This is a genomic window from Klebsiella sp. C283 (genome assembly GCF_048822555.1).
Lineage (GTDB): Bacteria > Pseudomonadota > Gammaproteobacteria > Enterobacterales > Enterobacteriaceae > Klebsiella > Klebsiella quasipneumoniae.
Genome location: NZ_JBMEZS010000008.1, coordinates 1 through 109,438, shown reverse-complemented (window position 1 = coordinate 109,438; position 109,438 = coordinate 1). Strand labels below are relative to the sequence as shown.

The 109,438-nt window shown below is 56.5% G+C and carries 126 protein-coding genes, 1 tRNA gene and 2 pseudogenes; 83 read left to right on the top strand and 46 right to left on the bottom strand.

Annotation, left to right across the window (positions count from 1 at the left end):
• Positions 1-98 precede the first annotated feature (98 nt).
• Positions 99-752, top strand: coding sequence for a 3,4-dihydroxy-2-butanone-4-phosphate synthase (gene ribB, locus ACOI7Z_RS16880; RefSeq protein ID WP_023159075.1), 654 nt, complete (start codon positions 99-101; stop codon positions 750-752).
• 63 nt (positions 753-815) lie between these two features.
• On the opposite strand, the gene zupT is transcribed toward ribB, so the two are convergent.
• The gene (gene zupT, locus ACOI7Z_RS16875) at positions 816-1,586 is read right to left on the bottom strand and encodes a zinc transporter ZupT (protein WP_023291032.1); all 771 of its coding nucleotides are present in this window, start codon (positions 1,584-1,586) and stop codon (positions 816-818) included.
• Between the two features lie 186 nt (positions 1,587-1,772).
• Here zupT and ygiD point away from each other — a divergent pair, with 186 nt between their 5' ends.
• Positions 1,773-2,564, top strand: coding sequence for a 4,5-DOPA dioxygenase extradiol (gene ygiD / locus ACOI7Z_RS16870; RefSeq protein WP_087848573.1), 792 nt, complete (start codon positions 1,773-1,775; stop codon positions 2,562-2,564).
• 42 nt (positions 2,565-2,606) lie between these two features.
• Here ygiD and ACOI7Z_RS16865 read toward each other — a convergent pair whose 3' ends face one another.
• From ACOI7Z_RS16865 to tolC, 3 genes are all read right to left on the bottom strand, one after another.
• Complete coding sequence (locus tag ACOI7Z_RS16865; RefSeq protein ID WP_023291031.1) at positions 2,607-3,767, bottom strand: glutathionylspermidine synthase family protein; 1,161 nt, start codon at positions 3,765-3,767, stop codon at positions 2,607-2,609.
• Positions 3,768-3,772: 5 nt separating this feature from the next.
• Positions 3,773-4,444: a DUF1190 family protein gene (locus ACOI7Z_RS16860; RefSeq protein WP_002916849.1), complete on the bottom strand. Its 672-nt coding sequence runs from the start codon at positions 4,442-4,444 to the stop codon at positions 3,773-3,775.
• A gap of 167 nt (positions 4,445-4,611) precedes the next feature.
• A complete protein-coding gene (gene tolC / locus ACOI7Z_RS16855; protein ID WP_087848574.1) occupies positions 4,612-6,072 on the bottom strand; it encodes an outer membrane channel protein TolC in 1,461 nt (486 codons plus the stop codon).
• Between the two features lie 196 nt (positions 6,073-6,268).
• On the opposite strand from tolC, the gene nudF reads away from it, so the two are divergent.
• Genes nudF through parE form a run of 5 tightly spaced genes read left to right on the top strand, consistent with a single transcriptional unit; the run spans position 6,269 to position 10,673 of the window.
• Positions 6,269-6,901: an ADP-ribose diphosphatase gene (gene nudF / locus ACOI7Z_RS16850; protein ID WP_087848575.1), complete on the top strand. Its 633-nt coding sequence runs from the start codon at positions 6,269-6,271 to the stop codon at positions 6,899-6,901.
• On the top strand, positions 6,898-7,320 hold the full coding sequence (locus ACOI7Z_RS16845) for a DUF1249 family protein (protein ID WP_004205239.1): 423 nt from the start codon (positions 6,898-6,900) through the stop codon (positions 7,318-7,320). Before nudF ends, ACOI7Z_RS16845 begins: the two co-directional genes overlap by 4 nt.
• Before the next feature lie 24 nt (positions 7,321-7,344).
• Positions 7,345-8,172, top strand: a complete 828-nt coding sequence (gene cpdA / locus ACOI7Z_RS16840) for a 3',5'-cyclic-AMP phosphodiesterase (protein WP_004205237.1) — start codon at positions 7,345-7,347, stop codon at positions 8,170-8,172.
• Entirely contained in the window at positions 8,172-8,747 is a 576-nt protein-coding gene (gene yqiA / locus ACOI7Z_RS16835; protein ID WP_004205236.1) for an esterase YqiA, read from the top strand. Before cpdA ends, yqiA begins: the two co-directional genes overlap by 1 nt.
• Before the next feature lie 30 nt (positions 8,748-8,777).
• Positions 8,778-10,673 carry a DNA topoisomerase IV subunit B gene (gene parE, locus ACOI7Z_RS16830; RefSeq protein WP_004205235.1) on the top strand — a complete coding sequence of 632 codons (1,896 nt, stop codon included), beginning with the start codon at positions 8,778-8,780 and terminating at the stop codon, positions 10,671-10,673.
• Between the two features lie 73 nt (positions 10,674-10,746).
• Here parE and ACOI7Z_RS16825 read toward each other — a convergent pair whose 3' ends face one another.
• The 4 genes from ACOI7Z_RS16825 to qseB form a co-directional block, all read right to left on the bottom strand.
• The gene (locus ACOI7Z_RS16825) at positions 10,747-11,061 is read right to left on the bottom strand and encodes a putative quinol monooxygenase (protein ID WP_023291029.1); all 315 of its coding nucleotides are present in this window, start codon (positions 11,059-11,061) and stop codon (positions 10,747-10,749) included.
• An 81-nt stretch (positions 11,062-11,142) separates the two neighbouring features.
• On the bottom strand, positions 11,143-11,724 hold the full coding sequence (locus ACOI7Z_RS16820; protein ID WP_023291028.1) for an NAD(P)H-dependent oxidoreductase: 582 nt from the start codon (positions 11,722-11,724) through the stop codon (positions 11,143-11,145).
• Between the two features lie 106 nt (positions 11,725-11,830).
• A complete protein-coding gene (gene qseC / locus ACOI7Z_RS16815; RefSeq protein WP_087848576.1) occupies positions 11,831-13,180 on the bottom strand; it encodes a quorum sensing histidine kinase QseC in 1,350 nt (449 codons plus the stop codon).
• Positions 13,177-13,836: a quorum sensing response regulator transcription factor QseB gene (qseB, locus tag ACOI7Z_RS16810; RefSeq protein WP_044524726.1), complete on the bottom strand. Its 660-nt coding sequence runs from the start codon at positions 13,834-13,836 to the stop codon at positions 13,177-13,179. Before qseB ends, qseC begins: the two co-directional genes overlap by 4 nt.
• A 149-nt stretch (positions 13,837-13,985) precedes the next feature.
• Between qseB and ACOI7Z_RS16805 the strand changes: the two genes are divergently transcribed.
• The 6 genes and pseudogenes from ACOI7Z_RS16805 to ACOI7Z_RS16780 form a co-directional block, all read left to right on the top strand.
• A complete protein-coding gene (locus tag ACOI7Z_RS16805) occupies positions 13,986-14,393 on the top strand; it encodes a YgiW/YdeI family stress tolerance OB fold protein (RefSeq protein WP_023291025.1) in 408 nt (135 codons plus the stop codon).
• A 77-nt stretch (positions 14,394-14,470) separates the two neighbouring features.
• Positions 14,471-15,340 carry an AraC family transcriptional regulator gene (locus tag ACOI7Z_RS16800; RefSeq protein WP_050533736.1) on the top strand — a complete coding sequence of 290 codons (870 nt, stop codon included), beginning with the start codon at positions 14,471-14,473 and terminating at the stop codon, positions 15,338-15,340.
• 120 nt (positions 15,341-15,460) lie between these two features.
• The gene (gene parC / locus ACOI7Z_RS16795; protein WP_004205224.1) at positions 15,461-17,719 is read left to right on the top strand and encodes a DNA topoisomerase IV subunit A; all 2,259 of its coding nucleotides are present in this window, start codon (positions 15,461-15,463) and stop codon (positions 17,717-17,719) included.
• Between the two features lie 191 nt (positions 17,720-17,910).
• Positions 17,911-18,648 (top strand): 1-acylglycerol-3-phosphate O-acyltransferase, encoded by a 738-nt coding sequence (plsC, locus tag ACOI7Z_RS16790; protein ID WP_004205223.1) that lies wholly within the window; start codon positions 17,911-17,913, stop codon positions 18,646-18,648.
• Positions 18,649-18,731: 83 nt separating this feature from the next.
• Positions 18,732-20,144, top strand: a complete 1,413-nt coding sequence (gene ftsP, locus ACOI7Z_RS16785; protein ID WP_023291023.1) for a cell division protein FtsP — start codon at positions 18,732-18,734, stop codon at positions 20,142-20,144.
• A gap of 33 nt (positions 20,145-20,177) precedes the next feature.
• Positions 20,178-22,417: pseudogene (locus ACOI7Z_RS16780) on the top strand (YgiQ family radical SAM protein); the annotation flags it as partial.
• Between the two features lie 119 nt (positions 22,418-22,536).
• Here the strand turns inward: ACOI7Z_RS16780 and dkgA are convergent.
• The gene (gene dkgA, locus ACOI7Z_RS16775) at positions 22,537-23,364 is read right to left on the bottom strand and encodes a 2,5-didehydrogluconate reductase DkgA (RefSeq protein WP_032454068.1); all 828 of its coding nucleotides are present in this window, start codon (positions 23,362-23,364) and stop codon (positions 22,537-22,539) included.
• A 144-nt stretch (positions 23,365-23,508) separates the two neighbouring features.
• Positions 23,509-24,672: an alcohol dehydrogenase gene (gene yqhD, locus ACOI7Z_RS16770; RefSeq protein WP_087848577.1), complete on the bottom strand. Its 1,164-nt coding sequence runs from the start codon at positions 24,670-24,672 to the stop codon at positions 23,509-23,511.
• Positions 24,673-24,868: 196 nt separating this feature from the next.
• On the opposite strand from yqhD, the gene ACOI7Z_RS16765 reads away from it, so the two are divergent.
• Positions 24,869-25,768 (top strand): AraC family transcriptional regulator, encoded by a 900-nt coding sequence (locus ACOI7Z_RS16765; RefSeq protein ID WP_032454066.1) that lies wholly within the window; start codon positions 24,869-24,871, stop codon positions 25,766-25,768.
• Between the two features lie 49 nt (positions 25,769-25,817).
• On the opposite strand, the gene yghB is transcribed toward ACOI7Z_RS16765, so the two are convergent.
• Together yghB and metC are read right to left on the bottom strand one after the other, a co-directional pair.
• The gene (gene yghB / locus ACOI7Z_RS16760) at positions 25,818-26,477 is read right to left on the bottom strand and encodes a DedA family general envelope maintenance protein YghB (RefSeq protein ID WP_004205217.1); all 660 of its coding nucleotides are present in this window, start codon (positions 26,475-26,477) and stop codon (positions 25,818-25,820) included.
• A 131-nt stretch (positions 26,478-26,608) separates the two neighbouring features.
• Positions 26,609-27,796 carry a cystathionine beta-lyase gene (gene metC, locus ACOI7Z_RS16755; protein WP_087848579.1) on the bottom strand — a complete coding sequence of 396 codons (1,188 nt, stop codon included), beginning with the start codon at positions 27,794-27,796 and terminating at the stop codon, positions 26,609-26,611.
• 250 nt (positions 27,797-28,046) lie between these two features.
• Between metC and exbB the strand changes: the two genes are divergently transcribed.
• The 5 genes from exbB to ACOI7Z_RS16730 all read left to right on the top strand — a co-directional run bounded on the left by exbB (position 28,047) and on the right by ACOI7Z_RS16730 (position 31,207).
• Positions 28,047-28,778 (top strand): tol-pal system-associated acyl-CoA thioesterase, encoded by a 732-nt coding sequence (gene exbB / locus ACOI7Z_RS16750; protein WP_004174395.1) that lies wholly within the window; start codon positions 28,047-28,049, stop codon positions 28,776-28,778.
• Between the two features lie 6 nt (positions 28,779-28,784).
• Positions 28,785-29,210 carry a TonB system transport protein ExbD gene (gene exbD / locus ACOI7Z_RS16745; protein WP_002916785.1) on the top strand — a complete coding sequence of 142 codons (426 nt, stop codon included), beginning with the start codon at positions 28,785-28,787 and terminating at the stop codon, positions 29,208-29,210.
• 140 nt (positions 29,211-29,350) lie between these two features.
• The gene (locus tag ACOI7Z_RS16740) at positions 29,351-29,845 is read left to right on the top strand and encodes a TIGR00645 family protein (RefSeq protein WP_004105804.1); all 495 of its coding nucleotides are present in this window, start codon (positions 29,351-29,353) and stop codon (positions 29,843-29,845) included.
• Between the two features lie 108 nt (positions 29,846-29,953).
• Positions 29,954-30,841: a YghX family hydrolase gene (yghX, locus tag ACOI7Z_RS16735; RefSeq protein ID WP_004144560.1), complete on the top strand. Its 888-nt coding sequence runs from the start codon at positions 29,954-29,956 to the stop codon at positions 30,839-30,841.
• A 78-nt stretch (positions 30,842-30,919) separates the two neighbouring features.
• Positions 30,920-31,207 (top strand): DUF2623 domain-containing protein, encoded by a 288-nt coding sequence (locus ACOI7Z_RS16730; protein ID WP_002916743.1) that lies wholly within the window; start codon positions 30,920-30,922, stop codon positions 31,205-31,207.
• 72 nt (positions 31,208-31,279) lie between these two features.
• On the opposite strand, the gene yghU is transcribed toward ACOI7Z_RS16730, so the two are convergent.
• Together yghU and ACOI7Z_RS16720 are read right to left on the bottom strand one after the other, a co-directional pair.
• The gene (gene yghU / locus ACOI7Z_RS16725; RefSeq protein WP_032454062.1) at positions 31,280-32,146 is read right to left on the bottom strand and encodes a glutathione-dependent disulfide-bond oxidoreductase; all 867 of its coding nucleotides are present in this window, start codon (positions 32,144-32,146) and stop codon (positions 31,280-31,282) included.
• Positions 32,147-32,193: 47 nt separating this feature from the next.
• Complete coding sequence (locus ACOI7Z_RS16720; protein ID WP_048335288.1) at positions 32,194-32,754, bottom strand: DsbA family protein; 561 nt, start codon at positions 32,752-32,754, stop codon at positions 32,194-32,196.
• A gap of 20 nt (positions 32,755-32,774) precedes the next feature.
• Between ACOI7Z_RS16720 and ACOI7Z_RS16715 the strand changes: the two genes are divergently transcribed.
• The 3 genes from ACOI7Z_RS16715 to ACOI7Z_RS16705 all read left to right on the top strand — a co-directional run bounded on the left by ACOI7Z_RS16715 (position 32,775) and on the right by ACOI7Z_RS16705 (position 36,170).
• Entirely contained in the window at positions 32,775-32,897 is a 123-nt protein-coding gene (locus tag ACOI7Z_RS16715) for a hypothetical protein (protein WP_032454061.1), read from the top strand.
• A 76-nt stretch (positions 32,898-32,973) separates the two neighbouring features.
• On the top strand, positions 32,974-34,839 hold the full coding sequence (gss, locus tag ACOI7Z_RS16710; RefSeq protein WP_060590330.1) for a bifunctional glutathionylspermidine amidase/synthase: 1,866 nt from the start codon (positions 32,974-32,976) through the stop codon (positions 34,837-34,839).
• A 149-nt stretch (positions 34,840-34,988) separates the two neighbouring features.
• Positions 34,989-36,170 carry a PLP-dependent aminotransferase family protein gene (locus ACOI7Z_RS16705; protein ID WP_032454059.1) on the top strand — a complete coding sequence of 394 codons (1,182 nt, stop codon included), beginning with the start codon at positions 34,989-34,991 and terminating at the stop codon, positions 36,168-36,170.
• A 195-nt stretch (positions 36,171-36,365) separates the two neighbouring features.
• On the opposite strand, the gene ACOI7Z_RS16700 is transcribed toward ACOI7Z_RS16705, so the two are convergent.
• The 3 genes from ACOI7Z_RS16700 to ACOI7Z_RS16690 form a co-directional block, all read right to left on the bottom strand.
• A complete protein-coding gene (locus tag ACOI7Z_RS16700) occupies positions 36,366-36,554 on the bottom strand; it encodes a hypothetical protein (RefSeq protein WP_004205204.1) in 189 nt (62 codons plus the stop codon).
• 204 nt (positions 36,555-36,758) lie between these two features.
• Entirely contained in the window at positions 36,759-37,097 is a 339-nt protein-coding gene (locus ACOI7Z_RS16695; RefSeq protein ID WP_087848612.1) for a hypothetical protein, read from the bottom strand.
• 86 nt (positions 37,098-37,183) lie between these two features.
• Complete coding sequence (locus ACOI7Z_RS16690) at positions 37,184-37,786, bottom strand: short chain dehydrogenase (protein ID WP_087848580.1); 603 nt, start codon at positions 37,784-37,786, stop codon at positions 37,184-37,186.
• A 97-nt stretch (positions 37,787-37,883) separates the two neighbouring features.
• Here ACOI7Z_RS16690 and ACOI7Z_RS16685 point away from each other — a divergent pair, with 97 nt between their 5' ends.
• Entirely contained in the window at positions 37,884-38,795 is a 912-nt protein-coding gene (locus tag ACOI7Z_RS16685) for a LysR family transcriptional regulator (protein WP_050533740.1), read from the top strand.
• On the opposite strand, the gene ACOI7Z_RS16680 is transcribed toward ACOI7Z_RS16685, so the two are convergent.
• The 4 genes from ACOI7Z_RS16680 to ACOI7Z_RS16665 all read right to left on the bottom strand — a co-directional run bounded on the left by ACOI7Z_RS16680 (position 38,796) and on the right by ACOI7Z_RS16665 (position 42,784).
• Positions 38,796-39,944: a trans-sulfuration enzyme family protein gene (locus ACOI7Z_RS16680; RefSeq protein ID WP_087848581.1), complete on the bottom strand. Its 1,149-nt coding sequence runs from the start codon at positions 39,942-39,944 to the stop codon at positions 38,796-38,798. It lies immediately after the preceding gene.
• Between the two features lie 10 nt (positions 39,945-39,954).
• Complete coding sequence (locus ACOI7Z_RS16675) at positions 39,955-41,331, bottom strand: pyridoxal-phosphate dependent enzyme (protein ID WP_074442621.1); 1,377 nt, start codon at positions 41,329-41,331, stop codon at positions 39,955-39,957.
• Between the two features lie 558 nt (positions 41,332-41,889).
• Positions 41,890-41,965 (bottom strand) — tRNA-Phe (locus ACOI7Z_RS16670).
• Between the two features lie 105 nt (positions 41,966-42,070).
• Positions 42,071-42,784, bottom strand: a complete 714-nt coding sequence (locus ACOI7Z_RS16665; protein ID WP_023291007.1) for a DUF554 domain-containing protein — start codon at positions 42,782-42,784, stop codon at positions 42,071-42,073.
• A 419-nt stretch (positions 42,785-43,203) separates the two neighbouring features.
• Between ACOI7Z_RS16665 and ACOI7Z_RS16660 the strand changes: the two genes are divergently transcribed.
• Entirely contained in the window at positions 43,204-45,342 is a 2,139-nt protein-coding gene (locus tag ACOI7Z_RS16660; protein ID WP_087848584.1) for an ornithine decarboxylase, read from the top strand.
• Positions 45,343-45,385: 43 nt separating this feature from the next.
• Here ACOI7Z_RS16660 and ACOI7Z_RS16655 read toward each other — a convergent pair whose 3' ends face one another.
• The 4 genes from ACOI7Z_RS16655 to mutY form a co-directional block, all read right to left on the bottom strand.
• Positions 45,386-46,639, bottom strand: coding sequence for a nucleoside permease (locus ACOI7Z_RS16655; protein ID WP_086074954.1), 1,254 nt, complete (start codon positions 46,637-46,639; stop codon positions 45,386-45,388).
• Positions 46,640-46,829: 190 nt separating this feature from the next.
• Positions 46,830-47,912 carry a membrane-bound lytic murein transglycosylase MltC gene (mltC, locus tag ACOI7Z_RS16650; protein ID WP_002916629.1) on the bottom strand — a complete coding sequence of 361 codons (1,083 nt, stop codon included), beginning with the start codon at positions 47,910-47,912 and terminating at the stop codon, positions 46,830-46,832.
• A gap of 48 nt (positions 47,913-47,960) precedes the next feature.
• Entirely contained in the window at positions 47,961-48,236 is a 276-nt protein-coding gene (locus ACOI7Z_RS16645) for an oxidative damage protection protein (protein ID WP_004105744.1), read from the bottom strand.
• 27 nt (positions 48,237-48,263) lie between these two features.
• Positions 48,264-49,322 (bottom strand): A/G-specific adenine glycosylase, encoded by a 1,059-nt coding sequence (mutY, locus tag ACOI7Z_RS16640; RefSeq protein ID WP_087848585.1) that lies wholly within the window; start codon positions 49,320-49,322, stop codon positions 48,264-48,266.
• 136 nt (positions 49,323-49,458) lie between these two features.
• Between mutY and trmB the strand changes: the two genes are divergently transcribed.
• From trmB to ACOI7Z_RS16620, 4 genes are all read left to right on the top strand, one after another.
• A complete protein-coding gene (trmB, locus tag ACOI7Z_RS16635; protein ID WP_004205192.1) occupies positions 49,459-50,178 on the top strand; it encodes a tRNA (guanosine(46)-N7)-methyltransferase TrmB in 720 nt (239 codons plus the stop codon).
• Positions 50,178-50,504, top strand: coding sequence for a YggL family protein (locus tag ACOI7Z_RS16630; RefSeq protein ID WP_023291003.1), 327 nt, complete (start codon positions 50,178-50,180; stop codon positions 50,502-50,504). The genes trmB and ACOI7Z_RS16630 overlap by 1 nt, the downstream gene beginning before the upstream one ends.
• A 50-nt stretch (positions 50,505-50,554) precedes the next feature.
• Positions 50,555-51,274: a DUF2884 domain-containing protein gene (locus ACOI7Z_RS16625; RefSeq protein WP_087848586.1), complete on the top strand. Its 720-nt coding sequence runs from the start codon at positions 50,555-50,557 to the stop codon at positions 51,272-51,274.
• A gap of 110 nt (positions 51,275-51,384) precedes the next feature.
• Positions 51,385-52,392, top strand: coding sequence for a DUF1202 family protein (locus ACOI7Z_RS16620; RefSeq protein ID WP_087848587.1), 1,008 nt, complete (start codon positions 51,385-51,387; stop codon positions 52,390-52,392).
• Between the two features lie 190 nt (positions 52,393-52,582).
• Here the strand turns inward: ACOI7Z_RS16620 and ACOI7Z_RS16615 are convergent, their stop codons facing one another.
• The 8 genes from ACOI7Z_RS16615 to ACOI7Z_RS16580 all read right to left on the bottom strand — a co-directional run bounded on the left by ACOI7Z_RS16615 (position 52,583) and on the right by ACOI7Z_RS16580 (position 59,034).
• Positions 52,583-53,884, bottom strand: a complete 1,302-nt coding sequence (locus ACOI7Z_RS16615; protein ID WP_087848588.1) for a TRAP transporter large permease — start codon at positions 53,882-53,884, stop codon at positions 52,583-52,585.
• A gap of 10 nt (positions 53,885-53,894) precedes the next feature.
• Complete coding sequence (locus ACOI7Z_RS16610; RefSeq protein WP_087848589.1) at positions 53,895-54,386, bottom strand: TRAP transporter small permease; 492 nt, start codon at positions 54,384-54,386, stop codon at positions 53,895-53,897.
• Positions 54,387-54,432: 46 nt separating this feature from the next.
• Positions 54,433-55,419 (bottom strand): TRAP transporter substrate-binding protein, encoded by a 987-nt coding sequence (locus tag ACOI7Z_RS16605; RefSeq protein WP_048298270.1) that lies wholly within the window; start codon positions 55,417-55,419, stop codon positions 54,433-54,435.
• A gap of 304 nt (positions 55,420-55,723) precedes the next feature.
• Complete coding sequence (gene hemW, locus ACOI7Z_RS16600; RefSeq protein WP_087848590.1) at positions 55,724-56,860, bottom strand: radical SAM family heme chaperone HemW; 1,137 nt, start codon at positions 56,858-56,860, stop codon at positions 55,724-55,726.
• Positions 56,853-57,446: an XTP/dITP diphosphatase gene (locus tag ACOI7Z_RS16595; protein ID WP_023290995.1), complete on the bottom strand. Its 594-nt coding sequence runs from the start codon at positions 57,444-57,446 to the stop codon at positions 56,853-56,855. The genes hemW and ACOI7Z_RS16595 overlap by 8 nt, the downstream gene beginning before the upstream one ends.
• 12 nt (positions 57,447-57,458) lie before the next feature.
• Entirely contained in the window at positions 57,459-57,749 is a 291-nt protein-coding gene (yggU, locus tag ACOI7Z_RS16590) for a DUF167 family protein YggU (RefSeq protein WP_004205183.1), read from the bottom strand.
• Positions 57,746-58,312: a YggT family protein gene (locus ACOI7Z_RS16585; RefSeq protein WP_002916613.1), complete on the bottom strand. Its 567-nt coding sequence runs from the start codon at positions 58,310-58,312 to the stop codon at positions 57,746-57,748. The genes yggU and ACOI7Z_RS16585 overlap by 4 nt, the downstream gene beginning before the upstream one ends.
• 20 nt (positions 58,313-58,332) lie before the next feature.
• Positions 58,333-59,034: a YggS family pyridoxal phosphate-dependent enzyme gene (locus tag ACOI7Z_RS16580; RefSeq protein ID WP_086074960.1), complete on the bottom strand. Its 702-nt coding sequence runs from the start codon at positions 59,032-59,034 to the stop codon at positions 58,333-58,335.
• Positions 59,035-59,050: 16 nt separating this feature from the next.
• Between ACOI7Z_RS16580 and ACOI7Z_RS16575 the strand changes: the two genes are divergently transcribed.
• Together ACOI7Z_RS16575 and ACOI7Z_RS16570 are read left to right on the top strand one after the other, a co-directional pair.
• Positions 59,051-60,031, top strand: coding sequence for a type IV pilus twitching motility protein PilT (locus ACOI7Z_RS16575; RefSeq protein ID WP_044524702.1), 981 nt, complete (start codon positions 59,051-59,053; stop codon positions 60,029-60,031).
• A gap of 348 nt (positions 60,032-60,379) precedes the next feature.
• Entirely contained in the window at positions 60,380-61,033 is a 654-nt protein-coding gene (locus ACOI7Z_RS16570; protein WP_032454048.1) for a LuxR C-terminal-related transcriptional regulator, read from the top strand.
• A gap of 51 nt (positions 61,034-61,084) precedes the next feature.
• Here the strand turns inward: ACOI7Z_RS16570 and ruvX are convergent, their stop codons facing one another.
• The 9 genes from ruvX to ACOI7Z_RS16525 all read right to left on the bottom strand — a co-directional run bounded on the left by ruvX (position 61,085) and on the right by ACOI7Z_RS16525 (position 68,662).
• Positions 61,085-61,501: a Holliday junction resolvase RuvX gene (gene ruvX, locus ACOI7Z_RS16565; protein WP_004205178.1), complete on the bottom strand. Its 417-nt coding sequence runs from the start codon at positions 61,499-61,501 to the stop codon at positions 61,085-61,087.
• Positions 61,501-62,064, bottom strand: coding sequence for a YqgE/AlgH family protein (locus ACOI7Z_RS16560; RefSeq protein ID WP_002916603.1), 564 nt, complete (start codon positions 62,062-62,064; stop codon positions 61,501-61,503). The genes ruvX and ACOI7Z_RS16560 overlap by 1 nt, the downstream gene beginning before the upstream one ends.
• Before the next feature lie 174 nt (positions 62,065-62,238).
• On the bottom strand, positions 62,239-63,189 hold the full coding sequence (gene gshB, locus ACOI7Z_RS16555) for a glutathione synthase (RefSeq protein ID WP_004205176.1): 951 nt from the start codon (positions 63,187-63,189) through the stop codon (positions 62,239-62,241).
• Positions 63,190-63,209: 20 nt separating this feature from the next.
• On the bottom strand, positions 63,210-63,941 hold the full coding sequence (gene rsmE / locus ACOI7Z_RS16550; protein ID WP_023290991.1) for a 16S rRNA (uracil(1498)-N(3))-methyltransferase: 732 nt from the start codon (positions 63,939-63,941) through the stop codon (positions 63,210-63,212).
• A 91-nt stretch (positions 63,942-64,032) separates the two neighbouring features.
• The gene (endA, locus tag ACOI7Z_RS16545) at positions 64,033-64,740 is read right to left on the bottom strand and encodes a deoxyribonuclease I (protein ID WP_086074962.1); all 708 of its coding nucleotides are present in this window, start codon (positions 64,738-64,740) and stop codon (positions 64,033-64,035) included.
• A 94-nt stretch (positions 64,741-64,834) separates the two neighbouring features.
• Complete coding sequence (locus ACOI7Z_RS16540; protein WP_032428989.1) at positions 64,835-65,335, bottom strand: SprT family zinc-dependent metalloprotease; 501 nt, start codon at positions 65,333-65,335, stop codon at positions 64,835-64,837.
• 77 nt (positions 65,336-65,412) lie between these two features.
• Positions 65,413-66,807 carry a sugar porter family MFS transporter gene (locus tag ACOI7Z_RS16535; protein ID WP_004205171.1) on the bottom strand — a complete coding sequence of 465 codons (1,395 nt, stop codon included), beginning with the start codon at positions 66,805-66,807 and terminating at the stop codon, positions 65,413-65,415.
• Between the two features lie 382 nt (positions 66,808-67,189).
• Positions 67,190-68,344: a methionine adenosyltransferase gene (metK, locus tag ACOI7Z_RS16530; RefSeq protein WP_004205170.1), complete on the bottom strand. Its 1,155-nt coding sequence runs from the start codon at positions 68,342-68,344 to the stop codon at positions 67,190-67,192.
• A gap of 159 nt (positions 68,345-68,503) precedes the next feature.
• Positions 68,504-68,662 (bottom strand): hypothetical protein, encoded by a 159-nt coding sequence (locus ACOI7Z_RS16525; RefSeq protein ID WP_170927795.1) that lies wholly within the window; start codon positions 68,660-68,662, stop codon positions 68,504-68,506.
• A gap of 148 nt (positions 68,663-68,810) precedes the next feature.
• Here ACOI7Z_RS16525 and ACOI7Z_RS16520 point away from each other — a divergent pair, with 148 nt between their 5' ends.
• The 4 genes from ACOI7Z_RS16520 (at position 68,811) to speB (ending at position 72,315) form a co-directional block, all read left to right on the top strand.
• The gene (locus tag ACOI7Z_RS16520; protein WP_418272254.1) at positions 68,811-68,960 is read left to right on the top strand and encodes a hypothetical protein; all 150 of its coding nucleotides are present in this window, start codon (positions 68,811-68,813) and stop codon (positions 68,958-68,960) included.
• Between the two features lie 84 nt (positions 68,961-69,044).
• Positions 69,045-69,176: an acid stress response protein YqgB gene (gene yqgB / locus ACOI7Z_RS16515; protein ID WP_002916578.1), complete on the top strand. Its 132-nt coding sequence runs from the start codon at positions 69,045-69,047 to the stop codon at positions 69,174-69,176.
• An 8-nt stretch (positions 69,177-69,184) separates the two neighbouring features.
• The gene (gene speA / locus ACOI7Z_RS16510; protein ID WP_004205167.1) at positions 69,185-71,161 is read left to right on the top strand and encodes a biosynthetic arginine decarboxylase; all 1,977 of its coding nucleotides are present in this window, start codon (positions 69,185-69,187) and stop codon (positions 71,159-71,161) included.
• Between the two features lie 233 nt (positions 71,162-71,394).
• On the top strand, positions 71,395-72,315 hold the full coding sequence (speB, locus tag ACOI7Z_RS16505) for an agmatinase (RefSeq protein ID WP_004205166.1): 921 nt from the start codon (positions 71,395-71,397) through the stop codon (positions 72,313-72,315).
• A gap of 132 nt (positions 72,316-72,447) precedes the next feature.
• Here the strand turns inward: speB and ACOI7Z_RS16500 are convergent, their stop codons facing one another.
• The 3 genes from ACOI7Z_RS16500 to ACOI7Z_RS16490 all read right to left on the bottom strand — a co-directional run bounded on the left by ACOI7Z_RS16500 (position 72,448) and on the right by ACOI7Z_RS16490 (position 75,957).
• Positions 72,448-73,716 (bottom strand): OprD family outer membrane porin, encoded by a 1,269-nt coding sequence (locus ACOI7Z_RS16500; protein WP_087848591.1) that lies wholly within the window; start codon positions 73,714-73,716, stop codon positions 72,448-72,450.
• A gap of 377 nt (positions 73,717-74,093) precedes the next feature.
• Positions 74,094-74,852, bottom strand: a complete 759-nt coding sequence (locus ACOI7Z_RS16495; protein ID WP_017899781.1) for a M48 family metallopeptidase — start codon at positions 74,850-74,852, stop codon at positions 74,094-74,096.
• A gap of 340 nt (positions 74,853-75,192) precedes the next feature.
• On the bottom strand, positions 75,193-75,957 hold the full coding sequence (locus tag ACOI7Z_RS16490; RefSeq protein ID WP_225378269.1) for an XRE family transcriptional regulator: 765 nt from the start codon (positions 75,955-75,957) through the stop codon (positions 75,193-75,195).
• 158 nt (positions 75,958-76,115) lie between these two features.
• On the opposite strand from ACOI7Z_RS16490, the gene ACOI7Z_RS16485 reads away from it, so the two are divergent.
• The 24 genes from ACOI7Z_RS16485 to ACOI7Z_RS16370 all read left to right on the top strand — a co-directional run bounded on the left by ACOI7Z_RS16485 (position 76,116) and on the right by ACOI7Z_RS16370 (position 87,635).
• Entirely contained in the window at positions 76,116-76,379 is a 264-nt protein-coding gene (locus ACOI7Z_RS16485; RefSeq protein ID WP_023158148.1) for a helix-turn-helix domain-containing protein, read from the top strand.
• Positions 76,380-76,383: 4 nt separating this feature from the next.
• The gene (locus ACOI7Z_RS16480) at positions 76,384-78,444 is read left to right on the top strand and encodes a Mu transposase C-terminal domain-containing protein (RefSeq protein ID WP_420702402.1); all 2,061 of its coding nucleotides are present in this window, start codon (positions 76,384-76,386) and stop codon (positions 78,442-78,444) included.
• Positions 78,445-78,453: 9 nt separating this feature from the next.
• Positions 78,454-79,347 carry an AAA family ATPase gene (locus ACOI7Z_RS16475; RefSeq protein ID WP_420702400.1) on the top strand — a complete coding sequence of 298 codons (894 nt, stop codon included), beginning with the start codon at positions 78,454-78,456 and terminating at the stop codon, positions 79,345-79,347.
• Between the two features lie 8 nt (positions 79,348-79,355).
• Positions 79,356-79,571 (top strand): hypothetical protein, encoded by a 216-nt coding sequence (locus tag ACOI7Z_RS16470; protein WP_126066056.1) that lies wholly within the window; start codon positions 79,356-79,358, stop codon positions 79,569-79,571.
• A 19-nt stretch (positions 79,572-79,590) separates the two neighbouring features.
• Entirely contained in the window at positions 79,591-79,824 is a 234-nt protein-coding gene (locus ACOI7Z_RS16465) for a hypothetical protein (RefSeq protein WP_032415574.1), read from the top strand.
• Between the two features lies 1 nt (position 79,825).
• Positions 79,826-80,017 (top strand): hypothetical protein, encoded by a 192-nt coding sequence (locus tag ACOI7Z_RS16460; protein ID WP_420702399.1) that lies wholly within the window; start codon positions 79,826-79,828, stop codon positions 80,015-80,017.
• Positions 80,010-80,648 (top strand): DUF3164 family protein, encoded by a 639-nt coding sequence (locus tag ACOI7Z_RS16455; protein WP_032430457.1) that lies wholly within the window; start codon positions 80,010-80,012, stop codon positions 80,646-80,648. The genes ACOI7Z_RS16460 and ACOI7Z_RS16455 overlap by 8 nt, the downstream gene beginning before the upstream one ends.
• A 1-nt stretch (position 80,649) precedes the next feature.
• The gene (locus ACOI7Z_RS16450) at positions 80,650-80,838 is read left to right on the top strand and encodes a hypothetical protein (protein WP_020804721.1); all 189 of its coding nucleotides are present in this window, start codon (positions 80,650-80,652) and stop codon (positions 80,836-80,838) included.
• 240 nt (positions 80,839-81,078) lie between these two features.
• A complete protein-coding gene (locus ACOI7Z_RS16445; protein WP_115244556.1) occupies positions 81,079-81,615 on the top strand; it encodes a hypothetical protein in 537 nt (178 codons plus the stop codon).
• The gene (locus ACOI7Z_RS16440; protein ID WP_116953966.1) at positions 81,608-81,832 is read left to right on the top strand and encodes a hypothetical protein; all 225 of its coding nucleotides are present in this window, start codon (positions 81,608-81,610) and stop codon (positions 81,830-81,832) included. Before ACOI7Z_RS16445 ends, ACOI7Z_RS16440 begins: the two co-directional genes overlap by 8 nt.
• Entirely contained in the window at positions 81,829-82,368 is a 540-nt protein-coding gene (locus ACOI7Z_RS16435; RefSeq protein WP_420702396.1) for an HD family hydrolase, read from the top strand. Before ACOI7Z_RS16440 ends, ACOI7Z_RS16435 begins: the two co-directional genes overlap by 4 nt.
• A 157-nt stretch (positions 82,369-82,525) precedes the next feature.
• Positions 82,526-82,855, top strand: a complete 330-nt coding sequence (locus ACOI7Z_RS16430; protein WP_074185589.1) for a DUF977 family protein — start codon at positions 82,526-82,528, stop codon at positions 82,853-82,855.
• Positions 82,836-83,051: a hypothetical protein gene (locus ACOI7Z_RS16425; protein ID WP_023158160.1), complete on the top strand. Its 216-nt coding sequence runs from the start codon at positions 82,836-82,838 to the stop codon at positions 83,049-83,051. Before ACOI7Z_RS16430 ends, ACOI7Z_RS16425 begins: the two co-directional genes overlap by 20 nt.
• 59 nt (positions 83,052-83,110) lie before the next feature.
• Positions 83,111-83,587, top strand: coding sequence for a gp16 family protein (locus tag ACOI7Z_RS16420; protein WP_064141739.1), 477 nt, complete (start codon positions 83,111-83,113; stop codon positions 83,585-83,587).
• A complete protein-coding gene (locus tag ACOI7Z_RS16415) occupies positions 83,532-83,966 on the top strand; it encodes a Mor transcription activator family protein (RefSeq protein ID WP_071994706.1) in 435 nt (144 codons plus the stop codon). The genes ACOI7Z_RS16420 and ACOI7Z_RS16415 overlap by 56 nt, the downstream gene beginning before the upstream one ends.
• A gap of 10 nt (positions 83,967-83,976) precedes the next feature.
• A complete protein-coding gene (locus tag ACOI7Z_RS16410; RefSeq protein ID WP_149553275.1) occupies positions 83,977-84,456 on the top strand; it encodes a hypothetical protein in 480 nt (159 codons plus the stop codon).
• A gap of 83 nt (positions 84,457-84,539) precedes the next feature.
• Entirely contained in the window at positions 84,540-85,193 is a 654-nt protein-coding gene (locus ACOI7Z_RS16405) for a glycoside hydrolase family 19 protein (protein WP_115244560.1), read from the top strand.
• Positions 85,175-85,423: a DUF2644 domain-containing protein gene (locus ACOI7Z_RS16400; protein ID WP_023158165.1), complete on the top strand. Its 249-nt coding sequence runs from the start codon at positions 85,175-85,177 to the stop codon at positions 85,421-85,423. The genes ACOI7Z_RS16405 and ACOI7Z_RS16400 overlap by 19 nt, the downstream gene beginning before the upstream one ends.
• Positions 85,413-86,048, top strand: coding sequence for a hypothetical protein (locus ACOI7Z_RS16395; protein WP_420702392.1), 636 nt, complete (start codon positions 85,413-85,415; stop codon positions 86,046-86,048). Before ACOI7Z_RS16400 ends, ACOI7Z_RS16395 begins: the two co-directional genes overlap by 11 nt.
• The gene (locus tag ACOI7Z_RS16390) at positions 86,045-86,290 is read left to right on the top strand and encodes a hypothetical protein (protein ID WP_020804737.1); all 246 of its coding nucleotides are present in this window, start codon (positions 86,045-86,047) and stop codon (positions 86,288-86,290) included. The genes ACOI7Z_RS16395 and ACOI7Z_RS16390 overlap by 4 nt, the downstream gene beginning before the upstream one ends.
• Positions 86,287-86,601 (top strand): hypothetical protein, encoded by a 315-nt coding sequence (locus tag ACOI7Z_RS16385; RefSeq protein WP_023158167.1) that lies wholly within the window; start codon positions 86,287-86,289, stop codon positions 86,599-86,601. The genes ACOI7Z_RS16390 and ACOI7Z_RS16385 overlap by 4 nt, the downstream gene beginning before the upstream one ends.
• A gap of 1 nt (position 86,602) precedes the next feature.
• Positions 86,603-87,103: a DUF1804 family protein gene (locus ACOI7Z_RS16380; protein ID WP_420702390.1), complete on the top strand. Its 501-nt coding sequence runs from the start codon at positions 86,603-86,605 to the stop codon at positions 87,101-87,103.
• Entirely contained in the window at positions 87,096-87,305 is a 210-nt protein-coding gene (locus tag ACOI7Z_RS16375; RefSeq protein ID WP_420702388.1) for a hypothetical protein, read from the top strand. The genes ACOI7Z_RS16380 and ACOI7Z_RS16375 overlap by 8 nt, the downstream gene beginning before the upstream one ends.
• Positions 87,306-87,635 (top strand): DUF6527 family protein, encoded by a 330-nt coding sequence (locus ACOI7Z_RS16370; RefSeq protein WP_032415586.1) that lies wholly within the window; start codon positions 87,306-87,308, stop codon positions 87,633-87,635.
• Here the strand turns inward: ACOI7Z_RS16370 and ACOI7Z_RS16365 are convergent.
• A complete protein-coding gene (locus ACOI7Z_RS16365; RefSeq protein ID WP_167877123.1) occupies positions 87,632-88,396 on the bottom strand; it encodes a DUF4145 domain-containing protein in 765 nt (254 codons plus the stop codon). The two genes, ACOI7Z_RS16370 and ACOI7Z_RS16365, sit on opposite strands and share 4 nt — an antisense overlap.
• Between ACOI7Z_RS16365 and ACOI7Z_RS16360 the strand changes: the two genes are divergently transcribed.
• From ACOI7Z_RS16360 to ACOI7Z_RS16240, 25 genes and pseudogenes are all read left to right on the top strand, one after another.
• Complete coding sequence (locus ACOI7Z_RS16360; RefSeq protein WP_420702386.1) at positions 88,395-88,607, top strand: hypothetical protein; 213 nt, start codon at positions 88,395-88,397, stop codon at positions 88,605-88,607. The two genes, ACOI7Z_RS16365 and ACOI7Z_RS16360, sit on opposite strands and share 2 nt — an antisense overlap.
• Complete coding sequence (gene terL, locus ACOI7Z_RS16355; RefSeq protein ID WP_420702384.1) at positions 88,597-90,300, top strand: phage terminase large subunit; 1,704 nt, start codon at positions 88,597-88,599, stop codon at positions 90,298-90,300. Before ACOI7Z_RS16360 ends, terL begins: the two co-directional genes overlap by 11 nt.
• Positions 90,301-90,302: 2 nt before the next feature.
• Entirely contained in the window at positions 90,303-91,871 is a 1,569-nt protein-coding gene (locus tag ACOI7Z_RS16350) for a DUF935 domain-containing protein (RefSeq protein WP_420702382.1), read from the top strand.
• Positions 91,864-93,135, top strand: coding sequence for a phage minor head protein (locus ACOI7Z_RS16345; RefSeq protein ID WP_420702380.1), 1,272 nt, complete (start codon positions 91,864-91,866; stop codon positions 93,133-93,135). Before ACOI7Z_RS16350 ends, ACOI7Z_RS16345 begins: the two co-directional genes overlap by 8 nt.
• The gene (locus ACOI7Z_RS16340) at positions 93,125-93,667 is read left to right on the top strand and encodes a phage virion morphogenesis protein (RefSeq protein ID WP_032415592.1); all 543 of its coding nucleotides are present in this window, start codon (positions 93,125-93,127) and stop codon (positions 93,665-93,667) included. The genes ACOI7Z_RS16345 and ACOI7Z_RS16340 overlap by 11 nt, the downstream gene beginning before the upstream one ends.
• Before the next feature lie 234 nt (positions 93,668-93,901).
• Complete coding sequence (locus tag ACOI7Z_RS16335) at positions 93,902-94,987, top strand: phage protease (RefSeq protein WP_064143931.1); 1,086 nt, start codon at positions 93,902-93,904, stop codon at positions 94,985-94,987.
• Positions 94,980-95,375, top strand: a complete 396-nt coding sequence (locus ACOI7Z_RS16330) for a hypothetical protein (protein ID WP_064141750.1) — start codon at positions 94,980-94,982, stop codon at positions 95,373-95,375. The genes ACOI7Z_RS16335 and ACOI7Z_RS16330 overlap by 8 nt, the downstream gene beginning before the upstream one ends.
• Positions 95,376-95,386: 11 nt before the next feature.
• A complete protein-coding gene (locus ACOI7Z_RS16325; protein ID WP_064141751.1) occupies positions 95,387-96,295 on the top strand; it encodes a Mu-like prophage major head subunit gpT family protein in 909 nt (302 codons plus the stop codon).
• Positions 96,296-96,718 carry an HI1506-related protein gene (locus tag ACOI7Z_RS16320; protein ID WP_134909280.1) on the top strand — a complete coding sequence of 141 codons (423 nt, stop codon included), beginning with the start codon at positions 96,296-96,298 and terminating at the stop codon, positions 96,716-96,718.
• 12 nt (positions 96,719-96,730) lie between these two features.
• Entirely contained in the window at positions 96,731-97,159 is a 429-nt protein-coding gene (locus tag ACOI7Z_RS16315) for a gp436 family protein (protein WP_020804749.1), read from the top strand.
• Complete coding sequence (locus ACOI7Z_RS16310) at positions 97,156-97,815, top strand: DUF1834 family protein (protein ID WP_420702377.1); 660 nt, start codon at positions 97,156-97,158, stop codon at positions 97,813-97,815. Before ACOI7Z_RS16315 ends, ACOI7Z_RS16310 begins: the two co-directional genes overlap by 4 nt.
• Positions 97,796-97,993, top strand: coding sequence for a DUF2635 domain-containing protein (locus ACOI7Z_RS16305; RefSeq protein WP_020804729.1), 198 nt, complete (start codon positions 97,796-97,798; stop codon positions 97,991-97,993). Before ACOI7Z_RS16310 ends, ACOI7Z_RS16305 begins: the two co-directional genes overlap by 20 nt.
• Positions 97,993-99,411 carry a phage tail sheath C-terminal domain-containing protein gene (locus tag ACOI7Z_RS16300; protein WP_420702375.1) on the top strand — a complete coding sequence of 473 codons (1,419 nt, stop codon included), beginning with the start codon at positions 97,993-97,995 and terminating at the stop codon, positions 99,409-99,411. Before ACOI7Z_RS16305 ends, ACOI7Z_RS16300 begins: the two co-directional genes overlap by 1 nt.
• A gap of 13 nt (positions 99,412-99,424) precedes the next feature.
• Complete coding sequence (locus ACOI7Z_RS16295) at positions 99,425-99,799, top strand: hypothetical protein (protein WP_064141755.1); 375 nt, start codon at positions 99,425-99,427, stop codon at positions 99,797-99,799.
• Complete coding sequence (locus ACOI7Z_RS16290; protein WP_023158184.1) at positions 99,799-100,194, top strand: hypothetical protein; 396 nt, start codon at positions 99,799-99,801, stop codon at positions 100,192-100,194. Before ACOI7Z_RS16295 ends, ACOI7Z_RS16290 begins: the two co-directional genes overlap by 1 nt.
• Before the next feature lie 113 nt (positions 100,195-100,307).
• Complete coding sequence (locus ACOI7Z_RS16285; protein WP_420702373.1) at positions 100,308-102,464, top strand: phage tail tape measure protein; 2,157 nt, start codon at positions 100,308-100,310, stop codon at positions 102,462-102,464.
• Positions 102,464-103,777 carry a DNA circularization protein gene (locus ACOI7Z_RS16280; RefSeq protein WP_110219320.1) on the top strand — a complete coding sequence of 438 codons (1,314 nt, stop codon included), beginning with the start codon at positions 102,464-102,466 and terminating at the stop codon, positions 103,775-103,777. Before ACOI7Z_RS16285 ends, ACOI7Z_RS16280 begins: the two co-directional genes overlap by 1 nt.
• Positions 103,761-104,999 carry a phage baseplate assembly protein gene (locus tag ACOI7Z_RS16275; RefSeq protein ID WP_420702371.1) on the top strand — a complete coding sequence of 413 codons (1,239 nt, stop codon included), beginning with the start codon at positions 103,761-103,763 and terminating at the stop codon, positions 104,997-104,999. The genes ACOI7Z_RS16280 and ACOI7Z_RS16275 overlap by 17 nt, the downstream gene beginning before the upstream one ends.
• The gene (locus tag ACOI7Z_RS16270) at positions 104,983-105,564 is read left to right on the top strand and encodes a phage baseplate assembly protein V (RefSeq protein ID WP_080864122.1); all 582 of its coding nucleotides are present in this window, start codon (positions 104,983-104,985) and stop codon (positions 105,562-105,564) included. Before ACOI7Z_RS16275 ends, ACOI7Z_RS16270 begins: the two co-directional genes overlap by 17 nt.
• A gap of 65 nt (positions 105,565-105,629) precedes the next feature.
• Positions 105,630-105,986 (top strand): phage GP46 family protein, encoded by a 357-nt coding sequence (locus ACOI7Z_RS16265; RefSeq protein ID WP_032426002.1) that lies wholly within the window; start codon positions 105,630-105,632, stop codon positions 105,984-105,986.
• Positions 105,986-107,047, top strand: coding sequence for a baseplate J/gp47 family protein (locus ACOI7Z_RS16260; protein ID WP_064141760.1), 1,062 nt, complete (start codon positions 105,986-105,988; stop codon positions 107,045-107,047). Before ACOI7Z_RS16265 ends, ACOI7Z_RS16260 begins: the two co-directional genes overlap by 1 nt.
• Positions 107,044-107,685, top strand: a complete 642-nt coding sequence (locus ACOI7Z_RS16255; protein ID WP_420702368.1) for a YmfQ family protein — start codon at positions 107,044-107,046, stop codon at positions 107,683-107,685. Before ACOI7Z_RS16260 ends, ACOI7Z_RS16255 begins: the two co-directional genes overlap by 4 nt.
• Before the next feature lie 6 nt (positions 107,686-107,691).
• Positions 107,692-108,228, top strand: coding sequence for a gp53-like domain-containing protein (locus ACOI7Z_RS16250; protein ID WP_407261714.1), 537 nt, complete (start codon positions 107,692-107,694; stop codon positions 108,226-108,228).
• 1 nt (position 108,229) lies between these two features.
• Complete coding sequence (locus ACOI7Z_RS16245) at positions 108,230-108,637, top strand: tail fiber assembly protein (RefSeq protein ID WP_080864128.1); 408 nt, start codon at positions 108,230-108,232, stop codon at positions 108,635-108,637.
• Positions 108,637-109,438: pseudogene (locus tag ACOI7Z_RS16240) on the top strand (hypothetical protein); the annotation flags it as partial. The gene ACOI7Z_RS16245 and the pseudogene ACOI7Z_RS16240, both read left to right, overlap by 1 nt.

The window sequence follows — 109,438 nt, the reverse complement described above, 5'->3', positions numbered from 1 at the left end:
CGGGCCCAGGCCCGCTCGCGTTGACTTTTGCCGCTAAACCGGCGCTCCTAAGACTGCCCTGATTCTGGTAACCATAATTTTAATGAGGTTTTTTTACCATGAATCAGACGCTCCTTTCTTCTTTTGGTACCGCTTTTGAACGTGTGGAACACGCTTTAAACGCCCTGCGCGAAGGCCGCGGCGTGATGGTGCTTGACGATGAAGACCGTGAAAACGAAGGCGATATGATTTTCGCCGCCGAAACCATGACCGTAGAGCAGATGGCGCTGACCATTCGTCACGGCAGCGGCATTGTGTGCCTGTGCCTGACCGAAGATCGCCGTAAACAGCTGGATCTGCCGATGATGGTGGAGAACAACACCAGCGCCTACGGCACCGGCTTTACCGTCACCATCGAAGCGGCCGAAGGCGTGACCACTGGCGTTTCCGCTGCCGACCGCGTGACCACTGTCCGCGCGGCGATTGCCGACGGCGCGAAACCTTCCGATCTCAACCGTCCTGGCCACGTTTTCCCGCTGCGGGCGCAGCCGGGCGGCGTACTGACCCGCGGCGGCCACACCGAAGCCACTATCGATCTCGTGACCCTCGCCGGCTTCAAACCGGCAGGCGTGCTGTGCGAGCTGACCAATGACGATGGCACTATGGCCCGCGCGCCGGAGTGCATCAAGTTCGCTCAGCAGCATAATATGGCAGTGGTCACGATTGAAGATCTGGTGGCCTATCGTCGCGAACATGAGCGTAAAGCCAGCTAATCAGCGGCTGACAACGCCAGTGAAAACAGCCCACTTTTTAGTGGGCTGTATTGTTTCTGCGCCTTAACCGATGCCCATCGTCTGGAGCACCACCAGGCTCAGCCCCATCACCGACATCCCGCACAGGACGCCATAGCTCGGGTTGCTTTGCGGATCGATCTCTTTTGCCAGCGGCATCAGTTCATCGACCGACAGCGCCACCATAATCCCGGCGACGGCGGCCATGATCGCGCCCATGACCAGCGGCGAGACCAGGCTGCCCAGAATCAGCCACGCCAGCACGCCGCCTAAAATCTCCGCCATACCGGAAAGACCGGCCCAGAGCACCGCCTTGCTGCGCGATCCGGTAGCGGCATATACCGGCCCGGCAACCGCCAAACCTTCAGGAATATTGTGCAGGGCGACGGCAAGCGCCACTCCCATGCCAAGCTCGAGGTTGTTGCTGGCCGTGACATAGGTGGCGATGCCTTCCGGAAAATTATGCAGGCTGATACCTAGCGTCAGCAAAATGGCGGTGCGGCGTAAATTGCGCGGCCGCGGCGCGGCGGGGGTCATCAGATCCTGCGGATGGGCGTGCGGCAGCAGGCGATCGAGACCAAAGTAGCCCAGCAGGCCGACAACAAACATTCCGTAGCCGAGCAGCGGCGACATGCCCTCGGCGGCCAGCGCGGCAGGCAGCATTTCCATCAACGAAATCAACAGCATGATCCCGGCGGCAAAGCCGAGGGAGAAGCCAAGCAGGCGGTTAGAGGGTTTCTGGCCAATCACGCCGAATATGGCGCCAATAAAGGTTGCGCTACCGGCTAACAGCGTCAATATTAAGGGTGATGACATCGCTTCTCTCCCTGCGAAAATAAGTGCATACGAGTATATTGCCTGAGGATGCGCGTACGGGACAGCTCCCTTTACCGCGAATTACATTCAAATTTTCTGACGATCATCATCATGGTTATCTGAGTTTATCCTGGCGCAAAAGCGCGTAATGTGAGCACATCACATTGACACCCTAAGGATATCATCATGTCCCGTACCCGAATGCCCGCGTTGTTCCTCGGCCATGGCAGCCCAATGAACGTGCTGGAAGACAATCGCTATACCCGCGCCTGGGCTCACCTGGGCGAAACCCTGCCGCGTCCGAAAGCGATCGTGGTGGTCTCTGCGCACTGGTTCACGCGCGGTACGGGCGTGACGGCGATGGAGGCCCCGAAGACCATTCACGACTTTGGCGGCTTCCCGCAGGCGCTGTATGACACTCATTACCCGGCTCCGGGTTCCCCGGCGCTGGCGCAACGACTGGTGGAGTTGCTCTCGCCGGTGCCGGTTACCCTCGATAAAGAAGCCTGGGGATTTGACCATGGTTCATGGGGCGTGCTGATTAAGATGTATCCGCAGGCGGATATCCCGATGGTTCAGCTGAGCATCGACAGCACCAAACCGCCGGCCTGGCATCTTGAAATGGGGCGGAAGCTGGCCTCGCTGCGTGATGAAGGCATTATGCTGGTGGCCAGCGGCAACGTGGTGCATAACCTGCGTACCGCCCGCTGGCATGGCGAGAACACGCCGTATCCGTGGGCGGAGTCCTTCAACAACTACGTGAAGGCGAATTTGCAGTGGCAGGGCCCGGACGATCAGCACCCGCTGGTTAACTACCTGGCACATGAAGGGGGCTCGCTCTCCAACCCAACGGCGGAGCATTTCCTGCCGCTGTTATATGTCCTGGGGGCGTGGGACGGCGTTGAGGCGATTTCGACCCCGGTCGATGGCATCGAGATGGGCTCGTTGAGTATGCTGTCGGTGGTAGTTGGCACCTGATAGACTGTGCTCCGGCGGCGGTATCGTCGCCGGAGCGCGACATTATTCGACGAAAATGTGCGGATAGAAGCGCGACAGATCCTGGGTAATCAGCGCCCGGTCTTCACGAATGCCGATCCCGGCGGGCTGATCGTTGATGAGCCAGCTGCCAATCAGCGTGTAGCTGTCACCAAACTTCGGCAGCGGGTAAAATTCCTGCACGATTGTGCCTTCTTCTCCGTACGGGCCTTCCACGGCTTCCAAAACTTTGCCATTCTCAACGATCGACACGTTGGCGCCTTCGCGGGAGAAGATTGGCTTAATGACGTACTTCTCCATCTCCGGATGGGCATCTTCGCTGAAGTAAGCCGCCAGCAGATTCGGATGATTAGGGAACATTTCCCACAGCATCGGCAGCAGCGCTTTGTTGGAGATGATGCTCTTCCACGCCGGCTCCAGCCAGCGGACGCCGGCGTCTTCCAGCTTGGTGGAAAACATCTCCCGCAGCATAAACTCCCACGGATAGAGCTTGAACAGGTTGCCAATCACCTGATCCTGGAGATCGGTAAACTGGCCTTTTTCACCCAGACCAATATCTTCGATGTAGAGGAATTCCGTTGCCAGCCCCGCCTCGGCGGCGCAGTCCTGCAGATATTGCACGGTGCCGCGATCTTCAACGGTATCGCGGCAGCAGGCCATATGCAGCAGCTGGAAGCCAAACTGCTCGCGCAGCTCACCGAAGCGATCGATTAGCTTTTCCTGCAGGCTGTTGAACTGATCGCTGCCCGCCGGCAGTTTGCCGGCGTTGAGCTGGTCTTCCAGCCAGATCCACTGGAAGAAGGCTGCTTCATACAGCGAGGTTGGCGTGTCGGCATTGTTCTCCAGCAGCTTCGGCTCGCCGACGCCATCCCAGGCCAGGTCGAGACGTGAGTAGAGTGACGGCTGGTTGGTTTTCCACGACTGGCGCACAAAGCCCCAGGTGTGTTTAGGGATGCGGAATTTGGCCATCAGCTCATCGCTGGCGATCACTTTTTCCACCACCTGAAGACACATCTGATGCAGCTCGGCGGTGACCTCCTCCAGCTTTTCCACCTGGGCGAGGGTCAGCTTGTAATAAGCCTCTTCGCTCCAGTAGGGCTCGCCGTACATGGTGTGGAAGTTGAAGCCGTATTCGGTCGCTTTCTCGCGCCAGTCCGGGCGCTCGGTAATGCTGACTCTTTCCATGTTGCTTAGCCGCCCATTGAGCGAGAAGAGGAGGTGGAGCCTGCGGCGCTACGCTGCATGGTCGACTGCTTCGCCACCGACTCGCCGAAGCCCCCGCGGGTGACGGTGGTGGTGGTCGCTGGCTTCGGCGCCATCGCGGTTTTCGGCACGTTCATGGTGCGGCCCGGCTGGGCGGCGCCATAGCTCTTGCCGCTGGCGTCAGTGTACTGACCGTAGGCCGGGCTGGCCGGGTTTTTGGAGCTGAACAGCGGCTGCTGTTGCGCCATGCCGCCGCCCATCAGGCGGCCCATCATGTAGCCGGCCATCAGCGGCATCCAGAAGCTGCCGCTGCTTTGCGCCTGCGCCTGGTTTTCCGGGGCGACGCCCGCCTGGGCAGGCGTTTGCTGGCACTGGCCTTCGCCAAACTCGGCGACGCAGTCTTCGCGGGTGGCATATTTCGGCGCGGTGCGCTCTGCCTCTTTTACCGCGTTGGTGTAGGCCGTGGTGCATTCGGCAGCTTTGCCCGGGTTGGCGGCGGAGCAGTCATCGGCGTTCTGGTACAGCGAGACCGTTTCGTCGCTTTTTTCACAACCGGCAAGCATAAAGACCGCGGTGACGGCCAGGGCGACCGGCGTCAGGTGGCGTGCGCTCCAGCTTTTGCGGAACGACGAATGATTAATATTTTTTGTCCGTTTCATATTTGTCTTCCAGGACCCAGTGGTATGGCGTGTGTTAACGCTCAGGATAGAGGATGAGTGGTGGAAAATGAAGCGAAGAGGGGCGCTAAGCGGGGGATCTTTACGTTGCCTTACGTTTAACGCATCGCCTGTCCGGCGGACAGGCGATGCGCGTCACAGTATGAGAATTACTGACGGAACGGATTGCTGCCGCTGCTTTGGGTCGTCGTCCGTGCAGACGCCGGCTTCACGGCCGCGGTCGTGTTGCCGTAACCGTCGGCAGTGGCATCCTGCTGCGGATTTTCCGGCGCGACGCTGTCCGCGGAGGTGGAGATCGGTTTGCCCAGGGTGTTGTTCAGGGCGACCAGATCCTGCTCGTTCAGCGTACCTAACGCCGACTTGATGTTCAGCTCGTTGATCAGGTAGTTGTAGCGCGCATTCGAGAGCTGCTGTTTGGCGTTGTACAGCGTGGTGGTGGCGTCGAGGACGTCAACGATAGTACGGGTACCCACCGAGTAGCCAGCTTCCATCGCATCCAGGGAGCTTTGCGCAGAGACCACCGCCTGTTTGTAGGCGTTGATGCTGCTGATAGAGGCATTCACGTTGTTAAACGAAGAACGCACGGTCTGGACCACGCTGCGGTGAGCGCTTTCCAGCTGCTCGCTGGCGCCGACGAAGTTGTACTGCGCCTGTTTAACCTGCGAGTTAACCATCCCGCCCTGATACAGCGGCATGGAGAAGCTCAGGCCGATTTTGTTCTGACCGATATCAGCATCTTGCGCGATGCTGTTTGAGCCGCTGTAGCGGTTGTTGGAAACGCCCGACGAGGCGTTCAAATCCAGGGTCGGCAAATGGCCGTCCTGCGCCTGGCGAATCTGCTCGCGGGCCAGGTCCTGATTCAGACGCGCCTGCAGCAGCGACAGGTTGCGGTTCTCCGCTTCCTTCAGCAGGGCGTTCACCGCCTGCGGTTTGCTGGTTTTGAAGCCGTCTACGTTCAGGGAGGCCAGCTCCGGGTAGTAGTTGCCGGTAACCTGGCGCAGCTCTTCCACGGCGTTGTCGAGATCGTTACGCGCGGTCACTTCGTTCGCCAACACGGCGTCGTATTGTGAACGGGCGTTCTGCACGTCGGTGATCGCCACCAGACCGACGTTAAAGCGCTGGGTGGTTTGATCCAACTGGCGGTAAATAGCCTGTTTCTGCGCTTCGGTATAAGAGAGCGTGTCGATGGCGGCCAGCACTTTGAAATAGGCCGTCGCGGTATTCAGAATCAGCGTTTGCTGATCGGTCTGATACGTGACATCCTGAATGCCTGCCGTTTTTTCCTGCAGCGTCAGGGCGCGCCATTTCGACATATCAAACAGAACCTGCGTTAACTGCAGCGAGCCGCTGGTGACGTTAGAATTCTGGTCTTTATAATCACGGAAGCCGCTGGTATAGGTATAATCCGCTCCCAGCCCGAGCTGAGGCAGTAATGGACTGCGCGCTTCGTTGATCTTTTCGAACGCGGCGTCACGATCGGCTGCCGATTTACGCAGATCGGGGTTGCTGATGCGCGCCTGCTGGTAAACCTGAAGCAGGTTTTCCGCCTGGCTCATGGCGCTGAACCCGGTCAGGCTCAGGCCGATAAGAATGGGGAGCAATTTCTTCATTTGCATTCCTTGTTGTGAAGCATTTAGCGCTGGTCTAATTCTAAGAAAAATTCCGCTGATTGTATCGATTCTGCCGCCGTAAAAAGTTGGCGTTACGTGCCATCCGGCGGTAATTTGCACCAATCTAACATACGGACCGTAAAACGGTAGCCAAACGGTCTGGAAATCCCTCATTTCGGATTAGCAGGACATGACAATGAGCAAACCCATTCACCAGGGAATTACCTTCTCCAAAAATGATGTAGAAATTATTGCACGCGAAACGCTGTATCGTGGTTTTTTTTCGCTCGATTTATACCGTTTTCGCCACCGTCTGTTTAACGGCGGCATGAGCGGCGAAGTCACCCGTGAAATTTTTGAGCGCGGGCATGCCGCCGTCTTGCTACCCTTTGACCCGGTGCGGGACGAAGTGGTGCTGGTCGAACAAATCCGTATCGCCGCCTATGATACCAGCGAGAGCCCTTGGCTGCTGGAAATGGTCGCCGGCATGATCGAGGCGGGTGAGACGGTAGAAGATGTCGCCCGTCGGGAAGCGCTGGAGGAGGCCGGCATTGAAGTTGGGCGGACGAAACCAATATTAAGCTATCTGGCCAGTCCTGGCGGCACCAGCGAACGGTTATCGATCCTGGTGGGCGAAGTTGATGCATCGACGGCAAAAGGCATTCACGGCCTGGCCGAGGAAAATGAGGATATTCGGGTGCATGTGGTGAGCCGGGAGCAGGCTTACCAGTGGGTAGAAGAGGGGAAAATCGACAACGCAGCCTCTGTCATCGCCTTGCAATGGCTGCAATTGCATTATCACAATTTACGAAACGAGTGGACAAAATGAAGCGTTATACACCTGACTTCCCTGAGATGATGCGCCTGTGCGAGACCAATTTCGCCCAGTTGCGCCGCCTGTTGCCGCGAACGGATGCAGCGGGTGAGAAGGTGAGCTATCAGGTGGGAAGCGCGCAATATCGGTTAACGATAACGGAATCAACCCGCTACACTACTCTGGTGGCGATAGAGCAGACTCTGCCAGCGGTGAGCTACTGGAGTCTGCCGTCGATGACCGTTCGCCTCTACCATGACGCCATGGTGGCCGAAGTGTGTTCGAGTCAGCAGATCTTTCGCTTCAAAGCGCGATATGATTATCCTAATAAAAAGTTGCATCAACGCGACGAAAAGCATCAAATTAACCAGTTTCTGGCCGACTGGCTGCGTTACTGTTTAGCACATGGAGCGATGGCGATTCCGGTTTGTTAGCGTCGTTAAACCTAAGGACACCATTTGGAAAGCCTGTTAAACCTACCTCTGGCTGGTGAGGCCAGAGTCAGGATCTTACAAATTACTGATACTCACCTGTTTGCTGAAAAACATGAAACGTTGTTAGGCATCAATACCTGGGAAAGCTATCAGGCCGTACTGTCGGCCATTCATGCCTCACAGCGTCCATGCGATTTGATTGTCGCAACAGGCGATTTGGCGCAGGATCACTCCTCCGCGGCCTACCAGCATTTTGCTGAGGGCATCGCGAGTTTCGCTGCACCCTGCGTCTGGCTACCGGGCAACCATGATTTCCAGCCGGCGATGTACAGCACCCTGCAGGAGTCGGGCATTTCCCCCGCCAAGCGCGTGTTTCTCGGCGACCACTGGCAGATCCTGCTGCTGGACAGCCAGGTGTTTGGCGTTCCCCATGGCGAGCTGAGCGACTTCCAGCTGGAATGGCTCGAACATAAGCTGGCGGAGGCGCCGGAGCGTTATACCTTACTCCTGCTGCATCATCATCCGCTGCCGGCCGGCTGCAGCTGGCTGGATCAACACAGTCTGCGCAACGCCGGCGCGCTGGACAGCGCGCTGAGCGCCTGGCCGCGGGTGAAGCATCTGCTGTGCGGCCATATTCATCAGGAGCTGGATCTCGACTGGAATGGCCGACGTATGATGGCGACGCCGTCGACCTGCGTTCAGTTCAAACCGCACTGCGCCAATTTCACCCTCGATACGGTGTCGCCGGGCTGGCGCTGGCTGGAGCTTCACCCTGACGGAACGCTGACTACCGAAGTGTGCCGCCTGGAAGGCGCGGCGTTTCATCCGGATATTGCTTCAGAAGGCTACTGATGGCGACGCTCCTTTATCTGCACGGCTTTAACAGTTCTCCGCGCTCGGCGAAGGCGACGGCGTTAAAGACCTGGCTGGCGCAGCACTATCCTGAGATCGCCATGGTGGTGCCGGAGCTGCCGCCTTACCCGGCGGAAACGGCGGAGCTGCTGGAGTCCATCGTGCTGGAGCACGGCGGCGAGCCGCTGGGGGTCGTAGGGTCGTCGCTGGGCGGCTACTACGCCACCTGGCTGTCGCAGTGCTTTATGCTGCCAGCGGTAGTGGTTAACCCGGCGGTGCGGCCGTTTGAGCTGCTGAACAATTTTCTCGGCCACAATGAGAATCCGTACACCGGGCAGCAATATGTGCTAGAGTCTCGCCATATTTACGATCTCAAAGTCATGCAAATCGACCCGCTCGAAGCGCCGGATTTACTCTGGCTGCTGCAGCAGACCGGGGATGAAGTGCTTGATTACCGCCAGGCCGTTCATTACTACGCCTCCTGCCGGCAGACGGTGGAGGAGGGCGGTAATCACGCATTTGTCGGCTTTGACGATCATTTCACTCAGATTATCGAATTTCTCGGCCTGCGCTAAACGGCCCTGAACGACCTACGAATACACACCATGACGCAATCTTCATATAACGCTGATGCCATTGAGGTACTCACCGGGTTAGAGCCGGTGCGCCGCCGTCCGGGCATGTATACCGACACCACCCGTCCTAACCATCTTGGTCAGGAAGTGATTGATAACAGTGTGGACGAAGCGCTGGCAGGCCATGCCAAACGCGTGGAAGTGATCCTGCACGCCGACCAGTCCCTCGAGGTGATTGACGACGGGCGCGGGATGCCGGTCGACATTCACCCGGAAGAGGGGGTGCCAGCGGTTGAACTGATCCTCTGCCGGCTGCACGCGGGCGGTAAGTTTTCCAACAAAAATTACCAGTTTTCCGGCGGTCTGCACGGGGTGGGGATTTCGGTGGTCAACGCCCTGTCAAAACGCGTGGAGGTCAACGTGCGTCGCGACGGTCAGGTCTACAGCATCGCCTTTGAGAATGGTGAGAAAGTAGAGGACCTGCACGTCACCGGCACCTGCGGTAAACGCAACACCGGGACCAGCGTCCATTTCTGGCCGGACGAAAGCTTCTTCGATAGCCCGCGCTTCTCCGTTTCGCGTTTGACCCACTTGTTAAAAGCGAAAGCGGTGCTGTGCCCGGGCGTGGAAATTGTTTTCCGCGACCAGGTCAATAACAGCGAGCAGAGCTGGTGCTATGCCGATGGCCTTAACGACTACCTGAGCGAAGCGGTGAACGGCCTGCCGCTGCTGCCGGAAAAACCCTTCGTCGGCACCTTCTCCGGCGAGACGGAAGCGGTGGACTGGGCGCTGCTGTGGCTGCCGGAAGGCGGCGAGCTGCTGACCGAGAGCTACGTCAACCTGATCCCGACCATGCAGGGCGGGACGCACGTCAACGGCCTGCGTCAGGGGCTGCTGGACGCGATGCGTGAGTTCTGCGAGTACCGTAATATCCTGCCGCGCGGGGTGAAACTGTCGGCGGAAGATATCTGGGATCGCTGCGCCTACGTGCTGTCGGTGAAGATGCAGGATCCGCAGTTCGCCGGGCAAACCAAAGAGCGCCTGTCGTCGCGCCAGTGCGCGGCGTTCGTCTCCGGCGTGGTGAAAGACGCCTTCAGCCTGTGGCTGAACCAGAACGTGCAGGCCGCGGAGCTGCTGGCGGAGATGGCTATTTCCAGCGCCCAGCGCCGTCTGCGCGCCGCCAAGAAAGTGGTGCGCAAAAAGCTGACCAGCGGTCCGGCGCTGCCGGGTAAGCTGGCCGACTGCACCGCCCAGGATCTGAACCGTACCGAGCTGTTCCTCGTCGAAGGGGATTCGGCGGGCGGTTCAGCCAAGCAGGCGCGCGATCGTGAATATCAGGCGATCATGCCGCTGAAAGGCAAGATCCTGAATACCTGGGAAGTCTCTTCCGATGAAGTGTTAGCTTCGCAAGAAGTTCACGACATTTCGGTGGCGATTGGGATTGACCCGGATAGCGATGATTTAAGCCAGCTGCGCTACGGCAAAATTTGTATTCTGGCGGATGCGGACTCCGATGGTCTGCACATCGCCACGCTGCTGTGCGCGCTGTTTGTGAGACATTTCCGTACCCTGGTGAAAGAGGGGCACGTCTACGTGGCGCTGCCGCCGCTGTACCGTATCGACCTCGGCAAAGAGGTCTACTACGCGCTGACGGAAGAAGAAAAAACCGGCGTGCTGGAGCAGCTGAAGCGTAAGAAGGGCAAGCCAAACGTCCAGCGCTTTAAAGGTCTCGGCGAGATGAACCCGATGCAGCTGCGGGAAACCACCCTCGACCCGAATACCCGCCGCCTGGTGCAGCTGGTGATCAGCGATGAGGATGAGCAGCAGACCACGGCGATGATGGATATGCTGCTGGCCAAGAAGCGTTCCGAAGATCGTCGTAACTGGTTGCAGGAGAAGGGCGATATGGCGGACCTGGAAGTGTAAGACCGCGCGCTGCGCCAGACGTAAAAGGGAGCCTCAGGCTCCCTTTTCTTATTTCGTTTCTGCGTCAGCGGGCTTAGACGCCGGCCTGCAGGATACGGATGTTGGTCTCCAGCACATCGCCTTTGACCGCTTCCGACCAGGCTTTCATGTGCGGGGTCTGCAGGTGCGCTTCAAGATGCGCGACGCTTTCCCACTGCTCCACCATGACGATAGAGTCAGGAGCGGTGGTCTGGAAGCTGACGCCAGCGGCATGATCCACCATGGGCGCATAGCCGTGGCAGCCGGCTTCCTGCAAAACGGTTGGAATAATTTTCGCGAACTGATCGAGAACCGCCTGGCGGTGGTGCTGGCCCGGGCGGGTACGGATTTCTGCAATCACTGTTAACATGGTTAACTCAACTCCTTCTGTGTGGATCTTGTCATACTCCAGGTTCGAATAACTCGAAATATGTAGAGCATAGACGCCTAGTTAACCAAAAATTTCCGCCAGATGCTTGCGATATTCTGCGATATAGCGTGGGACATCAGGCATTTTAATCACGTCGTTGGCGATAAAGGTTGGCAGCGCCTCCATACCCAGGAACTGGTTGGCTTTATGGAACGGCAGGTAAACGCCGTCAACACCGACGCCGTGGAAGAACTGTTCTTCGTCGGTGAAGGCTTCCATCGGCGCGTTCCAGGTCAGGGAGAGCATATATTTTTTCCCTTGCACCAGGCCGCCGGAGCCATATTTTTTGCTGGCGTCGGAGCGGGTACGGCCGTCGCTGGCGTACAGTGAGCCGTGGCCTTCGGTAAAGACGTCATCCATATATTTTTTCACCGTCCACGGGGCGCCCATCCACCAGCCCGGCATCTGCCAGATCACCACATCGGCCCAGAGGAAATTCTGCACTTCGGCTTTTACGTCGTACTCGCTGTCGGCGCGAACGCTTTTAACATCGTGTCCGGCGTCGCGCAGATAACTCTCCGCGACCTCGGTCAGGGTGTCGTTCAGCTGGCCATTCGAGTGCGCGAATTTTTTTGCGCCATTGATAATCAGGATGTTGCTCATGATTTGTCCTCAATCTTGAAAATTTGCCGACGATCTTACCCCGCGAAGCGGGGCAGTAAAATGAGCAAAATGTGCAAAGTCTTTTGCTAAATGAGCAATAATATCGCTACCAGTCAACGCGGGCTTCGAAGCCGCCGTCGCGGGCATTGGCAAACTCGACGCGCATGCCGTGCAGCGAGGCGATGCGCCGGACGATCGACAAGCCCAGGCCGCTGCCCGTAGCATCCTGACCCGGCGGGCGGTAGAAACGCTCGCCGATGCGCGCCAGCGCCTGCGGGCTGATGCCGGGGCCGTTATCGCGTACCCGAAACTCTCGGGCGTTGAGGGTGATATCGACCTGGCTGCCGCGCGGGCTGTAGCGTACCGCGTTATCCAGCAGATTGCGCACCAGCAGGCTGAGGAGCAGCGGCTGGCCGGTGCGGGAGATGCCAGAGACATTAAGATGCAGGCGCAGCTCAATCCCGGCCTGCTGCGCCGGGTGGTACATCTCCATTACCGCCGACTGCAGCAGATCGTCGATGGCGACCGGCTGCACGTCGTCCAGCTGGGCGAGCGAGTCCAGCCGCGACAGCGTCAGCAGCTGATCCACCAGACGGGTGGCGCGATCGATCCCGTGATGGAGCTGAGCCAGGGCTTTCTCACGCCCTTGTGGATCGTCCAGAGAGAGCTGGGCGACTTCAGTCTGCACCTTCAGCGCCGCCAGCGGGCTGCGCAGCTCGTGGGCGGCATCAGAGGTAAACCGACGCTCGCGCAGCATGACGTCGTGGGTGCGCTGGAACAGCTGATTCAGCGACTCGACCAGCGGGCGGACTTCAGTGGGGATCTTCTCCACGCTGAGCGATTCCGCCGAGTCCGGCGCGCGCAGGCGCAGCGTGCGCGCCAGATGTTTCAACGGCGCCAGTTCGCGGCTTAACAGCACGATGAGCAGCACGAACATCAGCGGCAGGGCGATCATCCACGGCGTTAGCTGCGAGGTAACAATGTCCATCGCCATTTCGCGGCGATAATCCCACTCCTGGCCGACGGCGATACGGTGGCGGCCATCGGCGGTGGTTAACCACAGGAAGCGCCACTCGTCATCATCGCCGCGCAGGTAGCCATCGCTGAAGCCCTCGCGCTGCGAGTGCCATTGAATATCCTCCCCGTTTTCGCCGTCGTTAAGCACCATTTTGCCGTCGCGGGTGAAGATGGCGAACGCCAGCGCATCGTCGTCGATATGCCCGTGGCGCACCTTTTTCTTTTCCCCGAGCGATGTCGGCGGGGCGCGGAGCTCTTCGAAATTCATGACGCTCAGGCGGCGGGCGAACAGCAGCTGCTGGGTATCAAACAGCTTATCCAGCTTTTTACTGGTCTGCTGCCAGGCGATCACGCTGGCCACCCCCCAGGCGGCGGCGGTCAGCACGGCAAACAGCAGCGTCAGACGCAGGCGCAGGCTCAGGCGGGCAAGTCGTTTCATGCGTCACCCAGGGTATAGCCGATGCCGTGGACGGTGCGGATAAATTCACTGCCGAGTTTGCGGCGCAGATGATGGACGTGAACTTCCACGGCGTTGCTGGAGACCTCGTCGTCCCAGGTGTAGAGCTTTTCTTCAATAAGCTTACGCGGCAGTACGCGCCCGGCGTTACGCAGCAGCAGTTCCAGCAGGGCGAACTCCTTCGGCTTCAGCGTCAGGCTTTCGCCGTCGAGGCTGGCGGTTAAGCGGTTCGGGTCAAGGCTCACCTTGCCGTGGCGCAGCTCACTGCTGCTCTGGCCGTGGGCGCGGCGGATCAATGCTTCGAGGCGGGCCGCTACCTCAATCAGGGCGAAAGGTTTGCACAGATAATCATCGGCGCCCAGGCGCAGCCCCTCCACCCGCTGGCTCAGCGCATCGCGGGCGGTGAGGATCAGCACCGGCTCATGGCGGCCTTTGTCGCGCCACTCGCGCAGAATATCGAGGCCATCGATGCCGGGAAGGGTGAGATCAAGAATTGCCGCGTCGTAGGGGGCGCTGTATAAGGCGTTTTTGCCCTCCAGCCCGGCGGTAAACCAGTCGATGCTGAAGCCCATTTTGCTCAGCCCGGCCTTGATGCCATCGCCGATTAACTTGTCATCTTCCACCAATAATATGCGCATTTTCCCTCCTGCCAACCCGGCTGCTCTGCGCAGTAAACCGCGTTGCGACCGGGGTTGTACAGCATTAAAATTTCTTTTTTCCCCTTAAGAAGTCGTTAAGTTTTGTCGGGCGTAATAGGAGCCATATCAACACGAAGGGAGAACACATCATGAAGAAAATTGCTGCGATGACCGCGATCGTTGCCCTGGTTTCCATGCCGGTGCTGGCTGCCGGACAGGGCGGGTATACCGGTCCTTCTGCGACCACGCCGGCAAGTTCGACCACCCAGGGCGGCGGATTTACCGGCCCGAGCGGCGCGGTCACCACCGTCACCAATGTCAAATCGCTGCGGGACGATACCTGGGTGACCCTGCGGGGCAAAATTACCGAGCGCGTGTCCGATGATCTGTATAAGTTCCAGGATGCTACCGGGGTGATCAATGTCGATATCGACCACAAACGCTGGAACGGCGTCACCGTCGGCCCGCAGGACACGGTAGAAATTCAGGGGGAAGTCGATAAGGACTGGAACTCGGTGGAGATCGACGTTAAACAGATCCGTAAAATCACGCCATAAGTCTCCGGCGGATAAGCGCAAGATCGGTCAGGAATCGCTATCCTCGCTCTGTCAGAGTATGTCGCGAGGAGGAGACGATGAACGATATTAAGGCCAGCCCGGCGTATGCCGGGCGCTTCCAGCGCGTCTGTAGATACATTGCGCGTCATCTTGATGAGCCGCTGTCGCTGGAGGCGCTGAGCGCGATAGCGCACAGTTCGCCTTACCATTTTCACCGGCAATTTAGCGCGTATACCGGCATTCCCTTGTACCGGTATATTCAGTGGTTGCGTCTGCGACGCGCCTGTTGGCGCCTGGCGTTCAACCCCCGCGATAAAATCATCGACATTGCCCTTGATGCCGGATTTCAGAATGCGGAGTCGTTCAGCCGTGCCTTCCGTACCGCGTTTGACCAAAGCCCGACCCAGTTCCGTCAGCAACCGGACTGGGCCGAGTGGCATCGACGCGTACCGAAACATACGCTACAGGAGCAAACGTCGATGGACGTCAATATCATTTCGTTCCCCACCACCCGGGTAGCCGTCCTGCAACATCGTGGCAGCCCGGACCTTGTCAACGCCACCGCCGCGCGTTTTATCGCCTGGCGTAAGACGAGCGGATTATCGCCCGTTGCCACCAGCGAAACCTGGGGGATCGCCTGGGACGATCCGCAGACTACCCCGCAGGAGGCATTTCGTTTTGATCTCTGCGGTACGGTCGAACGGCCGGTTGGTGAAAACGCCTTTGGCGTGATTAACGGCGAAATCCCCGGCGGACGCTGCGCCGTCGTGCGCCATCACGGCTCGCTGGACACCCTGGCGAACAGCGTTTGGTATCTCTATCGCGACTGGTTACCCGCTTCAGGCGAGACGTTACGGGATTTTCCGGTCTACTTCCGTTACCACAATTTTGTCCACCAGGTGGCTGAGCATGAGCTGCAAACCGATATTTATCTGCCGCTGGCCTGATTAAGGTGACGGAATCCTCAACCGATCTCACGGCCTGTGACTCAGGGCGTGAGATCGGGTATTATCGCGGGTAGTTTTGCCGTCCGAACGGTCGGTACCCAGATTGAGGATCCACGATTAATGAGCGATATGGCAGAGCGCCTTGCGCTGCATGAATTTACGGAAAATGCTTACCTGAACTACTCCATGTACGTGATCATGGACAGGGCATTACCGTTTATTGGCGATGGCTTAAAACCGGTCCAGCGTCGCATCGTCTATGCGATGTCCGAACTGGGGTTGAACGCCAGCGCCAAATTCAAAAAGTCCGCCCGCACCGTCGGCGACGTGCTGGGTAAATATCACCCACACGGCGACAGCGCCTGCTATGAAGCGATGGTGCTGATGGCGCAACCCTTCTCCTATCGCTATCCGCTGGTGGATGGCCAGGGGAACTGGGGGGCGCCGGACGATCCGAAATCCTTCGCCGCCATGCGTTACACCGAATCCCGCCTGTCGAAGTATGCCGAGCTGCTGCTCAGCGAGCTGGGGCAGGGGACGGTCGACTGGGTGCCAAACTTTGACGGTACGCTGCAGGAGCCGAAAATGCTGCCGGCGCGCCTGCCAAACATCCTGCTCAACGGCACCACCGGCATCGCGGTGGGCATGGCGACCGATATTCCGCCTCACAACCTGCGTGAAGTGGCGAAAGCGGCGATTACGCTGATTGAGCAGCCGAAAACGACCCTCGACGAACTGCTGGATATCGTGCAGGGACCGGATTTCCCGACCGAGGCGGAGATCATCACTTCGCGGGCGGAAATTCGCAAAATCTACCAGAACGGACGCGGCTCGGTGCGCATGCGCGCGGTATGGAGCAAAGAGGACGGCGCGGTAGTGATCAGCGCGCTGCCGCACCAGGTCTCCGGCGCCAAAGTACTGGAGCAGATTGCCGCGCAGATGCGCAATAAAAAGCTGCCGATGGTGGACGACCTGCGCGACGAATCGGACCACGAAAATCCGACCCGCCTGGTGATCGTCCCGCGCTCCAACCGGGTGGATATGGAGCAGGTGATGAACCACCTGTTCGCCACCACCGATCTGGAGAAGAGCTACCGCATCAACCTCAATATGATCGGTCTCGACGGCCGCCCGGCGGTAAAAAACCTGCTGGAGATCCTCAGCGAATGGCTGGTGTTCCGTCGCGATACCGTACGTCGCCGTCTGAACCACCGGTTAGAGAAGGTCCTTAAGCGCCTGCATATCCTTGAAGGTTTGCTGGTGGCGTTCCTCAATATTGATGAAGTCATCGAGATCATCCGCACGGAAGATGAGCCGAAGCCAGCCCTGATGTCGCGCTTTGCCATCAGCGAAACCCAGGCGGAAGCGATTCTGGAACTGAAACTGCGCCATCTCGCCAAACTGGAAGAGATGAAGATCCGCGGCGAGCAGAACGAGCTGGAAAAAGAGCGCGATCAGCTGCAGGCGATTCTGGCCTCTGAACGTAAGATGAACAACCTGCTGAAGAAAGAGCTGCAGGCCGATGCCGATGCTTTCGGCGACGATCGCCGCTCGCCGCTTCACGAGCGTGAAGAAGCGAAAGCGATGAGCGAGCATGATATGCTGCCGTCTGAGCCGGTCACCATCGTTCTGTCGCAGATGGGCTGGGTGCGCAGCGCCAAAGGGCACGACATCGACGCCCAGGGGCTGAGCTATAAAGCGGGCGACAGCTGGAAAGCTTCGGCCAAGGGCAAGAGCAACCAGCCGGTGGTGTTTATCGATACCACCGGACGCAGCTATGCCATCGATCCGATTACCCTGCCCTCGGCGCGTGGCCAGGGTGAGCCGCTGACCGGCAAGCTGACGCTGCCGCCGGGCGCGACCGTGGAACATATGCTGATGGAAGGCGACGATCAGAAACTTCTGATGGCCTCCGACGCCGGCTACGGTTTTGTCTGCACCTTCAACGATCTGGTGGCGCGCAACCGCGCCGGCAAAGCGTTGATCACCCTGCCTGACAACGCGCATGTGATGCCGCCGCTGGTCATTGAGGACGAGTCCGATATGCTGCTGGCCATCACCGCCGCCGGGCGGATGCTGATGTTCCCGGTCAGCGATCTGCCGCAGCTGTCGAAAGGCAAGGGTAACAAAATCATCAACATTCCTGCGGCGGAAGCCGCCGCCGGCCAGGACGGTCTCGCACATCTGTTTGTCCTGCCGCCGCAGAGTACGCTAACCATTCATGTCGGCAAACGGAAGATCAAACTGCGTCCGGAAGAGCTGCAAAAAGTCACCGGCGAGCGCGGCCGCCGCGGTTCGCTGATGCGCGGTCTGCAGAAGATTGACCGTGTTGAAATTGACTCGCCGCGCCGCGCCGCGGCAGGCGATAGCGAAGAGTAAGCGCTTCTCCTCCCGTCTTTGACGGGAGGAGGCGAAAAAAAGCCGCAAAATCGTTGTTTATTCAGGCGTTGCGATTAACAATGTCCATCATCAGGGGCCCAGGAAGAACGGTCCCGGCCTGCGCAGAACTTGTGAGCCTGCCTTCTGCCAGCAGCGAATAATTCTAAGCGGTTTGGGTTTTAGAGGTAGCTATGCTATTCATTTTTCGAGTAATTTTTGTGGTCATTTACTGCATCGTAGTGTGCATACTTGGCTGTCTGTACTGCTTGTTCAGCCCGCGTAATCCAAAACACGTTGCCACTTTCGGCCATCTGTTTGGCCGCTTATCCCCGGTGTTTGGTCTGAAGGTGGAGCTGCGCAAACCTGCCGATGCGGAAAGCTATGGCAACGCGATCTACATCGCTAACCACCAAAACAACTATGATATGGTGACGGCATCTAACATCGTGCAGGCCCCGACGGTCACCGTGGGGAAAAAGAGCCTGTTGTGGATCCCGTTCTTTGGCCAGCTGTACTGGCTGACCGGTAATCTGCTGATTGACCGCAATAACCGAACCAAAGCGCACGGCACCATTGCCGAGGTCGTCAACGCCTTTAAAAAGCGTAAAATTTCGTTCTGGATGTTCCCGGAAGGGACCCGCAGCCGCGGTCGCGGTCTGCTGCCGTTTAAAACCGGCGCCTTCCACGCGGCTATTGCCGCCGGCGTGCCGATTATTCCGGTGTGTGTCTCGAATACATCGAATAAAATAAAGCTCAATCGCTGGAACAACGGTCTGGTGATTGTGGAAATGCTGCCGCCGGTGGATACCAGCCAGTTCGGTAAAGACAACGTGCGCGCGCTGGCGACGCATTGCCGCGAGCTGATGGCCGCCAAAATCGCTGAGCTGGACAACGAAGTGGCCGAGCGCGAAGCGGCCGGTAAGCAATAAGACAGGAAACGCCGCCAACGCGCGCGTATTGCTGGCGGGAAACGAATTCCCTTTTTCATTTGTCAGTATGTCATGGAGTTAATATGTCACTCAGTCGGCGTCAGTTTATTAAGGCTTCCGGCGTAGCGCTGTGCGCTGGCGCCGCGCCGCTGAAGGCCCATGCCGCCGGCCAGCAGCCTGCGCTGCCGGTTCCGCCGCTGCTGGAGTCCCGTCGCGGTCAGCCGCTGTTTCTGACGCTGCAGCGTTCACACTGGTCGTTTACGCCAGGCACCCGCGCCCCCGTCTGGGGGATCAATGGCCGCTATATGGGGCCGACGATCCGCGTCTGGAGCGGGGACGACGTCAAGCTTATCTACAGCAACCGTCTGACGGAGAACGTCGCGATGACCATCCGCGGCCTGCAGGTGCCTGGCCCGCTGATCGGCGGCGCGGCGCGCATGATGTCGCCGAACGCCGACTGGGCGCCGGTGCTGCCGATCCGGCAGAGTGCGGCGACGCTGTGGTACCAGGCCAATACGCCGAACCGGATGGCGAAGCAGGTCTATAACGGTCTGGCCGGCATGTGGCTGGTGGAGGATGAGGTGAGCAAGAATCTGCCGATCCCTAACCACTATGGCGTCGATGACTTCCCGGTGATAATTCAGGACAAACGGCTGGATAACTTCGGCACGCCGGAATATAGCGAACCGGGCAGCGGCGGCTTCGTCGGCGATACGCTGCTGGTCAATGGCGTGCAGAGCCCCTATGTCGAAGTGTCCCGCGGCTGGGTGCGTCTGCGCCTGCTGAACGCTTCTAACTCCCGGCGCTATCAGCTACAGATGAGCGATGGCCGACTGCTGCATGTCATTTCCGGCGACCAGGGGTTCCTGCCGGCGCCGGTTTCGCTCAAGCAGCTGTCGCTGGCGCCGGGGGAACGGCGTGAAATTCTGGTCGATATGACCAACGGCGATGAAGTGTCCATTACCTGCGGCGAAGCGGCGAGCATCGTCGACCGTATCCGCGGCTTTTTTGAACCGTCCAGCATTCTGGTCTCCACGCTGGTGCTGACCCTGCGCCCGACCGGGCTGCTGCCGCTGGTCACCGACAGCCTGCCGGCGCGTCTGCTGCCGACGGAGCTGCTCTCCGGCACGCCGATCCGCAGCCGGGATATCACGCTCGGCGACGATCCGGGGATTAATGGCCAGCTGTGGGATCCGCAGCGTATCGATATCACGGCGCAGCAGGGTACCTGGGAGCGCTGGACGGTGCGCGCCGACCGCCCGCAGTCGTTCCATATTGAAGGGGTAATGTTCCAGATCCGTAACGTCAACGGCTCGACCCCTTTCCCGGAAGACCGCGGCTGGAAGGACACCGTGTGGGTCGACGGGCAGGTCGAACTGCTGGTCTACTACGCCCAGCCGTCGTGGCCGCACTTCCCGTTCCAGTATCTGAGCCAGACGCTGGAGCTGGCCGACCGCGGTTCGATTGGTCAGATGCTGGTGAATCCCGCACCGTAAACTCTTCGACCCTGGCCGGCATACGGTCAGGGTTTGAGAAAATCCTCCTTCATTTCCACTATCATTCCGGCTTATAATCCACGCCCTTTTGGTTATTTTTTTATCATTTCCCCGGAAGCAATATGAGCGCAATATCCCTGATCCAACCGGATCGTGACCTTTTTTCCTGGCCGCAATACTGGGCTGCCTGTTTTGGCCCTGCGCCATTTTTACCGATGTCGCGTGAAGAGATGGATCAACTTGGCTGGGATAGCTGCGACATTATTCTGGTCACCGGCGACGCCTACGTCGACCACCCGAGCTTCGGGATGGCTATCTGCGGCCGCATGCTGGAAGCGCAGGGGTTCCGCGTGGGGATCATCTCCCAACCGGACTGGAACACCAAAGACGACTTCATGCGTCTGGGCAAACCGAACCTGTTCTTCGGGGTGACCGCCGGCAACATGGACTCGATGATCAACCGCTACACCGCCGACCGTAAGCTGCGCCATGACGACGCTTACACCGCCGGCAACGTGGCGGGCAAGCGCCCGGACCGCGCCACCCTGGTGTATACCCAGCGCTGTAAAGAGGCGTGGAAAGATGTGCCTGTGATCCTCGGCGGCATCGAAGCCAGCCTGCGCCGTACCGCGCATTATGATTATTGGTCCGATACCGTGCGCCGCTCGGTGCTGGTGGACTCCAAGGCCGATATGCTGATGTTCGGCAACGGCGAGCGTCCGCTGGTGGAAGTGGCCCATCGCCTGGCGATGGGCGAAACCATCGACCAGATCCGCGATGTGCGCAATACCGCCATCATGGTGAAAGAGGCTCTCCCGGGCTGGAGCGGCGTAGACTCCACCCGTCTGGATACCCCGGGCAAAATCGACCCCATCCCGCACCCGTATGGTGAAGATCTGCCATGCGCCGATAACAAACCGGTCGCGCCGAAGAAACAGGAAGCGAAAAGCATCACTGTGCAGCCGCCGCGGCCAAAACCGTGGGAAAAAACCTATGTGCTGCTGCCTTCTTTCGAGAAGGTGAAAGGCGATAAGGTCCTGTACGCTCACGCCTCGCGCATTCTGCACCATGAAACCAACCCCGGCTGCGCCCGGGCGCTGATGCAAAAGCACGGCGAGCGCTACATCTGGATCAACCCGCCGGCAATCCCGCTCTCCACCGAAGAGATGGACAGCGTCTTCGCCCTGCCTTACAAGCGCGTGCCGCATCCTTCCTATGGCGATGCGCGCATCCCGGCGTATGAGATGATCCGTTTCTCGATCAACATCATGCGCGGCTGCTTCGGCGGGTGTTCGTTCTGCTCGATCACCGAGCACGAAGGACGCATTATCCAGAGCCGTTCAGAGGATTCAATCATCAATGAGATCGAAGCCATTCGCGACACGGTGCCGGGCTTTACCGGCGTGATCTCCGATCTCGGCGGACCCACCGCCAACATGTATATGCTGCGCTGCAAATCGCCACGCGCCGAGCAGACCTGCCGCCGACTCTCCTGCGTCTACCCGGATATCTGCCCGCACATGGATACCAACCATGAGCCGACGATCAACCTTTACCGTCGCGCCCGCGAGCTGAAGGGCATCAAAAAGATCCTTATCGCCTCCGGGGTACGCTATGACATCGCGGTCGAAGATCCGCGCTATATCAAAGAGCTGGCGACCCACCACGTCGGCGGCTATCTGAAGATCGCGCCGGAGCATACCGAAGAGGGCCCGCTGTCGAAGATGATGAAGCCGGGAATGGGCAGCTACGACCGCTTTAAAGAGCTGTTCGACACCTATTCGAAGCAGGCGGGTAAAGAGCAGTATCTGATCCCGTACTTTATCTCCGCCCACCCGGGGACCCGTGATGAAGACATGGTGAACCTGGCGCTGTGGCTGAAGAAGCACCGCTTCCGTCTCGACCAGGTGCAGAACTTCTATCCGTCGCCGCTGGCGAACTCGACCACCATGTATTACACCGGCAAAAACCCGCTGGGCAAGATCGGCTATAAGAGTGAAGAGGTGGTGGTGCCGAAGGGCGATAAACAGCGCCGTCTGCACAAAGCGCTGCTGCGCTATCACGATCCGGCCAACTGGCCGCTGATCCGTCAGGCGCTGGAGGCGATGGGCAAGAAACACCTGATTGGCTCACGTCGCGACTGCCTGGTGCCGGCGCCGACTCTGGATGAGATGCGCGAAGCGCGTCGCCAGAACCGTCATACCCGCCCGGCGCTGACCAAGCACACGCCGATTGTGCATCAGCGTTCTAACGGTGGCGCAACGGCGAAAAAGCCCGTTAAACGGGGTAAAGTCGCCGGGCGTTAAGCCTGACTTTGCGCCCGGCAGCGTTTCGCTGACCGGGCGGTTTCTCAAGCCGGACACGCGTCAGCGCTGCCCGGCTTTTTTACCTGTTATCCGCCGAACTGATCCGGATCGGGCCCCAGACGCTTGCCCTGATCCAGCCTGGCAATCTCCCCCAATTCTTCTTTATCCAGGCGGAAATCCCAGACGTTAAAGTTTTCGGCGATGCGCGACGGCGTGACGGATTTGGGGATCACCACCAGACCGCTGTCGAGATGCCAGCGGATGACAATCTGCGCCGGCGTTTTGCCATATTTATCAGCCAGCTGATGGATAACTTTCTGATCGAAGACGCCCTTACCGCCCTGGGCCAGCGGGCTCCAGGATTCGGTCTGGATCTTGTGGGTGGCGTTCCAGGCGTGCAGCTGCCGCTGCTGCAGCAGCGGATGCAGCTCTATCTGGTTGATCACCGGCGCGACGCCGGTTTCATCAATCAGCTTCTGCAGATGCGGCACCTGGAAATTACACACGCCGATGCTCTTCGCCAGCCCCTGCTGCTGCAGCTCAATCAGCGCCTGCCAGGCCTCGACGTAATGGCCGATAGCCGGCACCGGCCAGTGGATTAAATAGAGATCCACATAGTCCAGCTTCAGCTTGCTGAGGCTCTCTTTCAGCGCCTCGTGCGGCCGTTTTTGATCGTCGTTCCACAGCTTGGTGGTGATGAATAGCTCATCGCGATTGACGCCAGCGCTTTGCAGGGCGTTGCCGACGCCAGCCTCATTTTGGTACGCGGCGGCGGTGTCAAAAGAGCGATAACCGACTTCCAGCGCCTTATGAATGGCGGAGACGACTTCCTCGTTGCCAGCTTTCCACACGCCGAGACCCAGCTGCGGCATCAGGTTGCCGTCGTGTAGTTTTATAACGGTTGGATGTGTCATGCCTTCCTCCTGTTAATGAACTCGGCGAAGCAGGATCCGCCGAGGGGTAGCATTAAGTCTGGACGAAATAGCTAAAAACGGTAGTAAAAACACCTCTCCCCGACGTTTGTTTAACGTAAGGGGAGGTGAATCAGGCGGGGAAACTTAGCGGGCAGCCTCGTAGATACGACGGCTGACGTCCAGGGTGATATCCTGGTGCTCGCCCAGCTTGGTCATGCCGTGCTCTTCCAGTTTCGCCAGCAGCGCCGGGATGGAGCTACCGTCGAGACCGTAATCGGAGAGGCGGGTCGGCACGCCCATCTGCTCGAAGAACTGGCGCGTCGCGGCGATGGCGGCATCGATGCGCTGGTCGTCTGAGCCCTCGGTGATATGCCACACGCGCTCCGCATATTGCAGCAGCTTCTCGCGCTTGGTATCACGCTTCTCATTCCACAGCGCCGGCAGAACGATAGCCAGCGTCTGGGCGTGATCGAGACCATGCATCGCCGTCAGTTCGTGACCAAGCATATGCGTTGCCCAGTCCTGCGGCACGCCAGCGCCGATCAGGCCGTTCAGCGCCTGGGTCGCGGCCCACATAATGTTGGCGCGCACGTTATAGTTTTCCGGCTCCTGCAGCGCTTTCGGGCCATCCTCAATCAGGGTCAGGAGAATGCCTTCGGCGAAGCGGTCCTGAATTTTGCCGTCAACCGGGTAGGTGACGTACTGTTCGACGGTATGGACGAAGGCGTCAACCACGCCGTTGGCGACCTGGCGCGGCGGCAGGGTATAGGTGTAGACCGGATCGAGGATCGCGAACTGCGGCTGAACATGGGAAGACATAAACGCGCGTTTGTCGCCGGTAGTTTTCCGCGAAATCACCGCCCCTTTGTTTGATTCAGAACCGGTCGCCGGCAGGGTGAGAACCGAGCCCATTGGAATGGCGCTGGCGATCTTACTGCCATAGGTTTCCAGAATTTCCCACGGATCGATGTTGGCGTCATAGTGGGCTGCTGCCGCGATAAATTTGGTGCCATCCAGCACCGAACCGCCCCCGACCGCCAGCAGGAAGGTGACCTTCTCTTCACGGGCGAGCTTCACCGCGTTCATCAGGGTTTCGTAAGACGGGTTCGGCTCGATGCCGCCAAATTCAAGGACGTCCAGGCCATTCAGGGCGGTCAGTACCTGATCCAGGACGCCCGTTTTTTTCACGCTGCCGCCGCCGTAGGTGATCAGTACGCGAGCTTCCGTCGGGATCTGTTCACGCAGTTTTTCAATCGCGCCTTTGCCAAACAGAATGCGGGTTGGGGTATGCAGGTCAAAATTATTCATTGCTTGAGTCCTCAAAAGAGTAAAACCGCCGACAGGGACGATACCGCTGCCCGATGACGGTTATTGTGGTCCTGGCGCCGTTGCCCCTCAATGCACATTTCTGCCTACGTCTTGCCTATTTCTCCATATGGCTGGAGAATTCGCGGCGGCCTGCGCACAATGTACGGGTGAAGAAACATCGGGAGAGACGGTGGTAATGCAACATGCAGAGATATGTCAGACACTGACAGAGAAGGTTAACCAGCTGAAAGATAAGCACGAAATGTTAAGTTCGCTACTACCCGACGTCCGCCTGCTGTACGGGACGCAGCCGGGACCGCGGATGCCTGTGATGTACCAGCCGGGGATCGTTTTTCTCTTTTCTGGCCATAAAATTGGTTATATCAATGAGCGGACGTTTCGCTACGATACAAACGAATATCTGCTGCTGACCGTACCGCTGCCTTTCGAATGCGAAACCTTTGCCACCCCGGAGGTGCCCCTGGCCGGCATGCGCCTGAACGTCGATATCCTGCAGCTGCAGGAGCTGCTGATGGATATTGGCGAGGATCCGCTGTTTCAGCCCGCCGTCGCCTCCAGCGGGATAAACTCCGCAGTGCTCTCGGAGGATATCTTGTGCGCTGCTGAACGGCTGCTCGACGTGATGGAGCGGCCGCTGGACGCGCGGATCCTTGGCAAGCAGATCGTCCGCGAAATTCTCTACTATGTGCTGACGGGACCCTGCGGCGGCGCGCTGCTGGCGCTGGTCAGCCGGCAGACCCACTTCAGCCTGATTAGCCGCGTACTCAAGCATATCGAGAGTCAATACACCGAAAACCTCAGCGTCGATCGGCTGGCGGCGGAAGCGAATATGAGCGTATCGGCGTTTCACCATAATTTTAAATCGGTGACCAGCACTTCGCCGCTGCAGTATCTGAAAACCTACCGTCTGCACAAGGCGCGCATGCTGATGATCCATGACGGGATGAAGGCCAGCGCGGCGGCGATACAGGTGGGCTATGAAAGCCCTTCCCAGTTCAGTCGCGAGTTTAAGCGCTACTTCGGGATGACGCCCGGGGAAGACGCCGCGCGTATTCGTACGATGCAGGGAATGTAATACCGGGGAGGGAGCAGGCCGGGCGGGCGCAGCCCCCCGGCAGTCGACGTCAGGCGCTGCAGTATTTCTTTTTGATCACCACGAACAGCGTGCCGAGCAGGCCAGCCAGCAGCAGGGCAATCGGCAGGATCATCAGGCAGGTCATCACCTGATCTTCATGACGCTTCACGAACGGGATCATGCTCAGCGCATAGCCGAGGCCCGTGACCACGCCGACCCACAGCAGGGCGCTCAGCCAGTTGAAGAACTGGAAGCGGCGGTTCGGCAGACCGGAAATCCCCGCCATGGTTGGCAACAGGGTACGGACAAATGCCAGAAAGCGGCCCGCGAGCAGCGCCAGCAGACCGTGGCGGTCAAACATGCAGGTGGCGCGCTGATGGTACTTATGCGGCAGGTGCGCCAGCCAGCCTTTCACCGTTTGCGTATTGCCCAGCCAGCGCCCCTGTACATAGCTCAACCAGCAGCCGAGGCTGGCGGCGGCGGTCAGAATGGCGATAGTGGGCACAAAGTCCATGACGCCTTTAGCAATCAGCGCGCCGGCGAGCAGCAGCAGGCTGTCTCCAGGTAAAAAGGAGGCAGGCAGCAGCCCGTTTTCCAGAAACAGGGTCGCGAACATAACCAGATATACAACGCCCACAACATGAGGGTTCGCCAGTGCGGCAAAATCATGTTGCCACAGCGCGGCGACAATCTCTTGAATGACAACCATGGACTTTCCTAAGTGGTACCGTATTGTTGACTAGTGTACTCCTGAAGAGACCCGAGCACCTTGATCCCGGGCGCAACAAAAGCGGCCGCTCCGATAAAAAGCGTCCGCTATTGTTGCCACTGACTGTCACTTTACACGATACGCGCGAAGCCCGCTGCTAAATCCGCCTGCAGATCGTCAACATTTTCGAGACCAATGTGCAAACGGATCAGCGTGCCGCTGAAGTCGACTTCCGCATCCGGTCGGATGTGAGCGATTTGCTCCGGCTGATTGGCCAGAATCAGCGATTCAAAGCCGCCCCACGAGTAGGCCATGCTGAACAGGCTGAAGTTGTCGAGATACGCTGCCAGCTCAGCGTCGGTGAGACGCTTGTTGAGCACAAACGAGAACAGCCCGCTGCTGCCGGTAAAATCGCGCTTCCAGAACTCATGGCCTTTACTGCCGGGCAGAGCGGGGTGGTTGACCCGCGCCACCTGCGGATGCTGCGCCAGCCACTCGGCGATGCGCAGGCTGCTTTCATGATGCTGACGCAGGCGGACGCCCAGCGTGCGCAGGCCGCGGCTGGTCATATAGGCGGTATCGGCGTCCAGCATTTGCCCCATCAGATAGGCATTCTCACGCAGCTGCGGCCAGCAGCGCGCGTTCGCCACCGCGGTGCCGACCATGGCGTCTGAGTGGCCGATCAGGTATTTGGTGCCTGCCTGAATAGAAATATCAATGCCAAAATCCAGCGCTTTGAACAGGATCCCCGCCGCCCAGGTGTTATCGATCATGATAATCGCTTCCGGGGCGACCTGACGCACGGCGGCGACAATCGCCGGCACATCGTGCACTTCCATGGTGATGGAGCCGGGCGATTCCAGGAACACCACGCGGGTCTCAGGGCGAACCAGACGGGCAATATCGGCGCCGATTAAGGGATCGAACCAGCTGGTGGTCACGCCGAGTTTGGCGAGAATTTTGGTACAAAAATCCTGGCTTGGCTCATAGGCGGTATTGGTCATCAGCACATGGTCGCCCTGCTCGACAAACGCCAGGATAGTGTTGGCCACCGCGGCCGCGCCGCAGGGGAAGAGGGCGCAGCCGGCGCCGCCCTCCAGCTCGCACATCGCTTCCTGCAGCGAGAAGTGGGTCAGGGTGCCGCGACGCCCGTAGAACAGCTCGCCGTTGGCCCGATTGCGGGTGGCGTGCTTTTTGGCCTCTACGGTGTCGAAAACCAGCGATGACGCGCGCTGGATCACGCTGTTCACTGAGCCCTGGGTATATTTTTTGCTCCGCCCGGCGTTGACCAGCGCGGTATCAAGATGTTTATCAGCCATGTTGATGAACCTGTTTTTATACGTCTGGACGTCTAAACTAGCATGAATCTTCTTTTCTGTACCAGCGCGCTGCCGATACAGGCGAAAATTTTACCAGGCCCGCGGTTAGCCACTTTTTTACTGCGTAAGCGCAAGGAAAATAAACGTGATTTGCTGCACAGTGTAAATACTAATGAGAACCACTATCAATTCGATGTCGTTTTGATATTATTGTGGGCAGATTTTGTGATTATCGTCGTGGAGATAGAGCGTGGGTAATAATTTGATGCAGGCGGATCTCTCCGTTTGGGGTATGTATCATCATGCCGATATTGTCGTTAAGGTGGTGATGATTGGCCTGATTCTGGCGTCGGTCGTCACCTGGGCCATCTTCTTCGGTAAAGGGGCGGAAATCCTCGCCAGCAAGCGTCGCCTCAAACGTGAACAGCAGCAGCTGGCGGAAGCCCGCTCTCTCGATCAGGCCAGCGATATCGCCAGCGCCTTTGAGGCGAAAAGCCTCACCACCCAGCTTATCAATGAAGCGCAGAACGAACTCGAACTCTCCGCCGGTGCCGAAGACAATGAAGGCATCAAGGAACGAACCGGTTTCCGCCTTGAGCGCCGCGTCGCGGCCGTCGGTCGCCATATGGGGCGCGGCAACGGCTACCTGGCCACCATCGGCGCCATTTCGCCGTTCGTGGGCCTGTTCGGCACCGTCTGGGGCATCATGAACAGCTTTATCGGCATCGCCCAGACCCAGACCACCAACCTTGCGGTGGTGGCGCCGGGCATCGCGGAAGCGCTGCTGGCGACAGCTATCGGTCTGTTCGCCGCCATCCCGGCGGTGGTCATCTATAACATCTTCGCCCGCATGATCGGCAGCTATAAGGCCTCGCTCGGCGACGTCGCCGCTCAGGTCCTCCTGCTGCAAAGCCGCGACCTGGACCTCAGCGCCAGCGGCGTGAAGCCGGTGCGCAGCGCGCAGAAATTACGGGTAGGTTGATCGGCTATGGCGATGCGTCTTAATGAAAATCTGGACGATAACGGCGAAATGCATGAGATCAACGTGACGCCGTTTATCGACGTCATGCTGGTTCTGCTGATTATCTTCATGGTAGCCGCGCCGCTGGCGACGGTCGACGTGAAGGTGAATCTGCCGGCCTCCTCCAGCCAGCCGCAACCGCGACCGGAAAAACCTATCTACCTGTCGGTGAAGGCGGATAAGAGCATGTTCCTCGGCAACGACCCGGTGACCGAAGCGAATATGATTAACGCCCTGGATAGCCTGACCGCCGGCAAAAAAGATACCACTGTCTTCTTCCGCGCGGATAAAACCGTCGATTACGAGACGATGATGAAAGTGATGGATACCCTGCATCAGGCGGGCTATCTCAAGATCGGGCTGGTGGGCGAAGAGACCGTCAAAGCCAAATAACCCGATGCTTTTCCTGAAAAGGCTGGCCGCGCGCCGGCCTTTTTTATTGTCCTCTGCCAGCGAAGTGTTGGCCTGGCGTTGCCATCACGTTATCTGTCTGAGATATAATGTCGCTTCTTTTTGTTAACTGACAGGATCTTATGGAACGCTTTCTGGAAAATGCTATGTACGCCTCGCGCTGGCTGCTGGCGCCGGTTTATTTTGGCCTCTCGCTCGGTCTGATTGCGCTGACCATCAAATTTTTTCAGGAGATCTTCCACATACTGCCGCATATTTTTAGCGTCAGTGAGTCGGATATGATTCTGACCCTGCTGTCGCTGGTGGATATGACCCTGGTGGGCGGTTTGCTGGTGATGGTGATGTTCTCCGGGTATGAAAATTTTGTCTCGCAGTTGGATATTAACGAGGGTAAAGAAAAACTCAGCTGGCTGGGCAAAATGGACGCGACGTCGCTGAAAAATAAGGTTGCCGCCTCCATCGTGGCGATCTCCTCTATTCACCTGCTGCGGGTGTTTATGGATGCGAAAAACGTCCCGGACAATAAGCTGATGTGGTATGTCATCATCCATCTGACCTTTGTGCTGTCGGCCTTTGTGATGGGCTACCTCGATCGTCTGACCAAAGTGAAACACTGATCCTTTCTCTCCCGGCGGCGTTAGCCGCTGGGCTGTTTGCTGTTCTGGGCTGGCGTATGTCCGGGCTTCTGCTTTGCTTAAAGGGCGCTTAACAACGGAGGCAGGGTGATGACGCGATTAACGGCCAAAGATTTCCCGCAGCAGTTGCTCGAGTATTATGACTACTATGCCCACGGCAAAATCAGTAAACGCGAGTTTCTCCAGCTGGCGGGGAAATATACTGTCGGCGGGATGACCGCGCTGGCGCTGTTTAATCTGCTGAAGCCCGACTATGCCCTGGCAGAGCAAGTACCGTTCACCGACCCGGATATCCGCCCGGAGTATATTCATTATCCCTCTCCTGATGGTCACGGCGAAGTGCGGGCTTACCTGGTGACGCCGACAAAAATAGCCGACAAAGCGCCCGCTGTGGTGGTGGTGCATGAGAACCGCGGCCTGAACCCCTATATTGAAGATGTAGCCCGGCGGGTAGCGAAAGCGGGGTATATCGCGCTGGCGCCGGATGGCCTGAGCGCCGTCGGCGGCTATCCGGGGAATGATGATGAAGGCCGCGCGCTACAGCAGAAAGTCGATCCCGTGAAGCTGATGAATGATTTTTTTGCGGCGGTCGCGTTTATGGCGAACTATCCACAGGCGACGGGGAAGGTCGGTATCACCGGTTTTTGCTACGGCGGCGGCGTCAGCAACGCGGCGGCGGTGGCGATCCCGGAGCTGGCCTGCGCGGTGCCGTTTTACGGTCGCCAGCCGCCGCTGAAGGAGGTTGATAAAATTAAAGCACCGCTGCTGCTGCACTATGCCGGCCTCGATAGCGGCATTAATGAAGGCTGGCCTGCCTATGAACAGGCGTTGAAGGAACACCATAAAGTCTACGAGGCCTATTTCTATCAGGGCGTGAATCACGGCTTTCATAATGATTCCACGCCGCGCTACGATCGGGCTGCGGCTGATCTTGCCTGGCAACGCACGCTGGCATGGTTTGAGAAGTATTTACGCTAGCGCAAACGTCATAAATAGCGCTACCGCTCGCTCAAAAAAACGCTATATAATTTATTATATAACGATTGGGAGGGCGCGATGGAAAATCATTTTGGCAAAGGCTTAATGGCGGGGCTACAGGCATCCTATGCTGACACCGCCGCGCATGCGGCGAATTTTTGCGCCGACTATAAACGCGGGTTTGTGCTCGGCTACTCGCACCGCATGTTTGAAAAAACCGGCGACCGCCAGCTCAGCGCCTGGGAAGCGGGGATCCTCACCCGTCGCTATGGCCTGGACAGGGATATGGTGATGGATTTCTTCAAAGAAGGTGGGTCGGGTATGGCGATGCGCTATTTTCTGGCGGGCTATCGGCTGGAAAGCTAAACAGGACGGCTTCGCAGGCGGAACCGTCCTGTGGTGGGAACCCTTTCCCGTCAACGGGAAAGGGTGAAGACCTTACGCCTGGCGCTTATCTTCCGTTTGGGTGTCAAAGTCGCGGGCGTCATGGCGCTCATGCAGCTGCTCATTGAGCGGGCCGTTGGTGCGGTTGACGATGCGTCCGCGCTTGACGGCCGGGCGGTTGCCGACATCCTGCGCCCAGCGCAGCACGTTGGTGTAGCTCCCGGCGTCGAGGAACTCCGCCGCGTTATAGACATTGCCCAGCACCACGTTGCCATACCATGGCCAGACCGCCATATCGGCGATGGTATACTCCTCGCCGGCCACATAGCGACCGCGGGCGAGCTGTTTGTCCAGCACGTCGAGCTGGCGTTTGGCTTCCATGGTAAAGCGATCGATCGCGTACTCGATCTTCACCGGCGCATAGTTATAGAAGTGGCCGAAGCCGCCGCCGAGGAAGGGCGCGGCGCCCTGCAGCCAGAACAGCCAGTTAAGGGTTTCAGTGCGGCCGGCGGGATCCTTCGGTAGGAAGAAGCCAAATTTTTCCGCCAGATAGAGAAGAATGTTGCCGGATTCGAATACTCGGGTGGGCGGCGTGGTGGAGTGATCGCTCAGCGCCGGGATCTTCGAGTTCGGGTTGATGTCGACAAAGCCGCTGGAAAACTGATCGCCTTCGCCAATGCGTATCAGCCAGGCGTCGTACTCCGCGCCGCTGACGCCCAGCGCCAGCAGCTCCTCCAGCATGATCGTCACCTTCTGGCCGTTGGGCGTGCCAAGTGAGTATAGCTGGAGCGGATGGGTTCCCACCGGCAGGACGCGTTCATGAGTCGCGCCGGAAACGGGACGGTTGATGTTGGCGAACGCGCCGCCGCTGTTTTGCTTCCATTCCCACACTTTTGGTGGCTGGTAGTTTTGCTCTGACATGCTGGTTTGCCTTTTTCGTGGATGTACAAAAAGTGTAGCAGGTGACCTCAGGCCATAATCCGCGCGGCCCACACGCTGACATCATCGCCGCTGCCCAGATCCGGCTGCACCAGACCATTGACCATAAAGGTCGGCGAGACATGGATGCCGTTCTGGCGGGCATATTTGCTGTGCCACTTGATCACGTCCTGCAGCTCCGGGCGGGCAAAGGCGGCCCCCAGCAGGACGTGACTGTAGCGCTCAATGCGTTCAATGATTTGCTGCGGCGTGGCGTTCATGTTCGGCCCGCTGCAGTGATCGGTAAATTCAAACTCTTCCCGATGGTCTGCCACGGCCTGCAACACCTTATGCGCCTGCTCTCTGCCATGCGGCAGGGTGGACGCGGCGAGGATGCAGCGGACAATCACCCCGGAGAACAGATGCCACGGCTGCGACTGCAGCCGTATCTTGATGGTTACGTTATCGGCGCCGACCTCATCGAGCAGATCGTCGAGTTTATTAAACGCGCGGACAGAGTAGGGGCAGGTGGGCTCAAGGAACACCTCAAACGTCCGCGGGCCGTGTCCCCAGACCAGCGGTTGGGCATTCAGATGCGAGGGTGTGCTCATTGTCGACTCCTGATGTTGCGTTGTTTTTTTGTTATATCACCGATAACGATATCACTTCTGCTTTCGGCTGCAGGGTTATTTTCCTTAACGGCACGATTAGCGAAACGAATGAGTGGTATCATCGTTACACCTCTGTCTGGTAAGTGCCTGCGGCAGGATAAGAAGAGGGAGTTTTGTTTCGCCAACTGCCCGGGCTGCATTTATTTGAGGTCAGGCTAAATGAGCAAAGGATCGACAAGCAGTGACGCCCCGTTTGGGACATTGTTAGGCTACGCGCCCGGCGGCGTGGCAATTTATTCATCGAATTACAGTAGCTTAAATCCGCAGGACTATCCGGATGACGCGACGTTTCGCAGCTACATCGGCAATGAGTATATGGGGCATAAATGGCAGTGCGTTGAATTTGCGCGCCGCTTTCTGTTCCTGACCTACGGGTTTGTCTTTACCGATGTGGGGATGGCCTATGAAATCTTCTCCCTGCGCTTTCTGCGCGAAGTGGTCAATGACAATATTCTCCCGCTGCAGGCCTTCGCCAACGGCTCCCGTCGTCCGCCGATCGCCGGTTCGCTGCTGATCTGGCAGAAGGGCGGCGAGTTCAAGCACACCGGCCACGTCGCGGTGATCACCCAGCTTGTCGGCAATAAGGTGCGTATCGCCGAGCAGAACGTCATTCACTCGCCGCTGCCGCAGGGCCAGCAGTGGACCCGCGAGCTGACCCTCGAGGTCAACGCCGGCCGGTACACTATCAAAGATACCTTTGCCGATACCGAAATTTTAGGCTGGATGATCCAGACCGCCGATACCGAACACAGCCTGCCGCAGCCGGTGCTGCCGGGCGAGGCGATGGCGATCAAGGGCGCGCGGCTGCCGAACAACGGCCAGTTCCGCGGCAAATGGCTGAACGAGAAAGATCCGCTGCAGAAAGCCTACGTGGCGGCCAACGGCCATTTTATCAATCAGGATCCCTATCAGTATTTCACCATCAGCGAAAGCGCCGAACAGGAGCTGATTAAAGCCACCAACGAGCTGCACCTGATGTATCTGCACGCCACCGATAAGGTAATGAAGGATGATAACCTGCTGGCGCTGTTTGATATCCCGAAAATCCTCTGGCCGCGTCTGCGTCTCTCGTGGCAGCGCCGGCGTCATCATATGATCACCGGGCGCATGGATTTTTGCATGGACGAGCGCGGGCTGAAGGTGTACGAGTACAATGCCGACTCCGCCTCCTGCCATACCGAAGGCGGGCTGATCCTCGAGCAGTGGCTGAAGCAGGGCTACTACGGCACGGGTCACAATCCGGCCGAAGGTCTGCTCGATGAGCTGGCGGGGGCGTGGAAACACAGCCGGGCGCGGCCTTTCGTGCACATCATGCAGGACAAGGATCTGGAAGAGAATTACCACGCGAAGTTTATCCAGCGTTCGCTGACCCAGGCCGGTTTCGAGAGCAAAATTCTCTTTGGTCTCGATGAACTGCGCTGGGATGCCGCCGGCCAGCTGATCGACGCCGACGGGCGGCTGGTCAACTGCGTCTGGAAAACCTGGGCATGGGAAACCGCCATTGAGCAGGTGCGCGAAGTCAGCGCCGATGAGTACGCGGCGGTGCCGATTCGTACCGGACATCCGCAGAATGAGGTGCGACTGATTGACGTCCTGCTGCGTCCTGAAGTATTGGTATTCGAACCCCTGTGGACGGTGATCCCGGGCAACAAAGCGATCCTGCCGGTGCTATGGTCGCTGTTCCCGCATCATCGCTATCTGCTGGATACCGATTTTGTGGTTAACGACGAGCTGGCGAAAACCGGTTATGCCGTGAAGCCCATTTCCGGACGCTGCGGAAACAATATCGACCTGATCGGGCCTCAGGATGAAGTTCTGGATCAGACCAGCGGCCAGTTTGTCGATCGTAAGAATATCTACCAGCAGCTGTGGTGCCTGCCGAAAGTGGATGGCAAGTATATCCAGGTGTGCACCTTTACCGTCGGCGGTAACTACGGCGGTACCTGCCTGCGCGGCGATTCGTCGCTGGTGGTGAAAAAAGAGAGCGACATAGAGCCGCTGATCGTATTGAAAGATAAAGCGTGATGTGCTGACCCGGATAGCGGCTCGCGCCCTGTCCGGGGAGAGCGCAGAGACACGAGCCAGGATAGCCCGGTCCGGTAAGCGCCGCCGGGGAACACCTGCAACAAAGCCAAGATAATTAACACAACAACAAGACAGAAAAGGAAAATAGTATGCACGATCGGCGTCTCGCCGCCCGCGCGGGTGAACTCAAGCCCTCCGCCGTCCGCGAACTTCTCAAGCACAGTAAACTGCCGGGCGTGATCTCGCTTGGCGGCGGCATTCCGGCCCCGGAACTGTTTGATACCGAAGGCCTGGAGCTGGCGGTGCAGAAGGTGATGAGCGAGCGTTTTCATGACGCATTTCAGTACGGTCTGACCGAGGGCTACCCGCCGCTGCGTCAGGCGGTGAGTGAAATCTGCCACTCCCGTGGCGTGACCTGTTCAGCCGCTCAGGTCTATATCACCTCCGGCTCCCAGCAATCGCTGGATATCGTTGCCCGCACGCTGCTCGATCCAGGCGATACTATCGTCGTTGAGCGACCCACCTATCTGGCGGCGCTGCAGGTGTTTCAGCTGGCGCAGGCCAATATCCTCAGCGTCGATACCGATGATGACGGGATGCTGGTGGAGCAACTGGCCGACCTGCTGGAGACCACCCGCGTCAAAGCCGTCTACCTGGTGCCGACGTTCGGCAACCCCGGCGGTAAAACGCTGAGCGAGGCGCGTCGTCGCCGACTGGTCGAGCTGGCGAAAAAATATGACTTCGTCATTCTGGAAGACGATCCCTACGGTGAAATTAGCTTTACTGACGCCGTGCGACGTCCGCTCTATCAGCACGCCGTTGAGCTGGGCTGTGAAGATCAGGTGGTTTACACCTCGACGTTTTCAAAGATCCTCGCGCCGGGGATGCGTATCGGCTGGATCGTCATGCCGGACTGGCTGGCGCAGCAGACGGTGATCGTTAAGCAGGCGGCGGATCTGCATACCAATATGCTTTCGCAGGTGATCACCGCGGAATACCTCAGCCTGAACCGGCTGCAAAATCAGATTGCGTTGATTCGCGAAGACTATCGCAAGAAGTGCGTGGCGTTGGCCGACGCGCTGGAGAGTCGCCTTGGCGAGCATCTGGAATTCAGCCGCCCACAGGGTGGGATGTTCCTGTGGGCGCGTTTCCGTTATCCGTTCGATACCATGGCATGGATGAAGAAAACGCTGGAAAACGGCGTTGTTTACGTCCCGGGGGAAGCGTTCTATCACGATAATCCGGATACCCGTACTCTGCGCCTTTCCTACTCCACGGTGTCGGAAGCGGGGCTGCTGACCGCCGTTGAGCGGCTGGCGGCCTCCCTGTAACGACCCTGCTGTGCGCCGCTTAGCGGCGGCGCATCCTCTTCGCCTCAGTAGCGAGAGGGGGTGACGCTAGCGTTCAGCGCTGGGGTCACTCCGTATCGGCGATGCGATCATCCAGCCAGACCAACATCAGCGCTGCGAGAAAAGCCACCGCAAAGGTACCAATAAACAACCACATAGATGTCCCTCACGGGTTAATTATTTTGCTGATTTTACCGGAGAGCGATCGTTTCGGTCGGAGATGGAGATTTTTGTCCCAGCCGAATGGCTGGCGAGAGAGAAAAAGTCATCGGCATCAATATCGAAGTTAAGAATAATTTCCCTGTATTCCCCACCGTTAATTAACGCTTTGGCTTCTTTAACACTACTGGCAATAATGACAGGCATCAGTTTTATCTCATTTTGAAAACTGAGAAGCAAAATAAGAGTTAGTTCGTACCAGATCAACTACTTTTTATCGTATGCGACCGCAGAAAAAAACGTCATCCCGTGGCTCGGCGATAGGGGAGGATTTTGTGACAGCGATCGGCTCATCAACAGCGGGATCTTATCGGACGCTGGGACGGGCTGCTGTTTCGCCAGCCGCCGGGATTATTCACCCTGCTGTTTTGCCCGTAATATCTCGCCGCAGCGCTGCCGGTCCTGACGCAGCGTCTGCTGTTCCTGCGGGCTGAGCTGATGCCAGGTGTCCAGCATCCGCTGCCCCAGCGCCGGCAGGTAATGCGCTTTATGCAGCGCGTAGTCAGAATTCCCCCCCTCGACGATGTTTTGCATATCGTCGAGGAACTGGCGGCTGTCGTCATGATCGATCACGCAAAATACCGCCCGGTAGTAAGCTTCGTCTTCCTTGGTGTAATGCGGGGTGAACCACCAGACCAGCAGCGCGATAAGCGCCAGCAGCGGGATAATAAAAGGTAATTTTTTCAACATCAGTTTTTCGGCCGGAGACAATCAGCCGTCAGTGTACCTGCAACGACGTCAGGATGTAAGCGCCGGCCCCGGCGGGCCGGCACAGCCTAGTAGCCGACCGGGTAGATGCGGCCGGTCTGCACCCCTTGAATGCTGCGGCGATAGGCCTGCGCCACGGCGGCGGCGGGGACGCTGGCAAAGCCCGGGAAAAAGTCGCCGTAGGCCGCCAGCGACTCGCTGAGCACGGTGGGGCTGATGAGATTAATGCGGATCCCGCGCGGTAGTTCGCAGGCGGCGGCGCGCACAAAGCCTTCCAGACCGGCGTTAACCGTCGTGGCATTGACGCCCTGAGCAATCGGCTCCTGCGCGACAATGCCGCTGACCAGAGTAATCGACCCGCCGTCGCGCAGGAAATGCTGGCCGATCAGCGCCAGGCGAATTTGCCCCAGCAGCTTGTCCTGCAGACCGAGGTTGAACTGGCTATCGGTCATGGTGCTTAACGGCCCAAAGTGCAGATTGCCGGTAGTGGAGACGATGGCGTCTACTTTGCCGGTCTGCGCAAACAGCGCCTCGACGCTCCCCTGGGAGGTAATATCCACCTGATAATCCCCCCGGGTGCGGCCGACGCGGATAACGTCATGTCTCTGGCCCAGTTCTTCGCTGACCGCGCGACCAATGGTACCGCTGGCACCGATAACGATAATTTTCATGGCTGACTCCTCGTGAGGTGAAAGCCTATTCTTTAATAAAACGGATATCGGATAAACTGGCTAAAAGTTAGAACATTACTAACCAGAGGTTAGCAATATGGATAAGCTGCGAGGGATGGAGACGTTTATTGCCGTGGTGGAGTGCGGCAGCTTTACCGGGGCGGCGTCGCGCCTGGGGCTGTCGGCGGTAATGGTCGGGAAATACATCGCCCAGCTGGAAACCCAGCTGGCGACGCGTCTGCTGGAGCGTAACACCCGACGCCAGAGCCTCACCGACGCCGGGCGGGTCTATTTTGACGAAGCGAAACGGGTGATGGAGCAGGTCTCCATCGCCGAAAGCGCCGTTGAGCGGCTGCGGCTGGCGCCCGCCGGCACCCTGCGGGTGAGCGCGCCCACCTCGTTCGGCGCCAGCGTGATCGCGCCCCTGACCGCCACCTTTCTGCAGGCCTGGCCAGCGGTCCGGGTGGAACTGGATCTGACCAACCGGATGGTCGATCTGGTGGATGAAGGTTTCGATCTGGCGATCCGCATTGGCGAGATCCATCAGGAGGATCTGGTGGCCCGCTATCTGGCGCCCTATCGGATGGTGATCTGCGCCGCGCCGGCTTATCTGGCGCGTTACGGAACGCCAGGGACGCCGGAAGATCTCGCCGATCATCTCTGCCTGTCCCATACGGTCTGGACCGCGCGCAACGAGTGGCGGCTGCCGGGCATGGAGGGGGAAGTGCGCTGGAAGCGCGATGCGGTTTTGCGCTGCAACGATGGCTATGCGCTGCGCCAGGCGGCGATCGCCGGGGCCGGGCTGCTGATGCAGCCGGAGGTGCTGCTGGCCGATGCGCTGGCCAGCGGCAGCCTGATGCGGGTGCTGGAGGCGTGGACCCCACAGCCGAGGCCTGTGCATCTGCTCTGGCGCCAGGATCGCCGGCCCCTGCCGAAGCTGACGCAGTTTATCGCCCACCTTCAGCAGGGAATGGCCGACGCGCTGGCGACGACCCGCGCGTCGGAATAATCACTCCTCCCGTAGCGCCTGCTGCCAGTCGGCAATCAGATCGTGAGGATCTTCGATCCCGACCGACAGGCGGATCAGCTGCGGCGTGATGCCGTTCGCCAGGCGCTTCTCCAGCGGGATCGAGGCGTGGGTCATGCTAAACGGTTGGCTCACCAGGCTCTCCACGCCGCCCAGACTCTCCGCAAGGGTGAACCAGCGCAACCTGCTGATAATGCGTTCGGCGTAACCGTCATCGCCCTTCACCACGACGGAAATCATGCCGCCGGGCAGGGCCATTTGCTGGCGCGCCAGCTGATGGTGCGGGTGCGAGGCCAGCCAGGGGAACCAGACTCGCTCTACCTCCGGCTGCTGTTCCAGCCATTCGGCGAGCTGCAGCGCGTTCGCGCTGTGGCGCTCCATCCGCAGCGCCAGGGTACGGATGCCGCGTAGCGTCAGGAAGCTGCTGAACGGGTCGAGTACACCGCCTACCGCATTCTGCAGGTAGCCAAGCTTTTCCGCGAGCTCAGCGTTATCGCCAACCACCGCCAGGCCAGCGACGACATCGGAATGGCCGTTGAGGTACTTGGTCGCGGAGTGGACCACAATATCAAACCCATGCTCCAGCGGGCGATGGATCGCCGGCGAGGCGAAAGTGTTATCGGCGACGCTGATCAGGTTATGGCGTCGCGCGATGGCGGCGATGGCGCTGAGATCCGCCAGCTTCAGCAGCGGGTTAGTGGGCGTCTCCACCCAGATCATGCGCGTATCGGGGCGGATCGCCGCTTCAATCCCCGCCAGGTCGTCGGGTTTCACCCAGCTCACCTGCAGACCAGCGCTACGACGGCGAACGTTTTCCAGCAGGCGATAAGTACCGCCATACACATCATCGACCGCCACCAGGTGGCTGTCCTTATCCAGCAGCTCCAGCACGGTGGAGATGGCGGCCAGCCCGGAGGCGAACGCGTAGCCGCGCGTGCCGTTTTCCAGGTCGGCGATCGCCGTCTCCAGCGCGTGGCGGGTAGGGTTCCCGCTACGGGAATATTCATAGCCGGTATGCTGCCCCGGCGCCGGCTGAGCAAAAGTGGAGGTGGCGTAAATCGGCGGCATCACTGCGCCGTGGTTGTCGGTGAAGGTTCCGCTATGTACGCTCAGGGTGTGGATAGATGACATAAAAAATTCCTTATTGTGCGACTCGGTTACGCCAGGCGGTCAGTACATCGCTGCGGGTGACCAGGCCAAGAAAACGCGCGTTGTCAGCGATCACCGCCACCAGACCGCGATCGAGAATGGCCTGCAGTTCGCTCTCTGGCGCACGCTTATCGAGAGTTTCAACATGGCGGCTCATCGCTTCGCTAACCGGCAGAGAGAAGCGTTGGCGATCGCCCTTAACGTGGCGGATCAAATCCCACTCATCGACGATGCCGACCACGCGGCCATCCTCCAGCACCGGCAGCTGGGAGATGTCATACAGCCGCATGCGGGTAAATACTGCGGCCAGGGTGTCGTTCGGCGCGGCCGTGACGGTGGCGCCTTCGTCATGGCGCAGGGCGATAAAATCACTGAGATCGCCCTGTTCGGGGCGGGCGATCAGCCCCTGCTGGCGCATCCAGTCGTCGTTGAACATTTTTGACAGGTATTTATTGCCGCTGTCGCAGGCGAAGGTCACCACCCGCTTCGGACGGCTTTGCGCCCGGCAGTAGCGCAGCGCGGCGCTGAGCAGGGTGCCGGTGGAGGAGCCGGCCAGTACCCCCTCGACCTGCAGCAGCTGGCGCGCGGTGAGGAACGCTTCGCGGTCGCTGACGCGATAGGCGGTATGCACCCCTTCCAGCCTGGCCAGCGGCGGGATGAAATCTTCTCCAATCCCTTCGACCAGCCAGGATCCCGTTTCGCCGTAGCGTCCGGTATCAACCTGATCGGCAAGGATCGAGCCCGCCGGATCGGCGAGGATAAATTCCGTTTTCGGAGAATGTTCTGCAAACCAGGCCTGAAGCCCGCCCAGCGTGCCGCCGGAGCCAACGCCGACGACGATGGCGTCTATGTCGCCCTCCAGCTGCTGGAAAAGTTCCGGCGCGGTGGAGGTAGCGTGCGCCAGCGGATTCGCGTCGTTGTTAAACTGGTCGATGTAAAAAGCCCCCGGCGTTTCATCGGCAAGGCGGCGGGCATAATCCTGGTAGTAGGCCGGGTGGCCTTTATTGACGTCGGAGCGGGTGAGCAGCACCGTCGCGCCCAGCGCCCGCAGGTGAAAGATTTTCTCGCGGCTCATTTTGTCCGGCACCACCAGGATCAGGCGGTAATTTTTCTGCGCCGCAATCAGCGCCAGGCCGAGGCCGGTATTGCCGGCGGTGGCTTCGATAATTGTCCCGCCGGGCGCCAGTTTTCCCTGGCGCTCGGCTTCGTTAATCATCGACAGCGCGACCCGATCTTTAATTGAGCCGCCCGGGTTCTGATTTTCCAGTTTTAAAAACAGACTGCAGGGGCCGGTATCCAGTTTGTGCAACTGGAGCAGGGGAGTATGACCGATCAGGTCGCTCACGGAATGAAACAGTGACATAACCATTTACCCACTCGTTTAAGATATTTTTGCATGGTAGGTCTGTGAAATCGGTTATTTAAAGAATATTTCTCTGTCATTTAGCGCAAAATGGAATATAAGATGCTGTTTAGCCATCCGGAGGGAAAGCAGGGTAGCCACCTGGGCGGATCGATTGCCAGAAAAGGGCGTTTTTAGCCGCTTTTGGCGACAAAAAGACGATTTTAATCAGCGTGTTATCTGATATCTGGCAATGTATTTGCGAAAAGATTCTATGGGGAACAAGCCTGCGCTTGCCGTTAAGTGGCAGCGGGCTGGCCAGGAGAAAAGCGCAGCAGGGAAATCACGGGTTAACGCAGTTCGATGGAGAGTCCGGCTACAGAAAAGCAAAAACCCGCCTTTTGGGCGGGTTCTTTAAATAGTGGTGCCCGGACTCGGACTAACGCCGTAGGCGTTGAACAGCGCGCGTGTCGCGCTGGCCCCGAAGGGGTGAGCCGCTGTGCGGCGAATAATCGAACGGAGTTCGATGGAGAGTCCGGATGCAGAAAAGCAAAAACCCAGCCATAGGCTGGGTTCTTTAAATAGTGGTGCCCGGACTCGGAATCGAACCAAGGACACGGGGATTTTCAATCCCCTGCTCTACCGACTGAGCTATCCGGGCAACGGGGCGCATTAAACCGTAATCGCCGCGCCTCGTCAACGAAATTTATCTGTTTTGCAGCAGACTGAACAATCTATCACCACATTGCGCTAAAAGCACGCGTCTTCAGGCAAAAAACAGCGTCCAGGCCGCTGAAATCGGCATCGCCAGCACCAGCGCAGGCAGCATATTCACCACGGCAAACATTTTTATTCCGCAGATACGCAGCCCGGTGGCCACCAGCAGCATACCGCCGACGGCGCTGAAATCCGCCAGCATCATCGGCGTGGTGAGCGGCATAATGATCGCCGCGCAGGCCGCGAGGGTCAGCTGGATAAGCAGCATCGGCACGCTGATGGCGGCGACGGCAATGCCCAGAGTGCAGGCGAAAATGGTGGCGGTGAAAAAATCAAGAAACGCTTTGGCAATCAGAATGCTGGCGTCGCCGGTCATCCCTTCGCGCATGGCGCCGAAGACGCCGGTGCCGCTGGCGCAGAACAGGACGATAATCGCCACATAGCTCTGAATATAGGAGTCATGCGCCGAGGCCTTTTTCTTACCCTTCGATGACAGCAACTGCTGAAGCTGACTGACCAGCGTATTTATGCCTTTTTCCATATTGCATATTTCGCCGAGCAGCGTTCCCACCAGGGTCGACAGCACCATCACCGGCAGATTGGCGCATTTAATCACCAGTAAAATACCGATGCCTAATGACGCCAGGCCAAAAATTGAGGTCATGGATGTGCGGATCCGTTCCGGCAACCGCTGGCTGAGTAAGGCGCCTAACACGCCGCCGACCAGCACCGCGCTGGCATTAATAAAAGGTCCTGTAACCACGCTGACTCCTGTTAAATATCCCTGATAACCGACTGATTATGACGTTAACCCGCCGTGAAAGCTTGTGTATCCGTGATATAAGTGCATACGGTTTTCATCTTGCGCCTGTCAGGGAAAGGTGCCATGATTGCGCGAATTTTCTCCTCCCTGATATGAGGCCGCCGATGACGACACTGCAATTACCTCGCCAGCGACGCCGCGCACAGATGCGTGGGCTGCCTCATCTTGCTACGCTTACCCCTCCGTTCACCATGCGGTGAAGGACACGTATGCTCACTGTAGGGCAACAGTAAGATCGGACGCGTCTGCTTTTACTGATGTCCGGCGGTCGGAGCTGAATCCGTCAGACCCGGACACATCGTTGGGCAAGGTTTTCCTTGTCTGAGATTTTTACACTCCCGATACGGGCATTTGCGCTTATGAAATCCATGCACATTGCCGCCAGCTGCGAGCTGGTCACCAGCTTGTCCACCCACCGTCGCGTTGTGGCGCTGGACAGTACCGATTTTACCGATGTGGCGGCAGTCGTCATCACCGCGGCGGACAGTCGCAGCGGTATCCTTGCCCTCCTCAGGCGTAGCGGATTTAACCTGCCGGTCTACCTGCTGAGCGAGACGGCGGTCGATAAGCCGGAGGGGGTACAGGCGGTGATCGCCGGTAAAGATCAGGAGTGGCTCGAGCTGGAAGCGGCGGCCTGCGATTATGAAGCGCGTCTGCTGCCGCCGTTTTTCAATACGCTGACCCAGTACGTCGAAATGGATAACAGCACCTTTGCCTGTCCGGGACACCAGCACGGGGCCTTTTTCAAAAAGCATCCCGCAGGCCGTCAGTTCTATGACTTTTTTGGCGAAAACGTCTTTCGCGCCGATATGTGTAACGCCGATGTAAAATTAGGCGATCTGCTGATCCACGAAGGGTCGGCCAAGCATGCGCAGAAGTTCGCCGCGAAGGTCTTTAATGCGGATAAAACCTACTTCGTCCTTAACGGCACCTCGGCGGCCAACAAAGTTGTGACCAACGCGCTGTTGACCCGCGGCGATCTGGTGCTGTTCGATCGCAATAACCACAAGTCAAACCATCACGGGGCGCTGATTCAGGCGGGGGCGACGCCTGTCTATCTTGAAGCCGCGCGCAATCCGTTCGGCTTTATCGGCGGCATTGACGAGCGTTGCTTTGATGAGCGCTACCTGCGGGATCTCATCCGCGAAGCGGCGCCTGAGAAAGCCACGGCCGCTCGCCCGTTTCGCCTGGCGGTGATCCAGCTCGGGACCTATGACGGCACGGTCTATAACGCCCGCCAGGTGGTCGATAAAATCGGCCACCTCTGCGATTACATCCTGTTCGACTCGGCGTGGGTGGGCTATGAGCAGTTTATCCCGATGATGGCCGACTGTTCGCCGCTGCTGCTGGAGCTGACGCCGGACGATCCGGGCATTTTTGTCACCCAGTCCGTACACAAGCAGCAGGCCGGTTTCTCGCAGACGTCGCAGATCCATAAAAAGGATAACCATCTGCGCGGCCAGGCGCGCTTCTGTCCGCACAAGCGGCTGAATAACGCCTTTATGCTGCATGCTTCCACCAGCCCGTTTTATCCGCTGTTCGCCGCCCTGGACGTCAACGCCAAAATTCACGAAGGCGAGAGCGGCCGCCGCCTGTGGGCCGAATGCGTGGCGCTGGGCATCGAGGCGCGCAAAGCGATCATCGCCAACTGTAAGATGATTCAGCCCTTTATTCCGCCGATGGTGGCGGGGCGCCCGTGGCAGGATCACCCGACCGAAGCGATCGCCCGGGAGCGTCGTTTCTTCAGCTTCGAACCGGGCGCGCGCTGGCATGGTTTCGAGGGCTATGCCGACGACCAGTATTTTGTCGACCCGTGCAAGCTGTTGTTGACCACCCCGGGCATCGACGCGGAGAGCGGGGAGTACAGTGAGTTCGGCATCCCGGCGACCATTCTGGCGCATTACCTGCGGGAAAACGGCATCGTGCCGGAGAAGTGCGATCTCAACTCGATTCTGTTCCTGCTGACGCCGGCGGAAAGCGCCGAAAAAATGGCGCAGCTGGTGGCGATGCTGGGGCAGTTTGAACAGCATATTGAAGCGGATACGCCGCTGGCCGATGTGTTGCCGACCATCTACAACAAATATCCGGTGCGCTATCGCGACTATACCCTGCGCGAGTTGTGCCAGGAGATGCATGATCTGTACGTCAGCTTTGACGTGAAGAGCCTGCAAAAAGAGATGTTCCGTAAACGGAGCTTCCCGCGGGTGGTGATGAATCCCCAGGATGCCAACCGCGAATTTATCCGCGGCGACGTGGAGCTGGTGCGTCTGAGCGAGGCGGAGGGCCGCGTCGCGGCGGAAGGGGCGCTGCCGTATCCGCCGGGGGTATTATGCGTGGTGCCCGGTGAGGTCTGGGGGGGCGCTGTGCTGCGCTATTTCCTCGCGCTGGAGGAGGGGGTCAATATGCTACCGGGCTTCTCGCCGGAGCTGCAGGGAGTCTATAGCGAGACGGATCCGGACGGCATTAAGCGGCTGTATGGCTACGTGTTGAAGGGATAAAAAAACGCCCCGCCGAACAGGCGGGGCGTTTTACTTTTGCCGATCACGCGCTCTGCTGCGCGGCGGTCGGCTGTCTGACGTGTTTGTATTTGAACAGCGCCACGAAGGCAAAAGCCAGCGCCAGCGAATAGCCGGCGAAAATCAGCCACACGCTCTGCCAGTTAGTGATCCCTCCGACGGTAAAGTGCTCCACCACTTTGCCGCTCACCATGCCACCGAGAATACAGCCGAAGCCGTTGGTCATCATCAGGAACATCCCCTGGGCGCTGGCGCGGATTTCCGGGCGCACCTCTTTCTCAACGAACACTGAACCGGAGATGTTGAAGAAGTCGAAGGCGCAACCGTAGACGATCATCGACAGTACCAGCAGCACGGTGCCGAACGGCGTCGGGTCGCCAAAGGCGAACAGGCCGAAGCGCAGCATCCACGCCACGATACTCATCAACATGACGTTCTTAATGCCGTAGCGGCTGAGGAAGAACGGGATGGTCAGGATAAACAGGGTCTCGGAGATCTGCGAGATCGACATCAGCACCGAGGCGTGTTCGACGATAAAGCTGCCGGCAAACAGCGGATCTTTATCGAAGCTGTGCAGGAAGGTATTACCGAACATGTTGGTGATTTGCAGCTCGGCGCCGAGCATCATTGAGAAGATAAAGAAGATGGCCATGCGCTTGTTTTTAAACAGCGCGAAAGCGTTAAGCCCCAGCATCTCCGTCCAGCTTTGATTACGCTGGGCGTTAGCCACCGGGATCGTCGGCAGCGTCAGGGTGAACAGCGCCAGCAATACCGACAGCGTCGCACCGATGTACAACTGCATATGGCTCAGCTCAAAGCCGGAGAAGCTGACGCCCCACATGGCGAAGATAAAGCCGATAGTGCCCCAGATACGGATCGGCGGAAAATCGGTAACGATATCCAGCCCCGCCGACTGCAGGCGATAGTAAGAGATGGTGTTAATCAGCCCCAGCGTCGGCATATAGGCCAGTGAGTTGAGGAGGATCACGAGGAACATTTCGCCCGGCGTGGTGACCTGCGCCGCCAGATACAGCGTCAGCGCACCCACCAGGTGACAAACGGCATACACCCATTTGGCGCTAATCCACTTATCGGCGACGATGCCGAGCAGCGTCGGCATCAGCACCGCGGCGATACCGAGCGAGCTATAAACCGCGCCGATTGCTGCGCCGTCAAACTTCAGGGTGACAAACATGTATGAGCCAAGCGTGGTAAGCCAGCTCCCCCAAAGACAGAACTGCAGGAACGACAGTATTTTGAGCTGCAGCTTAAGATTCATGTAGTTATCCTCACGAATGTGGGCTTGTTATGTTTTTAAAATAACATTAAACCCGTTATTTTGATGCGATTCTATCATTCGCCAACCGAAGGCTTCTGTTAACTGCCGCAGAAAACCGAAAGATATTGCACCGTATGGCGCAGAAAAAACGCGGCCTCAGCGCGGGGCTGAGGCCGGTGTCAGGAGGGGGTTATTTACGGCGGTAGCTTTTCTGCGCCGTGTTAACTTTATACAGATAGCGGCGCGATTCCGCCGACGGATGGCGGGTAGTCAGGGTCTGGTAGACGTCCCCTGGCGCCATGCTGTTGATGATATTGGCCGCCTGGACTTTATCGCTGGAGAAGACCCGCAGCACGCTGCCGGCGCCGCCGTTATAGGCGGTGATCACCGCGTAGCGACGCGAGGTGGGGTTATCGATGCCGGCGAGGTAGACATTGTTCAGCATCGCCAGGTAGGCGGTACCGGTGTCAATGTTATTCGCCGGGTCGAACAGATAGCTGCGGCTTGGCAGGCCCGATTTACCCTGGGAACGGAAGACGTCTCTGCCGGCGCTGTGCTGGACCACCTGCATCAGCCCCATGGCGTCGGCATGGCTGACCGCATAAGGGTTAAAGGAGGATTCGGTCTGCATAATCGCGAGGATCAGCGACTCATCAACCCCATACTTACGCGAGGCCTGACGCACCATGCCGAGGTATTTATGCGCACGTTTGTCGAGGTGGTTCGGCACCAGGTTGATGGTGATGCTATAGACCACGCGCAGGCCGTTGTTGCGGCTCTTCAGGCGGGTTTGCAGCAGATAGTCGGCAAAGCGCGCGGCGCGCCACTCCCAGCGAATCGATGCCCCGGTGTTATCCACCACCTGGCCATAGAGGAACGGCTCTTTGGAGATCTGAATGTCATCGACATCGGAATAGAGGTCGATGGAGTTGGGGTCATCGCCCATCAGCAGGGTTTTGACGATCGCCTGGCGCAGTCGTCCGCGCGGATCGGTGCCGGCGATGGTCTCGACGGTGATCGTCCCTTCATCGAAGTTGATGTGGCTGCGGGTTTGATACTGGTCGGTGTATTTGACGTAGTCCTTCGGCCCGGCGAGCAGGACTTCGTTGTACCCCCAAATGTTCTCGATGTTGTGGGCAAACTGGCCCATCAGGATATCAAAACCGTTGGTATCCTTGACCCAGGCCTCGTTGTATTCGGCGCCTTTTTTATTGGAGCTGGAACACGAAACGAGCAACGGCGCAATCAGCGCGAGCGCTAAGTATTTTTTCATCATTCCGGGCGTGCGTGTTGTGTTTGTTTTTAAAAGGCCGCAGGGCCCTTACTGTTTTTCCGGCGGCGTATAGCCTTCGATGTGCACGTCTTTCCCTTCAAACAGGAACTGCACCATCTCCTGCTCCAGCAGCTTGCGGTGCTCCGGGTTCATCATGCTGAGCTTTTTCTCGTTGATCAGCATGGTCTGCTTGTGCTGCCACTGCGCCCAGGCTTCTTTGGAGATTTCGTTGTAAATGCGCTTCCCGAGTTCGCCCGGATACAGCTGAAAATCCTGGCCGTCCGCTTCACGCTGCAGGAAGGTACAAAAAATGGTTCTGCTCATAATCAATCCTCTTTGATAGCCGAAAATTTATACCGGCGTTCCGGCTTTTAACTGTTGCAACAAGCGCTCCACGGGGGCCGCCAGACCGACCGACGGCGGCTGCGCTAAGTTATACCAGAGTGCGTTGCCTTCATCCATGCATGCGCCAGATGAGTGCACTGTAAGCCACATCGGCACAATATCCAGATGGAAATGGCTGAAAGTGTGGCGAAAAGCGGTGAGCTGCGTCAGATTATCGGCCTTAATCTGGCGCTGTGCCAGCCACTCGCGCAGGCCCGCTTCGTCGGCAAACTGCGGAAAACAGAACAATCCGCCCCACAGGCCCACCGGCGGACGCTGGGCGAGAAACACCACGTCGCCGTGCTGCATCAGCAGGAAATAGCCGGTGCGTTCCGGAATGGTCTGCTTCGGTTTTTTGCCCGGATATTCTGCCCATGAATGATTGGCGTAGGCCACGCAGCCGTTGCTCAGCGGGCACAGTTCGCACTTCGGCTTCGAGCGGGTGCAGACCATCGCCCCGAGATCCATCATCGCCTGGTTAAAGCGCTCCACGCCCTTCGCCGGCGTGACCGCTTCGCTGATCTCCCACAGCCGTTTTTCTACCTCTTTTTTCCCCGGCCAGCCGCTGACAGCATAGCAGCGGGCGAGCACGCGCTTCACGTTGCCGTCGAGAATCGGATAATGCTGACCGAGCGAAAGGGATAAAATGGCCCCCGCCGTTGAGCGCCCAACGCCGGGAAGCGCCGCCACTTCGTCAAAAGTTTGCGGGAATACGCCGCCGTGCTGCGTCGCCACCTGCTGCGCCGCTTTGTGTAAGTTGCGCGCCCGCGCGTAGTAACCCAGTCCGGTCCACAGATGCAGCACCTCATCCAGCGGCGCGTTGGCGAGATCGACCACCGTGGGGAAACGCGCCATAAAGCGTTCAAAATACGGGATAACCGTGGTCACCTGAGTTTGTTGCAACATCACTTCGGAGAGCCATACTTTGTAGGGCGTCTTGGCGATTTGCCAGGGCAGGGTTTTACGCCCGTATTTGTCGTACCAGTCCAGGACCTGGGCTGAAAATTGCGTGGCGAGAAAAGTCAAAGCTACGGCTCCGGGATCGCGATTACAGGGTGGCAGATTGCAGCACAAGGCTGAGTGGCTGTAAACCCTTGCATCCGCCGGGTAACTTTGGATAATGCCCGTTTTCCGAACACTTTCACTAGCAGACCTAACTTTTATGAAAAACGACGTCATCTCTCCGGAATTTGATGAAAACGGCCGTCCGCTGCGCCGTATTCGTAGCTTCGTCCGTCGCCAGGGCCGCCTGACGAAAGGGCAGCAGCATGCGCTGGATAACATTTGGCCGGTGATGGGCGTTGAATTCAACGATGCGCCGCTCGATTTCGCCGCCCTGTTTGGCCGCGAAGCGCCGGTCACCCTCGAAATTGGCTTCGGGATGGGCGCCTCGCTGGTGGCCATGGCAAAAGCCAAACCGGAACAGAATTTCCTCGGCATCGAAGTGCACTCCCCGGGCGTCGGCGCCTGTCTGGCCTCGGCCGAAGAAGAAGGTGTGCAAAACCTGCGCGTGATGTGTCACGATGCGGTGGAAGTGCTGCACACTATGATTCCGGATAACTCGCTGAATATGGTGCAGCTGTTTTTCCCTGACCCGTGGCACAAAGCGCGCCATAATAAACGTCGTATCGTGCAGCCGCCTTTCGCCGAGCTGGTGAAAAGTAAACTGAAGCTCGGCGGCGTCTTCCATATGGCGACCGACTGGGAAGCCTATGCCGTCCATATGCTGGAAGTGATGTCCTCGCTGGAAGGGTACCGTAACCAGTCGGCAAGCAACGATTACGTACCGCGCCCGGAATCGCGACCGGTAACCAAATTTGAACAGCGTGGCCATCGTCTCGGCCACGGCGTATGGGACTTAATGTTCGAGAGGGTGAAATAATGGCCAAGAATCGTAGCCGTCGTCTGCGGAAAAAAATGCATATCGACGAGTTTCAGGAGTTAGGCTTCTCCGTCGCCTGGCGTTTCCCGGAAGGGACCAGCGAAGAGCAGATCGACCAGACGGTCAACGATCTGATCGAAGAGGTGATCGAGCCGAACAAGCTGGCCTTTGACGGCAGCGGCTATCTCTCCTGGGAGGGGCTGATCTGCATGCAGGAGATCGGTAAATGTACCGAAGAGCATCAGGCCATCGTGCGCCAATGGCTGGAAGCGCGTAAGTTAGAGGATGTGCGCACCAGCGAACTTTTTGACGTCTGGTGGGACTAAGTTTGACAAGGGTCGGCAACTGCCGGCCCGTTTTGTCTTAAGGGAGTTTTATGATGCGTAAAACGCTGCTGGCGGTGGCGCTCTCCGTCACCGCTTTGTCTGCCCATGCAGACTACCAGTGTAGCGTCACGCCGCGTGACGATGTGATCCTCACCCCGCAGCAGGTCCAGGTGAAAGGGGAAAATGGCAATCTGGTGATCAAACCGGACGGTAACCTGACCTTTAACGGCAAGGCCTATGCCCTCAGCGCCGCCCAGCGCGAGCAGGCCCAGGATTATCAGGCCGGTCTGCGCAGCAGCCTGCCGTGGATTGACGAAGGCGCGCGTTCGCGAGTCGAAAAAGGCCGCAAGGCGCTGGATAAAATCATTACCGAACAGGTCGGCGCCGACAGCAGTATGCACGGTCGTCTGACTAAGCTGGACGCGCAGCTGAAAGAACAGATGAACCGCATCATTGAGCGCCGCAGCGATGGCCTGACCTTCCACTATAAAGCCATCGACCAGGTGCGCGCCGACGACCAGCAGCTGGTGAATCAGGCGATGGGCGGCATTCTGCAGGACAGCATTAACGAGATGGGGGCGAAAGCGGTGCTCAAAGGCGGCGGCAACCCGCTGCAGGGCATTCTCGGCAGCCTCGGCGGTCTGCAAACCGCGATTCAGGACGAGTGGAAAAACCAGGAGGCCGATTTCCAGCAGTTTGGTAAAGACGTCTGCAGCCGAGTGGTCTCCCTTGAGGACAGCCGCAAAGCGCTGGTGGGCTCGTTAAAGTAAGCGACATCCCGCTACCTGCGTCCGCAGGTAGCAAAATCAGATTTCATTTATCCTGCCTGCGGTGGCGAACGCCTTATGATGCCTGCTGTATTCATAAAAGGAATTTGCTGATGAAAGAGGCATGGAAAACGCTCACCGTCCTGATGATCGCTTCCCCTTGTTACGTGCTGGCGGATGCCAACACGCCAACAGACGACGTGGTAAAACAGCAGTTTGCTGAACAGACTGGCGGGGTTATGCGCTTGCAACGTGTGACGCTAAAGCAGCTCGACGCCAGGGGAAATCAGGCGACCTATATGCTGGAAGGCGATATGGCCGCCGCGGAAGATCTCTATATTCGCGTCGGCGTCGCGGGAGATTACTTTTTTTATGAGCGAGTCTGGACCAGGGGGCGGCCGGTAAAGTTCTCCGCCATGATGACCGCGGTAGGGACCAAAGACTCCGGCTGGCAGACCGAATTCTTTTCGCTGCAGATGGCGGCGAAGAGGGGCGGGAGAACCTTTAAGGAAATCGGAGGGGATGAAAGTAAAACCCTGATCGTCAATGACCACAAATTTATGGCGCAATTTGCCAAAATTGACGCCAGCTTTGCCGCCAGCAAAGCCACGATGAAGACGCTGCAAGGGCAACAGGATGCGCTGAAAACCGAGATCGCCGCGTTAGAGGAGCGGATTAACCGTTCATGGGGTACGGATGCGAACGGCAAGCCGCTCGATCGCAGCGACGTGCAGCAGGCGATGCTGGAAAAAATGTATGAAGTAGACCGGCAAAACGATCCGCTGAAGTTCGAGAATCATTACTACAAAACTCTCTATGAACCCGCCCTGGCCGCCTGTCAGAAAAAAGCGGTTTGCGATGCCGGGCCGCTGCGCGCCGAGCGCGATGCCGTGCTGAATGAGCAGAAGCGTAACTATTATCGCCAGCATAAAGAGATGAGTGAAAATATCAAAGCGGAGATGGCCGCGCGCGATAAAAAGATAGCGCCGCTGCAGAAGCAAAAAGGCGAACTGAACGCGCAGCTCATGGCGCTGGAGATCCGCTACCGGGAGTTGGCTCGCGACGAAAAATACTGGCAGGAGGGGCTGGAGAAGATGCGCCGCGACGGGGTCCTTAAGTAGCCGGGTCAGGTTCGGAATGGCCCGGCTGCGCCTGGCGCGTATGAGCTTGTCGGATGACAGAATATTTTGCTATTGAAGCTTTTGTCGGCCGGGCACGGCGCTAGAGCCGTCGCCCGGCAGAAGCGTTAGCTCAAGGTCTAACGCCCATTCTTCCTCAGGAATGCGTCCCCTCCTTTCCAGGGCAATAACGCTACATCAGCCCCAGCAGCTGCGGAATAAACAGCGAAATCTGCGGGATATAGACAATCATCATCAGCGCGATCAGCAGGGCGGCGTAGAACGGCAGCAACGGTTTGATGAGCTGCTGAATTTTCACTCCTGAAATGGAGCAGCCGACAAACAGCGCGCTGCCTACCGGCGGGGTCAGCAGGCCGATGCACAGGTTAGCGACCATCATGATGCCGAAATGAACCGGATTCATGCCTAAATCCTCAGCAATGGGCAGAAATATCGGCGTGAAAATCAGCACAGCTGGGGTCATATCCATAAAAATGCCGACAATTAGCAGCACGATATTTATCAACATCAGGATCACCACCGGGTTTTCCGACACCCCCATTAGCGCATCGCTTATCATGTAGGGAATGTCGGCGTTGGTCATCGCCCACGACATGCCCACCGAAAAGCCAATCAGCAGCAGCACAATAGAGGTCATGACTACCGATTCCAGAATCAGCTTCGGCAGATCGCGCCACTTCACTTCCCGATAGATCAGTACCGACAGGATAAAGGTGTAGACCACGGCGATGGCAGAGGCTTCCGTCGCGGTAAAAATGCCGCCAAGGATCCCGCCCATCACAATGATGACCAGCAGCAGGCTGGGCAGAGCATCGAAAAAGGCCTTTGCCGCCTGGGCGCAGGTCGGCCGTTCGGAAACCGGATAGCCGCGGCGTTTAGCGATGCAGCCGCAGACCAGCATAATAGCCAGGCCCATCAGGATGCCCGGCAAATAGCCGGCCATAAACAGCGAGGCGACCGAGACGCCGCCTGCGGTCAGGGAAAAGACGATCAGGACGTTTGACGGCGGAATAAGCAGACCCGTGATGCAGGATGAGACGTTTACCGCTGTGGAAAAGGTCGGATCGTAGCCTTTCTGCGTCTGAATGGGGTTGAGCGTGCCGCCTACCGCCGCGGCGGCGGCGACGGCTGAACCGGAAATCGAGCCGAACATCATATTGGCCAGCACGTTGACGTGGCCCAGAGAGCCCGGCACGCGTCCGACCATCACCTGCGCCAGATTGATTAAACGTATGGCAATCCCGCCGCTGTTCATCAGGGTTCCGGCAAAGATAAAAAAGGGGATGGCCAGCAGCGCGAAGTTATCAAGTCCGTTCGCCAGGCGTTGAGACACGGTAATCACCGCGATATCCCAGGGAAACATCAGCAGCATCGAACCAACGGTAGCGATACCGATGGCGAAGGAGATGGGAACGCCAATAAAAACCAGAATAAAGAAAGCGCCAAACAGCGTCAGTGCAATATAGCTATCCATGAGTTGCTCCTTATTCTGCATGTTTGATGTTTTTCAGGCCGTTACTGATAAAACACAATGCGTAAAACATTATCATGATGCCGGTGAGCGGCAGGATCAGATACACGTAGCCCATGGGGATCTGCATCGCGGCTGAGACCTGGGCGGTCGACAGCGTTTTTGCAATCAGTTTTACGCCGCCGGTCACAATCACTGCGCCGGCAAACAGCAGGATCAGCAGGTTAATGATGACGCTGAAAAGCGCCTGCCTGCGGGGAGAGAGCGTCATGGTGAGTAAATCAATCGCCAGGTGACGCTGGGCGCCGACGGTATAGGCCGCGCCCAGTAGCCCGACCCAGATCATTAAGAAGCGCGCCAGCTCGTCGGTCAGGGTGCTTGGCTGGTTGAGCACGTAGCGGCTGAATACCTGCCAGACGACGCAGACAACCAGCGCAATCATTACAGCGAAAGAGAAGGCGGCGATGGTGCGGTCCACCGCCAGCTTAATGCGGTTAAGTATCATCGTTGATTTCCTGATGCAAACGGGCCAGTGGCCGGCCCGTTAAAGGTTATTCCGCGGCAGCTTCAAATTTGGCCAGCAGGGCGGCCTGGCTGGGATCTTTTTTAAAGTCATCGTATAGCGGCTGCACGGCGGCGCGGAACGGCGCTTTATCTACTTTGACTATTTCTCCGCCCAGGGCTTTGGCCTGCGCGCGGGTATCGGCATCGATCTTCCGCCACAGCTGTTGCTGATAAATCTCTGAGGCTTTCGCCGCTTTGATCAGAATGTGCTGCTGATCCGGCGTCAGCTTGTCCCAGGTTTTGCTGGAGATAACGAGGAAGTCAGGGATGGAGGCGTGCTCATCTTCAGAGAATACTTTCGCGATTTCGATATGGCGCGTCTGCACCCAGGAGGGAACGTTATTTTCCGCGCCGTCTACCACCCCCTGCTGCATGGCGGTATAAACTTCACCAAAGGAGATGGGGGTCGGGGAACCGCCCATTAATTCGACCATTTTTAACGTTGTCGGACTGGCCTGGACGCGGATCTTCAGTCCTTTTAAATCTTCCGGTTTAGTAATGGGCTTTTTGGCATAAAAGCTTCGCGTCCCGGCGACAAAAGCGGAAAGGGCAAAGAATCCTTTCTCTTTCGTCGAGTTCATTATTTCCTTGCCCACCTCGCCGAAGACGACTTTATTGAAGTGATTCTGGTCGTTAAACAGGAAGGGTAAATTATAAATGGCGTAAATATTATCGAAAGACTCCAGATCGCTGGCGGAACCTTTGGTCATATCCAGCGCGCCATTTTGTAATAACTCCATGGTCTCGCGCGCGCTGCCCATCTGACTACTGGGGTAAATACGAATCTTCATCTTACCGTCAGAAAGCTGGTTTACCTCTCTGGACATCTCCTCCAGCGCCTGATGCACCACATGGCTGCGCTCAAGGTTATGTGCCAGTTTTAACGTGACTTTTTCAGCCGCGACGGCCCCTGCGGAGAGTAGGGCCAGTAAAGCTATACCTACCAGAGAACGAGAAAAAGGATATTTTTTCATGAGTTGGCTCCATGCACTTGGGATAATTGGTCAATATCTTTAGCATCATGCTTTATTTCTGTATGACATATTATCTTTGTTGTCGTACATCTTTAAGCTACCTGACTCACACTTTCTGGCAATGAGGTAAGGAAATAACCGATTTTATTGCTGGATTGATATTTGGCTTGTATTAATTAATGCAAATTAATTTAAGGGTGGAATATTTGATAAGAATGAGTCGGATATAATAGGGTATATATGGCGGAGGAATCGAGTTATTCCCATTCCCGCACTCTGCCTGGCGGGAATGGGATAACGATATTTATTCGCTAAGGAATAGTTCGAGAAGAGAATTTAAAAACAGCTTTCCATGCTCGGTGATCTGCCAGTTCTGCTCGTCTTCCTGCAGATAGCCCTGAGCTATCGCCGCGTCCAGCTGCGGACGAATCGCCACTTCATCAAGACCGGTATAACGGCGGAATTCCGCGCGCGGCGCGGCCTCAAGCAGGCGAAAACGGTTCATAAAGAACTCAAACGGTTTATCCGCCTCTTCCACATCATGCTGACGTTCGAGGTAGCGGCCTTCCATATAGCCGCGCGGGTGGCGGGTTTTGGCGGTACGCAGAATGCGCCCGTCCGGGAAGGTTATCTTGCCGTGCGCGCCGCAGCCGATGCCAAGGTAGTCGCCAAAGCGCCAGTAGTTGAGATTATGCTGACACTGATAGCCCGGTTTGGCGTAAGCGGAAGTCTCGTACTGCTGGTAGCCGGCGGCGCTCAGCAGCTGATGCCCCTGCTCGAAAATATCCCATAGCGCGTCGTCATCCGGCAGCACCGGCGGCCGGGAGCCGAACAAGGTGTTCGGCTCAATGGTCAGCTGGTACCACGAGAGATGCGGCGGGTTGAGAGCAATGGCCTGACGCAGATCGTCCAGCGCCTCCTCCAGAGATTGGTCCGGCAAACCGTGCATCAGGTCGAGATTGAAACTGCGCAGGCCCAGGCCGCTGGCGAGGCGTGCCGCGCGTTTGGCCTCTTCCGGGCCGTGGATCCGCCCCAGCCGCTGCAGCTTCGGTTCGCTAAAGCTTTGTACGCCGATGGAGATGCGATTCACCCCGGCGCGCTGGTAATCAACGAAGCGATCGGCCTCCACGGTGCCCGGGTTGGCTTCCATGGTGATTTCCGCCCCGGCGGCCAGCGGCAGGCAGGCGCGGACGCCATCGAGCAGGGTTTGCATGGCCGGGCCGGACAGCAGGCTCGGCGTACCGCCGCCGATAAAAATGGTGCCTATTTCCCGTCCCTGGGCATACTGCGCATCGGCCCGCAGATCGTTCAGCAGATGCTGGACGTAGTCATCGTGCGGCACTTCGCCTTTCAGCGCATGCGAATTAAAGTCGCAGTACGGGCATTTCTGCACGCACCAGGGAATATGGATATAGAGACTCAGCGGCGGCAAATTAGCCATTACGTAATGCTTCCAGTAACAATTTCAGCGCCTGCCCGCGATGGGAAATGGCGCTCTTTTCTTCACGGCTGAGTTCGGCCGCGGTTTTTCCTTCTGACGGGACGAAGAAGATCGGGTCGTAGCCGAAACCGCCCTGACCCGCGGCTTTCCGGGCGATCACCCCAGGCCAGCTGCCGTGGCACACCAGCGGCGTGGGATCCTCGGCATGGCGCAGATAGACCAGTACGCAGTGGAATTGCGCCTGGCGCTGGTCGTCCGGCACGTCCTGCAGGGCATCGAGCAGTTTCTCAAGGTTCTGCTGGTCGCTGGCGTCGACGCCGGCATAGCGGGCGGAGTAGATGCCCGGCGCGCCGCCCAGGGCATCGACGGCCAGACCGGAATCGTCGGCGATAGCCGGCAGGCCGGTGATCTGCGCCGCATGACGCGCCTTCAGAATCGCGTTTTCAATGAAGGTCAGGCCGGTCTCTTCCGCAGACTCGACGCCCAGCTCGGTCTGAGCGACGATATCGAGACCAAAATCTTCCAGCAGCGAGGCCAGTTCGCGCACTTTACCGGCGTTGCCGGTAGCGAGGACGACTTTTTGCATGATGAATCCTGTTTATTCAGTTAGCGCCGCGACCGCAGTCGGGATCTGTTGTGGGGCGATGATTTTAACTTGCTTATGGCGGCCCAGCTCGCCTTTTTCAATCAGTACCTGGCTTTTGGCGACGCGGAACTGTTTGGCGAGAAATTTCACCAGATGGGCATTGGCCTGGCCATCAACGGGCGGGGCGGTAATGGCGACTTTGAGCTCGTCGCCATGCACGCCCACGATGCTGTCGCGGCTGGCCTTCGGCTGAATATACAGCCTCAGCACCAGCCCGTCAGCGCAGCTTTCAACGGCACTCATAGCGCCATCCACAGCCCCGGCAGCAGTACGTTACCGGTGGCCTGCAGCACCTCGGCGATACCCATATTGATCACGTACAGCAGCAGCACCAGCACCATCGGCGAGAAATCGATACCGCCCATCGACGGCAGCAGGTTGCGGATAGGGCGCAGCAGCGGGTCCGCCAGCTGCATCAGCACATACTCCACCGGGCTGCGTCCCTGGCTGACCCAGCTCATGATCGCCATCAGCAGGAGCACCCAGAAGATCAGCGAGCCGATGGTTTTCAGCAGAATAAGCAGAGCGGAGATCCAGATGATCGGCTGGAAGGTGATCACCATAAACAGTACGATCGCTTTGATGACGCAGAGGATGAATGCCACCAGCAGCGAGGCGCTGTCAATCGGCCCCATTGCCGGGATAATCCGGCGCAGCGGCCCGACAATCGGCTGCGTGGCCTTTACCACAAACTGCGAAAACGGGTTGTAAAAGTCGCAGCGCGCCCACTGCATCCAGACGCGTAACAACACGACCATCGTGTAAAGCTCAATGACCGTTGAAAGCAGGAAAGTCAACGTCTTCATGGCGTTCCTCAGATTCCTTATTATTTGCTGTAGTCGCGCGCACCAAAAATGGCCGTGCCGATGCGCACCATTGTGCTTCCCGCCGCGATAGCGGCTTCCATATCGTCCGACATTCCCAGAGACAACGTATCGACCGTGGGGTACCGCGTTTTTAACCGCGCAAATGCTACCGCCATTTGCTGGGCGACGGCAAACTGCCTTACATATTCTGACTCAGGCGCGGGGATCGCCATCAGGCCGCGCAGCTCCAGATGAGGTAACTCAGCGATCTCCGCCGCTAAGGCATCGAGCGCTTCCAGCGGGATGCCGGATTTACTCTGCTCATCGCTAATGTTGATTTGAATCAGTACCTTCAGCGGCGGCAAATGCGTCGGGCGCTGCTCGTTCAGGCGGGTGGCGATTTTCAACCGATCGACGGTGTGGCACCAGTCAAAATGTTCGGCCACCAGCCGGCTTTTGTTGGACTGCAGGGGGCCAATAAAGTGCCACTGCAGACCGCTGACGCCTGCCTGCTGGAAATGGTTGATCTTCTCCACGCCCTCCTGGACGTAGTTTTCACCAAATGCCCGCTGGCCTGCCGCGATGGCTTCTTCGATCGCGCTCGCAGGTTTCGTTTTACTCACTGCAAGCAATGTCACTTCTTCTGGCGCACGCCCGCAACGGGCGGCGGCACCGGAGATTTTGTCCCGGACCTGTGCCAGGTTATGCGCAATATCGTTCATATTCCGAGGATGAGTTATGAAGCTGGAAGAAATCGTAGCCCTTAGTGTAAAGCATAATGTCTCCGATCTACACCTGTGCAATTCCGCCGCACCGCGCTGGCGGCGGCAGGGCAAGCTGGAGTCCGCTCCCTTTCCCGCGCCGGATATCGCGGATTTACTCAACGACTGGCTCGATGCCGCACAGTTCCAGCACTGGCAGGAGCACGGCCAGATTGACTTTGCGCTGACTCTGGCCTGCGGTTCGCGGCTACGCGCCAGCGCTTTCGCCCATACACGCGGAATATCGCTGGTGCTGCGCCTGCTGCCCGTCCAGTGCCCGCGTCTGGAGACGCTGGGCGCGCCGCCTGCGCTAAGCGAACTACTGGCGGAAGAGAGTGGCCTGCTGCTGGTCACCGGGGCGACGGGAAGCGGCAAGTCGACTACCCTGGCGGCGATGGTCGGGCATCTCAACCAGCATCTTGATGGCCATATTCTGACGCTGGAGGATCCGGTGGAGTTTATTCATCACAGCGAGCGCTGCCTGATCCAGCAGCGGGAGATTGGCCGTCACTGTCCTTCGTTCTCCGCGGCGCTTCGGGTGGCGCTGCGCCAGGATCCGGATGTGATCCTGCTTGGGGAGTTACGCGACAGCGAAACCATCCGCCTGGCGTTGACGGCTGCGGAAACCGGGCATCTTGTGATGGCGACATTACACACCCGCGGCGCGGCGCCGGCGGTGGAGAGATTGATCGATGTCTTTCCGGCAGAGGAGAAAGATCAGGTTCGTAGTCAGCTGGCCGGAAGCCTGTGCGCGGTGCTGGCGCAAAAATTATTACCCGCACGTCAGGGCGGCAGAGTTGCGCTATACGAGCTTCTGGTCAATACGCCGGCGGTGGCGAATTTGATCCGCGAAGGAAAAGTGCACCAGTTGCCCGGTGTTATGCAGACCGGGATGCAGGCCGGAATGCTGACATTTACCCAGAGTTTTCAGCAACGTGTGGCCGCAGGCCAGCTGTAAGGGGGGCGTGAAGCGGGTTGGGTGGTTAAAATGATGTGTTAACTGAATGTTTAAATGCTGTTTCTGGATATTATTTGATAATACAAATAATCTTTCTGAATAAATTCAAATAAGACATTCAGCTGAGATATTTCGACATTGAATACGCATTTCCAGGAAAAAAGTTTGATTACCTTTTGACAGCTTTGCGGTATTCGATTTATGCTGTTTACGGGAATAGGATGATTCTCATGGAATAACGTTTCAATTTGTAAATTGCTAAGGCTATTTATAAATTCATGACTGATTGTATATTTTTTTATTCATTTAACCACCATGACGGTGGATAGCAGCTAAGGAGAGTTTTAAGTGATTAATTTAAATGGAAATTCATCATCTTCTCGTCAGGTTACATTTATTACCCACCCGTCAATCCAGAGTAAAGCCTTTGCCAGCTATCTCAGCGAAACCCTGATGGCACCGGTAGTTTTACAAAATATTAATAAACCGCTGGCGCAGCGACTGGCGAAAGACTCTGTAATATTATTTGATATCGCCGTTTCAAATAAGAAATTAAACGGGGTGTGGCGAGATATTATTCGGCTGCAGTCAGATAATCCCCGCTTGCTGATTATCAACAGCGCGCAAAAGTATGAGTTATACGAAATGGCGCAGTGGCCGGCTTTATATGGCGTGTTCCGTCATGACGATGATGAATCGCGCTTAATTGAGGGCGTCAAGGCCGTGCTGAACGGCGAACAGACGGCTGAATTGAGCGTGATGCACCCGGCGATGTACGCTGCGGACCATACATCGGCGCCGGTTGAAAACTCGCCGCTGACCGAACGAGAATGCGAGATCCTCAACGAACTGCGCTGCGGCGCGACCAACCTGGATATTGCCCGCGCGCTGTTTATCAGCGAGAACACGGTGCGGACGCACCTGTATAACGTGTTCCGTAAGCTGAGCGTTAAGAATCGCACCCAGGCGGTGAGCTGGGCTAACGAACATCTGCGCCACTAGGCGGGAGGATCTGCGCCGTTAGCGGTTCGCCGGCGGCGCAGAAGACAGAGCTTAAAAGCTCTGCTCGAAGTAGCTTTCCAGAATGACCACCGCAGAGGCCGAATCGACGCTGCCTTTATTCAGCGCCCGATAGCCGCCGTGTTCGAACAGGCCCGCCCGGGCCTCAACCGTACTCAGACGTTCATCGTGGAGAAGGATCGCGACGCCAAAGCGGCCATGAATTTTATTGGCGAAATTACGTGCGCGCGCCGTCAGCGGTTGCTCGGTGCCGTCCATATTCAGCGGCAGGCCGACGATTACCGCCTCAGGCTGCCACTCCTTTAGCAGTTTTTCGATGATATTCCAGTCCGGTTTACCGTCCTGCGCCTTCAGCGCCGGCAGTGGCCGGGCGGTGGCGGTGATGCGTTGCCCCACCGCCACACCGATGCTTTTCGTCCCGAAATCAAAGCCGAGAAAGGTTCCGCTCATCATGCATGCCCCGCGACGCCTGGCATCGTCACGATGTCGATGCCAATCAGTTTAGCCGCCTCGCGCCAGCGATCGGCGATGGGCGTACGGAAAAGAATATTCTGGTCCGCCGGGGCGGTGAGCCAGGCATTATCTAAAATCTCCTGCTCCAGCTGCCCTTTCTCCCACGAGGAGTAGCCCAGCGCAACCAGCACGTTGCCCGGCTGCCGGTCGGTGCCTAAGGTTTCGAGGACATCCCGCGAGGTGGTGATCACCGTGTTATCCGAGATACGGATGCTTGAGGAAAAGTCAGAGGGCGGGGTATGTAAAATAAAGCCGCGGTCTTCCGCCAGCGGGCCGCCCAGCATCACCGGTTTATCCAGGCGGATCTCCGGATTACGCGGCTCCGGGACAATTTTGAGCTTCTCAAGGATCCCTTCCACCTGCAGATTTTCCAGCGGCTTATTGATAATAATGCCCATGGCACCCTCGTCGTTATACTCGCAGATATAGACCACGGAGCGGCGGAAAATGGGGTCCTGAAGCGCAGGCATGGCAATCAGAAAGTGATGCTGTAAATTCATTGTCAGAGGTTCTGTTCCTGGTTCAAAAAGCAACACCCAGTATGCGGGCAAAGTAGAATGGTGTCGATGCACTTTATCTGGCAGGCGCCTGAGCGGCGCCTGGCTGGAAGGGTTTCACCAGCGCGGCGATCCGCGCTCGCTGTGCCCTGAGCGGACGTTCGTCCGCCGTAGTGCTTATCGGGCGAGACGTCTTTCGATAGCGTCCATCAGCATGCCGGTGATCGAAATATCCGGGAAGGCGGCTTCGATCTCACGTACGCAGGTGGGGCTGGTGACGTTAATTTCCGTCAGACGGTCGCCGATGATATCCAGGCCGACGAAGATAAGACCTTTGGCCTTCAGCGTCGGGCCGACGCGGCGGGCGATGTCCCAGTCGCTTTCGGTTAGCGGGCGGGCTTCGCCGCGGCCGCCGGCGGCCAGATTGCCGCGGGTCTCGCCGCCCTGCGGAATGCGCGCCAGGCAGTAAGGCACCGGCTCGCCATCCACCACCAGCACGCGCTTGTCGCCATCTTTAATGGCTGGCAGATAGTTCTGCGCCATGCAGTAGCGGCTGCCCAGCTCGGTCAGCGTCTCGGCGATCACCCCAAGGTTCGGATCGCCGGCTTTGACGCGGAAAATAGAGGCGCCGCCCATGCCGTCGAGCGGCTTCATGATGATATCGCCGTGCTTTTCCCAGAAGGCTTTCAGCTGGGCTTTATTACGGGTGACCAGCGTTTCCGGGGTCAGCTCGGAGAACCAGGCGGTGAACAGCTTCTCGTTACAGTCGCGCAGGCTCTGCGGCTTGTTGACGATAAGCGTGCCTTTCTCTTCCGCTCGCTCCAGAATATAGGTCGCATAAATAAATTCGGTATCAAACGGCGGATCCTTACGCATCAGAATGACGTCAAGATCCGCCAGCGGCAGGTCCTGTTCGCCGGTGAAGTCATACCATTTGTCGTAGTTCTGTTCGACGCTCAGCGTGCGCGTCCGGGCGCGGGCTTCGCCGTTGATCAAATAGAGGTCGTTCATCTCCATGTAATGGAGTTCATAGCCGCGACGCTGCGCCTCCAGCAACATAGCGAAGCTGGTGTCTTTCTTGATGTTGATGGTTGCGATGGGATCCATCACGATGCCGAGCTTGATCATGGTTCTTCTCCGTTAACGCCTCAACCTAAGTCGCCAAAACGCACCTGCAGGGCGGTGATGGCGGTGAGCGCAGTAGTCTCTGTACGCAGAACGCGCGGTCCCAACAGGATATCAGTAAACTGGTATTTCGCGGTCATCGCTATCTCTTCAGCCGACAGCCCGCCTTCCGGGCCAATCAGCAGACGGACGCGTTCAACCGGCAGCGGCAGCGTGTTAATGCTGGCGCTGGCGCGCGGGTGCAGGTTGAGCTTCAGCCCGCTGTCCTGCTCGGCGCACCACTCCTCCAGCTGCATCGCCGGACGAATTTCCGGTACCACGTTACGACCGCTCTGTTCGCAGGCGGCAATAGCGATTTTCTGCCACTGCTGGATCTTTTTCTGCAAACGTTCAGCGTCCAGTTTAACGCCGCAGCGCTCGGAAAACAGTGGCGTTATGAGGCTTACCCCGAGTTCGATCGATTTCTGGATGGTGAATTCCATTTTTTCGCCGCGGGACATCACCTGGCCTAAATGGATATGCAGCGGCGATTCCCGATCGTCGGGTTCGCCACTGAGGACTTCAACCGCGACGTTTTTTTTACCGGCCTCGGTGATGACGGCGTCAAACACCTGGTTACTGCCATCGAAGAGCTGAAGGTGCTGACCAGCGGTCATGCGCAGGACGCGGCCGACGTGGTTGGCCGCGTCATCGCTCAACGCGATCAGGCTGCCGACAATGAGGCGTTCTGGATGATGGATGCGAGGAATGCGCATGCTTGATATTCCGTTCTTTGCGCAGATGCCAGCTTCCCGCCATTGGGCGGGAAGCACAGGGCTGCAAATTAACAATTGCCGCTAGTGTAGGTTAGCTCTTTTGCGCCTGGCAAGCCTGCAGGACATACGGATTATGGTTGCCCTGTACTTTCGCGATGCGTTCATCGCGTTCACACTCCCAGGCGGTGACCGGGTACTGTTTATTCCAGGCGGTAAACAGCTGAGTTTGCTGGCGGGAAAGATTCAGCTGGTAGCGGTCGCGCATATAGAAGTAGGTGCGGGCGATGGCGCCGCGTGCGCGGGCAGGGGGCTCGGCGATTTTATCTTTAAAATCGACCTTCATGGTGCACTGGCCGTACTGGCCTTCACCGCCGTTCCACTGGCTGTACATAAAGTTGCCGCGATCGCCATTCACTTCTCCCACCGCCGGCTGCAGATTGTGCATGTCGCTTTCCATCTTGCGGTACTCCGGATCTTTGGCGCAGTTTTTACGTCCACCATCCTGCCAGCACTGGCGCTGATGGCCGAACTGCCACGCCGGCACCACGTGTTCCCACTCAACCCGGCTGGCGCGGTTCTCATTTTTACGCACTTTATAGCCGCAAGATTCCAGATCGATAACGCCTTTTTTACCCTGCCAGTCAATTTTACAGCCGCAGTAAAAGTCGCCGGGAACGTCGGCGTTTACTTTGACGCCAGCGGCCTTGGCCTGGGAAAAGCTGGTAATTTCGGCGGCCGCAAGCGGGCCACTCACTGCCGTGCACAATACTGCAACGGCTAAAACATGCATACGGGACATCGTTCACTCCGTGTCAAAACGAGCCCGCAACGTAGCGAATGAGGGTGCCGGATGCAATCAGTCAGATCAGAAAGTTTCTAATTAATTCCAATGGTTATTTTTCAGCCACCAGCAGATCGCCGCAGCGCACGCAGCGGTAAGTGGCTTCGCCGCGCACCACCCGGTTATGGCGACGAACGGTGAGCTGATGCTGCTGGCAGCGGCAGCGGTAGGGGAAGGTATTCTGGCGGACCGAATCAAGTTCAAAACGGTGGGTGCGACGCGCGGGAACGCCCAGGACGCTCTCCATCATCCATTTCCACTCTTTGCCGTGCGGGGCTACCCGGCCAAAGTGTTGCCACACCAGCAGGTGCGCCAGCTCATGGGGCACCACTTCATCGATAAACTCCTGCTGATTCTCCAGCAGCAGCACCGGGTTTAAACGAATTTCGTTTTTCTCCAGCCAGGCGGTGCCGGCGGAGGTACCGCGCTGCTGGTAGACCAGCGTCGGCTCCGCGTAGCGGCGTTCCAGCTTGAGGTTCGCTTTGGCGAGATGCTCCCGCAGGCTGCGCATCACGGCCTGCTGAATAGCGATGGGAATACGGGGTGTTTTCATAGCGCCAGAGGATAGTGCGGCGGAGGGGGGAGAGCAAGAGGAAGCTTCCTCCCGTGAGGGGAGGAAGCTCAGGCGGGTTAATCGCGGGCGCCGATCTCGCGCAGCGGACGACCCTGCATCAGGTTGCGTTCGATATGTTCCAGCGAGACGTTTTTGGTTTCCGGGATCAGCCACAGCGTCAGCAGGATAAACAGCACGTTCAGACCGCCGTACACCCAGAAGGTGTTGGCGCTGCCCAGCGAATTGAGCATGGTCAGGAAGGTGGCCCCGACAATCATGTTGGCAATCCAGTTGGTCGCTGTGGAGCAGGTGATACCGAAGTCGCGGCCTTTCAGCGGCTGGATTTCGGAACACAGTACCCAAATCAGCGGGCCGGCGCTCATGGCGAAACCGACGATAAACATCAGCAGCATCAGGACGGCGATGTACTGGGCGGTTGAGGAGTGAATGCCGATGTGCATCATGCTGCCCAGCACGCCCATCCCCGCGGCCATGACGATAAAGCCAAGGATCAGCGTCGGTTTACGGCCCCAGCGGTCGACCAGACCGATGGCGATAAAGGTAGCCAGCACGTTAGTCAGGCCGACGATCACCGTCCCCCACATCTGCTCGGTGGTGTTGGCATAGCCCGCCAGCTCAAAGATCTTCGGCGCGTAGTACATGATGACGTTCATCCCGGTGAACTGCTGCATCACCTGCAGCAGAATGCCGAGGAACACCGCGCGGCGGAAGTTGCTGTTGTCTTTAAACAGCGACCAGCCGGACTGTTTTACCTTCAGGCTTTCGCGGATCTCGTCGAGTTCGCGTTTCGCTTCGGCGCTGGTATCGCGCAGGCGCAGCAGCACGCGCTCGGCATCGACAAAGCGACGTTTAGCGGCGAACCAGCGCGGGCTGTCCGGCAGGAAGATAACGCCGATCAGCAGCAATACCGCCGGAATAATGATTACGCCGAGCATCCAGCGCCATGCGCCGCTGTAGCTGAAAGCGGTGTCGGAGAGGTAGGCGCCAAGAATACCGATGGTGATCATCAGCTGGTACATGGAAATCATACTGCCGCGAATTTTCTCCGGAGCGATTTCCGACAGATACAGCGGCGCGGTGTAGGAGGCGACGCCCACCGCCAGGCCCAGCAGCACGCGGGAAACCAGCAGGATCTCGACGTTTGGCGCGGCGGCGGAGAACAGAGAGCCGGCGACGAAGAGGATGGCGCCGATCATCAGGCTCTTTTTACGGCCCAGTTTGAAGGAGAGCCAGCCGCTGCCGACCGCACCGACGGCGGCGCCGAACATCATGGAGCTGACCACCCACTCCTGAGTGTGAGCGGAAATCTGGAACTCATTGGCAATAAAGGGTAACGCACCCGCAATAACACCGATATCAAGGCCGAACAGCAGGCCAGCCAGCGCGGCGAGGAAACAGACGAAGAACGTCATGGTCTTGTTTGAACGCCCTTGTTTTTTGTTGTCAGGCATAACGCCCTCCAGTTGAGTTATTGATTCTGTCGATGGTTAGCGTAGGACACTCGTCGGTAAAAAAACGTGATTATAGTCACGGCTGTGTAATCGTTTCCACAAAGGTAAAGAAACGTAATTCATTAAATGCTTTTTAAATCAGCAATATAAATAAGGATAGACGACAATTTTAAAAACGGTAATCAGAGTTAACCGAAACAATATGTAACATTGTGAAAAATGCGCCCATGAGAAGGCGCTTGCAGGCAGCAATCGACCATTGTCATGATGTAATCGCTTTCATTGCATCGCCGCGGTTCGCTGAAGCAGGGCATGGGAGGGTGGGTAACGGACATAAAAAGGCCAGCGCGAGGCTGGCCTTGAAGAGTGGAAGCGGGGGAGATTATTTCAGACCAGCCGCTTCACGTAGCAGGGCCGCTTTGTCGGTTTTTTCCCATGGGAAATGTTCGCGACCAAAGTGACCGTAGGCAGCGGTTTCTTTGTAGATCGGGTGCAGCAGATCCAGCATCTGAATCAGGCCGTACGGACGCAGGTCGAAGAACTCGCGCACCAGCAGGGTCAGCTGTTCAGAAGGCACTTTTTCTGTACCAAAGGTTTCCACCATGATGGAAGTCGGCTCTGCAACGCCGATGGCGTAGGAAACCTGAATTTCGCAACGGTCAGCCAGGCCTGCGGCAACGATGTTTTTCGCCACATAGCGCGCCGCATAGGCTGCGGAACGGTCAACTTTAGATGGATCCTTACCGGAGAAGGCGCCGCCGCCGTGACGAGCCATGCCGCCGTAGGTATCGACGATGATCTTACGACCGGTCAGACCGCAGTCGCCCATCGGGCCGCCGATAACGAAACGGCCGGTTGGGTTGATGAAGAATTTAGTGGACGCGCTCAGCCATTCGGTTGGCAGAATCGGTTTGATGATCTCTTCCATCACCGCTTCCTGCAGCGATTTCTGGTCGATATCTTCCGCGTGCTGCGTGGACAGCACCACCGCGTCGATGCCGACGATTTTGCCGTCGTCATACTGGAAGGTCACCTGGCTTTTCGCATCCGGACGCAGCCACGGCAGGGTGCCGTTTTTACGTACTTCAGCCTGGCGCTGCACCAGACGGTGAGCGTAGGTCACCGGCGCCGGCATCAGCACGTCGGTTTCGTTGGTGGCGTAGCCAAACATCAGCCCCTGGTCGCCTGCGCCCTGTTCCAGCGGATCGGCACGGTCAACGCCCTGGTTGATGTCCGGAGACTGTTTACCAATGGCGCTCAGTACGGCACACGAGTTGGCGTCAAAGCCCATATCGGAATGCACGTAGCCAATTTCGCGGACGGTGTTGCGGGTGATCTCTTCGATGTCAACCCATGCGCTGGTGGTGATTTCGCCGCCTACCAGCACCATGCCAGTTTTGACATAGGTTTCACATGCGACACGCGCTTTCGGATCCTGCTCGAGGATCGCATCCAGCACGGCATCGGAGATTTGGTCAGCAATTTTGTCAGGATGCCCTTCTGATACGGACTCAGACGTAAAAAGGTGTTTTGCCATATTTTATTTCACCTGTGGACGATTCGGATAGCTCATACTGTTGTGTAATGTGGCTTTGGTGGATAATCAGCGCAAAGCCGCGCAGGTAGCGACACGAGCAGTCTGAGTGTTAATCAGTATAGACGGATTAACTTCTGGACGGCTATTTTAGGTCAAATCTTAAGCCCATTTCCAGCCTTTTTTGATGGCGGTCGCATTTATCGGAAAACTCGCCTGGCAAATTTTCCTGACAACCGCGCAAACCTGCACATTTTTATTTTGCTTTTTACCCCGCTTCTCGGTATAAAACGCCGCGCGCGGCTCATTTAAAAAGCGCACGGGGATCTCCCCGTGGTGCCACTTCCAGCCGGGTTAAGCAGTCTGTATTTACAGAATCTCGCAACGGCATAGCGCCTGTTGCCCGGTATGTATAGCTTTGGCTTGTCGCCGACCCTGACCCAGGGCGGTGTGGAGGTGATACCAGATAATGAACCAACGTTTTTCGCTTGATTCGTCGCGTCGTTCTGTCGCGCGTCAGCACTCCGCAACCTGCATCTCTCTCATGCAAACCAGCCGATGTTCACCCCATCTCGGCGCTTCTCAGGATTCCAGGGCCGGTCGGTCGTCAGAAAACTGAACAAGGGCGCTCTTGCCTGGCAAGAGTTTTCTCGTGGTTTCTCCGGACTGTCATACTCTGTTCGGCTACGTGTTTTACGATGATATGAATAAGAAACCGGTCGCGCAGTCGCAAAACCAGCAGATAGTGCTGGGCTTTAGGACTGTTCATGGGTTGTTATCGCATCTTTGGACTGCGATAGTAGTTAACTGTCTTACACTTATTATTAAAAATTGAGGTTCGCTATGTCTGACGACATGTCTATGGTTTCGCCTTCGTCAGCAGGCGAACACGGTGTACTACGTTCCATGCAGGAGGTAGCGATGAGCTCCCAGGAAGCCAGCAAGATGCTGCGTACTTATAATATTGCCTGGTGGGGCAATAACTATTATGACGTCAACGAACTGGGCCACATCAGCGTTTGCCCGGATCCGGACGTCCCGGAAGCACGCGTTGACCTCGCTGAATTAGTCAAAGCGCGCGAAGCGCAAGGGCAACGCTTGCCGGCGCTGTTCTGCTTCCCGCAGATCCTGCAGCACCGCCTGCGCTCAATCAACGCTGCATTCAAGCGCGCGCGCGAATCCTACGGCTATAACGGCGATTACTTCCTGGTCTACCCGATCAAGGTGAACCAGCATCGTCGCGTCATCGAATCGCTGATCCATTCCGGCGAGCCGCTGGGTCTGGAAGCCGGTTCGAAAGCGGAACTGATGGCCGTGCTGGCGCACGCCGGGATGACCCGCAGCGTCATCGTCTGTAACGGCTATAAAGACCGCGAATACATCCGCCTGGCGCTGGTGGGCGAGAAGATGGGCCACAAGGTCTATCTGGTCATCGAGAAGATGTCGGAGATCGCCATCGTGCTGGAAGAGGCCGAGCGCCTGAACGTGGTGCCACGCCTTGGCGTGCGCGCGCGTCTGGCCTCACAGGGGTCCGGTAAATGGCAGTCTTCCGGCGGCGAGAAGTCCAAGTTCGGCCTCGCGGCGACCCAGGTTCTGCAGCTGGTGGAAATCCTGCGTGCCGCAGGACACCTCGACAGCCTGCAGCTGCTGCACTTCCACCTCGGCTCGCAAATGGCTAACATTCGCGATATCGCCACCGGCGTGCGTGAATCGGCGCGTTTCTACGTCGAGTTGCATAAGCTGGGCGTCAATATCCAGTGCTTCGACGTCGGCGGCGGCCTGGGCGTGGATTACGAAGGCACCCGCTCGCAGTCTGACTGCTCGGTGAACTACGGCCTGAACGAATACGCTAACAATATCATCTGGGCCATCGGCGACGCCTGCGAAGAGAACGGCCTGCCGCACCCGACGGTGATCACCGAGTCCGGCCGCGCGGTGACCGCGCACCACACCGTGCTGGTTTCCAACATCATCGGCGTGGAGCGCAACGAATACACCGAGGCGACCCCGCCGGCGGAAGACGCCGCGCGCCCGCTGCAGAGCATGTGGGAAACCTGGCTGGAGATGCACGAAACCGGCAATCGCCGCTCGCTGCGCGAATGGCTGCACGACAGCCAGATGGACCTGCACGATATCCATATCGGCTACTCCTCCGGCACTTTCAACCTGCAGGAGCGCGCCTGGGCAGAACAGCTGTATCTGAACATGTGTCATGAAGTGCAGAAGCAACTCGACCCGAGCAACCGCGCCCATCGCCCGATTATTGATGAGCTGCAGGAGCGCATGGCGGATAAAATCTACGTCAACTTCTCGCTGTTCCAGTCGATGCCGGATGCGTGGGGGATCGATCAGCTGTTCCCGGTGATGCCGCTGGAAGGGCTGAACAAGTCGCCGGAGCGCCGCGCGGTGCTGCTGGACATCACCTGCGACTCGGATGGCGCCATCGATCACTACGTGGACGGCGACGGGATCGCCACCACCATGCCGATGCCGGAATATGACCCGGAGAACCCGCCGATGCTGGGCTTCTTTATGGTCGGCGCCTATCAGGAAATCCTTGGCAACATGCACAACCTGTTCGGCGATACCGAGGCGGTAGACGTGTTCGTCTTCCCTGACGGTAGCGTTGAGGTTGAGCTGTCCGACGAGGGCGATACCGTGGCGGATATGCTGCAGTACGTGCAGCTGGATCCCAACACGCTGCTGACCCAGTTCCGCGATCAGGTGAAAAACACCGGCCTGGACGACGCGCTGCAGCAGCAGTTCCTCGAAGAGTTCGAGGCGGGTCTGTACGGGTACACTTATCTGGAAGACGAGTAACCGCTGATGCCCGGTGGCGTTGCGCTTACCGGGCCTGCGTATGGCGGCCGCCTAAGGCGAAGCCGTCATCCGGCGGAAGGCGATACTCACTTGAACCCGTATGCATTACCGGCGATAATTCACGCCAATAAGCGATTTATCTATCAAACCCTTCCTCGTCGGGCCTAACGACGCGGAGGGGTTTTTTTATACTTATTTTTTACGTTCCACGACTGTGAAAAGAGGTCATATCCATGAGCACTTTAGGTCATCAATACGATAACTCCCTGGTATCCAATGCCTTTGGCTTCCTGCGTCTGCCGATGAATTTCATGCCCTACGACAGCGATGCTGACTGGGTGATCACCGGCGTCCCGTTCGATATGGCGACCTCCGGGCGCGCGGGCGGCCGTCATGGCCCGGCGGCGATCCGTCAGGTTTCCACCAATCTCGCCTGGGAGCACAACCGTTTTCCGTGGAACTTCGACATGCGCGAACGCCTGAACGTGGTTGACTGCGGGGATCTGGTGTACGCCTTCGGCGACGCGCGCGAAATGAGCGAGAAGCTGCAGGCCCACGCCGAGAAGCTGCTGGCGGCCGGCAAGCGCATGCTCTCCTTTGGCGGCGACCACTTCGTTACGCTGCCGCTGCTGCGCGCCCACGCTAAGCACTTCGGTAAAATGGCGCTGGTGCACTTCGATGCCCACACCGACACTTACGCCAACGGCTGCGAGTTCGACCACGGCACTATGTTCTACACCGCGCCGAACGAAGGGCTTATCGATCCGAACCACTCCGTACAGATCGGTATTCGCACCGAATTCGATAAAGATAACGGTTTCACCGTGCTTGATGCGGGCCAGGTTAACGACCGCAGCGTCGATGACGTGATTGCCCAGGTGAAGCAGATCGTTGGCGATATGCCGGTGTACCTGACCTTTGATATCGACTGCCTGGATCCGGCGTTTGCGCCAGGAACCGGTACCCCGGTTATCGGTGGGCTCACCTCTGACCGCGCGATCAAGCTGGTGCGCGGTCTGAAGGATCTGAACATCGTCGGGATGGACGTGGTGGAGGTCGCCCCGGCCTACGATCAGTCCGAAATCACCGCCCTGGCGGCGGCGACCCTCGCGCTGGAGATGCTGTACATCCAGGCGGCGAAGAAGGGCGAATAACCCGAGGTCACCCCAACCCTCTCCCTTCCGGGGAGAGGGTACCGCACGGCACAGGGGGTTAATCAAGGCGCCGGACGGTTGCTCCTGCGGGCCGGGAGAGGGCCGACCCGCAGGAGAGGGTTCATCACGTGCTTAAAACACGTTAAATGGATATTCGACGTAGAACCGCACTTCATTACCGCTGACGTTATAGTCGCTGGCGTTGCTGGAAACCCGCAGTACCGAATAGCGAAGCCTGAATTTCAAATCTTTCGCCGCCCCGTTTTGCACCTGGTATTGAACCTGGTTGAACCATTCATGTTCTTTGCCGTTGCTGGTCTCTGACGTTTTAATGTTATCCCCGCGCACGTAGGCGGTGGTCCAGGTCAGCCCCGGTAGCCCCAGCCCGGCAAAATCCAGTCCATATGATGCCTGCCAGGAGCGTTCATCTTCGCCGTTAAAATCAGACCAGTAGGAGTTGGCCAGCCAGATGGTGTTCCCGCCATCGCCGACGCCGCCCTGGTTCTGGTAACCGCCGTAGTGGTAGCCGGTGCTGCCGCTGCTTTGCTGGTAAGCGACCTTAAAGGTATGGATATCCCAGATGTAGCTGGCGGCCAGGCTCCAGATACTGTTGCTGCGTCCGGTGTCATTGGCATCGGCATATTGCTGATCCAGGCGTGAGTGATAGCCGTTGAAGTCGAGAACCAGCTGTTGGTTGGCGGCGAACGGCTGCAGATAGTTCAGGCCGAGATACTGTTTGTTCAGCACATCTTCGACATGCGACGCGTACAGCGCGCCGCTGAGCTGGTCATTGAACCGGTAGCTGGCGCCGCCGAAGGACAGGCTTTTCAGACCGCTGTTATGGCTGTCGTCGCTTTTACGCTGCTGATCGGTCAGGTAGCCGGCGTTAATTTCCAGACCGTCGATTTCGCGTGAGGTCAGCATGGTGCCGGTATAGCTCTCGTAGAGCAGGCGCGAGTCGTCGGCGTAGACAATAGGCAACATCGGGCGCAGACTGCCGTAGCTGAGCACGGTATTCGAAAAGCGCATTTTGCCGGTGGCGCCGAATTTCGCGAGGTCGGATTTTGCCCGGCCGTCGTCATCCTGGGCGAAAAAGTCGATCCCGCCCGCGCCGCTGCGGCCGCGGCCGCCGTCGAGGCGCACGGCGTACTGGGCGATGCCGTCCACGCCGAAGCCGACCGGCCCCTCGGTAAAGCCGGATTCGAAGGTGGCGATAATTCCCTGGCCCCATTCGGCTTTATCCGGCAGCCCATCGCGATAATCGCGTTTGATATACGCGTTACGTAAAAAGAGATCCAGATGGCTGTCTTCAATAAAGCCCTGGCTGGTAGATTGTTGGCTGGCGAAAGCCGGCGCGGCGGCAATAATGCCAAGTGCGATGAATGATAATTCTTTTTTCACTGAGGGCACTTCTCTGTCTGTCGATATATTCAAGGGAATCACTGCAATCGCGATATTCTCCTGAAATAATGTCAAAAGCAATCATTGTGTGAGCAATGGTATCGGCAGGAAACAAGCGGTGTGGCGCGCGCCGGCCAGGTTTGGCGAAGAGGGGTGGACTATTTAATATTTGGTCTAACCCGCTTCTGAAAGGCGGATTGTGTACGCCGTTTTTCATTTGCCAAATAATATTTTGCTGAGTAACAGCATATAAAATAATTGGCTGCGACGAGGTGAAATAATAATTAACGGTTTGTGCGCTTAAGTTATCAATTGATGCGGCTAAATATTTTTACTGGCAGATATAAAAGGGAGGCAGTCATGCCTCCCGCTGGCGATTATTTAATCCCGTCGGCCTTCATGCGATCGCGAATATGCTGGGCGCGCGCTTCTGAGGCCGGGTGATCGTCAAACATCGAGCTCTGACGGCCGGCTTCCAGCTTGGCCAGTTTCTCGAAGCTGGTGGCCAGTCCCGACGGATTGATGCCGCGCTTACGCAGCAGGTCGTAAGAGTAGTCATCCGCTTCCGACTCCTGGCGCTGGGAGAACTGCGAGTTCACCAGTTTTTCACCCAGATCGCCGAGCTGCGACTGGGACAAGCTGCCGACGATGCCGCCGGCGGAGGCCGCCGCCGCGCGCACGGCGTTGGTGCCCAGGGCGACCTGCATGCCTTTCTTCACATGGCCCAGCGCGACGTGGCCCATTTCGTGGCCGATCACCGCCTCGACTTCATTATCGTTCATCAGATCCATCAGCCCGCTGTAGACGCGGATGCAGCCGTTAGCCATGGCGAAGGCGTTGACATCCTTGGTCTCATAGACCTTGTAGTTCACGGGCTGACCATTGATGTTATCGCCCAGCGCGGCCGCGATTTTGTTCAGCCGCTGGCTGTATTCACTGCTGGCCGGGGCGATTTTCGCTTTGGCGTCCATCTCTTTACAGGCCTGGTCGCTTAAGGTTTTCACCTGCGCGTCGCTGAGAGAGTATGCCTGGAAGGCTTCGGCCCCTGAGCTGAGCAGGCCGTTGGAGTCCATGTTCTGACATCCGGTGAGCGTTGCTGCGATCCCAAGAGCAAGTACGGTTGAGCGAATTTTCATTTTTTATCTTCCACAATCTTATGGTTGTTTATCCGACAATACGGCGACGGCAGGGAACCGTATTCTGCGTAAATTATAAAGAGTATCGCAGGATGCGGGCGAGCGGATTCCGGCGTAGCACAACCTGTTCCAGAGATTTCTTATGTGGGGAGGTGATCGTTTCTGCATGCGTGGATCACTGCCGAGAAAAAGGGGCGAAGCCTTACGGGACAAGGCTTTGGGCCGGGCAAGCCGTATCTGCACGGCTGGTCGGAAAATGAGATTTTATTATGATTTATGCGATGAGTTTTGCACTATTACAGATTGTTAGTGTTAGTTATTAATAGTCTTTTAATCACGTTTAAATCACCCTTCCATACCACACAACCTTTCCTACAACATCAAAATCGCTAGGTATGTTATCCAGATCGATTATGAACGGCTCAAACGCTGGGTTAGTGCTGCTTATGCGCAACTGAGAGCCAGGCAAGCGCTGGACGCGTTTCACCAGTAACTGGCTATCCAGGCGAATAACATAAATACCTTCTCTTGGGTCTCTATCATCATGGTTAACGAGAATAATATCTTTGTCGTTCAGGACACCCATCATGGAATCACCGACTACGCTAATGACAGAAAGCTTTCGTGGATCAGCTTTCAGGTGGTTTATGACCCAATAGCGGCGAAAACTTACTGTAAACATTGGACTTTCATCATCGTTCCATGCTCCATAACCAGCTGAGGCCGACACGTTATAGCGGGGAACAAAAACAAATTCTTCCAGATCTACGTGATTCCCTTGCACATCAACAGCTGTTGAGCTGCTTATTGACGCAGGAAGCTGTAAGGACTCGGTCTTTTCATCGCCAGTAATCAGCCATTCAACAGATACCTTTAAGCATTCAGATAGCTTCAAGATATGTGTTGCGCTTGGTTCTCTATCCTCGTTTTCCCATGCTTGTAAGGTTGATAACGCTACTCCTAGCAGCTCGGCTACGAACTGCCTAGACAGTTTCAAACCTTCTCTCCGAGCTCTTATGCGCTTACCAATTTCACTCTTCAGGTTGTTTTCAGGTTCATCTGACATATCACGCAAATTCCCATAGTTTGTTTTCGAGTTTTTCATGTTGCTTTTAAGTGCTTGTTTTTAATTTATTTAGGCCGTTTTATAGGCTTTCTCGATTAGATCTCAACCTGAAAACAGAAAAATAAGATTGTTTTCGGGTTGATATAACTCGTTTTTGATCATATTGTACTTATGAGTTGAATCACGGAGATTAACCAATGAGTACATTAGAGAGCGCAAAAAAAAGCCAGAAAGAATCTGACTGGCATAGGGCCGATATCGTTGCAGCTCTTCATAAGCAAGGATGGTCGTTGCGTCGTCTGTCCCTGCATCATGGTTACAAAAGCGCTGGGGCCTTGAAGAACGCTCTAGATCGCCCATGGCCAAAAGGCCAAAAAATCATCGCTGATGCTATCGGGATCTCTCCCGATGAGATATGGCCTACTCGTTATCATAAAGCATTTTCAGGTGAATGGAATTAAGCATATGAACCAGATTAACCTGAAAACGCATTATACCGCTCAGGAATTAGCTGATTTTCGGCTTCCTGGATTACCTGAAACCAGACCTGGGATCGTTGCTCGGGCCAAAAACCATGGGTGGGATTCGCGTGCAAGAGCGGGTCGTGGAGGTGGTAACGAGTATTCAATTGACAGCTTGCCTGACGAGGCCCAGCGCGCTCTCAGGGAAAAAATATATCAATCGGTATTAGCGACTAAAACGACGGTAATAGGCGATCGTTCAAGTGAAGTTAAGGGCCTGAAACCACGCAGGGAACTTACGCTTATTCGTCAATGCCCTGCGTTGCTTGAGCGTGAAGTGAACTCACTGACAGTAAAGCAAAAGCAAATCGCAGATGCCCGTGCGGTGTTGGCCATGGAAGTAGAGAAGCTTAGGGATGCTGGAATGTCACGCACAGCGGCAGTTAATTTCGTCTCCATGGGGTCACGAAAAGGCTCGCTCCCCGAGCACCTGATGAAAGCGGCAGAGCTTGCTAATGCGCGTAAAGGCAACAGTCGCGCCGGAGTCGGTACCCGTAGTCTGCAGGAGTGGGTGAGCGTCTTTGAGTCAACAAAACCCGGTATCGAACGTATGGCCATGCTGGCACCCGGTCATCTTAAAGCGAAGAAACCTGAGCAGATTAAATGGTTACCTGATTTCCTTGCTCACTGGCGTAACCGTAAAGGGCCGAGTCTTACCGAGGCATATCGTGATTTCAAAGCTGAATGGACTGCTCTCTATGCTGGCCAGCCAGCAATGATTGAGGCGTGCCCTTCCTATGATGCAGTTCGCCGGGCGATGGAAAAACTGCCCCGCCGTGAGAAAGCACGGGGCCGTGTCAGTGGTTCTGCTGCGCTGGCTTATGAGTGCTTCCAGAAGCGTGACTGGTCTCTGATGCCAGTTAATGGCTGCTGGATTGCGGATGGTAAGTCACTGGAAATGAAGGTCGCACATCCCGATCATGGTCGCCCATTCACGCCTGAACTGACGCTGATTATTGATGGCCGGACACGTTTTGTTGTCGGCTGGAGCCTGGCTTTATCTGAAAGCGTTATCGCAGTGGCTGATGCCTACCGGTACGCCATGCGCCACTTCGGAAAGCCGCTGTTTGTTTACTCGGATAACGGTGGTGGTGAAACCAACAAAACCCTTGATGCTGATGTGACGGGTATTTTCAGTCGCCTGGGTATTGAGCACCCGACCAGTATACCAGGACGTCCTCAGTCTCGCGGGATCATTGAGCGACTGAATAAGGGTATACCGCGCCGTGTTGCCATGCAGTTTGACACCTTTAGTGGTGACAGCGCTGACCGGGAGCACGCACGTATTACAGCACGAGCTATTCAGTCAGCTGTAAAGGCGCAGGAGAATGGCCGCGAACTTACACCGGTACAGCGTACAGCTTTGGGGAAACTGCCCTCCTGGCAGCAGCTGCTTGACGCCATCGCTGAGGAAGTGGACGTCTACAACAACACGCATGAGCACCGGGAACTGCCTAAGCGTAATGGTAAGCATATGACGCCGGCAGCGTATCGCCGCGCCGTTCTTGAGGCGGAAGGTGATGAGACGGAATATCTGACGGACGTTGAGTTGCGTGAAGCGTTCATGCCTGAAATGGTCCGTACCGCGCAGCGTGGCTGGTTACGTCTGTTCAATAACGATTATTTCTCAGAAGAATTGATCCAGGTCGACAGCGAAGACGTGCGCGTGGCCTTTGATATCCATGACCCGCAATCCGTCATTGTTCGCCGGATGGATGGCTCTTATGTCTGTACCGCCATCTGGAATGGCAATAAACGTGCAGCGATACCGGTCAGTGCAATGGATGTAGCCGTTGAGAAACGCCGTCAGCGCCGTATGAAACGCGTTGAAGAGAAAGTCCTGGAGATTGAAGCCGAAGGCCGCTCCGTTCTGCCTGGGCAGCGATTTGATGACCTGGGGAGCTTTATCCCTGCTGAATATATCGTTGAGAAAGAAGAAGAGCCGTATTTCTTCCTAGAAACTGACCGCGACGAATATATGAAAAAAATCGGCAATAGCCGGTAAGGAGAGTTTATGAGCATACATGTTGAACTGAATGACCTTATGACCCGCAAAGGCTACAGCCAGACACAGGTAGCCAGGGCCATTGGCAAAAGCACAGCGGTTATTAATCAATACCTGCAGGGTAAATATGCCGGTGATGTTCCTGCAATTGATGCACTGGCACGTAGCTTTATTAACCGCGAAGTGGAAAAGGAAAAATCGCAAAAAATTACAGCTCGTTTTGTCCCTACGGTCACGTCTCGCAAGGGAATGGACGTCATCAGATATGCGCATCTTGATGGCGATCTCAATGTTATTTATGGCGCTGCGGGTCTTGGTAAGACGATGATTTTGCGTGAGTACGCCGCCCAACATCGTGATGCCTTACTCATTGAGGCTGACCCGGGGTATACGGCTCGTGTGGTTCTGGAAGAACTCTGCAGCCTGCTGGGGATTAGTAAGCGCGGAAATATGCATGAACTCAGCGAAGCCTGTATCGCGGCTCTGCGTGATTCAGGTCGTCTTCTGATGGTCGATGAGGCTGAAAACCTGCCATACCGCGCGCTGGAAACCTTGCGTCGGATCCATGACAAATCGGGTATTGGCCTGGTACTGGCTGGAATGCCTCGGCTCATCATCAACCTCAAAGGTAAGCGTGGTGAGTATCAACAACTGTATAGCCGCGTAGGCTTCGCTCTCTGTATCGGTGATTCCCTGCCGCAGAGCGATATCACTGATATTGCGGTCAGCATGCTGCCTGGTGCAGGTAGCCAGGAAGTCAGCGAGGCACTGTTTAAAGCCAGCCATGGCAATGCCCGCCGGTTGTTCAAGCTGGTCCGCGGTGTCAGTCGTCATAGTGAAATCAGTGGTAATGCTGTCAGTGCTGGTGCGGTGCGTAAGTTTGCTGAAATGCTCATTAACTAGGGGGCTGCATGGCCATTATTGAAATTTCGGTCTCACGCAGAGGTAAAGGGGTTCAGGTCCGGACCCGAATGGTCAGGAATGATGATGATTCTGAACTGGTAAGGAATACCGCTAAAAGAATTCATATGTCGCTGGGGGGATTTATTCACGGTCTGGTCGCAAGGATATTCGCAAAGGTTGAAAATATATCGCCATCCCCGGCAGATAAAAACAATATTCACTAACCCATGGTCAGGAGTTGCTATGTGCCGTTTACCAATTAACGATCCAAAAATGATGGCCCCGATTAACCGCCTCATGCGTGGCGGCCTGCAGGTACTGGACATTAACACCCGGTTCCGTCGCCCTATCGTCGAAGTTGACCGCCCGTTTGAGTCGTGGCGCGGCAAGGAAGTCGAGATTACTGAGCGTAAGGACGGTAAAAGCTCACAGGTCAAAATGCTTATCTGGCGCGGGATGCATGTTATCTGGAGGTAGTGTGGCTGAGATAGTTATTACGCTCACTGAAAGCGGCGAGAACCTGAATATATCCGCGATTATATCAGCAGAGAAAAAGGATTCCCGTTTAGTTAAAGATGTTTCAAACATTATTGCACCGTTAATACTGGCGACTGCCAGTACAGAAATCGCTAAATTTTTTCAACATTTAAATGAGGCCCATCATGGATAAGAAAGAAACACAATTTACTGCAGCGACTGTTCCGGCTGATTACTGGATGGATGCCAAAGGTGCGTTAATCCCGGTAAAACTGCTGAAACCCATCGACCTTGCTCGTGATGCTCTGGTCGGCGAGATCGTTACTAAGGCGATTGAGCTCAATAAACTGATGAAGGAGTTTAAAAATAATTCCTTTGCGGATATAGCAGCATTCGTTGACCTGTCAGCAAATGAATACGATGTGAAACTGGGGGGGAAGAAAGGTAACGTCACACTTTTCACGTTTGATGGTCGCTATAAAATTCAGCGAGCTATGGCTGACCGTCTTGCCTTTGATGAGCGCCTGCAGGCTGCCAAAGAACTTATCGATCAGTGCCTGTCCGACTGGACCGAAGGTGCGAAGCCAGAGTTGAAAGTCCTGATTAACCGGGCTTTCTCAACTGACAAATCAGGTGAGGTCTCTACGGGGGCGGTTCTGGCCCTTCGGCGTTATGAGATTGATGACCCGCGCTGGCACAGTGCCATGACTGCAATCGGGGAATCAGTCCAGATTGTGGCAACAAGTGCCTATATCCGTATTTATGAGCGTATTGGTGACACTGACCAGTACCGTCCTGTTGCTCTGGATATGGCGGCGGTGTGATATGAACGCGAAAGAATTTAACCGTAAATATAAATCAGGTACTGCCTTCTGGCATCAGCGTCCAGATGAAAAAGAGCGCCGGGCGGTAAGAACTGTCGCTGCTGCTATGGATTTGAAGTCAGCGACAATTGTGGAAATTAACGTAGAGCCATGGCTTGCAAACGTGAACTCACTTACTCGTCAAAGTTAATTAAATAATAAGTGCTTTTTAAATGGCGTAATGCGTCAGGGGATGCTTACGCCTGAATACAGGATATCAATCATGAAAATATCTTTAGACAGTGTTTTTGAACGTGTGATGGCGTGTACTCACCTGCGTGCAATAACCTGGTTGATAATCGTTAGTTTTTGCATTGTCTTCTTGGGTTATTGCATTTTTTACGGGTTAAAAGCCTGGGAGTTGTTATTGACGATGTTTAAGGTGGCTTAAATGGGATTTTATAAAACGACTCAAAAAGCTGCTCTTGATGCGTGGGACAATGAAATTCATCAACGTGCAGAGCTGAAAGAGAAAGCACTCGAGTTTGCTAAAAAATTCGGCGGCAAACCGGTATTTTGCGGTGATGCTACAGACTTCCGCTTTCACGGTCTGTCATTCGATGCTGCGCCACTGATTGGCCATAGTAGTTTATGGACGCTCTCCCGTTCGCAGAATGGTTACACCCGAGAACCACGAGGTAAGAGCCGCATTCCCCGTGAGCGCCGCGCGGAACATCTGCAGCTGCTGGACGCATGGGATGAGGGGCGTCCCACAGAAAGAATTTCAAGGGAGCCTTACTGGAAAGCGCTGGGCCTTGAATGGGGGATGTTGATCCTGTGTGGTATCACCCATTTTCGGGTCGGGGATGTCATTTATTTCAAAACCTCCACCACTCCATCTAAAGGCTCCGGCGTAATAGAAATTGTTGAATCTGAATATTACGACGCTGAAATAGCGCTGAATATGACAGGAGAAAGCCATGGCTGATTATCTTTGCGTCTCCGGTTGTGAGATCCAGGAGATGGGCGACAGACGCATTTATCACCTGAATAATAGCTCCGTTGTTATCGAGCATCCGAAATACCCAGGTAAGACCCGATTTCAGTTTTATACCCATAGCGGGCAGTCAATCCGTAAGCCTGCTGATAAGACCGCAATGAAACAGGCCGTAGAACGTCACAAAAAACGCTGGAGATTAGCATGAATACTGCAAACCATTTTATTACCACCGGGTCAGGTCAGCACTTTTATTTTTGTAATTCTGGTCCTGATATTGTGTATATCGAAGATATCGCCCTGGCGCTTTCTAACTTGTGTCGTTTTACTGGCCATCTCGACGAGTTCTACAGCGTCGCGCAGCATTCTGTACTGGCCAGTTACCTGGTGCCGTCTGAGTTCGCGCTTGAAGCACTCCTGCATGATGCCAGTGAGTGTTACTGCAATGATATTGCTGCGCCGCTAAAAGCCCTGCTACCGGATTATCGTGGCATTGAAAAATGGGTTGAAGGTTTAATCAGCCAGAAGTTTGGCACGCCTGAAACTATCAGCCCGGAGGTCAAACAGGCCGATCTCATTATGCTGGCTACTGAGCGGCGGGATTTATTTATTGATGATGACACTGAATGGGCCATTCTTCGGGGGATTCAGCCGACGAATGAATTTACGATTAATCCTCTTCTGCCCCGCCAGGCAAGAAAGCTGTTTATGGAGCGCTGGCATGAGCTCAGTTCGAAAGTCTGATAAATCAGAAAAGCTGAAACTGATGGAGGAAGCATCACGGTTCAGAAATGCGAAGGAACGCCGTCTCTTCTGGACTGACATTGTGACCATCCTTCTTTCATTTTTGCTTCTGTTTATATTTAACATCGTTTTACAGAAATGATTAATGAGGTGTTTTATGGGGAATATAACCCGGGAAAAACGCGATAGCTTTATAAAGCAAATCATTGATGAAACCAGACTAAGAGGACGCCTTACGGTTCGTGATGCCTGCCAGATGTTAGGGATGAACAGAGATGCAGTTCAGCGTTACTTCAAAATTGCAGAAAATAGCGGAGAAGTTTACCGCCATGGGAATCTTGGGTTGTTTCCTGATTACAGGGCGACAATTAAATTTGACCTGCAGCGGTATACCAGCAAGAAGGCAGCAAAAGATAATTCGCAGGGTCAAAAACTTAACAGTGCTTCTGATTGTCTTCGGAGGACTCATGAAGTACCTGCTCCGTAATATATCCGCCGATATTTTTAACCGGCGTTATCCGGTGGGGTCCCGGTTTCGGTACTACATCGTTCCCGGAATGCCAGAGGTTGAAGTGGTCACCACCACATCCGAGGCCTGGCATGTACGTAACGGCCGGCTGGTCGTCCGGGTGGAAGGGAAAATCGGGGGCGTGTCGGTCAACAAACTCGAACCCATTCAGTGAGTCATTCTTGCAGGCACTTTTATGAGTGCCTGCCGTAATGGCAACCAACAGGAGGTAATATGTCCACTCCAGCAAAACGCGGCCTTATTGGGGCCATCAAAGCCGGCCAGTCTCATCTGGGCTGGGATGACGCAACTTATCGGGCCGTTCTGGCGCGTCTGTGCAACGGCAAAACTTCATCCACTAAATGTTCCCTTGAGGAGCTGCAGGCCGTGCGTGAATACATGCACGACCAGGGTTTTCCACGCCAGTCAGCACGTCATGGAAAACGTCCTAACGTAGCCCGTTCACGTAAAACCATGCTCAGCAAAGTTGAAGCTTTGCTTGCAGATGCGAAACGGCCGTGGAATTATGCCGAGAAAATGTGCGATCATATGTTTCAGGTTAAGCGCGTCGAATGGTTAACAACCGAACAGTTGACCAAACTGATGCAGGCGCTGGCCATTGACGCAAAACGGCGTAAAAAACGGGAGACAACCGATGAATCTGCAACAGGTAACAGAGCTACTGCCCCCGGTAGTCATTCAGATAGCTGACCTTATCGGCTTCCCCGCCACTGAACGCCTACTTTCAGCGTTCGGTGGTACAACCTTTCCGATCGGAAAAGGTCTTCGCGCTCTAGGTGCTCAACGAGCCGCTCTCCTTCGCGATACTATCGGCGACCATAACGCTCAACTGCTATTCAAAAACTTTGGTGGTTTTCCACTTTATCTTCCGCGTTGCGAGCAGGCATTACGTGAACTGCGTAACCTGCGGTTTCTCGCTGATTTTGATGAGGCAAGCCGGAACGGCACATCATCGCTAATGGCGATGACGATTTTGTGTCCTAAATATGGATTTAGCGATCGCACTGGTTGGCATCTGCTGGCTCAGAGAAAAATAACCATCAAAACTAGTCAAGGGTCATTGTTTTAAAAGGATTTATATGAAATACAGCGCATTTATTTTACTAATGATGAGTTTCTGTATTGGAGCCAAAATGATTCCAAACACAGAAATGGTAAATTTATATAATAATCAAATACCTCAGACTCGAATTTTAATGTCTGAATTAAATGAAGTAATGAAAATTACTGAACCAGTATTTGATTTATATAAGCATATGAGAGGCCTGACTCCTGAGGCAGTAGCCCTAAGCCAGCATCTGATGCAGATCCAGGAGAAAAGTGATGAATTATATGGTAAAGCGCCAATAGCCACACCATTTACCTCTTGCCGTAGTCTCACTGGCGTTGCTTATAACTACTGGATTGAAAAACTTGATAGCTTGAACACACAAAATGAAAAACGCTTAGATGCATTGTTTGAACAATACAATAAATTGGTTAAAGAATGCTCGAAACAGATAAAAACACCACCTCCAAAAATGGTTGAAGAGCTGGCAATTATTGATGTAACACAATGAACCCACTGAAGCCCCTCAATCTGATTTACTGATCCCCCTCTCGCGATACTGACACCACCTTTACTTTTTGTGGTGTCAGATTCATGAATCTCAACGATTTCCAGCGAGCCGCCGGCATAACACAGCAGCGGGCGCAGCAATGGCTTGAACCGCTGAATGCGGCAATGGCTGAATTCTATATCAATACCCCGCTGCGCCAGGCTGGCTTTATCGCACAGTTGGGGCATGAGAGCCTTCGGTTTACCCGGGTCGTCGAAAGCCTGTACTACCGTGATGCTGCGCGTCTGGCGATGATTTTCCGTTCTGACTTCGATCTCAACAAAAATCGTAAGATTGAGCCGTCAGAACTGGCACTGGCCCAGCAGTTCGTCGGCAGGCCGGAAGCGACCGCCAATTTTGTCTATGCCAACCAGGGCGGAAACGGCCCGGAGTCTTCCGGTGACGGCTGGCGCTATCGCGGCCGCGGGTTAATTCAGATCACCCTCAAGAACAACTATCGAGCCTGCGGGCAGGCGCTTGGGCTGGACCTGCTGAAAAATCCCGACCTGTTGCTGGACCCGGTGAACGCTGCCCGTTCTGCCGCCTGGTACTGGTACCAGCATGGCTGTAATGCGCCTGCGGATGCGGCCAACGTGGTAGAAGTCACCCGCAAAATTAACCCCGCGCTGGTTGGTCTCGATGACCGTGCCATGCTTTTCGAGAAAGCCCGGAGGGTGTTATGTCCCTCAAAGAACTGATTTCTAACCCGTCGGGCCGGCTCAGCACCTCCGACACTATTACTTTTTTTACCTTCCTGGTCACGTCCGCGATCGTCATCTGGTACGGCTACAGCCTGCAGCTGCAGGAGTGGATGTTTACCGCCTACATCGTCGCCTGGGCGGGTCATAACATCGGTTCAAAACTGGTGGCCATGAAGCGTGACCAGCCTGCATCCACACCTAACGGAGGCACCCCCGATGGCCAGTAAACTCTGGGCGCTGGTTAAACCGCTGCTCCCCTGGCTGGTTGCTGTCGCACTGATTCTTTTCGTCGGTATCTGGATCGGGATTCAGGTGACAGCCAGCCAGATGCGTGACGACGTTCAGACGGCGAACAACGCTACAGCGACCGTTCAGAAAGCCTTCGACAATTACAAAATTGAGCGTGAAAAAACAGATGCCGATAAGGCCAGACAAAACCATTCGCAACTGCAGGCTCAGGTGAATCTCGCCGAGCACTACCGCCAGCAGGCGGACAAATTGTCCGGGGAGCTGCTGGCCAAAGGAAAGGCATTGACGATTGCACAGCAAAAACTGAGGGAAAAAACTGATGAACTTGCACGTAAAGATGGTCCTGGCTGGACTGGTATTGGTCCCGGGGCTTTGTGCCTGTACGGGCAAAACCTCGGCTATCCCCTCGGACCCGGTTGCGGTGAATATCTGTCAGCAGCCAACGGCGGAAATGCTGGAAATTCCGGCGATGCCGGCCGCGCCGGAGGCGGACTCTCCCCCCGGGGCATCCTCGGGCACAGTAACGCCTACGGCGAATGGTGCCAGCTCATTCGCAACAAACTAAACACCATTCGCCAGCTCTACGGTAAGGAGCCGCAATGACCCCTGACCAGATTTATCAGATATTGCTTGGCGGTCTTGGGCTCTTCGGCGGTATCTGGATACGCCGGCTGCAGTCGGATATTCGGGACCTCGAAAAAGCCGTTGAGCGTATCAAGGATGAATATCAGCGCCGGGAGGATTCCCGCCGCGACCATGACCAGCTGATAGACCGCATTCGCGATATCAAGGAATCGGTTGATCGCGTACTCGAAAAACTGGACAAGAAGGCAGACCGGACATGAAGGCCAGACAAAAGCGGCGTCAGCGTCGTATCACTACAGCAAACGTCACAGCGTCACCCCGGCTCACCAGCGATGACCCGTTACTGCTTCTGCAGAAATTACTGACCGAGCAACGTCAGCCGCTGTCATCCGACATCATGCCCGAACTGGAGAAAATCTCCGGGGCGGTGATGCGTATCGATCGGCGTATTGATGCGATGGAAAGCCGGGTTATCCGTCAGGGGGCTATCTCCGGTGGACTGACCGGGGCGCTGTCGGGCGGGCTGGTCGTGACGACCATTTCCTTAATCAAGGCCAAGATGGGGTTCTGATATGGCGCATCCGCCCGAGACAAGGGAAAAAGTTCGGCGGCTTTATATTCAGAGCCAGCTGTCACTGCAGATCGTTTCTTCGCAATGCGGCGTCAGTTTTGCGACGGCCGCCCGCTGGAAGAAAGACGCGCAGGACAGCGGCGACGACTGGGACAAGCTCCGTGCCGCTAACGTGCTGGCGGGTAATGGTATGGAGGACGTCGGCCGGGCCATCCTGATGGGATTGCTCGTTCAGTATCAGACCACTATCGAGCAGCTCAACGTTGATTCGCAGCTTCCGCCTCAGGCCCGCGTCGAACTGCTGGCCAGCCTCAGCGATGCTTTCAACAAGGCGACGGTGGCGAGCAAGCGCGTTCTGCCGGAAACCTCGCAGCTGGCCATAGCGATGGAGGTCATCACGATGCTGTCCACCTTCATCAGTGAACACTATCCGAAGCATATGGAAGCCTTTGTCCAGGTGCTGGAACCCTTTGGTAATGAGGTGCAAAAACACTATGGCTGACAAATTAATCCCGGTGAATTCCCGCGTCAGCGTAATGGCGAGCCAAGTAGCTTGCGTCATTGCGCCTGATTATAAGGAATACGTCGAAGTCCATTTACTTGATGGCCGTGTTGAATATCTGGAGTACGCCCTGCGACAAGACCGCTGGAGCGCCAAATCCCGTTTTGAGCAGGCTGTTAACGACGCTTTAAAGGGGGAGTAAATGTTCATTTCCGCCGTTGTGAAAAATGTGTCTCACGATCGCCTGTCATTCATCTGTCCGGGATGCGGTTTTTCCCATCAGGTGACCATTGGTCAGGGTGCGGGGCCACGCTGGGACTGGAACCATGATTATGTTCGTCCGACCTTTAACCCCAGCATCCTGGTGACCTGGGAAGAGCCGAGCGATAACCCGGCATATTTTGATGACCCGACGAAGGACCAGCACCGTGTCTGTCACAGCTTTGTTCGCGACGGCCAGATTCAGTATCTGGCGGACTGCACACATGAACTGGCCGGGCAGACACGTTCTCTCCCGGTTGTTGATATTTAGCCCGGGTTGCCTTTGCGCAATGAATCAATTCTTGCCGGATGGCTATAGAGAAATTCCAGCAACGTTACCGTAAACGAACGGATTTCAGTTGCTTCATCCACTGTGGGAGAACCGGAAACATGTACGGCTTCATTTCCGAACTGGCGAATTGTGTTGGCCCAGTCAAGCATAACGCGTGGCAATGCTTCCGCTTCGCCAAGCTTTTGAATGAGATCGACAAGCCTGCCTTTATCGGTCCCCAGTTTGTCGCGGCATGCCGACTCAAGAATCATCCGGCAGCTTACCAGGGTGAGTCTGGGCGAACTGGTTGCCTGCAGAAGGTCATCAACGTACATGGAATGAATCTCCTGTGGCAGATGTTCTGGAACAGAATCCGTACCCTCCGGATAAATCGCATCCAGCTTAAAAAACTTCCTGAGGTCTGTCCCAACATCGTCCATTTTCACCTCATAGCCGATCCTCCTTGGCTGAGAAGAACGAGCGGAAGGGTCAATCATTTCAAGGCTCAGCCTGTTGAGAAAACGAATTGGCCTGGTATCGGTGTCCCGGTTTCTGGGAGAAAAGTCGAATGTCACGGGAGAGAAACAGTTTCCGCAGGTAAAGAGCCCACGAAAGCTATATGGGTCTTCACGCCACATAATCGTTTGAGAATGAGTATTCAACTCTGATCGTCTCATACAGGCGGCATGCAGAAGAGAAAACGATGAATTGTGACCACAAACCGCACAATGAACATCACTGAAGTAATGGAGAAAAGGCATGAGCACTCCCGATAAAAACATCCTCATTGAACTGGATAATGTATCACGCCAGCAATGTGAACTGCCCCAACGGCAGAAAGAACTTTACTGCATTTTAAAGGCTTACGGAGATGATGCTTTTTGCTACGCGCTCGCCTGCCTGATGCAGGCGGATATAAGATTTAAAAACGCAGCTAAAAAGCCTTTTAAAGGTCAATTAAATGGTGCGTAAGAAGAATGTCAGCCTGAACAAAAAGGAGTTTGAGGCCCAGCTCAACGAGCTGGCCGCATCGCTTCGCCGGTCCATCGAGGCGGAACAGGTCGGCTTTGACCCGTCTCAGGAGGCAGTCAATCAGCGCCGTGACGCGGTCAGGGATCCGGTGAATGGCTTTCGTTACTTCGTGCAGAACTACTTCCCGCACTACATCCGCCATAAGGATCAGTCGGAGCTGCATAAGTTCCTGTTTCAGCGTCTGCCTGAAATCGTTGCGGCGACCGTCAGTCAGCAGGATGCCATCGCGGCCCCCCGTGGTGAGGCCAAATCGACCATCGTCAGCCAACTCTTTGTGCTGTGGAACATCATCCTGGAGCTGAAAAAATACCCGGTCATCATCATGGACAGTATCGACCAGGCGTATCCGATGCTGGAAGCCATCAAGGCGGAGCTCTGCTGGAACCCGCGTCTGAAGATGGATTTTCCTGAATCCTGTGGTCCTGGCCGCGTCTGGCAGATGGGTACCATCCTGACCGCCACTGATATCAAGGTGCAGGTTGCCGGCAGCGGTAAAAAACTGCGCGGCCTGCGCCATGGCCCGTATCGTCCTGACCTGGCCATACTGGATGATATTGAAAATGATGAGCTGGTCCGCAACCCTGATCAGCGCGACAAGCTGGATAACTGGCTGAAAAAGACCGTCCTGCCGCTGGGTGGCGCGGGGGCCAAGTTTGATGTGATCTACATCGGGACCATTCTGCATTACGACTCGGTGCTGTCACGTACCCTGAAAAACCCGCTTTGGAAACGCAAACGCTTTAAGGCACTCATTACCTGGCCGTCAGACATGACGCTCTGGGATAAGTGGGAAGAAATTCTGCGTAACAACGACGAGGATGGCGAGTTGCTGGCCCGGACGTTCTACGACGAACACCGGGAGGCGATGGAAGCCGGCGCGGTAGTTTCCTGGTCAGCGCGGCCACTCTATACCCTGATGTTGATCCGCGCCCGTGACGGTCACAGCACCTTCGACAGTGAATACCAGAATGACCCGGTCAGCGGCGATGATGCACCGTTCGCCACCTGTATCACCTTCTGGGTGAACCGGCTGAAGGAATGGTCATTCTTTGGCAGCATTGACCCCAGTCTGGGTCTAAAAGGTAATTCCCGAGACCCGTCGGCAATTCTGGTCGGCGGCTTTAACCGGATGACCGGCGTTCTGGACGTCGTCGAAGCCCGCATTAAAAAGCGTCTGCCGAGCGTCATTATCAGCGACACCATCGCGCTGCAGCGGGAATACGGCTGTCTGTGCTGGTCGGTTGAGGCGGTCCAGTTTCAGGAGTTTTTGCGTACTGAGCTGGTTCGTCAGTCAGCAGAACTGGGGGTTCCGGTCCCGGCTATGCCGGTTACTCCGCACTCAGACAAAATCCTGCGTATCGAGTCCCTGCAGCCTTACGTGTTCAACAAACTGATTAGGCTCAGCCCGACCCAGGTCACCCTGATAGAGCAGCTCCGCCATTTTCCCATGGCAGACCATGATGATGGCCCGGATGCGCTGCATATGCTCTGGGCGCTGTGCAACTCCTTTGGGACGCGAGACGGGTTCCGCCACGTTCCGCGCCGGCAGGACGATGACAGAGATAATGACAACAGACATTCAGGCCAGTCGCGCCAGCGTTCCCGCTCGCGCTTTGGCAACGGAGGATGGTAATAATGGGCAAGATAGTTGATCAGTGGGGTCGCCCTTTCGATAAGTCGGTAACCAAAGAACCGCAGACCGCACGGATGATTCAGCTTAACAGCACGTATCCGGCTCACCCCTCACGGGGGCTGACGATTCGACGTCTGCCGCGAATACTGCAGGAAGCCGAACAGGGTTATCTTTCCGCTCAGGCTGACCTTTTTGACGATATGGTCGAAAAGGATGGCCATATCTTTTCGGAGATGGCCAAGCGTAAGAATGCGTTACTGGGTCTCGACTGGAGCATTGAACCCCGGCGCAATGCGACGGCGGAAGAGAAGAACCTCGCGGCCATGGTTCAGGAGTGGTTCGACTCTCTCGATAATCTGGAAGATATCATTCTGCAGGCAGCGGATGCGATCGGGCATGGTTTCAGCTGTCAGGAGCTGGAATGGGAACTGGAAGAGAATGTCTGGCTACCCAGCGCCGCCCACCTCAGGCCGCATCGCTGGTTCCAGGCACGCCCTGACCGTGGCGATAATATCCGCCTGAATGATGGCAGCATTGACGGTGCAGAGCTGATGCCGTTCGGCTGGATGGTCCATAAGCATAACGCGAAAACCGGCTTTACCGGTCAGTCGGGTCTGTATCGCGTGCTGGTCTGGCCGTACCTGTTCAAGAACTTTGCGGTTCGCGATCTGGCGGAGTTCCTGGAGATTTATGGTCTGCCGGCGCGCGTCGGTAAGTACATGGCTGGCGCAACGGACCAGGACAAAGACGCGCTTTTCGAAGCGCTGGTTACCCTGGGCCACAATGCGGCGGGTATTATTCCACAAGGGACCGACATTGACTTCAAATCGGCAGCATCCGGCCAGGCTGACCCGTTTGTTGCGATGATGGACTGGTGTGAGCGCACACAATCAAAAGTGATCCTCGGGGCAACCCTCACCAGCCAGGCAGATGGCAAGACCTCAACCAATGCACTCGGCAATGTCCACAACGACGTGCGTCACGATATCCTCGTCTCGGATGCCAAGCAGCTGCACGGCTTCTTCAGCAGCATGATTGATATGCTGCTGCGGATTAACGGGTATGAAATATCTCGCCGTCGCCTGCCTAAATTTGTATTTGATACCCGGGATATTGAAGAGATCGCATCCTTTTCAACGGGTGTTAAAAATCTGGTTGAATCGGGTGTTAAAAGTATTCCGGCATCCTGGGTGCATAAGAAACTGGGTATTCCTGTCCCCCAGAAAGATGAAGCGGTACTGGAAGCTCCCTCACAAGCCAGCGCTCCGTCACCCGTTGCGCTGAATCAGCGCTTCCGTCGCATTGCCGCCCTGACCACCGCAACAGAGCTATCAGATCCGGCACAGGAAGCGCTGGATAATGGGCGCCCGGTACCGGAGAAAATCGCGGCCGCGATGGAAAAGCTGATTGCGCCGCTGGTTGCGGCGTTGCAGGACGGAAAACTTCCGGATGAAGCCATGGATATCATCGCCGGCAGCTATCCTGACCTGGACGACAGCGAGCTGGTCACCCTGCTGGAGCAGGCGCTCTTTGTCTCCGATGTATGGGGGCGGCTGAATTCCGATGCCTGAAAGCGTTGATCTAAGTTATGCGATCGGGCTGAAACCTGCTCAGGCCATCGAGTATTTCCAGTCCAAAGGTTACACCATCGGCTTTAACTGGCATGAGGTGGAGGCGCGGGCGCACGCGACGGCGTTTACCGTCGCCGGCATCCTTCGCCAGGATATTCTGCAGGACGTGCGTGCCGGCCTGCAGGACACGCTGGACAACGGGCTGACGCTCGAGCAGTTCCGCCGGCAGATGACGCAGAAGCTGACGCAGAAAGGCTGGCTGGCCGATAAGGCGAAGCTGGTCGCCGATGAGGATGGCGTACTGGAGGGCAAGCAGTTAACCCCGCGCCGGCTACGTACCATCTTTGAAACCAATATGCAGTCGTCCTACGGTGCCGGCCGCTACGCCCAGCAGATGGAGAACGCCGCCGACCGCCCGTACTGGACGCGCGTGGCGGTCATGGACCTGCGCACACGGCCCGCACACGCGGCGCTGAACGGACTGACGGCCCGCTATGACGATCCCATCTGGCAGTTTGCCTATCCGCCCGACGGCTGGGGATGCCGCTGCCGCGTCCGGGCACGTTCGCAAAGCGATATCGACGGCAAGAGCATCTCCGTCTGGTCGAGCGAGGGGCATCTGGAAACCGTGCAGCAGGCATGGGGGCCGCAGGATACCCGCGAGGTGCAGGCGTTCCGCTACAACGGTCAGCTCTATACCCCGGATGCCGGCTTTGGCCACAATCCGGGTCAGGGCTGGCTGGCGGGTCTTGGTCAACGCCTGATGGACCGCTCAACCACAGCACCACCACAGATGGCCACGCTGGCTGTTCAGCACACACTTTCGGAGCCGCAGCTGCTTGACGCGATCACGTCAGATATCCGCCGCTTCGTGAATCAGTCGCTGCTGCGTGAGCCAGCCGGTGCTTTCCGTCATGCCGGCGCACTCAGCACCCGCACACTCGATGCGCTTTCTGGTCGTGGCCGTATGCCCGACTCCGCAGTGATGACGGTGACCGACAGCGCGGTGGTACAGTCACCCGGGCCGCTCTGGGAGCAGTTGCCGGCACAGCTGCGCCAGCCTGCAGCGGTTCTGGCTGATGGTGACGATCTGCTTTATGTCATCCGCAATGGCGAGTCACTCCACCAGGTGCGGGCCGTTCCCGGGCAGAACGCTGCAGGTTACGAGCTGCAGTTACCGGACGGTGGCGCAGAACTGACACCGGCGTCCCTGCAGTCGCTGGCTGAATTACCGATACTGGAGGGCGCGTTAAATGGCCTATGAAATCGTTTTTGACGTCACCGACTTTGAGCGCTCTCTGGGCGAGCTCATCAGAAGCTTTGAGAATCGTGCGCCACTGATGCGAATGCTGGCTGGGATGATGGAGGACGCCGTCCAGGAGAACTTCGAACAACAGGGCCGACCTAAGTGGCTCGGATGGAGTCCACGTTATGCCAGGCGGCGGGGGCCAGGTCAGATACTGCAGCGATCTGGTCGGCTGGCTTCGAGCATCGCTCAGTACAGCGACAACGATATGGCGACCGTCGGGACCAATGTCATCTATGCCGGCATTCACCAGTCTGGCGGAAAGATTAGCATCCCGGCCCGCAGTCAGCAGGCGTACTATCGCCAGAACAAGGACGGTACCCTGAACAATCAGTTTGCCCGCAAGAGTAAAGCTAATTACGCAGAGTGGAATACCATCCCGGCATATGAGATTAAAATGCCAGCCCGCCCGTTTCTTTTTCTGGCCGAATCCGACGTCAGCGCTATGGAAGAAAAATCGGTGAATTATTTCAGCCAGATCTACCGGTAAAGCCTGAAAACCGAAAACGCGCTGTAACGCATCACAGGGCGTTATCTTGCTCGCCACCTCACGGAACTACCCTGACAGGGTGCTCAGGCGTTTTTAAAAGCGGTTTAAAAACGTTTAGCGCTATTGCCCTGCAGCGGGACAGAGTGACATGATGTAACGGTACTCTCTTCCTTTATATACCCACTGAAGCCCGTCAACTTATTACGCCGCTATATTCCCTGTACTGTCGGCGTCATGAAAACTCATATCGCGTCACTCTCACAGGTTATCAGCGCTGCAAATCGCGGCGTGATCCAGCTGTTGCCGGCCGGTACCTTCCGTGCCGGCGACGGCCGCCCGGCAGAATGCCCGGATGGCTGGTTTATTGATGCCACGATCGCGGCATCATTAATCGCCGCCGCTGACGCCCGCCAGACTCCCTATGTCATCGACTACGAACACCAGACCCTGCGTTCAGCGAAGAACGGGCTACCCGCGCCAGCTTCGGGCTGGTTTAAAAAGCTGGAGTGGCGTGAAGGGGTTGGCCTGTTTGCCGTGGATGTTGAATGGACTGACGCCGCTGCTGCCGCTATCGATGCCGGTGAATATAAATTTATTTCCCCCGTTTTTCTTTACGACGCGACTGGTCTGGTCACCACGTTAATCAACGCGGCCCTGACCAATACGCCCGCCCTGGACGGCATGGATGAGGCAATGCTTGCCGCTGCCTCCCTCCTCGCCGCCACTTCAACTGAGGACACAACGATGGATGAATTGCTGGAACAGCTCCGCTGGTTCCTGGGTCTGCCGCTTTCGTCAACCGAAGCCGACATTCTCAACGAGCTGCAGAAGCTCATTAACAAAATTAAGGCTTCGGACAGTCAGGCTGCCGCTGGTCTTGCCTGGATTAACGGGCTTGAGGCCAGCGTCGCTGCGCTGACGTCTCAGGTTGAGAATCCGGATCCTGCTCTCTGGGTATCCGTGGATGTCATGAATCAGGCGATTGAACAGGCCCGGGCCTCAGGTGAGGAGCAGATTGCCCAGCTGACGCTGCAGCAGTCCACAGAGCTGATTCAGGCGGCCTTGTCTGATGGCCGTTTGTTGCCGGCGCAAAAAGGCTGGGCGGAGGCGCTGGCCAAATCCAGCCCCGACAAACTCCGCGATCATCTGAGCAAGCAATCGCGTATCGCCGCGCTCACCACCACGCAGACCGGTGGTCGTCCGCCGGCTGGCCTGCCATCCCGTGCAGTCGATGCTCCGGATGATGAACTGAATCCGGCCGTACTGAGCGTGATGGGCCTTAATCCGAACGATTTTATCGAGGGAAACAGCAATGTCTGATCGTAACACCCCCTGGCGCAATGGTGAGCTTGTCGCCGCGCCTGTGGCTGCGGCCACAATGATTTATGGCGGGCACATGGTTGGCCTGAATGCCAGTGGCATGGCCGTTCCTGCCGCAGCCACCGCCTCCCTGACCATTTTCGGCGTTTCCGATGAGTACGCGGATAACACTGCCGGTGCGGCCGGGGCGACGTCGGTCATGGTTCGTCGCGGTAAAGCCTGGAAACTGGCCAACTTCTCCGGGGACGCTGTAACCCAGGCTGAAGTCGGTAAGACCTGCTATGTCGCGGACAGTATCACCGTCGCCAAAACCAGCAACACCAATGCGCGACCGGTGGCCGGTATCGTTATTGCCGTCGAGTCCGATGGCGTCTGGGTTGAAATTTAAGGAGAACAGCCGTGATTGTTAACAAGCAGAACCTGAAAACCATTTTTATCGGTCTTAAGAAGACCTTTCAAAATGCGTTTGATCAGACCCCTAACGACTGGCAGCAGATTGCCATGGTCGTGCCGTCCAGCACCAAGGAAGAGAACTACGCCTGGTTGTCGCGTTTCCCGAAAATGCGTGAATGGGTTGGCGAAAAAGTGGTGAAAGCCCTGGAAGGCTTCAGCTACACCATCCGTAACAAAGACTGGGAAGCGACCATTGAGGTCGATCGTAACGATATCGAAGACGACACCATGCTGGGTTATGCTCAGCAGGCTCAGGGTGCTGGCCAGTCTGCCGCAGAACTGCCAGCCGATATTATCGGCCGGCTGCTGAGCGGTGGTTTCACCAACTTCTGTTATGACGGCCAGTACTTCTTCGATACGGATCACCCGGTCGGTAGTGGCGTGGCGTCCAACAAAGGCACGAAAGCGCTGTCTGCCGCATCGTTCGCCGCAGCCCAGGCATCTTACGGTGCAGCCCGTTCAGCGATGCGTGACTTCAAGGATGACGAAGGTGAAAACCTGCGTATCCGCCCGGGTCTGCTGGTTGTCCCGCCGGCGCTGGAAGATACCGCCAACTATCTGATGACCGCCGATCGTTTCCCGGATAACACACCAAACATCTACAAAGGGACAGCGAAAGTCCTGGTGTGGCCGGGGCTGGCAACCGATACCGAGTGGTATCTGTTTGACAACACCCAGCCGGTGAAACCGCTGGTCTATCAGGAGCGTAAAAAGCCGGTATTCGTCGAGCAGACCAATATGGACAGCGACGACGTCTTCCTGATGAAGAAGTACAAATTTGGTGCCGAGGCCCGCTCCAACGGCGGTTATGGCTTCTGGCAGATGGCTTTTGGTTCAACCGGGGTGGATGCATAAATGCCTGACATTACGATTACCTCCAAGCGCGACGGTTTCCGTCGCTGCGGTGTGGCACACCGTGACGTGCCGGTAACCTGGCCTGATGGCAGTTTTACTGATGAGCAGATCGCCATTCTGCGTGCTGAACCGGCACTGGTTGTCCATCTCGGCGCGGTCAGCGGCGATGACGACAAGCTGAAAAACGCACAGGCTCGTATTCAGGAGCTGGAGGTCCAGCTTAAGGAAGTGACCTCAGAACGCGACCTTCTGCTGGTTACGCTGGAGCTACAGAAAGCGAGTCAGTCACCGGCGGCAAGTGATAACGCCGCTGATGACACGACAGCGCTGACACTTCAGACAACAGGCCAGTCACCAGAGGTCAAGGATAGCGCCTCTGATTACGAGGCGGTGGCTGAGTCTTCGCCTAAAGCGAAAAAGTAAGCGGAGCCAGCTATGTACGCAACCCGGGACGATATGGTCAGGCAGTTTGGTGAAACGGAATGTATCGCGCTTTCCGATCGTGATTTTACCGGTGAGATTAATGACGACGTGCTGAACGGTGGCCTTGAGCGGGCCACCGCCACCATCGACAGTTATCTCGCTGGCCGTTATCCGGTGCCATGGACTGATACGCCCGGGATCCTGACGGGTAAGTGTTGCGATATCGCCCGGTACGAACTGACCGGCGCAGAGACGCAGAACACAGAGGAGATACGTCAACGTTATGAAGACGCAATCAGGTATCTGGAGCGTGTGGCTGATGGCCGCATCACGCTGGGCCGTCTCCCGGATGGTTCAGTCGCTCAGGGTGGGAGTGTTTCCCGCTTTTCCTCGGCTGGCCGGGTTTTCGGGCGCAGTGAAACGGATGGGGGTGCATTTTGATTATCACGCAAATCGAATCCGCCATTATCGACAGGCTCACCCGGGGGCTCGGCAAACTGGTCCGCGAGGTGCGTTCCTACAGTGGCGAACTCGATGGCGATCCTGCTGATGTCATTCGCCAGCTTCCGGGCGTCTGGGTCACTTTTGGCGGTGTACAGGGTTCAGAACTGCTGAGTACCGGCCGTAATAAGTGGCGGGATACCGGGCGTTTTGTGGTCCTCGCCGGAGCACGAAGCGTGCGCAGTGATCAGGCTACCCGCCACGGTGGACCGTCATTCAACGAGGTCGGCGCCTACCAGCTTGTTTACGCCATCCGCCGGCTGTTGGCACGGCAGGACCTGGGATTACCGATTGAGCATCTCATGCCTGGCAAGGTGCGAACCCTGTTTAACACGCAGGTAAAAGCGGCGGCAATGTCTGTTTTTGCCTGCGAGTTCGACACCCGCTTTGATTCGGAATCACTGGAGAACGGTCGCTTCCCGCTGGCTCCCGCCGACCTGCCATCCGGTCATCCTGACCTGATTTTTGGCGAATATGGCGGTGCGCACAGCCCGGATGACCCGGCCTGGCTGACCACTGATTTGCGGTATTTCCTGAACGGCCAGGAGCCGTTCGCTGCTGAGGATATTATTCATCATGAAAGTGAAAGCCCGTGAAGGGATCCGGGTACCGCGCGAGGATAACGCCCGCCGGTACATCGAGCAGGAACCGGTTGAGGTTCCTGAAAGCACCTACTATCTGCGGCGTCTGAATGAGGGCGACCTGGTGAAGGTGACAGATGCGACCGTTGATGTTACGGCCGCTGCAGCAACGACCGGCAAAGGAACCAAATAATGTCCAGCCCGAATATTTCTTTCGACAACATCCCGTCGAGCATCCGCAAACCGGGGCAGTATTTTGAGTTCAATACGAAACTTGCTGTCCGCACGTTGCCGGCGAATGCGCAAAAAGTGTTGATTGTCGCCCCTATGCTCGCCAGCGGCAGCCTTGAACCGCTTGTGGCCACCAGTGTATTCAGCGGCGATGAAGCCGCAGTGTACTTCGGTTACGGCTCCATTGCGCATCTGATGGTGGTAGCTGCCATCAATACCTATTCCTACCTCGATCTGACCGTTATCGGTGTCAGTGATGCCAGCGCCGGGATTGCCGCTACTGGTTCGCTGACCATCACCGGGCCTGCCAGTTCGCAGGGTGTGGTCAGTCTGTGGATCGGTAATACCCGCGTGGATGTGGCCGTCAGTGCGGCAGATACCGCAACTGAAATCGCTGCAGCGATGAAAACTGCGATCGATAATCAGCCGGAGCTGCCCGTTACTGCCGCAGTGTCAGCTGGTGTCATGACCCTGACCGCGAAGAACAAAGGTGCGGCCGGCAACGATATCCGCCTGCGTGCGCAGACCACTGCATCCGGTACGACGACTGCCATCGTTGCAATGGCCAGCGGGGCCACTGACCCGGATATCGCACCGGCGCTGGCGAACGTCGTGGCAGCAGGCCACAACATCATCGTCAGCCCGTTCTGCACCCAGAACACGCTGACAGCACTGCGTACCCATCTGGATTTTGTTTCCGGCCCGATGGAGCAACGCGGCGCGGTAGGCGTCGCCGGCTGGCCGGGTACGCTTGCCGCCGGTACCACACTGGCATCACAAATCAACAGCGGGCGGATTACGGTGGGCTGGCATAACGGTTCCGTTATGCTGCCGGCAGAAATTGCGGCGGCATATGGCGCACGCATTGCCAGTGAAGAAGACCCGGCCCGACCGCTGAACACCCTGACACTGGCGCTGGATGTGACGGACCTCGCCAGCCGCCCGGGACGAACCGAGCAGGAAAACGCGCTGCATAACGGACTGACTCCGTTTGAAGTGGGTTCCGGCGAGACGGTGCAGATCGTCCGCGCTATCACGACCTATACCCGCAATGCCAGCGGCGTCGATGATGTGTCCCTGCTGGACCTGACGACCATCCGTACCCTGGATTACGTGCGTAAAGCCTGCCGCGAGCGAATTGCGCTGCGCTTCCCGCGTGAAAAGCTCTCTACGCGTACGCCTCCACTGGTCCGCAGCGAACTCTATGACGTGCTGCTGAAGCTGGAAGAGCTGGAAATCATTGAGGAAGTTGACGCCAATAAGGACGCGCTGATCGTCGAGCGTGACAGCCAGGATGTTAACCGCCTGAATGCCCGTATTCCGTCGGATGTGGTGAACGGTCTCCACGTCTTCGCCGGTCGCATCGATTTGCTTCTGTAAGGAGAGCATGTAAATGGCACTTGAAGAATACGTCGGCTCAATCGTTCTGTACGTGGACGGCCAGGAGATTGAGGTTACCGATATTCGTCCCCAGACGAACACCGGGCGCAAGCTGGTGAAAACCATGAACCGGACCGGCCGCGCCAAAGGCTATTCGAAAGGTATCGCAGAGCATTCATTGCAGATCACCGTCGTCATCCCGAAAAACGTTGCTCAGCCGGACTGGGATGAAATGGTCGGAGCCAAACTGACCACCATGGATATGGACGGAAACCCGCTGTATAGCTACCTGGACTGCTTCACCACTCAGACCGGCGAACAGTACAGCGTGGATAACGAAGCCCGCCGCGATATCACAGTACAGTCACTGCGTAAGGTACAAGGCTAATGAAAGCATCAGGACAACTGCTGTACGGCATACCTCACGGCGACGTCATTCATTATGACTACACCGTGGCGGTCCCGGTAATTCGCCATACCATTGCGGCGCTGGCGGCGACGACAGAGGCTATGGGGGAATCGGATTCTCCTGCAGCTTCCATGTATTACCGTGCAGCGCTAATGGCTGAAGTCATCGAGTCACTTGGCGATCTGCCAAAAGAGGCTATCACTGCAGAACTTCTGCTGGACGGGTTGACGGATGAAGATATGGATCTGCTGGATGCAGAGCTGAGCGGACTTAAAAAAAAGCGGATGCGCGTACCGCCGGTCTCTCAGGGCTCCGACGAGCCACCCTCATCCTCGGACGATTCGGCATCAGCGGAGACCGCATCGAAGGAATGACCGTCAGCGAGCTGACCAGCTGGCTGGATGACCTCGACGGGTTGCATGGCAGGAAGCCGGCAGCCCGTGTACCTCATGTTAAATCTCGCAGAAGAAAAAAGGGGAAAAGGTAAATGCGTTCTCTACAGCTTGCCATGACCCTGCTGGCAAAAGACCAGGGCTCTAAGGTATTGCGCCAGACGCTGGCTGACGTCCTGAAGCAGACCAATGCCAATAAAAAAGCCGAAGAAGAAGCCGCGCGCGTACGTGAGCAGTCGGCACAGAGCGGCATTCGTGCATCCCGAACCCTGCAGCAGGAATATCAGCGGGCAGCCAATGCCCGGTCTGTGCTGGGGATCCGCTCAGAACGCGACATCCAGCGCGAGATAGCGCAAACGCAGGCTGCATATAACCGTCTCCTGCGCACCGGTACCCTTACCGCTAACGAACAGACCCGCGCGTTTCGCGCAATGACGAACCAGGTCGCGCAACTGCGCACCGAACTTAATGGTGCCGGTCAGTCAATGTCACGCATGGAACGTGCCCGTATGTGGGGTGGCAATGTCACAGCGTTCGCCGGCGGCATCGCAGCCGCGGGGGCCATCGTCGCCCCCTCGGTGCGTAACCAGATGACTTATGAGCAACGTCTGGCCAGCATGGCGAATACGGCATTTGCAGAACAAAACACTGCTGGACGTCGGACTGGTATGCGTTCTATGGATCAGCTTATTCGTCGGTCAGTAGCGGTTGGTGGTGGGTCAAAAGAAACTGCAGCTGATACCCTCGATACTTTACTTGCTTCAGGCGCTGTAGATTACACTACAGCAGAAAAGTTGTTACCTATGCTTCAGAAATACGCAACAGCAACTGAGGCTGACCCAAAAGAGCTGGCGCAGATAGCTATTCGTCTTAAGCAATCCTTTGGTATTTCTGATAATCAAATACCTACAGCCCTTAACATGGTGATTAAATCGGGGCAATTAGGTTCTTTTGAAATAAAAAATCTGGCCAAATGGCTGCCTCAGCAACTTGCTGCAGCCAATGCTTTAGGGATGAATGGTCTTGGTGACCTTGCTGTTTTACTGGGATTTAACCAAGCATCAATGATAAGTGCAGGTAGTCCTGATGAGGCAGGGAATAACATAGTTAACTTGCTGACAAAAATTAACAGTCAGGATGCGGCTAATTCAGCTGCGAGAATTAAATTTAACGGTAAAGGCATCGATTTACCAGGTACCTTGGTAAGGGCGAGAAGCAAAGGGTTTACTGCTCTTGAGGCATTTAGCGGCCTTACCGATAAGATTGTGGCTAATAATCCAGAATACCAAGCACTCGAAAAGCAGCTCAAAAGCTCAACAACTGACTCAGCTCGTCAGGAAATAATGCAATCTCAGGCAAAGATTTTAGAAGGTTCTGCAATTGGCCAGATTATTGCTGACAGGCAGGCGTTAATGGCGCTCGTCGCATGGCGTGCAAACCGGCAGTACGGCAATGATGTTATTAAAGGAGTAAATCAACAGCGTGTACTTCCTTTAAGTCAACAGTCAGGTGAGCAAAATTTCGACCTTATCAAAGGAACGAATTTCTACAAGGTCAACCAGCTGAACAATACCCGGGACTTTGCGCAGATGGACGCTATCCAGCCACTGTCTGATGTGCTGGGTAAACTTTCGGGGGAACTCAATGATTACGCCGGCGCATATCCGGGACTGACAAAGGCCCTGGCTGGTGCTGAAACGGCCATTAAGGCTATGACTGCTGCCGCGTGGGCGTTTGCTGGTATCAAGTTCCTTTCCTCTGCTGGCGCAGCTGCAACTGCTGCAGGAACCACGGCAGCTGGTGCAGGCACTGCTGCGGCCACTGCGACCCGTATTCCAGGCTGGGCCGGTCGTCTTGGCCTTGGTCGCGTGCTGGCTCCCTTTGCTGTTTGGCAGGGAGCGGAAGCCGTACCTCTTATGCAAGTCAGTCGTGGTGATGCCGAGGCCCGCGCGCGACTTGAAAAAGGAAATTACCCTAACGATCAGGCGCGAATGCTGGATGCGCTCAAATCCCGCCCAGGTCTGATGGATGCCTGGGATGAGGTCAAATCGTGGTGGGCTTCCCCTTCAAACATCCGCGTTCCTGAATCAGCAAACGGCTACCCGGTGCCACCGTTCACCCGGACTCCGTCACAGCAGCCGCCCATCAATATCACCACCAAACTTGAACTGGACGGCCGGGTTATTGCTGAGGCTGTGAATGAAGTCAATGGCCAGTCAGCCGCCCGTGGCCCACAGGGAGGACCGCACTGATGGCATGGGAAACAGATCTGCAGGACGCCAGCTTCAGGGGCGTCGCCTTCGATATCATCACCACGCGTGACAGCGTGCAGCGTGATATCGCCCAGCATGAATACCCGTATCGCAACGGGGCCAATATTGACGACCTTGGCGGTAAACCACGCAGCCTGCAGTGTCAGGCGGTCTTCTTTGGCGACGACTATGAAAGCCGGCTGCAGGCGTTCATTGCCGCACTGGACGTGCGCGGCTCGGGCGAGCTTATTCATCCTGTATTTGGCTCCATGCCGGATATGCTGTGCTACGTCTATCAGGTAAACCACGACGCTGAGACGCCTGACTACTGTACTGTTGATCTGCAGTTCCTGCAGTCAGGTCTGGATGTGAAGTTCTTCGTACGCGAATGGCCACTCAGTCAGGCAGATGCCATTTTCAACCAGGCCCAGGGGATCCTCGACAGTACCGCCACGTTACTGGATAACGCCATGAAGCCACTGAGAACGGCGCGGCAGTATATGGCCCGCGCCAAAGCGCTGGGTGTCACAGCGCTGAACATGGCGGCTATTCTCAGGAGTGAAATCACAGGTTTTATCAGCAGCACGACTGATTTTGTTAATTTCCCGGCTGCCTTTATGACTGACCTTCAGTCTGCGCTGAGCCTGCAGAGCTCGGCAGCGACCAGTTCGATCAGCTCGGACTCTGCTGTATACGCTTCCGTGCCGTCGGTCGTCCTTGCTGACTGGTCAGCGGTGAAAACCCAGGCCAATGAGGTAGCCGTACTGCCGGCAAGTCTTGTCAATGGCGATGCGACGGCTTCCGTTGAAATGCCGGCAAACGTAACCACCAACGATATCCGTGAGCTGATTGCCATGACACAACTGGCGGTCGCCCTTGAGTTGTCGCAGCAGGCGGCTGACCTTCTGAGCGATGAGACCGTCACGGCTGCGTTAAGCCCCGATGATATCAGTCTTATCACCGGTGATGCCCGCCGGGCAGTACAGAATGCCATCGACAGCGTGCGCAGTACTTGGGCCGCTGAGATGGAGACCGTGAGCAGCTCAACGACGTCGATCGCGCTGGAATATGAGCCGGTTATTAATGGCCTTCGTGATACCGCGCTTTCCCTGCAGTCGATGGCCACGGCACTGATTCAGGCCAGACCTCCACTGATTCAGCGCACGGTGGCCAGTGCCGCGAATCTGCATCTGCTTGCCCACCTGTGGTATGGCGATTACAGCCGGGCCACTGAGCTTAAGCTCCTTAATCCGTCCCTTCGTGACCCCAATAACATCATCGCGGGAGACGTCCTGAATGGCTACGCAGAATAAACAGACAACCCAGGATAATGACCTGGACAAAGTGTCGGTCATCGTCGGTGGGAAGGTGCATTCCGACTGGTCCGGCTACGGTATCGACAGCGACTTTCTTATCCCCGCCGATGCCTGGTCGATGCGTCTCGGTCTGCCCGATGGCATCTTTCCAGAAGGTGTGGCGCGAGGTGTTCCTGTTCAGGTTCGCGTCGGGCCGGATGTTGTAATGTCCGGGCGCATAGACCGGGTTTCCCGTACCGTCAGCCGGGATCAGGTATCGCTGTCCGTCACCGGCCGTGACGGTGCGGCCATCCTGGTGGACTGTGCATCCCCGTTGCTGACAAGCCGTCAGGCCAGCCTGGAAGAGGTTATCGCCCAGGTCGTGCGGCCGCTGGGTATCAAAAACATCGAGCTGCACGCCGAGAGTTCGATCCGCAATGACAAAATCACCACCGAACCGGGCGAGCGGGCATGGGATATCCTGCTGAGGGCCTGTGCCGGTCGCGGGCTTTGGCCGTGGTTCCGGCCTGACGGTACGCTGGTCATCGGTGGCCCGGATTATACGGCTGCGCCGGTGGCCACGCTGGTGATGCGCCGTTCCGGCGAGGGAAATAACCTGCTCAGTCTCACCGATGAAAGCAGCATGGAGCGCAGCTTTTCCCGTCTGACGGTGCTGGCGCAGGGGCATGCACACTCAACGAACAACAAAAAAGAGCTGGGGATTATCGACGTCAGCAGCTCAGACTCACTGACGGTGTCCGGGGATACTGATACCACCGAAACTGAACTGGATACGGGCCTTCCCGAGACCGGTCAGCATGGTCTGCAGTTTGTTGTGGAGGATCCAACCGTCACGTATTACCGGCCGCAGGTGGTCGTCATGCACGATGCCGATGACCTTGAACAGGTTCGCTATCGCGCCCGCAAAATGATGGCCGATGCCCGACTGGAGGGTTATTCCCTGATTGCCCGGGTTCAGGGTCACCGGACTAGCGACGGCGTGTTATGGGAGCCAGGGCAGCGCATCCACGTCATCAGCGAACCGCACGGTATCGATGCCATCTATTTTCTGATGGGCCGGGAGTTTACCGGTGGACGCCCGGGCGGCGCGGTGACCACGCTGCGGCTGAAAGAAGATGGTGTCTGGATCCCCGATGCGTGGTCGAAGAAGAAAAAAGCCCGTAAAGGTCGCCGTAAGAAAAAACAGGAACTGGGGATAGTCGATGTGGAACCAGGTTGATTTACGTATCCGCTCTGCACTGCGCGGTATTCGCCTTGCTTTCCGGGGACGTTTAACCCGCGTTAAAAGCGATTTAACCATCCAGCAGGTGCAGCTTAAAGGGCTGGCCGGCGAGCAGCTGCAGGACGCCGAACTGTTCCAGCACTTCGGGTTTACCAGTTGCCCGCCTGCCGGCACTCAGTGTATCGTGCTTCCCATCGGTGGCCAGACCTCGCATGCCATCATCATCGCCACCGAGAACGGTGCATACCGTTTGCAGGTGGCCAGCGGTGAAGTGGCCATCTACTCTGATGAAGGTGCTTTTGTGCATATCAAAAAGGGCCGAATCGTCGAAGTGGATTGTGATGAGTACCTTGTTAAAACCAAAAAATACACCGTTGAAACTGAGGATTATGGCGTTACGGCGTCAGCCGGTGCGACCTTTGAGACGCCATTACTGAAAGCCAGCGACCAGCTATCCGATGGTAAATCGACGCTCGATCAGATGCGCGAGACCTATGATGACCATGACCACGATCATGGCGGTGATGCCGGCATCACGGATAAACCGAACCAGCAGATGTAACCCCCGCCAGACCCACTGAAGCCCTTCAACTTATTCATACCAGTCCACTCTGTCATCATGGCAGCGTGGACAGACTATTAGACCCGACAACCGGCGACTACGCCGGCACGAGTACCAGCACTCTGGCAAACGCAGTGTATCTGCGTCTGACCATCCCGCTCGGCTCATGGTGGGCGCAGCCGGATGTCGGTTCAAAGCTTCATCTTCTGAGGAGAGAGAAAGATGTAACCCGCGTACATAAACTCGCTCGCCAGTATGCTGAAGAGGCGCTGGCACCGCTGACGGCTGATACTGATGGCCGGGCAAAAAGCATCACAGTAGAAACCTTTCAGGGGGAGCCGGGCTGGCTCCTTTTATTGATCACCGTCATTCAGGCCGATGGTATTACCGTCCCCTTGAAGCATTTTGTGAGGGTTATTTAATGCCGTTTGTCACGCCGACGTTCGACGAAATCCGAAACGATATTCTGCGCGATATTAAGAACCTGAATACCGATGCAGATATTGGCGTTGACAGCGATTTATATATTCGTGCCAGTGCGGTGGCCAGCGTTGCCACAGGTATTTATCAATATCAGGGATGGATCGTTCGTCAGATATTTGCTGACACGGCCGATACTGAATTTCTCGAATGGCATGCCCGTACGCGCGGCTTGTATCGCAAGTCGGCCACCACGGCCAGCGGTACCCTTACGGTCACCGGCGAACCCGGCGCGACGGCAGCGGCGGGCTACAGTGTGACGCGCGGTAGCCTGACGTATACCACCACGGCCGCAGTGACGCTTGATAGCGACGGTAACGGTACGGTAGCGGCAAGCTATTCCACTGCCGGCGCTGCTGGTAATACCACGGCCATCACTTCGGGTACGTTTACCAGTACACCGACGGGATTCGACAGCACCGTAGTTATCGGTGTTATGTCCGGCGGGACTGACCAGGAACTTGATACTGAACTGTTGGCCCGTTTGCTGGATATTATTCGTCGTCCACCTGCAGGCGGAAATAAGTATGATTATCGCCGCTGGGCAATGAACGTTGATGGTGTGACTGCTGCCTATGTATATCCGCTACGGCGCGGGCTGGGAACTGTTGATGTTGTCATTACCTCATCTGATGGTGCTCCCTCTGCTGAGATAATAACAGCAGTGCAGGCCTATATTGACGATCAGCGTCCTGTTACAGCTAAAGATTGCCTGGTGCTGGCCCCTACATTTAAAACCGTCGATATCTCTGTTGGGGTTTCAGTTTCCGGCGTGACCTTTGCCGAAGCCTCCGAAAATATTATTGCTGCGCTTACCGACTACATAGCCCGACTGGCCCCCGGAGAAGCATTTATTAAATCTCAGGCTGAAATGATTGTTTCTCAGGTAAACGGAGTTATTGACCGTAATATGTCATCACCTGCAGGTAATGTGTTGCCTGTGGTAGATGACTCAGTCGTGGAATGGATTCGTGAGGGAACGCTGGAGGTTGTACCATTATGACATCCCGGCGTGATTTACTGGCAATGCTTCTTCCCCCAGTGGCTTACGATACCGCCCAGCTATCTCTTAATGCAGAATTAACCGCCGAGGGAAACGTATTTGATAAAACGGATACCACAGCAGGCAATGTATTAGGTGGCGTCACGCCTATATTTTCCGGTGACCTGTTAACTGACTGGGAGCGGGTTCTTGGATTAACACCAGACAGTGATGATTCATGGCAGAAAAGGCTTGAGTCAGTACTTATCAAACTGTCTGAAACTGGCGGTCTGAGTCGTGAGTATTTCATTCGTCTGGCAGGGTCTATTGGTTACACCATCACCATTGATGAGCTTGATCCATTCCGTGCCGGTCAGGGACGTGCGGGTGATTACCTTTATGAAGAAGATATTATCTGGGTCTGGCAGATAAATATTATTGGTTCGGAAATTCCTTCTTATCTGTTTCGTGCGGGTGAATCATATGCCGGTGAATCCCTCGAGGAATACGGTGACTCTGTTATTGAAACCTGGTTCAACGATTTAAAGCCAGCGCACACACTTTGCATTTTTACTTATCGCCGCCGTTCTACAGGGCCATTCTTCGACGGCTCCTGGGTATACGACGGAACGCTTGATTACACTGTGGGTTACCAGTGAGGAAATATGAAACCACTAATTGATCCCATCGGTACCGATGACGGCCAGTTCCATGGAGGAAACCAGCTTACCGGTACTAAGGGTACAATCGTCACGCCTGACTGGCTCAACGATATTCAGGGAGCGACCCGCTCAGTTCAGCAGGAAATTATTGCCGTGCTCACCGCCGCCGGCGTAGTCCCGGCTGAAGAATCTTCAGGACAGCTGTTAAGCGCTCTCCAGTCGCTGTTTACATGTACCGGCAGTTTTGGAACGACAGGTTATATACGCCTTCCTGTAATTGTCGGAGGCGTGAAACGAACGTTAATTATTAACTGGGGTCAGGGGTCAACAACAAGTGAAGGTAACGTGACGGTCACATTACCGGCGGCATTTCCGGTTCAGGCTATGTGTGCTTTCATGACGAATAATGCAGGTGCAACGCCTTCTGGATTTGGTGGTATTTCCGTCAATCTGACTACTGTTACCTTATATTCATCCAGTGCATCTGGTATTGCCAGCGGCGCAGGCGTTTCTTATAACTATATTGCACTGGGGTATTAAGATGACGATTTATTATTCCCCTTCAACAAATGGCCTTTACCCGGATGGTGAACTCTATGGCGCACATCTCCCGCCTGATGCGATTGTATTATCGTTGAGTCAGTATCAGGGACTTATTGAAGGCCAGGCCGCCGGTAAAGTGATCACTCCGAATGGTTCAGAAGTGCCTTATCTCTCTGAGCCGGTAGTTAATTACCGTGAACAGGCGAACAGGAAACTTACTGAGCTACGCGCCAAAGCAGATACCGAGATTTTGCCTCTGCAGGATGCTGTCGATCTCGCTATGGCGTCAGACGATGAAGTAACGCGTCTTAATGAGTGGAAAGCTTACCGCCTGGCTCTTTATCGACTTGATATTTCCGATGCTGAGAACATTAACTGGCCGGTCGTACCGACAGGGGGTAAATAATGGCTTCTTTAGATGACAAATCTCTTTTTGAAGACATTTTTCGCCTTGAGAATGATACACCCGCAGAGGCGATAGGGCCTGAAGGTGATATTTCATATGCTAATATCCAGGCCCAGCAGCTTGCCAACAGGACTCGCTGGCTCAGGACGCAACTGGTATCAATTAGCGATTTCAGGGAGTATACATTTTTCAAAACCGCTGAAGACCCAGATGGTACGATTGCCGGTCGCGCCAATACTCCGAATGGTAAATTATTTAGGGTGTCACAAGGCGACGATGATGAGCTTGCTTTTAAATATTATTTACACAAAGATGGCGTTGCAATTCCAGATACCACTTTAATTGGTATTGGCTCCATTAAAAATACTATCCGTCAGTTCCCTACGCTCGCAGCAGCACAGGCAGACGCGGATGCTGGCAATATATCGGTTGGATCAACAGCGTATTACCGCAGCCCGGACGACAGCGCGCTGGCTGTTGAGGTCATGAACGTTAGCGGGACGCTGCAGCCAACCGGGCGGAAAATGCCCTCTCAGGAGGCGGTTGATGCGCTGGCCCGGCATTTTGATGGCAGCAATCCTGACTTGCTGATCGGATTTAAAGATGCCCTGAATAAAGTCTTTGCATCATGGAATCTTGCAGGCCAATACGTAGGCGATCTGGAATATGCGCAGTGGGACGAAAACGGTCGAATGTATGCTGACCTGGCCCTGCTGGGTGATATCAAAATCGTTAAAACGTATCAGAACCCGGATGTAGCATTTTATGTGCTCGATGCTAACTGGCGTGTCATGCTTGAGG

Coding starts and splice junctions, on each gene's coding strand:
- ribB (WP_023159075.1), top strand. CDS start 99: ATGAATCAGACGCTCCTTTCTTCTTTTGGTACCGCTTTTGAACGTGTG.
- zupT (WP_023291032.1), bottom strand. CDS start 1,586: ATGTCATCACCCTTAATATTGACGCTGTTAGCCGGTAGCGCAACCTTT.
- ygiD (WP_087848573.1), top strand. CDS start 1,773: ATGTCCCGTACCCGAATGCCCGCGTTGTTCCTCGGCCATGGCAGCCCA.
- ACOI7Z_RS16865 (WP_023291031.1), bottom strand. CDS start 3,767: ATGGAAAGAGTCAGCATTACCGAGCGCCCGGACTGGCGCGAGAAAGCG.
- ACOI7Z_RS16860 (WP_002916849.1), bottom strand. CDS start 4,444: ATGAAACGGACAAAAAATATTAATCATTCGTCGTTCCGCAAAAGCTGG.
- tolC (WP_087848574.1), bottom strand. CDS start 6,072: ATGAAGAAATTGCTCCCCATTCTTATCGGCCTGAGCCTGACCGGGTTC.
- nudF (WP_087848575.1), top strand. CDS start 6,269: ATGAGCAAACCCATTCACCAGGGAATTACCTTCTCCAAAAATGATGTA.
- ACOI7Z_RS16845 (WP_004205239.1), top strand. CDS start 6,898: ATGAAGCGTTATACACCTGACTTCCCTGAGATGATGCGCCTGTGCGAG.
- yqiA (WP_004205236.1), top strand. CDS start 8,172: ATGGCGACGCTCCTTTATCTGCACGGCTTTAACAGTTCTCCGCGCTCG.
- parE (WP_004205235.1), top strand. CDS start 8,778: ATGACGCAATCTTCATATAACGCTGATGCCATTGAGGTACTCACCGGG.
- ACOI7Z_RS16825 (WP_023291029.1), bottom strand. CDS start 11,061: ATGTTAACAGTGATTGCAGAAATCCGTACCCGCCCGGGCCAGCACCAC.
- ACOI7Z_RS16820 (WP_023291028.1), bottom strand. CDS start 11,724: ATGAGCAACATCCTGATTATCAATGGCGCAAAAAAATTCGCGCACTCG.
- qseC (WP_087848576.1), bottom strand. CDS start 13,180: ATGAAACGACTTGCCCGCCTGAGCCTGCGCCTGCGTCTGACGCTGCTG.
- qseB (WP_044524726.1), bottom strand. CDS start 13,836: ATGCGCATATTATTGGTGGAAGATGACAAGTTAATCGGCGATGGCATC.
- ACOI7Z_RS16805 (WP_023291025.1), top strand. CDS start 13,986: ATGAAGAAAATTGCTGCGATGACCGCGATCGTTGCCCTGGTTTCCATG.
- ACOI7Z_RS16800 (WP_050533736.1), top strand. CDS start 14,471: ATGAACGATATTAAGGCCAGCCCGGCGTATGCCGGGCGCTTCCAGCGC.
- parC (WP_004205224.1), top strand. CDS start 15,461: ATGAGCGATATGGCAGAGCGCCTTGCGCTGCATGAATTTACGGAAAAT.
- plsC (WP_004205223.1), top strand. CDS start 17,911: ATGCTATTCATTTTTCGAGTAATTTTTGTGGTCATTTACTGCATCGTA.
- ftsP (WP_023291023.1), top strand. CDS start 18,732: ATGTCACTCAGTCGGCGTCAGTTTATTAAGGCTTCCGGCGTAGCGCTG.
- dkgA (WP_032454068.1), bottom strand. CDS start 23,364: ATGACACATCCAACCGTTATAAAACTACACGACGGCAACCTGATGCCG.
- yqhD (WP_087848577.1), bottom strand. CDS start 24,672: ATGAATAATTTTGACCTGCATACCCCAACCCGCATTCTGTTTGGCAAA.
- ACOI7Z_RS16765 (WP_032454066.1), top strand. CDS start 24,869: ATGCAACATGCAGAGATATGTCAGACACTGACAGAGAAGGTTAACCAG.
- yghB (WP_004205217.1), bottom strand. CDS start 26,477: ATGGTTGTCATTCAAGAGATTGTCGCCGCGCTGTGGCAACATGATTTT.
- metC (WP_087848579.1), bottom strand. CDS start 27,796: ATGGCTGATAAACATCTTGATACCGCGCTGGTCAACGCCGGGCGGAGC.
- exbD (WP_002916785.1), top strand. CDS start 28,785: ATGGCGATGCGTCTTAATGAAAATCTGGACGATAACGGCGAAATGCAT.
- ACOI7Z_RS16740 (WP_004105804.1), top strand. CDS start 29,351: ATGGAACGCTTTCTGGAAAATGCTATGTACGCCTCGCGCTGGCTGCTG.
- yghX (WP_004144560.1), top strand. CDS start 29,954: ATGACGCGATTAACGGCCAAAGATTTCCCGCAGCAGTTGCTCGAGTAT.
- ACOI7Z_RS16730 (WP_002916743.1), top strand. CDS start 30,920: ATGGAAAATCATTTTGGCAAAGGCTTAATGGCGGGGCTACAGGCATCC.
- yghU (WP_032454062.1), bottom strand. CDS start 32,146: ATGTCAGAGCAAAACTACCAGCCACCAAAAGTGTGGGAATGGAAGCAA.
- ACOI7Z_RS16720 (WP_048335288.1), bottom strand. CDS start 32,754: ATGAGCACACCCTCGCATCTGAATGCCCAACCGCTGGTCTGGGGACAC.
- gss (WP_060590330.1), top strand. CDS start 32,974: ATGAGCAAAGGATCGACAAGCAGTGACGCCCCGTTTGGGACATTGTTA.
- ACOI7Z_RS16705 (WP_032454059.1), top strand. CDS start 34,989: ATGCACGATCGGCGTCTCGCCGCCCGCGCGGGTGAACTCAAGCCCTCC.
- ACOI7Z_RS16700 (WP_004205204.1), bottom strand. CDS start 36,554: ATGCCTGTCATTATTGCCAGTAGTGTTAAAGAAGCCAAAGCGTTAATT.
- ACOI7Z_RS16695 (WP_087848612.1), bottom strand. CDS start 37,097: ATGTTGAAAAAATTACCTTTTATTATCCCGCTGCTGGCGCTTATCGCG.
- ACOI7Z_RS16690 (WP_087848580.1), bottom strand. CDS start 37,786: ATGAAAATTATCGTTATCGGTGCCAGCGGTACCATTGGTCGCGCGGTC.
- ACOI7Z_RS16685 (WP_050533740.1), top strand. CDS start 37,884: ATGGATAAGCTGCGAGGGATGGAGACGTTTATTGCCGTGGTGGAGTGC.
- ACOI7Z_RS16680 (WP_087848581.1), bottom strand. CDS start 39,944: ATGTCATCTATCCACACCCTGAGCGTACATAGCGGAACCTTCACCGAC.
- ACOI7Z_RS16675 (WP_074442621.1), bottom strand. CDS start 41,331: ATGGTTATGTCACTGTTTCATTCCGTGAGCGACCTGATCGGTCATACT.
- ACOI7Z_RS16660 (WP_087848584.1), top strand. CDS start 43,204: ATGAAATCCATGCACATTGCCGCCAGCTGCGAGCTGGTCACCAGCTTG.
- ACOI7Z_RS16655 (WP_086074954.1), bottom strand. CDS start 46,639: ATGAATCTTAAGCTGCAGCTCAAAATACTGTCGTTCCTGCAGTTCTGT.
- mltC (WP_002916629.1), bottom strand. CDS start 47,912: ATGAAAAAATACTTAGCGCTCGCGCTGATTGCGCCGTTGCTCGTTTCG.
- ACOI7Z_RS16645 (WP_004105744.1), bottom strand. CDS start 48,236: ATGAGCAGAACCATTTTTTGTACCTTCCTGCAGCGTGAAGCGGACGGC.
- trmB (WP_004205192.1), top strand. CDS start 49,459: ATGAAAAACGACGTCATCTCTCCGGAATTTGATGAAAACGGCCGTCCG.
- ACOI7Z_RS16630 (WP_023291003.1), top strand. CDS start 50,178: ATGGCCAAGAATCGTAGCCGTCGTCTGCGGAAAAAAATGCATATCGAC.
- ACOI7Z_RS16625 (WP_087848586.1), top strand. CDS start 50,555: ATGATGCGTAAAACGCTGCTGGCGGTGGCGCTCTCCGTCACCGCTTTG.
- ACOI7Z_RS16620 (WP_087848587.1), top strand. CDS start 51,385: ATGAAAGAGGCATGGAAAACGCTCACCGTCCTGATGATCGCTTCCCCT.
- ACOI7Z_RS16615 (WP_087848588.1), bottom strand. CDS start 53,884: ATGGATAGCTATATTGCACTGACGCTGTTTGGCGCTTTCTTTATTCTG.
- ACOI7Z_RS16610 (WP_087848589.1), bottom strand. CDS start 54,386: ATGATACTTAACCGCATTAAGCTGGCGGTGGACCGCACCATCGCCGCC.
- ACOI7Z_RS16605 (WP_048298270.1), bottom strand. CDS start 55,419: ATGAAAAAATATCCTTTTTCTCGTTCTCTGGTAGGTATAGCTTTACTG.
- hemW (WP_087848590.1), bottom strand. CDS start 56,860: ATGGCTAATTTGCCGCCGCTGAGTCTCTATATCCATATTCCCTGGTGC.
- ACOI7Z_RS16595 (WP_023290995.1), bottom strand. CDS start 57,446: ATGCAAAAAGTCGTCCTCGCTACCGGCAACGCCGGTAAAGTGCGCGAA.
- yggU (WP_004205183.1), bottom strand. CDS start 57,749: ATGAGTGCCGTTGAAAGCTGCGCTGACGGGCTGGTGCTGAGGCTGTAT.
- ACOI7Z_RS16585 (WP_002916613.1), bottom strand. CDS start 58,312: ATGAAGACGTTGACTTTCCTGCTTTCAACGGTCATTGAGCTTTACACG.
- ACOI7Z_RS16580 (WP_086074960.1), bottom strand. CDS start 59,034: ATGAACGATATTGCGCATAACCTGGCACAGGTCCGGGACAAAATCTCC.
- ACOI7Z_RS16575 (WP_044524702.1), top strand. CDS start 59,051: ATGAAGCTGGAAGAAATCGTAGCCCTTAGTGTAAAGCATAATGTCTCC.
- ruvX (WP_004205178.1), bottom strand. CDS start 61,501: ATGAGCGGAACCTTTCTCGGCTTTGATTTCGGGACGAAAAGCATCGGT.
- ACOI7Z_RS16560 (WP_002916603.1), bottom strand. CDS start 62,064: ATGAATTTACAGCATCACTTTCTGATTGCCATGCCTGCGCTTCAGGAC.
- gshB (WP_004205176.1), bottom strand. CDS start 63,189: ATGATCAAGCTCGGCATCGTGATGGATCCCATCGCAACCATCAACATC.
- rsmE (WP_023290991.1), bottom strand. CDS start 63,941: ATGCGCATTCCTCGCATCCATCATCCAGAACGCCTCATTGTCGGCAGC.
- endA (WP_086074962.1), bottom strand. CDS start 64,740: ATGTCCCGTATGCATGTTTTAGCCGTTGCAGTATTGTGCACGGCAGTG.
- ACOI7Z_RS16540 (WP_032428989.1), bottom strand. CDS start 65,335: ATGAAAACACCCCGTATTCCCATCGCTATTCAGCAGGCCGTGATGCGC.
- ACOI7Z_RS16535 (WP_004205171.1), bottom strand. CDS start 66,807: ATGCCTGACAACAAAAAACAAGGGCGTTCAAACAAGACCATGACGTTC.
- metK (WP_004205170.1), bottom strand. CDS start 68,344: ATGGCAAAACACCTTTTTACGTCTGAGTCCGTATCAGAAGGGCATCCT.
- ACOI7Z_RS16520 (WP_418272254.1), top strand. CDS start 68,811: ATGAACCAACGTTTTTCGCTTGATTCGTCGCGTCGTTCTGTCGCGCGT.
- yqgB (WP_002916578.1), top strand. CDS start 69,045: ATGAATAAGAAACCGGTCGCGCAGTCGCAAAACCAGCAGATAGTGCTG.
- speA (WP_004205167.1), top strand. CDS start 69,185: ATGTCTGACGACATGTCTATGGTTTCGCCTTCGTCAGCAGGCGAACAC.
- speB (WP_004205166.1), top strand. CDS start 71,395: ATGAGCACTTTAGGTCATCAATACGATAACTCCCTGGTATCCAATGCC.
- ACOI7Z_RS16495 (WP_017899781.1), bottom strand. CDS start 74,852: ATGAAAATTCGCTCAACCGTACTTGCTCTTGGGATCGCAGCAACGCTC.
- ACOI7Z_RS16490 (WP_225378269.1), bottom strand. CDS start 75,957: ATGAAAAACTCGAAAACAAACTATGGGAATTTGCGTGATATGTCAGAT.
- ACOI7Z_RS16485 (WP_023158148.1), top strand. CDS start 76,116: ATGAGTACATTAGAGAGCGCAAAAAAAAGCCAGAAAGAATCTGACTGG.
- ACOI7Z_RS16480 (WP_420702402.1), top strand. CDS start 76,384: ATGAACCAGATTAACCTGAAAACGCATTATACCGCTCAGGAATTAGCT.
- ACOI7Z_RS16475 (WP_420702400.1), top strand. CDS start 78,454: ATGAGCATACATGTTGAACTGAATGACCTTATGACCCGCAAAGGCTAC.
- ACOI7Z_RS16470 (WP_126066056.1), top strand. CDS start 79,356: ATGGCCATTATTGAAATTTCGGTCTCACGCAGAGGTAAAGGGGTTCAG.
- ACOI7Z_RS16465 (WP_032415574.1), top strand. CDS start 79,591: ATGTGCCGTTTACCAATTAACGATCCAAAAATGATGGCCCCGATTAAC.
- ACOI7Z_RS16455 (WP_032430457.1), top strand. CDS start 80,010: ATGGATAAGAAAGAAACACAATTTACTGCAGCGACTGTTCCGGCTGAT.
- ACOI7Z_RS16450 (WP_020804721.1), top strand. CDS start 80,650: ATGAACGCGAAAGAATTTAACCGTAAATATAAATCAGGTACTGCCTTC.
- ACOI7Z_RS16445 (WP_115244556.1), top strand. CDS start 81,079: ATGGGATTTTATAAAACGACTCAAAAAGCTGCTCTTGATGCGTGGGAC.
- ACOI7Z_RS16440 (WP_116953966.1), top strand. CDS start 81,608: ATGGCTGATTATCTTTGCGTCTCCGGTTGTGAGATCCAGGAGATGGGC.
- ACOI7Z_RS16435 (WP_420702396.1), top strand. CDS start 81,829: ATGAATACTGCAAACCATTTTATTACCACCGGGTCAGGTCAGCACTTT.
- ACOI7Z_RS16430 (WP_074185589.1), top strand. CDS start 82,526: ATGGGGAATATAACCCGGGAAAAACGCGATAGCTTTATAAAGCAAATC.
- ACOI7Z_RS16425 (WP_023158160.1), top strand. CDS start 82,836: ATGAAGTACCTGCTCCGTAATATATCCGCCGATATTTTTAACCGGCGT.
- ACOI7Z_RS16420 (WP_064141739.1), top strand. CDS start 83,111: ATGTCCACTCCAGCAAAACGCGGCCTTATTGGGGCCATCAAAGCCGGC.
- ACOI7Z_RS16415 (WP_071994706.1), top strand. CDS start 83,532: ATGAATCTGCAACAGGTAACAGAGCTACTGCCCCCGGTAGTCATTCAG.
- ACOI7Z_RS16410 (WP_149553275.1), top strand. CDS start 83,977: ATGAAATACAGCGCATTTATTTTACTAATGATGAGTTTCTGTATTGGA.
- ACOI7Z_RS16405 (WP_115244560.1), top strand. CDS start 84,540: ATGAATCTCAACGATTTCCAGCGAGCCGCCGGCATAACACAGCAGCGG.
- ACOI7Z_RS16400 (WP_023158165.1), top strand. CDS start 85,175: ATGTCCCTCAAAGAACTGATTTCTAACCCGTCGGGCCGGCTCAGCACC.
- ACOI7Z_RS16395 (WP_420702392.1), top strand. CDS start 85,413: ATGGCCAGTAAACTCTGGGCGCTGGTTAAACCGCTGCTCCCCTGGCTG.
- ACOI7Z_RS16390 (WP_020804737.1), top strand. CDS start 86,045: ATGACCCCTGACCAGATTTATCAGATATTGCTTGGCGGTCTTGGGCTC.
- ACOI7Z_RS16385 (WP_023158167.1), top strand. CDS start 86,287: ATGAAGGCCAGACAAAAGCGGCGTCAGCGTCGTATCACTACAGCAAAC.
- ACOI7Z_RS16380 (WP_420702390.1), top strand. CDS start 86,603: ATGGCGCATCCGCCCGAGACAAGGGAAAAAGTTCGGCGGCTTTATATT.
- ACOI7Z_RS16375 (WP_420702388.1), top strand. CDS start 87,096: ATGGCTGACAAATTAATCCCGGTGAATTCCCGCGTCAGCGTAATGGCG.
- ACOI7Z_RS16370 (WP_032415586.1), top strand. CDS start 87,306: ATGTTCATTTCCGCCGTTGTGAAAAATGTGTCTCACGATCGCCTGTCA.
- ACOI7Z_RS16360 (WP_420702386.1), top strand. CDS start 88,395: ATGAGCACTCCCGATAAAAACATCCTCATTGAACTGGATAATGTATCA.
- ACOI7Z_RS16365 (WP_167877123.1), bottom strand. CDS start 88,396: ATGCCTTTTCTCCATTACTTCAGTGATGTTCATTGTGCGGTTTGTGGT.
- terL (WP_420702384.1), top strand. CDS start 88,597: ATGGTGCGTAAGAAGAATGTCAGCCTGAACAAAAAGGAGTTTGAGGCC.
- ACOI7Z_RS16350 (WP_420702382.1), top strand. CDS start 90,303: ATGGGCAAGATAGTTGATCAGTGGGGTCGCCCTTTCGATAAGTCGGTA.
- ACOI7Z_RS16345 (WP_420702380.1), top strand. CDS start 91,864: ATGCCTGAAAGCGTTGATCTAAGTTATGCGATCGGGCTGAAACCTGCT.
- ACOI7Z_RS16340 (WP_032415592.1), top strand. CDS start 93,125: ATGGCCTATGAAATCGTTTTTGACGTCACCGACTTTGAGCGCTCTCTG.
- ACOI7Z_RS16335 (WP_064143931.1), top strand. CDS start 93,902: ATGAAAACTCATATCGCGTCACTCTCACAGGTTATCAGCGCTGCAAAT.
- ACOI7Z_RS16330 (WP_064141750.1), top strand. CDS start 94,980: ATGTCTGATCGTAACACCCCCTGGCGCAATGGTGAGCTTGTCGCCGCG.
- ACOI7Z_RS16320 (WP_134909280.1), top strand. CDS start 96,296: ATGCCTGACATTACGATTACCTCCAAGCGCGACGGTTTCCGTCGCTGC.
- ACOI7Z_RS16315 (WP_020804749.1), top strand. CDS start 96,731: ATGTACGCAACCCGGGACGATATGGTCAGGCAGTTTGGTGAAACGGAA.
- ACOI7Z_RS16305 (WP_020804729.1), top strand. CDS start 97,796: ATGAAAGTGAAAGCCCGTGAAGGGATCCGGGTACCGCGCGAGGATAAC.
- ACOI7Z_RS16300 (WP_420702375.1), top strand. CDS start 97,993: ATGTCCAGCCCGAATATTTCTTTCGACAACATCCCGTCGAGCATCCGC.
- ACOI7Z_RS16295 (WP_064141755.1), top strand. CDS start 99,425: ATGGCACTTGAAGAATACGTCGGCTCAATCGTTCTGTACGTGGACGGC.
- ACOI7Z_RS16290 (WP_023158184.1), top strand. CDS start 99,799: ATGAAAGCATCAGGACAACTGCTGTACGGCATACCTCACGGCGACGTC.
- ACOI7Z_RS16285 (WP_420702373.1), top strand. CDS start 100,308: ATGCGTTCTCTACAGCTTGCCATGACCCTGCTGGCAAAAGACCAGGGC.
- ACOI7Z_RS16280 (WP_110219320.1), top strand. CDS start 102,464: ATGGCATGGGAAACAGATCTGCAGGACGCCAGCTTCAGGGGCGTCGCC.
- ACOI7Z_RS16275 (WP_420702371.1), top strand. CDS start 103,761: ATGGCTACGCAGAATAAACAGACAACCCAGGATAATGACCTGGACAAA.
- ACOI7Z_RS16270 (WP_080864122.1), top strand. CDS start 104,983: ATGTGGAACCAGGTTGATTTACGTATCCGCTCTGCACTGCGCGGTATT.
- ACOI7Z_RS16260 (WP_064141760.1), top strand. CDS start 105,986: ATGCCGTTTGTCACGCCGACGTTCGACGAAATCCGAAACGATATTCTG.
- ACOI7Z_RS16255 (WP_420702368.1), top strand. CDS start 107,044: ATGACATCCCGGCGTGATTTACTGGCAATGCTTCTTCCCCCAGTGGCT.
- ACOI7Z_RS16250 (WP_407261714.1), top strand. CDS start 107,692: ATGAAACCACTAATTGATCCCATCGGTACCGATGACGGCCAGTTCCAT.
- ACOI7Z_RS16245 (WP_080864128.1), top strand. CDS start 108,230: ATGACGATTTATTATTCCCCTTCAACAAATGGCCTTTACCCGGATGGT.